At 67.4% G+C, this 82,562-nt stretch carries 51 protein-coding genes and 2 pseudogenes (1 of these 53 cut by a window edge); 22 read left to right on the top strand and 31 right to left on the bottom strand.

The genetic code is table 11. The features are described from left to right. Window positions 1-146 (top strand): annotated as a pseudogene (locus tag DFQ15_RS17775) (IS630 family transposase); the annotation flags it as partial. On the opposite strand, the gene DFQ15_RS17770 reads toward DFQ15_RS17775, so the two are convergent. Further along, window positions 137-6,637, bottom strand: a complete 6,501-nt coding sequence (locus DFQ15_RS17770; RefSeq protein WP_110465479.1) for a DUF3320 domain-containing protein — start codon at window positions 6,635-6,637, stop codon at window positions 137-139. The pseudogene DFQ15_RS17775 and the gene DFQ15_RS17770 sit on opposite strands and share 10 nt — an antisense overlap. A gap of 422 nt (window positions 6,638-7,059) precedes the next feature. Beyond that, window positions 7,060-8,502, bottom strand: coding sequence for a pyruvate kinase (gene pyk / locus DFQ15_RS08025; protein WP_110465478.1), 1,443 nt, complete (start codon window positions 8,500-8,502; stop codon window positions 7,060-7,062). Window positions 8,503-8,776: 274 nt separating this feature from the next. Here pyk and DFQ15_RS08020 point away from each other — a divergent pair, with 274 nt between their 5' ends. Beyond that, window positions 8,777-9,967 (top strand): fatty acid desaturase, encoded by a 1,191-nt coding sequence (locus tag DFQ15_RS08020; protein WP_233504346.1) that lies wholly within the window; start codon window positions 8,777-8,779, stop codon window positions 9,965-9,967. 210 nt (window positions 9,968-10,177) lie between these two features. Here DFQ15_RS08020 and xopX read toward each other — a convergent pair whose 3' ends face one another. The 4 genes from xopX to DFQ15_RS08000 form a co-directional block, all read right to left on the bottom strand. Beyond that, window positions 10,178-12,235 carry a XopX family type III secretion system effector gene (xopX, locus tag DFQ15_RS08015; protein WP_146228678.1) on the bottom strand — a complete coding sequence of 686 codons (2,058 nt, stop codon included), beginning with the start codon at window positions 12,233-12,235 and terminating at the stop codon, window positions 10,178-10,180. 233 nt (window positions 12,236-12,468) lie between these two features. Further along, on the bottom strand, window positions 12,469-13,497 hold the full coding sequence (locus DFQ15_RS08010) for an ABC transporter substrate-binding protein (protein WP_158529025.1): 1,029 nt from the start codon (window positions 13,495-13,497) through the stop codon (window positions 12,469-12,471). Window positions 13,498-13,691: 194 nt separating this feature from the next. After that, entirely contained in the window at window positions 13,692-15,323 is a 1,632-nt protein-coding gene (locus tag DFQ15_RS08005) for a sensor histidine kinase (protein WP_158529024.1), read from the bottom strand. After that, window positions 15,313-16,095: a response regulator transcription factor gene (locus DFQ15_RS08000; protein ID WP_110465473.1), complete on the bottom strand. Its 783-nt coding sequence runs from the start codon at window positions 16,093-16,095 to the stop codon at window positions 15,313-15,315. The genes DFQ15_RS08005 and DFQ15_RS08000 overlap by 11 nt, the downstream gene beginning before the upstream one ends. Window positions 16,096-16,275: 180 nt before the next feature. Here DFQ15_RS08000 and DFQ15_RS07995 point away from each other — a divergent pair, with 180 nt between their 5' ends. From DFQ15_RS07995 to DFQ15_RS07975, 5 genes are all read left to right on the top strand, one after another. After that, window positions 16,276-17,637, top strand: a complete 1,362-nt coding sequence (locus DFQ15_RS07995) for a CitMHS family transporter (protein WP_110465472.1) — start codon at window positions 16,276-16,278, stop codon at window positions 17,635-17,637. A gap of 724 nt (window positions 17,638-18,361) precedes the next feature. Further along, a complete protein-coding gene (locus tag DFQ15_RS07990) occupies window positions 18,362-20,098 on the top strand; it encodes a carbamoyltransferase family protein (protein ID WP_110465471.1) in 1,737 nt (578 codons plus the stop codon). Window positions 20,099-20,157: 59 nt separating this feature from the next. Further along, entirely contained in the window at window positions 20,158-21,333 is a 1,176-nt protein-coding gene (locus DFQ15_RS07985) for an MFS transporter (protein WP_110465470.1), read from the top strand. Window position 21,334: 1 nt separating this feature from the next. Beyond that, on the top strand, window positions 21,335-22,009 hold the full coding sequence (locus tag DFQ15_RS07980) for an HAD family hydrolase (RefSeq protein WP_199399839.1): 675 nt from the start codon (window positions 21,335-21,337) through the stop codon (window positions 22,007-22,009). Then, the gene (locus DFQ15_RS07975) at window positions 22,006-22,671 is read left to right on the top strand and encodes a YdcF family protein (RefSeq protein ID WP_110465468.1); all 666 of its coding nucleotides are present in this window, start codon (window positions 22,006-22,008) and stop codon (window positions 22,669-22,671) included. The genes DFQ15_RS07980 and DFQ15_RS07975 overlap by 4 nt, the downstream gene beginning before the upstream one ends. Before the next feature lie 48 nt (window positions 22,672-22,719). On the opposite strand, the gene DFQ15_RS07970 is transcribed toward DFQ15_RS07975, so the two are convergent. The 6 genes from DFQ15_RS07970 to def form a co-directional block, all read right to left on the bottom strand. Further along, entirely contained in the window at window positions 22,720-23,913 is a 1,194-nt protein-coding gene (locus DFQ15_RS07970; RefSeq protein WP_110465467.1) for a phosphoglycerate kinase, read from the bottom strand. 122 nt (window positions 23,914-24,035) lie between these two features. Then, on the bottom strand, window positions 24,036-24,365 hold the full coding sequence (locus DFQ15_RS07965) for an AzlD domain-containing protein (RefSeq protein WP_110465466.1): 330 nt from the start codon (window positions 24,363-24,365) through the stop codon (window positions 24,036-24,038). A gap of 130 nt (window positions 24,366-24,495) precedes the next feature. Continuing rightward, complete coding sequence (locus tag DFQ15_RS07960; RefSeq protein ID WP_110465465.1) at window positions 24,496-25,278, bottom strand: AzlC family ABC transporter permease; 783 nt, start codon at window positions 25,276-25,278, stop codon at window positions 24,496-24,498. Beyond that, the gene (gene fmt / locus DFQ15_RS07955; RefSeq protein WP_110465489.1) at window positions 25,275-26,249 is read right to left on the bottom strand and encodes a methionyl-tRNA formyltransferase; all 975 of its coding nucleotides are present in this window, start codon (window positions 26,247-26,249) and stop codon (window positions 25,275-25,277) included. The genes DFQ15_RS07960 and fmt overlap by 4 nt, the downstream gene beginning before the upstream one ends. A 13-nt stretch (window positions 26,250-26,262) precedes the next feature. Further along, the gene (locus DFQ15_RS07950; RefSeq protein WP_110465464.1) at window positions 26,263-26,772 is read right to left on the bottom strand and encodes a hypothetical protein; all 510 of its coding nucleotides are present in this window, start codon (window positions 26,770-26,772) and stop codon (window positions 26,263-26,265) included. A gap of 50 nt (window positions 26,773-26,822) precedes the next feature. After that, on the bottom strand, window positions 26,823-27,332 hold the full coding sequence (def, locus tag DFQ15_RS07945) for a peptide deformylase (RefSeq protein ID WP_110465463.1): 510 nt from the start codon (window positions 27,330-27,332) through the stop codon (window positions 26,823-26,825). Window positions 27,333-27,560: 228 nt separating this feature from the next. On the opposite strand from def, the gene DFQ15_RS07940 reads away from it, so the two are divergent. Continuing rightward, on the top strand, window positions 27,561-28,757 hold the full coding sequence (locus DFQ15_RS07940; protein WP_374941011.1) for a LysM peptidoglycan-binding domain-containing protein: 1,197 nt from the start codon (window positions 27,561-27,563) through the stop codon (window positions 28,755-28,757). A 142-nt stretch (window positions 28,758-28,899) separates the two neighbouring features. After that, window positions 28,900-30,153, top strand: a complete 1,254-nt coding sequence (gene dprA, locus DFQ15_RS07935) for a DNA-processing protein DprA (RefSeq protein WP_110465461.1) — start codon at window positions 28,900-28,902, stop codon at window positions 30,151-30,153. A gap of 147 nt (window positions 30,154-30,300) precedes the next feature. Here dprA and secF read toward each other — a convergent pair whose 3' ends face one another. The 4 genes from secF to DFQ15_RS07915 all read right to left on the bottom strand — a co-directional run bounded on the left by secF (window position 30,301) and on the right by DFQ15_RS07915 (window position 37,537). Then, window positions 30,301-31,266 carry a protein translocase subunit SecF gene (gene secF / locus DFQ15_RS07930; RefSeq protein ID WP_110465460.1) on the bottom strand — a complete coding sequence of 322 codons (966 nt, stop codon included), beginning with the start codon at window positions 31,264-31,266 and terminating at the stop codon, window positions 30,301-30,303. A 138-nt stretch (window positions 31,267-31,404) separates the two neighbouring features. Continuing rightward, window positions 31,405-33,267, bottom strand: a complete 1,863-nt coding sequence (gene secD / locus DFQ15_RS07925; protein WP_110465459.1) for a protein translocase subunit SecD — start codon at window positions 33,265-33,267, stop codon at window positions 31,405-31,407. A gap of 132 nt (window positions 33,268-33,399) precedes the next feature. Then, window positions 33,400-33,735, bottom strand: coding sequence for a preprotein translocase subunit YajC (yajC, locus tag DFQ15_RS07920; RefSeq protein ID WP_110465458.1), 336 nt, complete (start codon window positions 33,733-33,735; stop codon window positions 33,400-33,402). Window positions 33,736-33,952: 217 nt separating this feature from the next. Beyond that, entirely contained in the window at window positions 33,953-37,537 is a 3,585-nt protein-coding gene (locus DFQ15_RS07915) for an indolepyruvate ferredoxin oxidoreductase family protein (protein ID WP_110465457.1), read from the bottom strand. A gap of 130 nt (window positions 37,538-37,667) precedes the next feature. Here DFQ15_RS07915 and DFQ15_RS07910 point away from each other — a divergent pair, with 130 nt between their 5' ends. The 4 genes from DFQ15_RS07910 (at window position 37,668) to avrBs1 (ending at window position 42,468) form a co-directional block, all read left to right on the top strand. Beyond that, window positions 37,668-38,147 (top strand): Lrp/AsnC family transcriptional regulator, encoded by a 480-nt coding sequence (locus tag DFQ15_RS07910; RefSeq protein ID WP_110465456.1) that lies wholly within the window; start codon window positions 37,668-37,670, stop codon window positions 38,145-38,147. A 192-nt stretch (window positions 38,148-38,339) separates the two neighbouring features. Further along, window positions 38,340-39,677, top strand: a complete 1,338-nt coding sequence (gene xopH, locus DFQ15_RS07905; RefSeq protein WP_199399838.1) for a type III secretion system effector XopH — start codon at window positions 38,340-38,342, stop codon at window positions 39,675-39,677. Between the two features lie 211 nt (window positions 39,678-39,888). Continuing rightward, window positions 39,889-41,112, top strand: coding sequence for a secretion protein EspV (locus DFQ15_RS17040; RefSeq protein ID WP_146228677.1), 1,224 nt, complete (start codon window positions 39,889-39,891; stop codon window positions 41,110-41,112). Between the two features lie 117 nt (window positions 41,113-41,229). Continuing rightward, complete coding sequence (avrBs1, locus tag DFQ15_RS17035) at window positions 41,230-42,468, top strand: AvrBs1/Avra family type III secretion system effector (RefSeq protein ID WP_146228676.1); 1,239 nt, start codon at window positions 41,230-41,232, stop codon at window positions 42,466-42,468. A gap of 292 nt (window positions 42,469-42,760) precedes the next feature. On the opposite strand, the pseudogene DFQ15_RS17765 reads toward avrBs1, so the two are convergent. Continuing rightward, window positions 42,761-43,150 (bottom strand): annotated as a pseudogene (locus DFQ15_RS17765) (argininosuccinate lyase); the annotation flags it as partial. A gap of 343 nt (window positions 43,151-43,493) precedes the next feature. On the opposite strand from DFQ15_RS17765, the gene DFQ15_RS07890 reads away from it, so the two are divergent. Then, window positions 43,494-45,134 carry a Fic family protein gene (locus DFQ15_RS07890; RefSeq protein WP_158529023.1) on the top strand — a complete coding sequence of 547 codons (1,641 nt, stop codon included), beginning with the start codon at window positions 43,494-43,496 and terminating at the stop codon, window positions 45,132-45,134. 70 nt (window positions 45,135-45,204) lie between these two features. Here DFQ15_RS07890 and kynA read toward each other — a convergent pair whose 3' ends face one another. The 3 genes from kynA to kynB form a co-directional block, all read right to left on the bottom strand. Continuing rightward, the gene (gene kynA / locus DFQ15_RS07885; RefSeq protein ID WP_110465452.1) at window positions 45,205-46,131 is read right to left on the bottom strand and encodes a tryptophan 2,3-dioxygenase; all 927 of its coding nucleotides are present in this window, start codon (window positions 46,129-46,131) and stop codon (window positions 45,205-45,207) included. A 5-nt stretch (window positions 46,132-46,136) separates the two neighbouring features. Next, window positions 46,137-47,516 (bottom strand): kynureninase, encoded by a 1,380-nt coding sequence (gene kynU, locus DFQ15_RS07880; protein WP_110465451.1) that lies wholly within the window; start codon window positions 47,514-47,516, stop codon window positions 46,137-46,139. 89 nt (window positions 47,517-47,605) lie between these two features. Further along, window positions 47,606-48,244: an arylformamidase gene (gene kynB, locus DFQ15_RS07875; protein WP_110465450.1), complete on the bottom strand. Its 639-nt coding sequence runs from the start codon at window positions 48,242-48,244 to the stop codon at window positions 47,606-47,608. Window positions 48,245-48,396: 152 nt separating this feature from the next. Between kynB and DFQ15_RS07870 the strand changes: the two genes are divergently transcribed. Next, window positions 48,397-50,052: an MFS transporter gene (locus DFQ15_RS07870; protein WP_374941013.1), complete on the top strand. Its 1,656-nt coding sequence runs from the start codon at window positions 48,397-48,399 to the stop codon at window positions 50,050-50,052. Window positions 50,053-50,225: 173 nt separating this feature from the next. On the opposite strand, the gene DFQ15_RS07865 is transcribed toward DFQ15_RS07870, so the two are convergent. The 3 genes from DFQ15_RS07865 to mltA all read right to left on the bottom strand — a co-directional run bounded on the left by DFQ15_RS07865 (window position 50,226) and on the right by mltA (window position 54,248). Continuing rightward, a complete protein-coding gene (locus DFQ15_RS07865) occupies window positions 50,226-52,466 on the bottom strand; it encodes a PhoX family protein (RefSeq protein ID WP_233504345.1) in 2,241 nt (746 codons plus the stop codon). Between the two features lie 170 nt (window positions 52,467-52,636). Beyond that, window positions 52,637-52,972, bottom strand: coding sequence for a hypothetical protein (locus DFQ15_RS07860; RefSeq protein WP_146228675.1), 336 nt, complete (start codon window positions 52,970-52,972; stop codon window positions 52,637-52,639). Window positions 52,973-53,015: 43 nt separating this feature from the next. Continuing rightward, a complete protein-coding gene (gene mltA / locus DFQ15_RS07855) occupies window positions 53,016-54,248 on the bottom strand; it encodes a murein transglycosylase A (RefSeq protein WP_110465447.1) in 1,233 nt (410 codons plus the stop codon). Between mltA and DFQ15_RS17535 the strand changes: the two genes are divergently transcribed. Together DFQ15_RS17535 and DFQ15_RS07850 are read left to right on the top strand one after the other, a co-directional pair. Next, complete coding sequence (locus tag DFQ15_RS17535) at window positions 54,181-54,321, top strand: hypothetical protein (protein ID WP_199399837.1); 141 nt, start codon at window positions 54,181-54,183, stop codon at window positions 54,319-54,321. The genes mltA and DFQ15_RS17535 overlap by 68 nt on opposite strands. A 129-nt stretch (window positions 54,322-54,450) precedes the next feature. After that, window positions 54,451-55,101, top strand: coding sequence for an OmpA family protein (locus DFQ15_RS07850; RefSeq protein WP_110465446.1), 651 nt, complete (start codon window positions 54,451-54,453; stop codon window positions 55,099-55,101). A 91-nt stretch (window positions 55,102-55,192) separates the two neighbouring features. On the opposite strand, the gene DFQ15_RS07845 is transcribed toward DFQ15_RS07850, so the two are convergent. From DFQ15_RS07845 to DFQ15_RS07830, 4 genes are read right to left on the bottom strand one after another with little or no spacing between them, the layout of a single operon-like run. After that, a complete protein-coding gene (locus tag DFQ15_RS07845; RefSeq protein ID WP_110465445.1) occupies window positions 55,193-55,837 on the bottom strand; it encodes a response regulator transcription factor in 645 nt (214 codons plus the stop codon). A gap of 15 nt (window positions 55,838-55,852) precedes the next feature. Then, on the bottom strand, window positions 55,853-58,015 hold the full coding sequence (locus DFQ15_RS07840; protein ID WP_374941012.1) for a sensor histidine kinase: 2,163 nt from the start codon (window positions 58,013-58,015) through the stop codon (window positions 55,853-55,855). After that, window positions 58,012-58,827, bottom strand: coding sequence for a carbon-nitrogen hydrolase family protein (locus DFQ15_RS07835; RefSeq protein ID WP_110465444.1), 816 nt, complete (start codon window positions 58,825-58,827; stop codon window positions 58,012-58,014). The genes DFQ15_RS07840 and DFQ15_RS07835 overlap by 4 nt, the downstream gene beginning before the upstream one ends. Before the next feature lie 48 nt (window positions 58,828-58,875). Continuing rightward, complete coding sequence (locus tag DFQ15_RS07830; RefSeq protein WP_456156794.1) at window positions 58,876-63,189, bottom strand: YhdP family protein; 4,314 nt, start codon at window positions 63,187-63,189, stop codon at window positions 58,876-58,878. Between the two features lie 55 nt (window positions 63,190-63,244). Here DFQ15_RS07830 and glnE point away from each other — a divergent pair, with 55 nt between their 5' ends. Continuing rightward, window positions 63,245-66,142 carry a bifunctional [glutamate--ammonia ligase]-adenylyl-L-tyrosine phosphorylase/[glutamate--ammonia-ligase] adenylyltransferase gene (gene glnE, locus DFQ15_RS07825; RefSeq protein ID WP_110465442.1) on the top strand — a complete coding sequence of 966 codons (2,898 nt, stop codon included), beginning with the start codon at window positions 63,245-63,247 and terminating at the stop codon, window positions 66,140-66,142. Continuing rightward, on the top strand, window positions 66,139-67,512 hold the full coding sequence (locus DFQ15_RS18120; RefSeq protein WP_110465441.1) for a septal ring lytic transglycosylase RlpA family protein: 1,374 nt from the start codon (window positions 66,139-66,141) through the stop codon (window positions 67,510-67,512). Before glnE ends, DFQ15_RS18120 begins: the two co-directional genes overlap by 4 nt. Before the next feature lie 179 nt (window positions 67,513-67,691). On the opposite strand, the gene DFQ15_RS07815 is transcribed toward DFQ15_RS18120, so the two are convergent. The 4 genes from DFQ15_RS07815 to DFQ15_RS07800 form a co-directional block, all read right to left on the bottom strand. Beyond that, window positions 67,692-69,170, bottom strand: a complete 1,479-nt coding sequence (locus tag DFQ15_RS07815) for an efflux transporter outer membrane subunit (RefSeq protein WP_110465440.1) — start codon at window positions 69,168-69,170, stop codon at window positions 67,692-67,694. Continuing rightward, entirely contained in the window at window positions 69,167-72,283 is a 3,117-nt protein-coding gene (locus tag DFQ15_RS07810) for an efflux RND transporter permease subunit (protein WP_110465439.1), read from the bottom strand. Before DFQ15_RS07810 ends, DFQ15_RS07815 begins: the two co-directional genes overlap by 4 nt. Window positions 72,284-73,538: 1,255 nt before the next feature. Further along, entirely contained in the window at window positions 73,539-76,736 is a 3,198-nt protein-coding gene (locus DFQ15_RS07805) for an efflux RND transporter permease subunit (RefSeq protein WP_110465438.1), read from the bottom strand. A gap of 42 nt (window positions 76,737-76,778) precedes the next feature. Beyond that, complete coding sequence (locus tag DFQ15_RS07800) at window positions 76,779-78,335, bottom strand: MdtA/MuxA family multidrug efflux RND transporter periplasmic adaptor subunit (RefSeq protein WP_110465437.1); 1,557 nt, start codon at window positions 78,333-78,335, stop codon at window positions 76,779-76,781. Window positions 78,336-78,607: 272 nt separating this feature from the next. Between DFQ15_RS07800 and otsB the strand changes: the two genes are divergently transcribed. The 3 genes from otsB to otsA all read left to right on the top strand — a co-directional run. Continuing rightward, window positions 78,608-79,372 carry a trehalose-phosphatase gene (gene otsB / locus DFQ15_RS07795; RefSeq protein ID WP_110465436.1) on the top strand — a complete coding sequence of 255 codons (765 nt, stop codon included), beginning with the start codon at window positions 78,608-78,610 and terminating at the stop codon, window positions 79,370-79,372. A gap of 26 nt (window positions 79,373-79,398) precedes the next feature. Next, window positions 79,399-81,258 (top strand): glycoside hydrolase family 15 protein, encoded by a 1,860-nt coding sequence (locus DFQ15_RS07790; protein WP_110465435.1) that lies wholly within the window; start codon window positions 79,399-79,401, stop codon window positions 81,256-81,258. A gap of 112 nt (window positions 81,259-81,370) precedes the next feature. Beyond that, on the top strand, window positions 81,371-82,562 hold the 5' portion of the coding sequence (gene otsA / locus DFQ15_RS07785) for an alpha,alpha-trehalose-phosphate synthase (UDP-forming) (RefSeq protein WP_110465434.1). It continues 185 nt past the right edge of the window; only the first 1,192 of its 1,377 coding nucleotides appear in the window; the start codon lies at window positions 81,371-81,373; its stop codon lies beyond the right edge, outside the window.

Genomic DNA, 82,562 nt, shown 5'->3' with positions numbered 1-82,562 from the left:
GCGTGGCCGATCTGGAGCGCTCCATCCGGCAATACATCGACCGACATAACGCCGACCCGAAACCTTTCATCTGGCACAAGAGCGCCGATACGATCCTCGCAAAGGTCGCTCGGGCTGCCCACAAACTTAGTTCGGCTTATTTTTGAGACACCACACTAGCGAGTTGCACCAATTCAGGCATGCATATTTCGTCAATTGGCCGAACTTCGTTCCCGGGAGAGCGAAATCGGGAATGTGTTTCTGACCCAGCAGCCTCAGGCCAAAAATAAAGCACGCCTTCCTCTTCTGTTACTTCAAATGACTGCTTTGCCAGCAACATCACACGATCGTGGATCCGCGCACCAGTCCGCTGCCACCCATGAGCGCGCGCAATTCGACGTGACAAAACGGCATCCTGAACAGGTCCCTCGGTCTTCACGATGTGCTCGATCATCTTGTTCAGCGTCTCGTCATATCCATGGTCGAAAAAGTCATCGGCGTTGATCGAGGCAACGGCTTCGGATAGATCAGCAAGCGTGTACTGACTTTTCAACCTAGGCTCGTGCACCTCGCCCACCTGATTTCTTGCATACAAAGCTGCAGGTGTTGCAGGCTCAGTTGCCGACTCTTCGACCAGTTGCGCGCCTGGCTGCCGGCCAGAAGCATCATCCGCCAGAACCGGAAGTGCCTCTGAATGCGCTTTCTCAATCGCGTCCTCCGCCGCATCACGTGCTGCCTGCTGCGCCAATTCCTCCGCCCGCCGCTCTCGACTATTTGCGAGCAGTTCATTCAGTCGCCGATCGACGCGGTCAAGCGTCCCGACCTTATCGACCCACCAATCGGTTGACCATATCCGGACAATTTCCCAGCCCAATCCCCTAAGCACCTGTTCGCGCAGCATGTCTCGATCGCGGGCAGTAGCCGATCGGTGGTAGGTGGCGCCGTCGCATTCGACGCCACTCAAATAGGTGCCTCTGGCATCGGGATGAACAACGGCCAGATCGACGCGGAAAGATGACGCGCCGATCTGTGTGTGAACTTCCCAGCCTTTGCTTGCGAGCGCAGATGCCACAGCCTCTTCGAATGGACTTTCAAAGCTGCCGAGGCTTCCCTTGGTCGCCTCAGCCAATACTTCGGTGCCTCTTTCGGCGAACTCCAGGAAATGCTTCAGATCCTTCACACCGCGTGCCTGGGTGCGTGCCAGGTCCATCTTCTCGGCACGCAAGCTGGAAAACACGCGCAGTTCCTGCCGTGCACGCGTGATCGCGACGTTCAAGCGGCGTTCGCCGCCGTCTCGGTTCATCGGACCGAAATTCATCGACACGGCGCCTGTCAGGTCAGGACCATAGGTAATGGAGAAATATATGATGTCGCGCTCATCACCCTGGACACTTTCAAGGTTTTTGACGAACAGCGGTTCTATTGCCGATTCCGCGAAATGGGGCTCGATCGAAGGATCCTTTCGTCGCGCTTCGTCTAGCAGATCCTCGATCAGGGACTGCTGCTCAGAATTGAATGTCACCACTCCAATCGTCAGGCCCGAAGCCCGGAAACCTGGCTGCTTGAGCTTGCGCAAGATATCGCCCACAACGGCCATGGCCTCGGGTTTGTTGGTCCGGGCACCGCCTTTTTCATAGGTGCCATCGACGTAGTGGAAACTGACTGCCCGGTCTTCTGTCACAGGCGAGGGAAAGGTCACCAGGGACCCGCCGTAATAGCGATGGTTGGAAAATGCGATCAGGCTTTCGTGGCGACTCCGGTAATGCCAGGACAGATTCATGGTCGGCAGGTTGGCCCCCATGCACTCGTCCAGAATGCTTTCGAGATCCCCTTCGAGTTCCTCGTCCTCGTTGGCAGCCTCGGCCCGGTCGAAGAAGCTGGTCGGCGGCAATTGCTTCGGATCACCAACCATCACGACCTGCTTGCCGCGAGCGATGGCACCGATGGCGTCCCACACTGGGATCTGCGAAGCCTCGTCGAACACCACCACGTCGAACGCGTTGGCATCCGCACTCAGGTACTGCGCAATCGACAGCGGACTCATCAAAAGGCAGGGCGTGAGTTTGGTCAGCGCCGTGGGCAGGCTGGACATCAAGGTCCGCAGCGGAAGGTGCCTGGATTTCTTGGTCATCTCGCGACGGAGCAAGCCCCATTCGGAATTGCGCGTCACTTCGTCCTGCTGCGGCAGATCGGCACAGAGGGATGCCCGTATCCAGGCACGTGTCAGTTCAACATGCCGTGCATCCAGCGCCCTGAAATCGCTGATGCGTTTCTCATGTTCGGCCGCAACGAAGGTCCGGATGACGGGTTCGTTATCAACCACAAGATTCAGCCACCAACGGCTGTAGTTGGTCTCGAAGGCGTTGCGCAGTTGGCCGTGTGGTACGGCGGCGTTCTCGACACCGGCCACCACACCAGAAAGGCCCAGTTGGATAGCCTGATCCCTGACCTTGCGCCAGGCGCACCAGGCGTTGAGCCGCGCTTCCGAGCGCACGATTCCGTTGCAGTGCGCGATGAGGGCTGGTAGCGCAAGCGTGTTGAATCTGGTTTTGGACGCCTCGGAAAACGCACCGACAGAACCGAGGTGGTCCACGGCCGGCTGCAGTTCCGCTTGGGCAGCGAGGTACTGCGTGGCATCCAGCGCAAGCGCGCCAGACGGATCCAGTAATGCGACGTTGTCGCCGAGCAATTGTTCCAGGGCACGTGCCATTGGCTGCAGCTCTTCCGGCTTCTCCGACAAGCCTGCCATCGTCTTGGCGAGCGATGCTTGGAACACAACTGCCTTCTCCACCTGGTCGGTCGCCGTGTCGAGATCGCTCCAAAGACCCTGTGTCAGCGAAGTCAAATCCGCCAGTTGAGCAAGGTTCTTTTCTACCTCGCCGCGCCGTCGAATCCGTTGGACGTCTTCAGAAAATGCGGCACCGCATTCGCCTGCGGAAACCCTTGGATGATCTCCTAACAAGGGGCCCTTAGTGCGTACTTGGTCCATCGCATCCACGAAGGAAAGCGCTGCTTCGAGCCCATCCACATGGGTCGACCGACCTGCCCAAAGCTGGGCGGTAGGGCCCGCCAGGTGCTCCAGTGAGTCAAGCTCTTCCTCGAGGCCTTTCAGCGCCCGGAGCGTCTTGAGCTCTCCAGCCAGGCGGTCCCCACAGCGCCCATTCGCCACGGGCTCTAAATCACGGTCATCCCACGGTATGCTGTTCTTTCCGCAGGCCAGGGCGTGCTGTAGCCTGATCGCCGCCTCTGCGAACTCTGGCCGAGTTTTCAAGCCGGACCAAATGCCTTCGACCGACGCGCCGATCTCAACCGCCTCGACCTGTGTTCGCAACTCTCTAATTCGAGTCCACAGCAGCAGGTCGGCAGGCACATCGGGTTCGCCGACCCCGCTGACGCAGGCTTCCACAACCTGCCTGACTTTCTTTTTCCCCAGGTGCGAAAGAGGCCAGACCGCCTTCTCAGCCTTGGCATATTCGCGCTGCAAGAGTGACACGTGGAGTTGCTCTATCCCTTCGCCGTATTTCACCGAAAGTTGGGCGGTGGCAGCCGCGATTTCGGCCAGCAGCCCGAGTCCGGTCTCCAGCTCACCGATGATGTCGTCGCCCCAAGGCTTGCCCAGACCGTTCAACAGATCCCGACGCTGCTTCAGCAGCAGCAGTCCCCGCCGGCATGACGCCATGATCGAAGCGGGCCACGACGGCGACAAGGCAGCAGTCAGGCTCCGGTGTTGCTCCAGCAGGTCGACACCACGTCGCAGTCTGGCCACGATAGCCGGGGCATCAGCTCTGGAAGCGAATCTCCAGTCGTGGCCCACCGCGTCAGGCAGCAGTGCCGCAAGGGAGCGCAAGGCCTCGCGGCTGCGTTGTGCCGATGCAATGGGTGGCAAGCCACATGCCGTCGCAAATTGATTGAACGTTGCCAACACACGCTCTACAACCGGTATGGCCGCCCGAGCGGCTTCAACCAGGCTTTGCTGGAGACGGGGGGACCATTCCGTGTGACCGACATCTGCGAGTGCGCTTTTCAGCAAGTTGTCGTAGCCGAGCGCCTTGGCATTGACGTCCAGGCGCTCGACCACTTCACGCATGCGCGCCATGGTCGTCGCGTCGTGGGCATGCGCCACATCCCACGAAAGCCCCAGATGCGGAACAAGGTCACCATCGACAACACGGCCGATGGCTTCATAGATGGTCATGCCATTGCCGAAACGGAAATGAAGCCGCTCGACATAGACGTTCAGCTCGTCGCGTAGTGATTTAAGGCGCTGCGCTTCTGCCCGCCATTGATCCTGGTCAATGTGGCCCGTGCATTCCCACGAGGTCTTGAGCTGGGCCAGTACATCCAGTTTTCGGGCCTTGCTCGAGTGGAGTTCGAGGCAGAACTCACCCAGCTTCACCTCCCGCAAGCGGCGAAAAACCACATCCAGCGCTGCTATCTTTTCGGAGACGAACAGGACGCGCTTTCCCTCGGCCAAGCACTGTGCAATGAGGTTCGAAATCGTTTGGCTCTTGCCGGTGCCAGGCGGGCCGATAAGGACGAAGTCCTTGCCGCGCACAGCCGCCATGACGGCGGATAACTGGGAAGAGTCGGCGGGTAGCGGGCAGAAGGTCTGCTCCGGTCCAAACTCACGATCCAGATTCTTTGGATGTGGAAACGGAATGCCGGACGGATAGCTGTCCCTGGGCGAATCGATCAGATGCCGCACCACCGCGTTCTCGCGGAGCTGGTCCGTGCGTTCGGTCAGATCCTTCCACATCAAGTACTTGCCGAACGAGAACATCGCCAGCACGACCTCCTCGGAAACCTCCCAGCCCTTGATGTCCTTGATGGCATGCGAGACGGTCTTCCAGAGCGCCTGGATGTCGAGCCCCCGATCGTCCTTGGGCAACTCGCCTTCAGCGATTCCGAGGCTCAGGTTGAAGTCCTGCCTGAGCATCTCGATGAGCGTGGGGTTGAACCGCGGCTCATCGTCATGCAGGGACAGGGTGAAGCCAGACCTGGCGTTCTTCCTGCTCAGGGTGACAGGCACAAGAATCAGCGGCGCGCGGTGCTTCTGACCTTCGCGGTCGTCCCGGGTCCACGACAGGAAGCCGAGCGCGATATAGAGCGTGTTCGAGCCGCTCTCTTCCAAGGTCGTACGCGCCATACGGTAGAGCTCAACGAGCCGGGCCTCCAGCTCGTCCTTGGCCACGCCCACGAAGACTTCCTTGCGCTTCAAGGCATCGAGCGCATGGATCCGACGAACGTCTTCACGCTCCCGACTTTCGTAGATGGCCTGGCTGCGGGGGTCGGCGCCATCCATCAAGTCCGGTCGCGGGAGTACCTTGAGGATCTGGCCTTCCGACAGTACGTCTTCGAGCAGGCTGGGGTCTGGCGCTTCCAGCTTCAAGGCCTTCTTGCTGCCCTTGAAATTCAGCAGGTTGTTGCGCAGCGAAAGGTCCAGTAGCTTGCGCTGCCACCTGGCAAGACGGTCTTTGGGGTTGAGCGCTGCGGCATCGACTTCTGCGTCTGCATCCTCTTCAGGAAGTTCCGGAGCTTCAGCGAATACAGGCTGTGCAATCACTTGCTGCTCGACCGCTGCACTTGGCGCAATCGCCTCGGCATTGGCCAGAGGCTTGATGCGTTGCATCCGGGCGCGGCGGATATCGACCAGCAACTCGAAGGCTTCTTCCACAGGTTCGCCAATCTGCTCGACTCCCCTTTCGGTAGCATAGGTAAAGCTAGGAGCAGGACGGTGCGTGATGATGGTGGTTTCGAAGACCACCATCTCCTTCAATTTGACGCGCTTGCGGACCGCCGTCACGTCATCCACAACTACCGTGGTGAACTGCTCTGCTTTCAACCAAACACCTACGAAAGCATGGCCTTTGGTGAACACGAGCACCGGGTTGAGTCCGGCCTGCTCCAAGGCCGAGCAAAACATGAGCGCCAGATCCAGGCAGGTCGCCAGACCGGATTCCAGGATATGGCTGGTGCTACGAACCTTTTGGCCTGCGTGTTCGAAGCTTGCTGGTGGAAGGGCGTAGTCAAGACCCAGCGAAGCGACGGCACTCCAGATTGCAGATGCCAACTCCCAGGCTCGCTTGTTGCCGCCCGCGTAACCATCCAGCGCCGGATTCTTGTTGTTTTTTCTCAGGACCTCGGCGGCTTGCTTCAGCAGCCGGTCCACGGCGGGGTCGTTGGGTTGCACAAAGGCCGCGACAAGGTCGGGCAAATGGGAGAGTCCGCCCCACTGGTTGCGCGGCAACAGCTCAATCTGCTGGTCGAGCGAAGCAATGGTCTGCGTCGAATTCGCACGGGCCCGCAGCGTGAAGGTCACCGTCGCTTTTTCCGCCTCGGTCAGGCGTGTCAGCAATGGGCCATCCAGTTGGACATCCAGGTCAGAAATGCGGCAGCTCTCGCCAGCACCAATGACTTCGACCCGCCATACCTTCGGCTTCAAGAAAGCGGGCGTCGACTCGATCCAAAGGTCCAGCTCTTTCAGCGCGACCTCGGTGTCATTGGCAATATTCAGCTCTCGCAACATGGGCACTGCGTTCTGGAAGTCCGCCAGATTGAGCTTGCCAATGATCCCGGCTTCCAGCCTCACAACCCGCGGTGGATCCTCTACCGATTCAACACCATCGCTTGAAAATTCGGGCGCTTCGCGGTCTGTCATTTAACGCTTTCGTCGGTCTTGATCGATACCAAAGACACAAACATTTCGGCGTGAGTGAGCGGCCTCGGATGCCCAAGCCCAACGCTATGAAATTTGCATTCTCGATTTATTCTTTCACAAATAAGACAAGATGCTCTTTAGGGAAGGTCTGCATGAATCCAGACCCTCGGTGGTTGGCATCTGCATAAGGTACTGGATGGATGCACTCATCTAGCAGCTCTACAAACTTAAGGCAGTCATCCGAGTCAAGGTCGGCACGCCTGCGGAGTGATCAAGCGGCAGTTGTACGACGTTAAAGTCATGGCCGCCGCATGGCCCCGTCCAGCCCCCGCCAGGCCAGGGTCCCCCTGGACTCTGCGGAGCCTCCCCCTCGGGGGTGGCGAATTACACGCAGCGGCAGCGGAGTGAAAAGCCGGGGGGCCTCATCCAGCCCGGCAGACCTTCAGCATATTGGTGCCGCCGGGCGCGCCCATCGGCTCGCCGCAGGTGATCGCGTACACGTCGCCCTGCTGCACGATGCCGCGCGTCTTGAGGTGCATCTCGGCCTCGGCCAGCGCGGTGTCGCGGTCGGTGCTGCTGTCCATCAACAGCGGGCGCACGTTGCGGTAGATTGCCATCCTGCGCTGGGTGGCGACGCGGGGCGTCAGTGCGTAGATCGGCACGTGGATCCGGTGGCGGCTCATCCACAGGGCGGTCGAGCCGCTGTCGGTCAGCGCGACGATGGCCTTGGCGCCCAGGTGGTGGGCGGTGAAGAGCGCGCCCATCGCGATCGACTGGTCGATGCGGCCGAAGGTCTGGCCGGTGAAGTCGGCATCGAGTTCCACGTCTTCCGCCGCCTCGGCGGCCGAGCAGATGGCGGCCATCTCGACGATGGTCTCCAGCGGGTAGCGGCCGGCGGCCGTCTCGGCCGAGAGCATCACCGCGTCGGTGCCGTCCAGCACCGCGTTGGCCACGTCGCTCACCTCGGCGCGCGTCGGCACCGGATTGGTGATCATGCTCTCCATCATCTGGGTGGCGGTGATCACGACCTTGTCCTGCTCGCGGGCCATCTTGATCATGCGTTTCTGCAGCGCCGGCACCGCGGCGTTGCCCACCTCGACCGCCAGGTCGCCGCGCGCCACCATGATGCCGTCGCTGACCTTGAGGATCTCCTCCAGTTTGGGGATCGCCTCGGCCCGCTCGATCTTGGCGATCAGGCCCGGGCGGTGGCGGTATTCGGCACCGGCCACGTAGCAGAGCTGGCGGGCCATCTCCATGTCGGTCGCGTTCTTCGGAAAACTCACCGCCACGTAGTCGGCCTGGAAGGCCATCGCGGTACGGATGTCGTCCATGTCCTTGGCGGTGAGGGCCGGCGCGGTCAGGCCGCCACCCTGTTTATTGATGCCCTTGTTGTTGGACAGCTCACCGCCGATTCCCACGCTGGTATGCACCTGCTCGCCCAGCACCCGCTCGACCTTCAGCACGATCAGGCCGTCGTTGAGCAGCAGCACGTCGCCGGGCTTCACGTCGCGCGGCAACTCCTTGTAGTCGAGGCCCACGCCAGCGATGTCGCCCGGCGCGGTGCGGGAAGCGTCCAGCACGAAGGGCGCGCCCTGCTCCAGCAGCACCCGGCCCTCGGCGAACTTGCCGACGCGGATCTTCGGGCCCTGCAGGTCGGCCATGATCGCCACCTCGCGGCCGGCACGCTGGGCAGCCTCGCGCACCAGGCGGGCCCGGTCGATGTGGTCCTGCGCCAGGCCGTGGCTGAAGTTGAGCCGCACTACATTGACGCCGGCCCGGATCATCCGCTCCAGCATGTCGGGCGCGCTGGACGCGGGGCCGAGGGTGGCGACTATCTTGGTGGCGCGGCGCTGGCGTTCGGACATGGAGTCTCCTGGTTTTTTCGGGTGGGGGCACGGGACGTGCGGTTCGCGGAAGATTCTCACACGCCGTCCCGACCCGCCCGGTAACACGGCCGAAACTCCGGGCCGCCGCGCCTGTGGCGCGCTGTCCACGCGATTGACCTTGGTCTCGGGTCTGCCTTGGGCCGTCGGCTACCATCGTGGATGGACGGTCGCACGGCCCGTTCCCCCAGACCCACGCGGCACCCCGACGCCCGCCAGGCATTTCCCGCAACCCTGCCGCCTTGTGCTTCCCGCCATGAGTTCCACTTCCGAACGCGCCATGCCGACGCCCCTGCCTTCACCGCTGCACACCGGCTTCGTCGCCGATGCACCCGCGCCGACCGCCGCACCCGCCGCTGCCATCGTGCTGCCGCCGCCGCTGGCCGCCGATGCGCCGCTGCCACACCGCAAGACGATCCGCTCGTGGCTGATCCCGCTGTGCCAGCGCTCCACGCTGCGCGCCGTCGCGTTGCTGGTGCTGGACTACGCGCTGTTCGGCGCCGCACTGTACGGAGCCGTCACCTTCGAGCCGCTGTGGGCGATGCTGCTCTGCGGCCTGGCCGCCGGCTTCGTGATCGGCCGCCTGTTCATCATCGGTCACGACGGCTGCCACCAGAGCCTGACCTCGCACCGGGGCCTGAACCGCTGGATCGGCCGCATCGCCTTCCTGCCCTCGCTCACGCCCTACAGCCTCTGGGACATGGGCCACAACGTGGTCCACCACGGCTTCACCAACCTGAAGGGCGTCGACTTCGTCTGGGCGCCGCTGACGCAGGACGAGTACCGCAAGCTCTCGCCGGCCCGGCGCTTCATGGAGCGCCTCTACCGCAGCGGCTGGGCGCCGGGCCTCTACTACATGGTCGAGATCTGGTGGAACAAGATGTTCTTCCCCGACCGCAAGGCGACGACGCACCGCCCGATCTTCACCAAGGACTGCCTGCTGGTGTCGGGCTTCGCGCTGGCCTGGATCGGTGGCCTGGTCGCCACCGCCTTCGCGTCCGACCAGTCGGTGCTGCGCCTGCTGCTGGCCGGCTTCGTGGTGCCGGTGATGTTCTGGTTCGCGATGATCGGCTTCGTGGTCTACGTGCACCACACCCACGTCAAGGTGTCGTGGCACGACGACCGCGCCGCCTGGACCCGGGCCCAGCCCTTCGTCTCGACTACGGTGCACCTGACTTTCCCGTTGCAGGTCGGCGCGCTGATGCACCACATCATGGAGCACACCGCCCACCATGTGGACATGAGCATCCCGCTCTACAAATTGAAGGAAGCCCAGAAGCTGCTCGAGCAGCTGCTGCCCGGCCGCATCGTGATCCAGCGCTTCTCGTGGAAGTGGTACTTCCAGACCGCGCGTGCATGCAAGCTGTACGACTTCACCCGCCAGTGCTGGACCGATTTCCGCGGCCGTGCGACCAGCACTCCGCGCACCTTGCCGACCGTCGCCTGACCGGCCCGGCTACTCGCCCGAAGAGCGCATCGCGCGAGGCGCCCCGCCGAATGGCGAGATGTCACGGCCTCGCCGATACCGCGCCGCTTTGGAGCCAAGCCGGAGATCGCTCCCGAGTACAAGGCCACTGCGGACGCGATAAACGCGCAAAGGCGTCGTCGCCCTGACGTGTGCGCCTGTTGCCTGCAGCGGCGACTCGGTCGCGGCGGTCTACTCCGTGATTTCGGCGTGCTTGGCAATATCGTCTTCGTCGGGGAGTTCGGTGATCGTGACGCCGCTCGGTCGCCGGGCCTCCGCCTGCGGGTGGGCACTCTGTATCGCTTGCAGCATGCTCTCGGCAGCGATCCCGTGGTAGGCCTCCAACTCCGGTGGTGTCAGTCTCCGAAGGTACTCTGTCGTGGCTTGCAGCTGCGCCTGGGCTTGCTCGGGCGACGAAGGCATTCCGGTCGCGAGCGGGGTGCCGTCCGGTCCGTTGAACATGCGCATGATCTGGCTTCCTCCCCAGTTCATTGCCGTCTCCGAGCCACACGCTATGGGGCCTGGCATGGTCATCGACATCAGCGTCATGGCCACGCCAGCGTAATAGGGCGACGAGGGAGATGCTTCGATCAGGCTCTGGTTGGCCAACGTCACGGACAGCTTTTCGGCGCTGAGCCCCAGGGCCAGGATCATGCTGCCCGCACACATGGCTTTGAAGCGTTCCATCGAATCCTGGCGCGTCGATTGCTTGTTGAATACGGACTGCATCATCACCGTGGTCACAATCAGGGTGTCGGTCAGCAGGCCCACGGTCCCGATCCGGTCCGGCTGTATCAGGTAGACAGTGATTCCTGTCACGGCAGCGCTTAGCAGTGCCAATGCCAATTTGGACGAGAAATCGTCGTTGGCCGGTTCGCGCGGCAAAGAGATCGACAGGGTTCCGTCGGGTCGAAAGCCATCGAGTTGCAACGTACTACTCAGTCGCTTGCTGCATTTGTCCAGGCTCTCCAGCAGATGCGTGCATTGGGCATTGAGCGTTTTGGTGAGTTCGCGCCCTCCATCGGGCCCGGCGAAGTCCCGACGCGCTTGCTGGAAGACTTCGAGTCCTTCGTTCAGCCGGTTGTAGAGCGCAGTAAGCTGCGACCGCATCTCGCTGGTGACAGTCCCAGGGGTTAGACGCGCACGCAACTGTTGGGCCTGCGCCTCGAAACCGGCGCGCTGCGCGATGTCAGCGCCCAGGCGCGAAGCGCCATCCTGCAGTCGTTCGCCCAGTGCGTTAAGGCTGCTCCAGAAGAAAGGCGTGATCACCATCGCAACACAGGCTATCGATGCCGCCGCTACGTATCCCATGTTGTTCTGTATTGCATCGGCCTGATGCCGTACGGCTTCATTGCCGAATTTCTTAGGCAGAACGGTGGCGAGAAACATTCCATTGACCAGGGCATGGTAGAGGTGACTCTCGTTGGCGTCGCGTCCCAGCTGCCCGCCCATCAGCGGAAACGGAAGTCCATCGGTGGTCGGGCGCAGGGCCGACGCCGAAATACTCAGAACCCCCTTGATCACGGCGCCGAGCGTGTAGGTGAAGGTTTTGAGTTCGTCGGCCATCCAGGGGCTGGGTACCAGCAGCGGCCAGGTATTGACCAGATTGGCCAGCGACTTCAGTGCGCGTCCTGTCGCCGGCATCCCGTGCTCGAGCGGACGCAACGCGTCGAGTACCGCCTTGATGTCGCCGAGCATCTGGTCGCGAAAACGCGGGGCGAGATCAGGCGTGCGTTCGATCAGGTGCTGGAGCTTTTCCACCTGTTCCCGGCACGACGTCAGCGTATGTTCAACGCCCATTTCGGGGTCGCTGCCGCGCAAAATGCGCAGCAGCGCGGGATCGTCCGCATGAATTTGCAGCATTGTGCGCAGATCCATCATCGACCACAGCTTGGACGCTGCATTGGAGACCGCGCCGGAAAGCATTTGCGCGCCGTTGATCATGGATTGCGCCACCAAGGACGCTGGCGGGCGCGCTGCGCGGGTCTGCTGCGTCTGCGCCGCCTCGATCTCGGGCGACAACGCCTCGAAGGTGTCGCTCGCATCGTAGTAACTCTCTGTATCGGATGTACTGGCGGATGAGAAGTGCCTGCTTCCGCGAGGGCCAAGCGCACCCAGGGACGGGTTGGTCAATAGCGTTGCGGGTTGAGAAGACGTCTGCTGCGCCCTGTTTGCGTCCTCGTTGTCTCCATGGCTTTGCATCGCGTCCGGAGAAGAAGGTGTTACCGGGTTCGTGGGTCTGACGTGCATGGGAGACTCCTTCCTATAGTGGATGCAACCAACGTAATGTTCGGTTTCCATGTCATCTTCCGGACAACAAAATGGTTATTGCGGTGATTTGCGAAGTAATGCACAAAAAGCTGCAATGCCTCCGGTGCGGATATTTTTGATGTCCGAGCCCCGGCCGCCTCCAGTAAAATTCAGAGCGAAGAGGCCTGCAGGCTATACCGTACGCCGACTACTAGCTATCATTTAAATAGCAATTACCGGATCGGCGATGCAACTGCCGCAGCCGCACCTCCGCCCGCACTCCACACCTCCAGAAACCGTGCCCGCTTGCGCTGGTCCTGGTAGACCAGCAGCCCCGGGCCGAGCGGGATCGGACGCAGCGCGCCGGTGGGATGCGCCGCCCGTTCCACGTCGGCGCGGATCGGCAGGATGCGCGACTCGCGCGCCAGCACCGTCTGGCCGCGTGGCGAGAGCAGGTAGTCCAGAAAGCGCCGCGCTTCTGCCGGATGCGGCGCGTTGCGCGGGATGAGGGCAGTGTGGGCGATCACCAGGGTGTAGTCGCGCGGCAGTACCATGCCGATCGGCGCGCCGGCAGCGATCCGGCCCTGCACATAGGAGCCCGGCATGTTGTAAGCCAGGGCCAGCGTACCGGCCGCGATCCGGTCGAGCAGGGCCGACGCATGCTCGGCCCGCACCGCCCGGTTGTCGGCCAGCGCGGCCGGCAGCGCGCCGGCGTTGCCGTCGATCCGCGCGTCCTGCGTGGCGGCCAGGTAGCCGATGCCGCTGGCCTGCAGGTCGTAGGTGCCGATGCGGCCCTGCAGCGGCCGCGCCGGGTCGCGCAGCAGGTCGAGAAGTTGCCGGTGGGTGGCCGGCGCGGTGGCGGCGGTGAAGCATCGGGTGTCGTAGGCGATCACCATCGGCTCGTAGCTGAAGCCGAACACCTCGTCGCGCCAGCGGGCCCAGCCGGGCAGCGCGGCCGTCGCGTCCGACCGGTGGGGCTGCGCATGGCCGTCGTTGGCCAGTCGCGCCTGCAGGTCCATGCTGCTGCTGGCCAGCAGATCGGCCGGACCCACCGGCGACGGCGCGTGGGGCGGCTGGCCCGTGGCGGCCTCCTGGTAAAGCGCCTGGGTCGAAAACTTTTCATACCGGATCGCCACCTCGGGATGCAGCCGTTGGTAGTCGCGCAGCACCGGCTCGAAGACAGGCAGGTCGGTCGATCCCGCCACCCGGAGCGCGGGTGCGGTGGCGCCCTCTGCGGCTGGGCGCAGGGCCGGCAGCGCCACTACGCGTCCCTCCGGCGGCTCGCGGGCGGGGGTGACGGGCGATGTGGCCCAGGTGCCGGGCGCTGCACCGGCCGCCGCAAGGCCCGTGAGAAGGGCACGTCGGGTCAGCGCACGGGCCGCAGTCGATGCCGGCGCGCCCCGTCCTGCGCGATCGACCCGCCCCCCGATGTACCCGGCGGCGTGAGCTGCCTGGCTCATACGGCCTCCCCATCGGCCGCCGGCAGCTGCATCCGCACGACCAGCCCGCCGCCCGCACGCGGCGCCAGTGCCAGCCGGCCGCCGTGGCGCTCCACCACCCGGTGCACGATGGCCATGCCCAGGCCGGCGCCGCCGGGCACGGCGTCGCGGCCGCGGGCGAAGCGCTCGAACAGCGTAGGCATCTCGTCGGCGGCGATGCCCGGGCCGCGGTCGGCGACGGACAGGCTCCAGCCGCCGCCGGGTGCGGCCTCCAATGCCAAGTCGATCTCGGCTACGGGTGCCGCTGCCGCGGCGCCTTCGCCCAGCTCCACGGCTTCCGGGGGCCGCGTTACCGCCGCGGACGTCGCTTCCGCCGCCGTTTGAGCGCCTTGCCCGACGCCCTCACCAACATCGGCACGCCCCGCAGCCCCGCGCCGCACCCCATGCTTGAGCGCGTTGTCGACCAGGTTCTTGATCGCCTCGCGCAGCATCAGCGCGTCGCCCCGCGTCGGCGCGGCCTGCAGGTCGCAGTGCAGCCGTACCGCGGGCTGCGGATCGGCACGGGGCACCGCGTCGCGCAAGGCCTCGCGCACGGTGCGCAGCAGGTCGACCGGCTCGAAGCGGCCCAGCGTGTCGCGATGGGCGACGGTGGCGTCCGACAGCAGCTGGTTCAGCAGCCGGGTCAGGCGCTCGGCATTGCGCTCGATGGCGACCAGGCTGCGGCGCTGTTCGGCGGGGTCGGGCTCGTCGACCGCCATCTGGGCCTGGGCGCGCAGCGCGGCGAGCGGGGTGCGCATCTGGTGGGCGGCATCGGCGATGAAGACGCGCAGCGCGTCCAGGTTGTCGGCCAGTCGGCCCATGAAGCGGTTCAGCGCGCCCACCGCCTGCGCCATCTCGACGGGCACCGGCGTGGCGATCGGCTGCAGGTCGGAGGCGGCGCGGCCGGCGATCTCGTGCTCGAGCCGGGCGACGGGCGCCAGCGCGCGGCGCACGCCCCACCAGCACAGCAGCAGCGCCGCGCCGGTCAAAAGCGCGATCGCGGCGGTGGCGACGCGGGCGGTGTCGGTGGCCGCCGCATCGCGCGCCCGGCGGGTCTGGCCCACCTGCAGCCAGGCGCGACCCTGGTCGGCCGCCCCGGCGGCCCAGCGACCGGCCAGGGCGAACCGCACCGTCTCGCCGCGGTAGGGCGCGTCGAAGAAGACCGGCGTCGCGTCCTGCGCGGCCGGACCGTCGGCGGCGCGGCGCTCGGCCTCGCGGCGCTGGGCGGCGGGCGGCGCGGGCAGATCGTCGTAGCCGGTGACCAGGGCGCCACCGGGCGTGCGCAGGCTGTAGAAGACGCGGTCGTCCGGCGCCATCGCCAGCAAGTCGAGCGCGGCATAGGGCAGAACCAGATCCCACTGGGCGCCGTCGAAGCTCACCGCATCGCCCATCGCCAGCACCGACGCGGTCAGCAGCCGGTCGAACGACTGGTCGGCCGCACGCCGACCCCAGGCCTGGGCCGCGACCGACAGCACCACCATCGCGGCCAGGAACAGCACGGCCAGCGTGCCCAGCAACCGGCGGCGGATCGAGCCGCGGGTGACGGCGCCGGTGGCCGACAGCACGGACGCGGCGCTCGGCGGCGCGCCGGGCCGGGCCTCAGTCGCCATCGCCGCTCGAACCGCCATCGCCGCCACCCTCCGCGTCGCCGAAACCCGCATCCGTCGGAACGACCGGGCTGCCGCCACCGTTGCCGCTCCGGTCGCCATCGCCCGCCGCCGACGGCTCGGCAATGTAGCCGACGCTGCGCACCGTCGTGATGCGCAACGCGCCCTCGCCCAGCTTGCGGCGCAGGCGGCCCACATACACGTCGATCGCGTTGGGTCCGGCCTCGTCGTCGAAGCCGAAGAGCTTGGCAGCGATCTCCTCGCGAGTCACGGCCCTGCCCAGCCGGCCGACCAGGATCTCCAGCAGGCTGAACTCGCGGTTGGGCAGGTCGATGCGCTGGCCGAACATGGTGACCCGGCGCGCGGCACTGTCGATCGCCAGCGGGCCGATCTGCAGCACCGCCTCGGCCTGGCCCTGGGGTCGGCGCAGCAGGGCGCGGCAGCGGGCCTCGAACTCGCGAAAATCGAAGGGCTTGCCCAGGTAGTCGTCGGCGCCGCCGTCGAGCGCGGCCACCCGGTCCTCGATGTCGACGCGGGCGGTGAGCATCAGCACCGGCGTCTTGTCGCCGCGGCCGCGCATCCGCGCCAGGATCTCGGTGCCGTCCATTCGCGGCAGGCCGATGTCGAGCACCACCAGGTCGAAGGCGTGGTGCTCCAACAGGCCGTCGGCCGCCTGGCCGTCGGATTGCCAGTCGGCCGCATGGCCCATGCGGCGCAGGCAGCGCAGTACCGCATCGGCCAGGTCGGTCGTGTCCTCGACGAGCAGGATGCGCATCAGGTCACCGCTCCGCCCCGAGTCCCCGGCGGCACTACGCACTTCCCCTCATGGGGTTTGTCCCCATACCGCGTGACAGGGGCACGACAGGCTGTGTTCGTAACCTCGCGGCTCACCGCCAAGGCACACCTGCGCCAGGCTCGCTTTCGAGGAGACATACCCCATGCAAGGACTGACGACATGCTGACGATGCTGGGCTTCGGCATGGTGATCACATTCATGTACCTGATCATGACCAAGCGGCTCTCGCCGCTGGTCGCGTTGACGCTGGTGCCGATCGGCTTCGCGCTGATCGGAGGCTTCCACGCCGGGCTGGGGCCGATGATGCTCGACGGCATCAAGAAAATCGCGCCCACCGGCATTTTGCTGATGTTCGCGATTCTCTACTTCGGCGTGATGATCGACGCAGGCCTGTTCGACCCGATCGTCGACCGCATCCTGCGCCTGGTGAAGGGCGACCCGCTGCGGATCGTGATCGGCACCGCGGTGCTGGCCCTGGTCATCTCGCTGGATGGCGACGGCTCCACCACCTACATGATCACCGTGGCATCGATGCTGCCGCTCTACAAGCGGCTGAGGATGAATCCGCTGAACCTCACCTGCGTGGCTCTGATCGCCAGCGGCCTGATGAACCTCACGCCCTGGGGCGGCCCCACGGCCCGCGCCGCCAGCGCGCTGCACCTGGACGTGGGCGAGGTCTTCATCCCGATGGTCGGCCCGATGCTGGTCGCCATCTGCAGCCTGTTCGGCGTGGCCTTCTGGCTGGGCATGAAGGAGCGCCGCCGCCTGGGCTTCTCGCTACTGACCGGCCGCACTGTGGGCAGCCGCATGCCGGCCCAGGTGCTGCCCGCGATCGTCGAGGACGAGGACGACCGCCGCATGCCGCCCGACGAAACCGGCGAGGAAGACGTGGGCCGCCCCGAGCTGCGCTGGGTCAACGCTCTGCTCACCGCCGTGCTGATGGTATGCCTGGTGATGGGCGTGCTGCCGCTGCCGGTGCTGTTCATGATCGCCTTCGCGCTGGCCCTGGTGATCAATTACCCCGACCTGGCCGAGCAGCGCCGCCGCATGGCCAACCACGCCGGCAACGTGCTGGCCGTGGTGTCGCTCATCTTCGCGGCCGGCATCTTCACCGGCATCCTGCAAGGCACCGGCATGGTCGAGGCGATGTCGCACAGCTTGCTGGCGGTGATCCCGCCGGCGCTGGGCCCCTACTTCGCGCCGATCACCGCCCTGGTGAGCATGCCCTTCACCTTCTTCATATCGAACGACGCTTTCTACTTCGGCGTTCTGCCCATCCTGACCGAAGCCGCCGGCCAGTACGGCGTGACCCCGGTCGAGATGGCCCGCGCCGCCCTGATCGGCCAGCCGGTGCATCTGCTGAGCCCACTGGTGCCGTCCACCTACCTGCTGGTAGGCCTGGCGGGTGTCGACTTCGCCGACCACCAGCGATTCACGCTGAAGTGGGCGGCTCTGGTGTCGCTGGTGCTGATGGCCGCGTGCCTGGCGTTCGCGGTCTTTCCGGTGGCCAGTGGGCTATAAGCGTCAGGAAGGTTTGCACGGAGCCTCATGAGCCGTGCTTGCAATGCACTGCCTCAGGCAAGACGATCATGCCCCCGTGAAGCATGCCGGCCCGATGCAAATCCCTTCGAGCAAGCGCCTCGCAAGCGAGCGTTCCTTGATTCGAGGGATTGGGTGTTTCCCTGAAGCGAATGGGTGAACTGCCGGAATCCGAAGGTTCGGGCAAGTGAATGTGCGCTACTACGGATTGAAGAAGAACACCTAGCAGCTCAAGACGCCGTTTGCGCTGCGCAATCCGTGGATGGTGCGCCACCGGTCGATGACTGAGAGCACAGGCGCGTCCCGCATCCGATGGCTTCGCGAGAGGTCGATCGTCCACCTTCGGGACCCACGCGGGTACGTCGAGGTGCATGGCATGCCCTAGTCAGAAAATGATCAAAAGCCCGTATTGCGATGCGTCAACGATGCCGTACCTGAATCTAAACACAAGACCGAGAAACGGCGAGCCAGCGCAACTTCGGCTGGAATTGCACCACGCCTCGAAAGGCTTCACATAGAAATTTCACGGGTCCATGCGACGCACTATTATTTCTTTTAGCAAAAATTATACCCGGACTTTTTTGTAAAAAATAATCTTAGTTCTCACCCAAACCTTCCAATATGACGCACACCGTTACACGTCAACTGCGCAAAATTGCTAGCGAGTCACTTCGGCGACAGTTGCCATTGGGAAAAAGGAGCTTTCATGATTGTTTTGGGCGTCACCAACAACGATTTGGCAAGCGCTTGCTTGGTCAACAATGGTCAAATTCTATCGGCTGTGAGCGAAGAACGCTTCACCCGCATTAAGGATCACAAAGTTTGGCCTGCACAATCGATCGATTTTGTACTGAGACAGGCAGGCATGACATTAAAAGACATAGATTACTTAGCCTACGGCTGGAACGCGGGCTTCAATGTCGAAAAACATCTTCCGTTATATTTCGATCGTATCGCGGAAGAGGCCATCAAAAATCCGGGCGGTCTCCCGCTATTTCGCAAGCGAATCACCGACGAAATAAGCAACGACAAAGAAAAGAGAGCCGAGTTCGATTCATTTGTTTCAAACCATAATTTAACGGAAAGAGTTTTTTATATAGATCACCATGAATGCCATGCCTTGGGCGCTTATGTCTGTTCGCCTTTCGACGAAGCGTTGGCTCTGACATGTGACGGCCGCGGTGATTTCCAATCGCTGACCTTGACATATTACAGTCCGCACGAGACCAAGGTGTTGCAGCGTGAAACCAGTATAGACAGCATCGGCTATTTCTACGGTCGGATAACCCACTTATTGGGCTACAAGCCAAACCGCCATGAGGGTAAAATTACAGGCTTGGCGGCTTTCGGCGACCCCGAAAAACTTTTGTGGGCGATGCGGCAGATGATACACATCGAGGACGGGCGCATAAAAGCGACATGCGGTGATTTCTTCATGCCGTCATATAACACTTACAGCGATTCACTACGTACCCTGCTGACCGATGAGAAGCCCGAGGATATAGCAGCCGCCGCACAGCGGCACAGCGAAAATCTGCTGGTCGCCTTGATAACCCACCATCTGGAGCAATGCGGCAGCAGCGACCTCTGTTTGGCGGGTGGGGTTTTCGGCAACGTGAAACTCAACCAGCGGCTGCGCGAGATCCCGACAGTGAAGAATGTTTACATTTTGCCGTGCATGGGCGATGGGGGATTGGCCCTGGCAGCGGCCGTGGGAACGGCGTACCTGAAAAACGGAACCCGATTCAGGAATGCGGCAATGACCCTAGGCCCTGAGGCATATGGTGTTTCCGAGAACATTTCCCTTATCGATCGCGAATACCCAGATTTGGCTTATCAGACGCCGGGAAATATCATTGACATTCTGGTCGAAGCCTTGATGAAGAATCAGGTGTTGGGAATGTTCAAGGGCAAAATGGAGTTTGGTCCACGTGCGCTGTGCAATCGCAGCATCGTCTATCACGCCAAAGACGCGGACGTGAACGATTGGCTCAATAAGCGCATGCATCGCACCGAGTTCATGCCTTTCGGCCCCGTCACAGCTATCGAGCATGCGCAAAATTGCTATAGCGGATGGAATGAAGAACATGCAGCGGCCGACACCATGACCATGACCTACGACTGCCATCCGCAGTTCATCGAGGCGAGCCCAGCTGTCGTGCACATCGACGGCACCGCCAGGCCACAGGTGGTTCGGCCGGAGACGGATGGATTTATGCACCGTCTGCTCAATGCATGGCACGCCCGGACCGGACAGCGGGCGTTGATCAATACCTCATTCAATCGCCATGAAGAGCCGATTGTCTGTACTGCTCAGGACGCTTTGGCGGCACTCAGGGAAGGTATGGTCGACTTGCTCGTCATGAGCGAGTCGCTGGTTGTATGGCGCAATGGAAAAAACAGTTTTGCGCTGGAAAATTTCGACCGTCCTGTTAAATTTTAGCATTATCACAAGATTTTCTCATAATCTCCGCTCTCAATGAATAATCCTGCCGCCGTACAATGTATCTCATATTTTTCGGATTTTTCGCGGCAGAAGGTATTATTTATCCGTTCTGGTCCACCTGGCTGCATTCTTTAGGCTTCAGCAGCAGTCAAGCAGGCATTTTGATCGCGGCAGCCTATTGGCCTCAGGTCATAAGCGGGGTGCTTCTCACCTATGTTGCGGACTGGCGATTGGATCAAATTCGTCTGGCGGCCATGCTGGCGCTTTCTGCGGCATTTTTCACTCTTATGTTTTGCTTCGCGCCCGCAAAACCATATGCATTCGTCGCTTTGAGCATTCTGTTTGGCGGACTGTGGATGGTCGTTTTGCCGCTATGCGAATCGTATCTACTCCAACGCGATAAACAAGCATTGCAAAATTATGGTTGGGTCAGAGCCATAGGTTCATTGTCTTTCATTCTGATGTCGAGCATCGGCGGCATGTTATTTACTCGTTATGGTCAATCCTGGGTGCCCATCGCAATTTCGGTCAGCATGGTATCCACAGCGCTGAGTTGCCTTTGGGTAAGGCACCGAATCACCCAAGCACCTTCACCTGCCTTGCCGCGGACGGTTCATCGGCCCGATTGGAAACGTCTATTCGAGAAAAAGATTTTGTTACTGGTAATTGCTGCGGCCAGCTTCATTCAACTAAGCCACACCTTGTATTTTTCTACGGCATCCATCCGCTGGGAAGCGCAAGGCTACTCGTCTACTGCTGTAGGAATATTCTGGTCAATCGCCGCGCTGGCGGAGATTATCTATTTCGCCTTTTCCAACAAAATTCTGACCCGCTGCCCCCCCTTGCCCTTGGTGGTATTTTCCGGCGTATGCGCGACCGCACGCTGGACTTTTTTTTCCAGTAGCGAGGCGATGTCGCTCATCGTACTGGGACAGTGCATGCACGCACTGAGTTTCGCCGCGTACCACTCCGCGATCATGCGGTTTATTCGCGACCATGCACCATCGGACATCCGAGCGTTTACCCAAGGCGTTTATTACTCCATTGCAGTCGCATTGCCCATGGGTCTGGCCGCTCCATTTGCGGGGTACTTGTACGAAACGGTGCCGGCCCGGTCCTACTACGTGATGGCCCTGTTTTCATTGGTGGGGGCATTGGTGGCCCTGGTCGCTACTCAGAAGACGCAAAGCTCGAACGATGTCGAAAATAAATCTTACAGCCGTTTGCTTTGATATGGATGGCGTCCTCATCCAGTCGCGCGAAACGATCGAGGATGCATGGACACGCATTGCGTGCAGCTACGGCATCGAGGTAAGCCACGCATTCATTCGCGACCATATCCACGGTCGGTCCGGTGAATACACTCTGCTAACGCTTTTTGGCGAATTCGACCCCGTGCAGCGTCGACGCATCAAAGAACAGGTGGACGCGATCGAGGAAATCGCAGCCTGTCCGCTGGTCCCGGGTGTGGCAACGCTCATTGCCCAGTTACGCAACGGGGGAATATCATCGGCGCTGGTCACCAGCAGCTGGCCCGCTCGTATCGCCCATGTGCTCCAACAGCATGATATGGAAAATGTATTCGATTGTGTGATTTCGCGTGAGGATGTCGAACGTGGCAAGCCTGCGCCCGACTGCTACCGATTGGCGGCGCAAAGATTGAGCCGGCCTATCCACGAATGTCTGGTATTCGAAGACTCTGTCAGCGGCGTGCAGTCGGCGGTGCGCAGTGGCGCGCTGTGTATCGGTATCGGCGACGATCTCACGCTGGTGGATCATGGCGCAACAGCGGTATACGCCGACTTCGAGTCGCTGCCGATCTTGCAGACCCGGGCATCTCACCCTACGTTCGACGGCCGGATGCTGCTCGTCGGTATTAACGCTTCCCTAAAATCCATCGCGCCATGACACCCACACTGCATCACGCCACGATTCTCTGGGACTTCCTCTCCGCCGGACGCCAGCACGCCGCATGCGAATTGATAGTCGTGTGTGGGTCGTACGACCTGCGGGTCTGCGACTACGCATGCGAATTGCTAAACAAGGGAATTGCTCCGCACTTGCTATTCACCGGCAATACTGGCCGCTGGACACGCGACTTGTGGGAGGGCACTGAGGCCGACATATTCGCTCAGCGTGCCCTCGCGCGGGGTGTGAGGCCCGCGCAGTTCAGTTTGGAAACGCAAGCCACCAATTTTGCTGAGAACATTGCGTTTTCCCGGGCGATGTTTCCTGAGGTTCGACGGGTTACTTTCCTCACCAAGCCCAACTCGATCCGCCGTGTGGCGCTGACAGTACCCGTTCAATGGCCAGGGCTAGAAGCCTATGTGGATGCCCCGGATTATGGATTTCCCGATCAAATCTCCGACCAGGTGGGAGTGCTCGGAGTGATCGATGAATTGGTCGGGGATCTGCACCGCGTCAAAATTTATCCCGAGATGGGTTTCCAGGTCGAGCAAGCGGTATCGGACGATGTGGAGAGGTCTTGGAATTATCTGATCGAGCAGGGATTCGATCGGCATCTGGTACAGATCAAGCCGTGTAAAAACCAGAGATATCTCTGTAAATGACAGGGGGTGCCCCCTGATTCATCGCGGCGGCCCCACCCAGGTGCCCCGTCAGACCGCCGCCCGCCTCTGCAAAATCTCGAACGCCGGCAGCGTCTTGCCCTCCAGTATCTCCAGAAAGGCGCCGCCGCCGGTCGAGATGTAGCCCACGTCCTTCTCGATGCCGTACTGCGCGATGGCGGCCAGGGTGTCGCCGCCGCCGGCGATGCTGAAGGCGTCGCTTTCGGCGATGGCGCGGGCGATCGTCTCGGTGCCGTGGGAGAAGGCGGGGAACTCGAACACGCCGACCGGGCCGTTCCAGACGATGGTGCCGGCGGCCTTGAGTTGCGCGGCCAGCTGGGCGGCGGCGTCGGGGCCGATGTCGAGGATCAGGTCGTCCTCGGCCACGTCCCGGGCCTGCTTGACGGAGGCTTCGGCGTCGGCCTTGAAGGCCTTGGCGGTGACCACGTCGGTGGGGATCGGCACGGCGGCGCCGCGGGCGCGCATCGCCTCGATCACCGCCTTGGCTTCGTCGACCAGGTCGGGCTCGGCCAGGGATTTGCCGATCGGCAGGCCGGCGGCCAGCATGAAGGTGTTGGCGATGCCGCCGCCGACGATCAGCTGGTCGACCTTAGCCGACAGCGCCTTCAAAATGGTGAGCTTGGTCGAGACCTTGGAGCCGGCGACGATCGCGACCAGCGGCCGCTTAGGGCTGGCCAGCGCCTGGGTGATCGCGTCGATCTCGGCGGCCAGCAGCGGGCCGGCGCAGGCGACGGTGGCGTATTCGGCGATGCCGTAGGTGGTGCCTTCGGCACGGTGGGCGGTGCCGAAGGCGTCGTTGACGTAGATGTCGCAGAGCGCGGCCATCTTCTTGGCGAGTGCCGGGTCGTTCTTCTTCTCGCCCTGGTTGACGCGGCAGTTCTCCAGCAGCACCACGCTGCCCGGCGCGACCTGCACGCCGTCGACCCAGTCCTGCACCAGCGGCACTTCGCGGCCCAGCAGCTCCGACAGGCGCGCGGCGACCGGCGCCAGCGAATCTGCGGGCTGAAAGGCGCCCTCGGTCGGGCGGCCCAGGTGCGAGGTGACCATGACGGCGGCACCGGCCTTCAGCGCCAGCTCGATGCAGGGGACCGAGGCGCGGATGCGGGTGTCTTCGGTGATGCGGCCGTCGTCGTCCTGCGGTACGTTGAGGTCGGCGCGGATGAACACGCGTTGGCCGCAAGCCTTGCCCTGGGCGACGAGATCGGAGAAGCGGAGGACGTTCATGGGTGCGATCGAGGAAGAGGAAAAAAGAAGAATAAGAGGCGGAGGAAGGAAGTGAAAGGGAGGAAAAGTGCCGGCGATTGTAGAGAGGCCCCACGGTTCGCCGGCCAGCGGCCGTATCCGCGTTACCAGCCCAAGCCGACGTGCAGCGGCAGGTACGCCGCCATGCCGACCGCGATGGTGCCGAGGATGCTGCGCCGCCAGAAATAGAAAGCCACCGCGGCCAGCGTGGCCGGCAGCCGCGCGTCGGCCAGGGTGGTGAGGAAGGCACCGTCGCGCATCACCAACTCGGGCGCCAGCACCGCCGCCAGCGCGGCCAGCGGCGCGTAGCGCAGGCCGCGGCGCAGCCAGTCGGGCAGCGGCAGCTCGCGGTCGGGCAGCAGGAAGAAGCAGCGGGTCAGCACGGTGATCGCGGCCAGGCCGACGATGGCAATGCAGGTCTCCCAGGCGGTCATGGAGAAACCTCCGTGCGGCGCACTGCGGTGCGAGCTTGCTTGAAGCGGTTCGGCGCGGCGCTCATGGAGAAACCTCCATGCTGTGCACTAGCGTGCGCGTGCTTGCAACGGGCAGCGATGCGGCGGCGGCTCATGGCGCGTCCTCGGCGGGCGGCGGTGTGCGCTTGACGATGCGGCTGCGCTGCGGCAGGGCCGCCTCCAGCACCAGGCCGACCGTCACCGCGGCGGCGATGCCCGCCAGGATGTTGAGCTTCAGCGGCAGCGCGAAGGCCGCCACCGCCGCGGCCGCCGCGACGCCCGCCGACACCCAGGTGATGCGGTCGCCCAGCATCGAGCACAGCACGCCGACCAGCGCCAGCACGCCCGCGAAGCCCAGGCCCCAGTGCACCGGAATGGTCTCGGCCAGCAGCATGCCGGCGATGGAGCTGAGCTGCCAGGTCGTCCAGTTGAGGCTGGAGGCGCCCCAGAAATACGGCACCTGGCCCGGCGCCGGCGCCTGCTCGGGGAAGCGCTGCGCCATCAGCACGAAGGTCACGTCGCCGCTCACATAGCCCATCAGGCAGCGGCGGGCGCGGGGAAAGCGGCCGAAGTAGTGGCGCCACAGGGTGCTGAAGATCACGAAGCGCAGATTGACGCAGAACGCGGTGAGCCACACCACCCACATCGGCGAGCCGGATGCGATCAGCGGCACCACCACCAGTTGCGCGCTGCCGGCGTAGACGGTGAGCGACATGAAGACGGCCAGCAGCAGCGGCATGCCCGACTTGACCATCGCCACGCCGGTGACCAGACCCCAGGCGCCGATGCCGATGCTCATGCCCGACATCTCGCGCATGCCGCGCCAGAACTCGGGGTGCCGCAGCAGTTCGCGGGCGCAGGCCTCGCCGGGGTAGGAAACGCCCGAGCCGCTCATGCCGCCGATGCGGCGCCGAGCACGGCACCCGCCGGCAGCGCGAAGCCGCGCAGGAAATCGCCAGCCGGCAGCCGCTTGCCGCCGGCGCGTTGCAGCACCGTGGCCCGCAGCACGCCCTGGCCGCAGGCGACGGCGATGCCCGCCGCATCTGCAGACAGAACGGTGCCGCAGCCGGCGCCGGCCGCCGACTGCGCGCTATCGATTTCGCAGCACCAGATCTTGACCGTCTCGCCGCCCAGCGTGGTGGCGGCGCCGGGGAACGGGTCGAAGGCCCGCACCCGGCGTGCGATGGCCTCGGCGCCGTGCGACCAGTCGATCAGCGCCTCGGCCTTCTCGATCTTGTGGGCGTAGGTGACGCCCGCGTCCGGCTGCGGCACCGGCTGCAGGCCTCCCTGCTCCGCGGTGCGCAGCGCCTGCACCACCATCCGGCCGCCCAGCGGGGCCAGCCTGTCGTGCAGCGTGGCGGTGGTGTCGGCCGCGTCGATCTGCAGCGTTTCGGTCAGGAGCATGTCGCCGGTGTCCAGGCCCGCGTCCATCTGCATGATGGTGATGCCGGTGCGGGCGTCGCCCGCCTCGATCGCGCGGTGGATCGGGGCGGCGCCGCGCCAGCGCGGCAGCAGGCTCGCGTGGATATTGAAGCAGCCCAGGCGCGGCAGGTCGAGCACCCACCGCGGCAGGATCAGGCCGTAGGCGGCGACGACCATCGCGTCGGCACCGGCGGCCAGCAGCGCCTCGCGGGCGGCGGCGGCATCGTCCGGATACCTGCCGTCGAGCCGCAGGCCGCGGGGCTGCGCGACGGCGATGCCGTGCGCCACCGCGAACTGCTTGACCGGCGAGGCCTGCAGCTTCATGCCGCGTCCGGCGGGCCGGTCGGGCTGGCTCAGCACCAGCGGGATCTCCAGGCCGGCGGCGTGCAGGGCGTCGAGCGCGACGCGGGCGAATTCCGGCGTGCCGGCAAAAACGACCTTCACGACCTTCACCGGCCTACCGTGCCTGCGGCGCGCGGTACAGACTCTCGTCGGTGTACTGGATGCGCCGCACCACGCCGCCCGGGTCCAGGTGCACGTGGATGAAGCGGAAGTTGTTCATGTCGTTGAACCGGTAGGTCCAGACCGGGCCGTCGAACATCGCCACCCGCTCGACGCGGGCGGGCCGGCCCATCATCCGCAGCACGTCGTCGCCGGTCCACTGGTTCGGCACGACCTGGTCGAAGTTGGGATAGCGCAGCGCCTGGTCGGTGCGCTGCAGCCGGCCGGCGGCGTCGAAGTCGAGGTTCCACACGGCCGAGCCCGCGGGCTGCTCCGAATACTGCAGCCGCTGGCCGCCGTCGGGCAGCGGGTAGCGGCCGGTGGGCGCGCCCAGTTCGGCCTGGGTCGCGTCGACCGTCGCACCGGCGGGCACCTTGGACGGGATGGCGCAACCGGCCAGCAGCACGGCGCCGCCGGCCGCGAGGGCCCAGCGGGCCCAGTGCGAAGGTATACGGAAATCGGGCATGGGGCGGCTCCTGCGGAGGGTGAAGGCCTGCGAGGCCGGCGGCGGCGGGATCAATCCCGCGCGTCGCGCTGCAGCTTCACCATCTTGGTCTTGATGCGGTTGCGCTTGAGGGGCGAAAGGTAATCGACGAAGACCTTGCCCATCAGGTGGTCCAGCTCGTGCTGGATGCAGACGGCCAGCAGGCCGTCGGCCTGCACGGTGAACGGCTTGCCGTCGCCGTCGAGCGCCTCGACCTTCACCTCGGCGGCGCGTTCGACGCAGTCGTAGATGCCGGGGATCGAAAGACAGCCCTCCTCGCCGGTGACCTTCTCGTCGCTCTGCCAGACGATCTTGGGATTCACGAACACCTGCGGTAGGTTGCGCTCTTCGGACACGTCGATCACCACCAGCCGCTCGTGCACGTCGACCTGCGTGGCAGCCAGGCCGATGCCGTTGGCGTCGTACATGGTCTCGGTCATGTCGGCGATCAGGGATTTGATCCGGGCATCGACCGCCTCGACCGGGCGGGCCACCTTCAGCAGTTTGGGATCGGGATAGACGAGGATGGGAAGCAGGGCCATGGCGGTCGGGCGGGGGCGGTGTCGAAAAGCGTCCGGGGGAGGCGTCGCGGGCGGACGCAGTTGTCGCTATTTTCCGCCACTTTGGGGCCGCCACCACCGCGCAGTGCCAATAAAGCGTTGCCCATTCAAGGACATGAAGCGAGAATCCACCGCTGTTTGTAACGATATTTTGCTGGATGTAGCGTCCGCCCGCAGGGACGAGGCGCCATCCCGAGGGAGCCCGTCCTGATGCGAATGAAGACCCCCTGCGCCGCCGTCGCGCTGGCCGCCGCCGCACTCTGCTGCGCCACCACCTCCGCGCTCGCACAGAACTATCCCGTCACGCCGACCCAGCGTGCCACCGCGCAGCAGGTGGCCCGGACCGGCATCCCGGTGGCGGAGCTGGCGCCCAACGCGCCGGATGTCTACGTCGTCAAGCGCGGCGACACGCTCTGGGCCATCTCGGGCATGTACCTGCAGCGGCCCTGGCGCTGGCCCGAACTGTGGGGTATGAACCTGGAGCAGATCCGCAACCCGCACCTGATCTACCCCGGCCAGACCCTGTACCTGGAGAAGGTCGACGGCATGGCCCGGCTGCGCACCTCGCGCTACGGCTACGGCGGCGAAGGCGACACGGTCCGCATCTCGCCGCGCACCCGCTACGAGAGCCTGGCCGACACGGCGCTGCCCACACTGCAGCCCCAGTTCATCGAGCCGTTCCTGGCAGAGCCGCTGATCGTCGACGAATTCACCCTGAAGAACGCGCCCCGCCTCGTCGGCGCCCTGGAAGAGCGGGTGCTGCTGGCCCGCGGCGACCGCGCCTATGCGCTGGGCCCCACCGGCGCGCCGCTGATGCGCGAGCCGGGCCAGCCGCGCGACTACCGCGTGTTCCGCAACGCGGTGCCGCTCAAAGACCCGGCCACCGCCGAGATCCTGGGCTACGAGGCCCAGTACGTCGGCCGCGCCCGCCTGGTGCAGAGCGAGAGCACCCAGACCTCGTTGCGCGACGGCAAGGACCTGCAGGAGATCGTGCCCGCCTCGTTCGACATCGTCGGCTCGAAGGAAGAGATGCGCGCAGGCGACCGGCTGCTGCCCGAGCCGCCGCGCCAGCTGGTCAGCTACAACCCGCGCGCGCCGCAGTTCCCGATCGAGAACGGCCGGGTGGTGTCGATCTACGGCAGCGCCGTGGCCAACGCCGCGCAGAACCAGATCGTGGCGATCAACAAGGGCACGCTCGACGGCATGGAAAGCGGCCACGTGCTGGCGATCCTGTCGGAAGGCCCGCGCATCACCGACCGCACCGGCGACAAGCCGACACAGATCAAGCTGCCCGACGAGCGCAACGGCCTGATGATGGTGTTCCGCACCTTCGAGCGAGTGTCGTACGCGCTGATCCTGGAGATCCGGGTGCCGGTGAAGGCCGGCGACCGACTCGTGGGGCCTTAGCTTCGGCACACCGCCGGGCTTCGCACTGCGTGTCTGCGCCTACCCCCTTGCAGGGGGCGGCACCGGCGGACCGGCGGAGCCGGATCCGCGGTGCACCTGGTGAATGCGCCGTGGCGCTTTTTCGCACTCCTTCTTCCCTCACATGGAACACGCCGAACTCGCCGCCTGGTTGCGGCTGACGCTGACCCCCGGCGTGGGGGCCGACACCGGCCGGCGGCTGCTGGCCGCCTTCGGGCTGCCGACGGCGGTGTTCGATGCGCCGGCCGCCGCACTGCGACAGGTGGCGACGCTCGCGCAGACGGCCGCCCTGCAGACCCGACCCGCCGATCTGGCCGCGCTGCTGGAAACCACCTGGGCCTGGCTGAACGAACGCGACGCGACCGGGGCCGAGCGCCGCTGCCTCACCCTGGCCGACGCCGGTTATCCGGCGGGGCTGCTGGCGACGGAAGACCCGCCGCTGATGCTGTACCTGCTCGGATCGTCGACATTCGAATCAAAAGTGCCTGCAGCCCTCGAACCACGCCGACCCAATGCTATTAATTTTGCAGCAAACTCGGTGGCACCCGGCATCGCCATCGTCGGCACCCGCCACCCCACGCCGCAGGGCGCGCGGGATGCGCAGGCCTTCGCCCAGCACTTCGCTGGCGCCGGGCTGACCGTCGTCTCGGGCCTGGCGCTGGGGATCGACGCAGCCGCCCACCAGGGCGCGCTCGACGGCGCGACGGCCGGCCTCTGCCCCACCATCGCCATCGTCGGCACAGGACTCGACCGGGTCTATCCGCGGCAAAACCGGGCGCTGGCGCACCGGATCGCGCAGGAGGGTCTGCTGGTCAGCGAATATGCACTCGGCATGCCACCGCTGGCCGCCAACTTCCCCCGCCGCAACCGGCTGATCGCGGGGCTTTCGCTCGGCACGCTGGTGGTGGAGGCGGCGCAGCCTTCGGGCTCCCTGATCACCGCGCGGATAGCGGTCGAGCAGGGCAAGGAGGTGTTCGCGATTCCCGGTTCGATCCACGCGCCGCAGTCGCGCGGCTGCCATGCGCTGATCCGCCAGGGCGCCAAGCTGGTCGAATCGGCGCAGGACGTGCTGGAGGAGCTGCCGCCGTTCGCCGACCGGGCCCGGCCTGCCGCACCGGCGACGGCCCGCCGCACGCCGACGCCGCAGCCGGCCCTGTTCCCGACGGCTGCTGCCGAGCCGGCCGATTCGCAGGCCGGCGAAGAAGACGAAAGCGGCCTGCTCGGCGCCATGGGCTGGAACCCTGTGGGCCTCGACGCGCTGGTGGCCCGCACCGGCATCGACGCCGCGGCGCTGCAGGTGCAGCTGCTGGAGTTGGAACTCGACGACCGGGTCGCCCGCCTCCCCGGCGGGCTGTTCCAGCGGGTGGCAAAGGGCTGAGCCCCTGCGCGCCATCCCCGAGGGCAACGCATCTCACAGCCACCGGCCGCCGACGGGTCCCCCGGCGGCAGGCAGGGCCTCCCCCTCGGGGGGGGGTGGCGAATGACACGCTGCGGCAGCAGCGTGCAAAGCCGGGGGGCCTTATTTCTAGACCTGCGCGCCGCTGTTCGGATCGGCCGGATCGGTGGCCGCATCCTTCTTGGCGACCGGCTTGACCAGGTCTTCGCGTTTCACGCCCAGCCACATCGCGATGGCCGCGGCCACGAAGCACGACGAGTAGATGCCGAACAAAATGCCGATGGTCAGCGCCAGGGCGAAGTAGTGCAGCGTGGCGCCGCCGAAGAAGAACATCGACAGCACCATCAGCTGGGTCGAGCCGTGGGTGATGATGGTCCGGCTGATGGTGGAGGTGATCGCGTGGTTGATCGCGGCCTCGGTGTCCAGCTTGCGCTGGCGGCGGAAGGTCTCGCGCACCCGGTCGAAGATCACCACCGATTCGTTGACCGAATAGCCCAGCACCGCCAGCACCGCCGCCAGCACCGCCAGCGAGAACTCCCACTGGAAGAAGGCGAAGAAGCCCAGGATGATCACCACGTCGTGCAGGTTGGCCAGCACGGTGGAGACGGCGAACTTCCATTCGAAGCGGAAGGCCAGGTAGACCATGATGCCTATGACCACCATCGCCAGCGCCTTCAGGCCGTCGGTCGCCAGTTCCTCGCCGACCTGCGGGCCGACGAACTCGACCCGGCGCAGCGTGGCGTCGGCGGTCGCCGGATCGGCCTTGAGCGCCCCCAGGACGCGATCGCTCTGCTGGGCCGAGGACACGCCCTTCTGCGCCGGCAGCCGGATCATCACGTCGCGCGCCGTGCCGAAGTTCTGCACCTGCACGTCCTGGTAGCCCAGGCCGGTGACGGTGCTGCGCACCTTCTCCAGATCGGCCGGCTGCGAGTAGGCCACCTCCATCACCGTGCCGCCGGTGAACTCCACCGACAGGTGCAGCCCGCGGTGGAACAGGAAGAACACGGCCGCGAGGAAGGTGACGATCGAGATCGAGTTCAGGATCAGCGCATGCCGCATGAACGGGATGTCGCGGCGGATACGGAAGAATTCCATGCTATTCCTTGACGGGCAGCGCACGCCACCCTGCATTCATTTCAGCGCACACCGCGGAACCGGCTTCGCCGGGCCGCGGATGTTGCCCCCGGCGAGGGGCTTGGCGGCCACACGCAGTGGGCAAGCCTGCGGGCGTGCTCACGTTTCAGGGCGCCAGACGGTGCCGATGGCGACGGACTTGAGTTTCTTTTTACGGCCGTACCAGAGGTTGACCAGGCCGCGCGAGAAGAACACGGCCGAGAACATGCTGGTCAGGATGCCGATGCAGTGCACCACCGCGAAGCCGCGCACCGGGCCGGAGCCGAAGGCGAGCAGCGCCAGGCCGGCGATCAGCGTGGTGACGTTGGAGTCGAGGATGGTCGCCCAGGCGCGCTCGTAGCCCGCGTGGATAGCGGCCTGCGCCGAGGCACCGTTGCGCAGCTCTTCGCGGATGCGCTCGTTGATCAGCACGTTCGAGTCGATCGCCACGCCCAGCGCGAGCGCCATGGCGGCGATGCCGGGCAGCGTCAGCGTGGCCTGCAGCATCGACAGGATGGCCACCAGCAGTGCCACGTTGACCAGCAGCGCGATGCTGGAGAACACGCCGAAGAGCGCGTAGTAGGCGCACATGAACACCGCGATGGCGGCCAGGCCCCAGGCCACGCTGTGGAAGCCGCGCGAGATGTTCTCGGCACCCAGACTCGGGCCGATGGTGCGTTCCTCGATGATTTCCATAGGCGCGGCCAGGGAGCCGGCGCGCAGCAGCAGCGAAGTGTCGGCCGCCTCGACCGAGGTCATGCGGCCCGAGATCTGCACCCGGCCGCCGGAGATTTCCGAGCGGATCACCGGAGCGGTGACCACCTCGCCCTTGCCCTTCTCGAACAGGACGATGGCCATGCGCTTGCCCACGTTCTCGCGGGTGATGTCGCGGAAGATGCGCGCGCCCTTGGCGTCGAGCGTCAGGTTGACCGTGGCTTCGTGCGTCTGGTTGTCGAAGCCGGGCTGGGCGTCGGTCAGGTTCTCGCCGGTCAGGACGACCTGCTTCTTGACGACGATCGGCGTGCCGGAGCGCTCGGGGTAGCGCTCGGAGCCGAAGGGCACGTTGCCGGCGGCGCTACGCTCGGCCACCCGGGCCTCGGCGCTTTCGTCGACCATGCGCACTTCCAGCGTGGCGGTGCGGCCCAGAATGTCCTTGGCCTTGGCGGTGTCCTGCACGCCGGGCAGCTGCACCACGATCCGGTCAAGGCCCTGCTGCTGGATCACCGGCTCGGACACGCCGAGTTCGTTGATCCGGTTGTGCAGCGTGGTGATGTTCTGCTTGAGCGCCTGGTCCTGCACCTTGCGCACCGCCTCGGGCTTGATGCGGGCCAGCAGCCGGGTGTCGGCACCGTCGCCGGTCTGGGTCACGACCAGGTCGGGAAACTGGTCGGAGATCAGGTTCTTGACCGCGGTGGCGGTCTGGTCGTCGCGCACCCGGATGTCGACCGCCTGACCGTCGCGGTTGATGCCGCCGTGGCGGATGCCCTTGTCGCGCAGCGTGGTGCGCAGGTCGCCGGCATATGATTCGGCCTTCTTGTCGAGGGCGGCCTGCATGTCGACCTGCAGCATGAAGTGCACGCCGCCGCGCAGATCGAGCCCCAGGTACATCGGCACCGCGCCCAGCTTGGCCAGCCAGGCCGGCGAACGCGAGATCAGGTTCAGCGCGACGATGTAGGGCGGATCGGCGGCATCGGGCACCAGGGCGTGCTGCAGGGCGTCGCGGGCACGGAGCTGCTCGTCGGGCGTGGCGAAGCGGGCGCGCACCGAGGTGCCGTCGAGCGTCACCGCGCCGGCATCGACGTTGGCGGCCTTCAGGGCTTCTTCCACCCGGGTGCGGGTGGCGTCGTCGACCTTGACGCTCGACTTGGCGGCCGAGACCTGCACGGCCGGCGCCTCGCCGAAGAAATTGGGCAGGGTGTAGAGGGCCCCCACCAGCAGCACGACGACGAGGATCGCGTACTTCCAGACCGGATAACGATTCATAGCTTGGAGCGTGTTATGCACTGTGACGTGCCCGCAAAAGCCGGGGAGAGACCCGGCGGCAAGGCGCAGGACGTGGCCGCTTCGGCTCGACTCGGGTCCTGCGGAGGCGGCAGGGTTGCCGCGCGGGACCGTTTACTTGACGGTGCCCTTGGGCAGCACCTGCGCGACGGCGGTGCGCTGCACCTGCACTTCGACGTTGGGAGCGATCTCGAGGCCGAGGGTTCCCTCGCCCAGGCGGGTCACGCGGCCGATGATGCCGCCGGCCGTCGCCACTTCGTCGCCCTTGGCGATGGCGTCGAGCATCGCACGGTGCTCTTTCTGCTTGCGCATCTGCGGACGGATCATCACGAAATAGAGCACCATGAACATCAGCACCAGCGGCAGCATGCCGGTGAGCGAGGACATGATGCCGCCACCGCCGGCGGCGGCGGCTGGGGCGGTCTGGGCGAATGCGGAAGAGATGAACAAGGGGCGACTCCACGACGCGCACGTCGAATTGGGAAGAGAAAAACTGCCGGGCGCGGCTGGCGCCGCCACCCCGGGCAACCGGCGATTGTATGCGGCGCCCCCTCCTCCGACACGCCCCGGGGTATCCCGGCATGGCACGGGACTATCGACGCGGCGATGCTATTGAATCTATAGCTACTGGCCGGCTTGCGCCGCCGGCCGGAACCCGATTCGATGCTCAAGCCGCGGCGCGGGCCTCGGCCGGGCCGTTCCAGCGGGCCTGCAGCTCGACGCCGCGCAGCCGGGCCGCCACCAGGTTGCGGTGCTTCACATGGCCGTAGCCCTTGATCTGCTCGGGCAGCCGGGCGATCTCGATGGCCAGTGCGTGGTTGGTTTCGTCCAGCCGCGGCAGCAGCGCCTCGACGCTGGCGCGGTATTCGCCCACAAGCGCCCGCTCGGTACGGCGCTCCTCGGTGCGTCCGAACGGATCGAACGCGGTGCCGCGCAGGCCCTTCAATCGGGCCAGCACCCGGAACGCGGTCAGCATCCAGGGGCCGAAGCGCTGCTTCTGCAGCTCGCCCTTCGCATTGGTCTTGGCGATGCCGGGCGGGGCCAAGTGGTAGTGCAGCGTGAAGTCGCCTTCGAACATGCCGGCGACCCTGTCCAGGAAACCGCGGTCGGTGTGCAGCCGGGCGACCTCGTACTCGTCCTTGTACGCCATCAGCTTGAACAGGCAGCGGGCGACCGATTCCGACAACGCCGTCTTGCCGAGCGGCGCCTCGGCCGCGCGCGCCCGGTCGACGAACTGCCGGTAGACGTCGGCATAGGCCTGGTTCTGGTAGGCCGCCAAAAACTGCGCCCGGCGCGCCACCAGGCCGTCGAGCGTCTCGCGCGGCCTGAAGGCGATGACCTGGCCCGGCTCGGCCAGCTTGTGCATCGACTGCGGATCGTGCGCCGCGCGGCGGCCCCAGGCGAAGGCGGTCTTGTTCTGCTCGACCGCCACGCCGTTCAGCTCGATCGCCCGCAGCAGCGAGGCCAGCGACAGCGGCACCCAGCCGCGCTGCCAGGCGTAGCCCAGCAACATCGGGTTGACGTAGATGCTGTCGCCCATCAACCGGGTGGCGGCGGCGTCGGCGTCGAAGACGCCGAAGTGGGCCTCGCCCACGGTGCGGGCGATCTCGGCGCCGCAGGCGTCCGCCGGGTTCTGCCAGTCGGCGTTGCGCACGAAGGCGGCCGTCGGGGTGCTGTGGCCGTTGAGCACGACGTGGGTGCGGCCTTCGCGCATCCGCAGCGTCGTCTCCTCGTTGATCGCCACCAGCGGGTCGCAGGCCAGGATCAGGTCGGCCGCGGCCATGCCGACGCGGGTGGTGCGGATCGATTCCTGCGTGGCGCCCACCAGCACATGGCTCCAGGTGGCGCCGCCCTTCTGCGCCAGGCCGGCCGCATCCTGGGTGACGATGCTGCGGCCCTCCAGGTGGGCCGCCATTCCGAGCAGTTGGCCGATGGTGATCACGCCGGTGCCACCCACGCCGGCCACCACGATGCCCCACACGTCGTCGGCCCCGTCGAGCCGCGGCAGCACCGGCTCGGGCAACGCGCCCATGTCCAGCGGCGACGGCGCATTGCCCTTGCCCTTCTTCTTCAGCTGCCCGCCCTCGACGGTGACGAAGCTCGGGCAGAAGCCCTTCAGGCAGCGCATGTCCTTGTTGCAGCTGCTCTGGTTGATGGTGCGTTTGCGGCCGAACTCGGTCTCCAGCGGCTCGACCGACAGGCAGTTGCTCTGCACGCTGCAATCGCCGCAGCCTTCGCAGACCAGCTCGTTGATCACCACCCGCTGGGCCGGGTCGACCGCGGTGCCGCGCTTGCGGCGGCGGCGCTTCTCGGTGGCGCAGGTCTGGTCGTAGATGATGGCGGTGGTGCCGGGGATCGCGCGGAACTCGCGCTGCACCGCATCGAGCGTGTCGCGGTGCTTGACCTCCAGGTCGCCGGCGATCTTCACGCCGGCGTACTTCTCGGGCTCGTCGGTGACGACGATCACCTTCGCCAGGCCCTCGGCCTGCAGGCTCTGCGCGATCTGCAGCACGCTGTGGCCCTCGGGCCGCTCGCCGATCTGCTGGCCGCCGGTCATCGCCACCGCGTCGTTGTAGAGGATCTTGTAGGTGATGTTGACGCCCGCGGCCACCGCCTGCCGAATCGCCATCAGCCCGCTGTGGAAGTAGGTGCCGTCGCCCAGGTTGGCGAAGATATGCCGGTCGGTGGTGAAGGGCTGCTGGCCGACCCAGGGCACCCCCTCGCCGCCCATCTGGGTGAAGCCGATGGTGCTGCGGTCCATCCAGGTGGCCATGTAGTGGCAGCCGATGCCGCCCACCGCGCGGGAGCCCTCGGGCACCATGGTGCTGGTGTTGTGCGGGCAGCCCGAGCAGAACCACGGCACCCGGTCGGCGCCCTGCACGCCGGCCGCTTCCAGCACCTGCATCGCACGCTCTTTCGCCTCCAGGACCGCCAGTTGCGCATCGACCCGGGCGCGAATGTCGGCGCCGGCCGCCTCCAGCAGGCCCAGCTTCTCGAGCCGCTGCGCGATGGCCCGCGCGATGATCGCGGGCGACAGGTCGGCATTGGCGCGCAGCAGGGTGTTGGCGGTGGGATTGGGCATGCCCCATTCGCCGCCGCCTCCGGATTCGCCGAATTTGCCGAGCACGTTGGGCCGCACGTCGGGGCGCCAGTTGTAGAGCGCTTCCTTGAGCTGGTATTCGATGACCTGGCGCTTTTCCTCGACCACCAGGATCTCCTGCAAACCGGTCGCGAACTCGCGGGTCAGCTGCGCTTCCAGCGGCCACACCACGCCCACCTTGTGCAGGCGGATGCCGATGCGGCGGCAGGCGGCGTCGTCCAGGCCCAGATCGAGCAGCGCCTGGCGGGTGTCGTTCCAGGGCTTGCCGCTGGCCATGATGCCGAAGCGGTCGTGCGACGTCTGGATAGCGCTGTAGTTGAGCCGGTTGGCGCGGATGTAGGCCAGCGCGGCGTACCACTTGTAGTGCATCAACCGCGCCTCCTGCTCCAGCGGCGCATCGGGCCAGCGGATGTGCAGGCCGCCGGGCGGCATCTCGAAATCGGTGGGGATCACGATGTCGACCCGCTGCGCATCGATCGTCACCGTGGCACTGGATTCGACGATCTCCTGGATCGTCTTCATGCCCGCCCACACGCCCGAGAAGCGGCTCATGGCGAAAGCGTGCAGCCCCAGGTCCAGTATCTCCTGCACGTTGGCCGGGAAGAACACCGGCAGGCCGCAGGCCTTGAAGATGTGGTCGCTCTGGTGGGCGGCGGTGCTGCTCTTGCTGATGTGGTCGTCGCCCGCGATGGCGATCACGCCGCCGAACTCGGTGGTGCCGGCCATGTTGGCGTGCTTGAACACGTCGGAGCAGCGGTCGACCCCGGGGCCCTTGCCGTACCAGATGCCGAAGACACCGTCGAACCTGTTGGTGCCCGGCGGCGAGAAACCCAGCTGCTGCGTGCCCCACAGCGCGGTGGCCGCCAGCTCCTCGTTGACGCCCGGCTGGAAAACGATGTTCTGCGCCTTCAGGAACTTGGACGCCTTCCACAACGCCTGGTCGTAGCCGCCCAGCGGCGAGCCCCGGTAGCCGCTGACGAAGCCCGCCGTGTTCTTGCCTGCCGCACGGTCGCGCAGCCGCTGCAGCATCGGCAGCTTGACCAGGGCCTGCACGCCGCTCATGAAGGCACGGCCGTGGTCGAGGGCGTATTTGTCCTCCAAGGTCACCGTTTCTAGGGCCTTGCGGACGTGCTCGGGCAGTGGGGCATTCATCGTTCTTGTTTCCTTGGGCGTCGGAGTGCGTAGCTGGAACCAGTGTAGGTTTGCACCCGGGATAAGTGTTTGCGTTCGTTGCCCTGCTAACGCTATGCTGCGCAAGAATATTTCCCGGAATTATCCGAAAGTGGAAACACTCGACAAATTCGACCTGGCGATCCTACGCGAGCTGCAGGTCGATGCGCGGCTGACCAATGCCGAACTGGCCGAGCGGGTGGGCCTGTCGGCCGCTTCGTGCTGGCGCCGGGTGCGGACGCTGGAGGCGGCGGGCTTCATCCTGGGGTACCACGCCGCGGTCAACCGCCAGAAGATCGGCCTGGGGGTGCTGGCATTCGTGCGGATCGACGCCGAGCGCGCGTCGGGCGACGCGATGCGCCAGCTGGAAGAAGCGGTGCGCCAGTTGCCCGAGGTGACCGGCTGCCACTACGTCAGCGGCACCGGCACCTTCGAGCTGCAGGTGGTGGCGCCCGACCTGGACAGCTTCTCGCGCTTCGCGCTGCAGCGGCTGGCCAACCTGCCGCATGTGAAGGACATGCACACCAGCTTCTCGCTGGGCGAGGTGAAAGCCGGCGGCGCGCTGCCGCTGGGGCATCTGGAGAAGCGATAACGGCGCACGCTGCCTCCGAAAAGTTCGTATTCGTACTTCAAGATACTTGTCATCGACAGGCAAATTCGGCGTGTAACCATTTTCAAATGGCATAGATCGGCCAAGTGAGGTACCAGCAACTTACCGCATGCGAATACAGGGGCGCCTCGCCCGCTCAAAATCCTCGATTTCCGATCCGCGCCGCAATACCCAATGCAAACTTTATTACCGGAGTTGCATCCGCAGCCGGAAATGGCCGTATCTCGTACCACATGCTACGCGATAAGATATTTGAAAGCGAACCCGCTGCGTGCGGACGGTAGCCTGCAAGCATCGCTTCCATGGCTTCCAAAAATAACGAGCGAACAGTTCTTGCAATGCGATATTAATCATCTGCCAGTTTCATTAGGAGAAAATATGCTTGATCCGGCCTTTAGTTCTATCACGCCCTTCATGGCCAGCGATGAGAGCACGAGTGCAAACTCAGCCGTGGATGCTCAAGCTGACATTGAGTCCAACCATGCAAAACACTCGGTCCCGGCGGACATCGACGGCTTGCCGGAGCGACGCAAGCACGCTTCGTCCCCGTCCGCAGATTCACAAAGCGTTTTGGCATACCGCCAGGACACTGCCGAACGTCATTCGCAACTGATTCGGAAATTCAGAACCCTTATGCCTCTGCCGGCAAGCCCGACATCACTTCCTGTTCTGGCTTACGACAGAAGTCCAAGATCAACTGATAACTTTCGTTCATCGAATGATTTTGATCTGCCCGAGGATTGCAATCCGACTGGCTGGAACGATCTATATGTTTCCGGCAGCGGCAGTATCGCATCCCTTGACCAACTTACCAGGTTGAACCCGTGCAGGGAGCACCCAGTGACCGTACTGGACGCTCGCGAAGAGTCTCATGCCATTGTTGGGGGTTATCCATGTACTTGGCGGACGCCCAACAACTGGAGCAATGTCGGAAGATCGCGTGAAGAGGTACTGGCGGACGAGCATGACAGGATCCGTCTACTAAAAGCGCAAGAAAAAGTGCAGATTATTCACCGCAAAGATCTCAAGGATGAGGCCCCGAACCCGCGTATGGTGACTTTGAACAAGCCGCAAATTTTTAGCGAGGAAGAGCTCGTAAGGGCTGCAAATGCCAAATATGTGCGTCTGACGGTTACGGATCATCTCGCCCCACGCGCAGAGGACGTTGATGCATTTATTGCAACGGAACGGGGCATGGAGCGTCACGAGAGGCTGCATGTGCATTGCGAGGCAGGTCTGGGTCGTACGAGTATCTTCATTGTCATGCACGACATGCTTAATAATGCGGCAACGGCATCGTTCGAAGATATCATTCGGCGGCAACGTGCGTTCAATCCAGGGCGTAGCTTGGATTCTCACAAAGACGTATCTCACAAAGGGCGTTCAGACTTCCGTAATGACCGGTCGGAATTCCTCTCTTTATTCTACGAGTATGCCAAGTCAAATCCCAAGGGGCAGCCCTCGTCATGGTCCAAGTGGCTGGACCACCAACACCGGGAGCACTCACCGTGACGGGGCAGGCTCACCACCATCGCCACCTCCCCAGTAGCCCGCAGCGCTTATCCTGAATCGCAACACGGGGTTGGCCACCGCCTTTGCGCAACGCAGACAACCCTACTGGACCGCAGGAGTCTTCGATTCCGGCTACCGAACTGCTTTCCTTCGTTGTTGCAAAGCCGTTGCGAAAGCAACCTTACCGAAAATTTAATACGATATTCGAATCATGCTAAACCCAAAATCCGATTCCATTGGCTTTTCCAATCAAGCAGAAGCATCGGCCGCAGAGCCAGGCGATGTGCACCCAACGCATAAGGCCGAAGTTGGCGGCCCCCACCATAAAAGAGAAGCATCTTCCTCTATCAATCAAGCATTATCCCTGGCCACAGCATCTTCAAACAGACCCGGAAAGTCTTACAGTGCAGCGACTGTTGCTGGGAAAATCTACCGCCCCGACAATAAAACAGACGCAAGCATAATCGAATTTCTTTCCCAATCTTTGTCGAACAACGAATATTACTCCGAGCGCCATCTTCACAGTCGGGCCGATGCGTATTTAAATAGCATAGATGCCGAAAAGACGCTGATTTCGAATGCAAGCCATGCGATAAATAATGTAGAGTCACTTACCCATAAACAATCGGAATGGCTTTGCCATCTGGAGAGGGGCCTATGGAGCCGCGAGCCCGCCCTGCAGTGCCGCGACCGTGAAAAATTAGGCGACGAGGTTCTTGGCCTCCGGGAGCCTGATGAGCATTCCCCTTATGCCAAGAAGCGTCCTTGGAAGATTTCAACCCAAGCGGCTTCCGCTTTTGCCATGATGTTGAAAGGTGCGTCAGGTCCATTCACTGAAGACCAGGTAAAAACAGGTTTTGAATTAGCTCAAGAAGGACAGTTGGTGGCCGGCCGCCTAAAAATACAGTTGCGAAAATCATATCGAGAAAAAAATCGCCACGATGCGGATCGTTCAGGAACGCATTCGACCAAGACGATGTCGGGAATGGATCTGTCCAACGATGTCGGCACCCGCATTCGGGATTCTTTGCAGGTTCCGGTCATGTCGGGAACGTCAGGCTCCTCTTCGGATGTGGTCATAGCGGCCCATTATGCAGCTAAGCAACTAGGTGTTCCATGGACGGCACCCGGACTGACGGCGGACCAAGCCAAGGACGCTTTAATCAATTTGTCATTGGATTTTTTCAGGGAAAAGGGCCCATCTACGTCGATGGCAAAGCACATGAATGCAATACGAGAAAAACAAGAGCTTCCCCACAAAAAAGTCGAAAGAAGTCAAGTTTTTACACATAGCTACGCGGAAATATCCAGCGCCATTTCGCTCACCCTCGACGAGGTGGATCCCACCGACCTGGATAAGGTGCAAAACGCTTTATCCAACTACACCATCGAGGCAAAAAATCTTTTATTGAAAATCAACGATGCCCGGAAATAACAATTCAAACATGTCGAGCAAGTTAGTATATTGAAATTCCGCGGAAACTCCGATTCCATCGGTGCCATAGGCCGGAAGGCCCATACCTCACTCTTCCAAATCTAATTGAGGAAAATCATGGATATAAACCATATCGAATTTGCCGGCATGAATTTCTATCGCCACGACCAAGAACAAAAAACACAGCAAAATCGGGAGGCTGTCATTAGCCCGTCAATGTCGACAATCGACCGACTTCCACCAAAAAATACTGTCAGACCAATTGAACGTGGCGAAAATAATATAAAGTCTTTGCAGACCTCGGCGCTTCAGCGAATCCAAGAGAAAAAAATAATCGTACAAAATTTGGCGAAACTGCAAAGCAATATTACCAAATTCAGCGACAGTCTCGAATTAGAAAACTTCATCAACAATTCCTTCGCCAAAGAAGTTCTACCGAAGGAAAACTCAGCAATATGCGAAGACTACAACCACGGAAAACCGATGATGATTCGAAGCTTGCGATTTTCAGATCCTGAAGAGGCTGCCGGGGGACTCGGGATGAAAGGAAAAACTCCAGCCAAAAGGGAGGTCGATACAGCCTGCAACAAATCTACAGCTCACGACATCGTCATGATACCCGCCTCTGTTATAAGCACACAAGTGAAGCTGAATTTGATATCTGAAATCCCTAGAAAGGGCGATAAGGAAAAATACAAGGATCTTCCTTCAGTCATCTACCGAGCGAATGGCAGCGGCAAGAGACCTTCCTCTTTACAGGCGCGGAACGGATTTGGCGACCTACACTCCTTCAAATCGAACAATGGATTTAATTCCGATTATGAGAAAAATTGCCGCATGCTTAGCCATGCCGAGAAAATGAAACTTATCGAGAGTAATCTTGTGCCTTTTATCAGGCCTGATCCCGACAGGAGTTCATTAGACTTTATTCACTCCGTTGACGAACTGGTCGAAGCTCAGTCGCTGCTGCAGGCAAAAAGGCCGGGGAGTTCTCTACGGCACAACGAATACTGCACCAAACTTGAGTTGTGGGACGCAAAAGCCATAGCGATTGGCAAGTCTCGTCCCTTGGCGGTCGCCACGTTGATCGAATTCAATTTGGAGATGCTATCGATAGCAGAAGAAATTGATCATGAGGGGCACGAGAACAAAATGGTCTCGGATTTCATCGAGCGCCAGCTATCCTGGCTCAGCCCTACCGCCGCACTCGACAAAAAATCGACGCTCGAAAAGCTTTCCAAGCTGACTGCGCAGGAAAAAAGTCCATCGCAGATGAAATTTGCCAGTCACTTCGACAGGGCGTTTCGCTCTGCACTTATGAAAGAGGTGAAACAGGAAGTCATATTCGAGAAATGAGATTTCGGGATTTCACTACCGAAGATATTATTGGCGGTCTAGAGCTTTTTCTTTCCTCGAAGCTTTTATATTCCGAGCATGCCGCATAGTCGCAAGCTCGCGATGTTCCTAACCAACAACCCAATACGCCGGCATAGCAGAGTTGACGCACACCCTGGGGTTGGCGGCGAGGTAAAAGCTTGCGGCGCGCTGCCGCTGGGGCATCTGGAAAAGCGCTAGCCCGCCGGGCCGGCGTGCCTTGCGGAGGGCGCGGCCGGCCTGCCCCGTCGGCGCGCAACGCAGGCCCTCGGCGCGCCGCCGCACCCAGCTTCTGGAAATCGCCGTCGAGCCGCGCCAGCGACGACGCGATCCTCGCCCGGTCGCCCTGGATCCACGCTTCCTGCTGCGCGATGCGCTGCCGGGCCTCCTTGACCATCCGCTGCATCTCGGCCGGCTGCGGACCGCCGGCGGTCTGGCGGTTCTTGACGATCGCGACCGGGTCGAGGGCGGCGCGGAACTCGGCCTCCGACACCGGCAGCACCTGGGCGAAATCGGATCCCCGGGCCGTCTCGGCGTAGATGCGCTGCGCCTCGGCATACGGGAAGTCCAGCGGCCTGATGTTCTCGGCCTCGGCGTACTCCACCACTTCGGAGGCGAGGTGATGCCCGGCGCGCAACGGCAGCTTGTACTGGCGCGTCAGCACACGTGTTCGCAGCAGCTTCGAGTCAGGAAAAGTCTGCGCGCATCGCCAAACGGCTCGATGCTTCGCTTTGCAGGCATTGCATTCGCAGGATTCCAGCAGCCCAAAGACATGCGCTCATGCTAGCGCAACCCCCGTCTGGTCTCAGGTCATCCCGTATGAAATCGTCTTCTACCGATCACGCGCCCCGTCTTCCGCCCGAGCAGTGTCCTGACAGCCAGACGGGCACTCGCACGTCCGGTTGTGCGTCCGGTTCACGGCCCGGCCCGGCCGGAGGATGGGCCGGGCCGTCTGGGCTACGGCACACGAGAACGTTGCACGGCACGACCGTGCCGCCCCCCGAAACATGGTCTGGGACCCGCACGCGCCCGCACTGGACCGTGGGCGGGTCGCGGAGGTGGCCGCGCGCGTGATCGAGGAAGCTGAACCGAACGGCCTGATGTCTCCCTTCATCCGGGAAGGCGCGTTGGATGCCGCGTGTGTCACAGGTCCCTACATCCCTCCCGCTAAGACCGAACGGCTCCAACTGCTGACACAGGCCCTGCAGGCTTGGGATGGACCGGACTCCGCAAAATCCACGATTCTCAAAGCCTTTGTCGATGACGACTTCCTGCTGTACCTGGACCGATGCAATCTGACGAGCCTGCCTCGGGGCCTGCACCTCTTGACCCATATGGGCAACCTGAGTGTTGAAAACAACCCGTTGCTGCAGCGCCTGCCGGACCAGTTGGCCTTCGCGCCGAAGCTGACTCGGCTGGATGTCGCCGGCTGCGATTTGCATGCCTTGCCCGCCAACTTGTCGCAAGCGCGAGGCCTCGTAGTGCTGGACGTTGCGGGTAATAAAAATCTCAGATCGCTACCCGATTCCATGGATCGGTTGGAGAAACTGCAAACAGTGAATCTCAAGAACTGCGACCTGTCCCGGCTCCCGGAAGGCGGCTTTGGTCCGAGCTTGAGAGAACTGGATCTGTGCGACAACAAACGTCTTGGCCAATTGCCTTCGGAAATAGGTAAGAGCCAGAATCTGGAGCTCATACTTCTCAGGAATTGCGCCCTTCGTCAAATTCCGTCGGCCATCGGAAACCTGCCGAAGCTCAGAGCCCTCGATATGGCCGGCAATACGCAGATCGTGGAGCTGCCACCAGGGATCGACTTCAAAAAGGTGTATGTCGGCACGCGCGAGACCCAGGTTAGGCTGATGGAGCTGATCCTGAGTCTGCCTATCGCTTCTGACATTCGAACAAGGAATGAAAAGGAACTGAAGGCGTTGCAGAAGAAGTGGCAAGGTCTGCAGAAGAAGATGGCCAAGGGCGGAGCCGAAACCGCGCAACGTGCGCAAGCGGCCCGCGAGGAGGTGGACGGCCTGCGGGCCGGCCTGTCCAACACCGTGCAATCCACGTCCAGGGCCGGCATGAACTGGAACGCTGCGGCAAACCAGGTCCAGCGGTGGGCGAGCGAGGGCGACCCGCTCGATACGGAACATCTCAAGAAGCTCAACGCGATGCTGGGAAGGGATCTGCAGCCATTCAATGACCCCCAAGCCGTCGAAAACTTTGGCGCGCGCTTTGGGGAGTTCCGCAGGCAGCTCACTGGATTTGTCCAGGACCATGCCTGGTGCGGGGTGGTGGACGAGCGTGAGATCGGTGTCGAAATGGCGCATTTCGACGAGTGGTTCGAGTCGAAAGCCGATCAGGTCGCACAGGGCACGGTGACACCTGTCGAACTGGCCGCCGCGACGGCACAGCGTCTTATCAGCATCCACCCCTTTCCCGACGCCAACGGACGCACTGCGCGCCTGGCGGCCGATTGGGTACTGGCGTCTTATGGTCTCCCGCCGTCCGCTTGCGACGATAGGCAGACAACCGTCTATTCCAGCGGCAACAATCGCAAGGGGCCGGAGGACGCACTGAACTGGATGACCCGGGGACTGGCCAAGACCATCGACATCTACGAGCAGCATCTCAAGGGATCGTCTTCCTGGTGGTGAGCGGATAGCACTGCGGAAGCCGGGCCTGCCAGGCGCCCACCGCCGCCCTCCGCAGCCGCCGACAGCTTCCTCACAGCTCCGTCCGCAAGCGCCAGATCTCCGGAAACAGCACCACGTCCAGCATCTTGCGCAGATACGACACACCCCCCGTCCCGCCGGTCCCGCGCTTGAAGCCGATCACCCGCTCCACCGTCGTCACATGCCGAAAACGCCAGAGCCGGAAGGCGTCTTCCAGGTCGGTCAGCTCTTCGCCCAGCTGGTACAGGTCCCACCAGGCTTTGGGGTCGCGATACACGGTCAGCCAGGCCTGCTCCACGCCTTCGCTGGGAGCGTAGGGCTGGGTCCAGTCCCGCTCCAGCGCCTCGGCCGGCACTTCGATCCCGCGGCGGGCCAGCAGGCGCAGGGACTCGTCGTAGAGGGAGGGCATGGCGTAGGCGGCCTGCACCTCGGCCAGCAGGTCGGGGCGGTGTTCGTAGGGCTTCAACATCAGGCCGTTCTTGTTGCCCAGGGCGAACTCGATGCTGCGGTACTGCCAGCTCTGGAAGCCGCTGGACTGCGCCAGGTAGGGGCGCATGGCGCTGTACTCGGGCGGGGTCATGGTGGCCAGCACGTCCCAGGCGTGGACCAGCTGCTCCATGATCTTGCTGACGCGGGCCAGCATCTTGAAGGCGCGCTGCAGGTCGTCCTCGGCCACGCAGCGGATGGCGGCGCGCAGCTCGTGCAGCATCAGCTTCATCCACAGCTCGCTGGTCTGGTGCTGGACGATGAAGAGCAGCTCGTCGTGCGCGGGCGAGAGCGGCTTCTGTGCGCCCAGCACCGCGTCCAGCTGCAAATAGTCGCCGTAGCTCATCGCACGGCTGAAGTCGAGCTGGGCGCCCTCCTCCCGCACGATGGTGGCGCCGGGGCCGTCGGCAGCGGAGGCAACAGCGGCGGCAGCGGCGACAGGAGCCTGTACCGCGTCGGGCGCGGCCGGGGTGGAAGCGTGGTGGGGGCACATGGTGGTCAGGTAACCGCGTTGGTTTGGTTGAACTCGGGGCGGCGCCACTCGCCGCTTTCCAGCACCTGGCGCAGGTGCTCGACCGCGTTCCATACGTCCTCGAAGCCGATGTAGAGCGGCGTGAAGCCGAATCGCAGGATGTCCAGGTGCGGCCCGGTGCCGCCGTCGCCCTGGCGGAAGTCGCCGATCACCTTGCGGGCGATCAGGGCCTGGACGATGGCGTAGGCGACCGAGCCGCCGCCGCCGGGCCGCCCCAAGGCGGCAGCGGCCCCCTCGGGGGGCAGCGACCCGCGCAGCGGCGGAGCGTGGGGGCTGGAATCGAGGGTCAGGCAGACCTGCGATCCGCGCTGTTCATGTGCCCGCGGGGTGGCCAGGCCCAGACCGTGCCCGTCGCAGCGCTCCTCCACCAGGCGGATGAACAGGTCGGTCAGCGCCAGCGACTTGGCGCGCAGCGCGGGCATGCCGCCCAGGGGCACGGCGGCGTCGAACACGTCCAGGCCGCACTGCAGGGCCGACAGGCTGATGATGGGCTGGGTGCCGCACAGGTACCGGCCGATGCCGGCGGCGGGTTGGTAGTCGGGCGTGAAGCGGAACGGCGCGGCGTGGCCCCACCAGCCAGAGAGCGGCTGCCAGAAGCGGTCGGCATGGCGGGGGTTGACCCAGACGAAGGCCGGCGCGCCGGGGCCGCCGTTGAGGTACTTGTAGCCGCAGCCGATCGCGAAATCGGCGCCTGCGCCCCGCAAGTCCACCGGCACCGCGCCGGCGCTGTGGGCCAGGTCCCAGACGGTGAGGATGCCGGCGGCGTGGGCAGCGGCGGTGATGGCCGCCATGTCGTGCATCGCGCCGGTGCGGTAGTTGACGTGGGTGAGCATCAGCACCGCCACGTCGGCGGTCAGCGCGGCGGCGATGTCTTCGGGCTCGACCAGCACCAGCTCCAGCCCGCGCTCCCTGCAAAGGCCTTCGGCGATGTAGAGGTCGGTGGGGAAGTTGCTGCGCTCGCTGACGATGCGCAGTCGGGCGGGCGATGCCTCGCGGGCGATGTTCAGGGCTGCGCTCAGCACTTTGTAGAGGTTGACCGAGGTGCTGTCGGTGCAGACCACCTCCCCTTTGCCCGCGCCGATCCACGGCGCCAGCTGGTCGCCCAGGCGCTGCGGCAGGTCGACCCAGCGCGCGGTGTTCCACGAGCGGATCAGGTCCTGGCCCCATTCGCGGGCGACCACGTCGGCCACCCGGGCCGCCGCCGCGGCGGGCAGCACGCCGAGCGAGTTGCCGTCGAGGTATACGGTATCGGCCGGCAGGGTGAAATGGCCGCGCAGACTGCGCAGCGGGTCGTGCGCATCCAGGGCGCGGCAGTCCTGCAGCGTGGGGGTGCTGGTCGCTGTCATCGTGTCTTATTTGCTATGTTTTCGATAGCCAGTAGCCGGCGCCATTCGCCGGCTACAGGCCTTTTTCTTCTCAATATGGGCGGTGGGGCTCACACCAGCGACCGCAGCACCGCCCGCACCGGCGAGGCATCGGCCGCCACCAGCCGCAGGGGCAGCGCGATCAGCTCGTAGTCGCCCTCGGGCACGTCGTCGAGCACCAGGTTCTCCAGCACCCGCAGGCCGCGGCGGCGGATCGCCTGGTGGCTGTCGAGAGTCTTGCTCGTGGCCGGGTCGATGCTGGCGGTGTCGATGCCGACCAGCAGCACGCCCCGGTCGGCCAGCCGCTCGATCGTCTCGGGGGCGTAGCCGGTCAGGGCGTCGTCCCAGGCGGTGGGGGCGCGGGCATAGGTGCGCACCAGCAGCCGAGGCGGCAGGTCTGGCAGGGCGTGGGCGATGTGCGCCGGCCGCACCAGCGGGCCGCAGCCGATGGCATGGACGACGCGGCAGGTGCCCAGGAAGGGCGCCAGGTCCAGCGCGCCGACGGCGGCGCCCTGCGGGTCGTAGTGCAGCGGCGCGTCGGCATGGGCGCCGGTATGCGGCGACAGGGTGAGCGCCGCCACGTTGACCGGGCAGCCCGGCCCGTAGGTGGCCGACCAGGTCTGCGCATAGGGCGTGTCGCCCGGAAACACCGGGCTGTCGGGGCCCAACGGAGGGGAAATATCCCAGAGGCGGCGGGTGGGGCTGTGCATGGAAATCGACGCTATCACCGGCTTTAGGGTCGTGGTGTCGGTTAATTCCAACGAGGGCCACCGCGTCGCCAGGTTTTGCCGGGGGCGCGGCGGATGCGCCTCGCAACCATCCGCCCGCGGCCACGGCGCAGAATTGGCCGCCTATGTCCGCGATGCCGCCCCCTCCCTCTTCGTCCGCCCCGCACAACAACCTCCTCACCGACGACCCCGCCAATCCCGACACCGCCCGGGCCGCGCCGCCGCGCTCCTGGGCGGCGCTGGAGCCGCTGACGGCACCCACCTTCCGCCTGCTGTGGATCACCTGGGTGGCGGCCAACACCTGCATGTGGATGAACGACGTGGCGGCGGCGTGGATGATGACCTCTCTGACCACCTCGCCGGTGATGGTGGCGCTGGTGCAGTCGGCCTCGACCCTGCCGGTGTTCCTGCTGGGCCTGCCCAGCGGCGCGCTGGCCGACATCCTGGACCGGCGGCGGTATTTCATCTTCACCCAGCTCTGGGTGGCGGTGGTGGCGATGCTGCTGTGCGTGGCGATCCTGTCGGACTGGATCGACGCGCCGATGCTGCTGGCCCTCACCTTCCTGAACGGCATCGGCCTGGCGATGCGCTGGCCGGTGTTCTCGGCCATCGTGCCCGAGCTGGTCACCCGCAGCCAGTTGCCGGCGGCGATGGGGCTCAACGGCATCGCGATGAACGCCTCGCGGATCATCGGCCCGCTGGTGGCCGGCGCGGTGATCGCCAGCGCGGGCAGCCACTGGGTCTTCGTACTGAACGCGATCCTGTCGGTGGCGTCGGCCATCGTCATCACCCGCTGGAAGCGCACCGTGGCGCCCAACCCGCTGGGCCGTGAGCGGCTCGCCAGCGCGATGCGGGTCGGCATGCAGTTCGTGCGGCAGTCGCCCCGGATGCGGGCGGTGCTGGTGCGGGTGGCGGTGTTCTTTCTGCACTCGACCGCGCTGCTGGCGCTGCTGCCGCTGATCGCCCGGGCGCTGCCCGGCGGCGACGCCGGCACCTTCACCCTCCTGCTGGCCTCTATGGGCGCGGGCGCCATCGTCGGCGCGCTGCTGCTGCCGCAGTTGCGGCACCGGCTGCGGCGCGACATGCTGGTGCGGCTGGGCACCTGCGTCACCTCGGCCGCCACGATCGCGGTGGCCTTCGCGCCCACCATCTGGATCGCGACGCCGGCGATGGCGCTGGCAGGCCTGGCCTGGCTCTGCACCGCCAACTCGCTCGCCACCTCGGCCCAGCTGGCGCTGCCCGACTGGGTCCGCGCCCGCGGCATGTCGATGTACCAGATGTCGATCATGGGCGCGACGGCGCTGGGCGCCGCCTTCTGGGGCCAGACGGCCAGCCTGGTCGGTCTGCACGCCGGCCTCACGGCGGCCGGCATCTCGGGCGTGGTGGTCATGCTGGCGGTGCAGTACTTCCTGGCCGACCACAGCCGCGAGGAAGACCTGACCCCGTCGCAGGCCTTCACCGCGCCGGTGGCCGCCACCCCGCCCGAACACGGTCGGGTGCAGGTGAGCATCGAGTTCCGGATCGACCCGGCCCGCGCCGCCGACTTCCGCCTGCTGATGCAGGAAAGCCGCCGCAGCCGGCTGCGCCAGGGCGCGCTGGAGTGGCACCTGCTGCACGACGTGCACGACCCGGCCTGCTACGTTGAGCAGATCACCGACGAATCCTGGACCGAGCACCTGCGCCGCTTCACCCGCGTCACCGCCTGGGACGTCGCCCTGCGCGACCGCAAACTCGCCTTCCACCTGGGCGACGGGCCGCCGGTGGTGCATCGGCGGATCATCGACCGGTGACGGGGCTTCGCGGGGTGCGGGCGGCGGCACCGCGCGAAAAATTTCAGGTGTTTTAGGGCTGCAGCCGTTTTTCCGCGACGACCTATAGCTATAGAAAAAGTAGCAAGAGAGACCGCGAGAGGCCCTTTCCTTTTTGGGGTGGCGCCCCGCGCACGGGGCGGCTCCTCCGACCGTCAGACGCCGATGCGGCCGCCGTCGTTCCTGGTGATCACCACCGTGGCCGAGCGGGGACGGCTGGCGCCGCCGTCGGGCCAATGGCTGCCGAACGAGGCGGGGTCGGTGTAGCCCGGCCGGGTCTCTTCGCCCGGGTGCTGGATGTTGATGAAGAGCGCGCGTCCGTCGCCCGATTCGGCGATGCCGGTGATCTCGCACTCCTTCGGGCCGACCAGGAAGCGGCGCAGCGTGGTGCCGGGGGCGGCGCCGACGAGGGTCTGCTGCTCGCGGGTCGTGGTGCCGCTGGTGTTGACCACGGTGCGGGCACCGCCGTCGCCCACCTGGCCGGGCACCGCCGCCAGCAGCATGCAGTTGGTGACGTCGGTGTAGGCACCGTCGTCGGTCTCGAGCCACAGCAGGCCGGGGACCGCCTGGCTGAACCACATGCCGTCGGGGCTGGAGAAGTCGTTGTCGGCGGTGAGGTTCGACAGGTTGACGTTGCTGCTGGCGGTGGAGCGGGCACCGAAGAGGTACACGTCCCAGCGGAAGCTGGTGGCGGCCGGGTTGCGGGCGGTGTCGGCCAGGCGGATCACGTGGCCGTTGGGGTTGCCGGTCTGCGCGGTGGCGGCCGGGCCCTTCGGGTCGTTGTAGAAGCGCGGGTTGGCCGCGTCGGTGGCGGTGATCGGGCGGGATGCGGCGTTGGTGTTGGTCAATGTCAGGTACATGTCGCCGTTGCGCGGGTTGACGGCCGTCCACTCGGGGCGGTCCATCTTCGTTGCGCCGGCCACGTCGGCGGCCAGGCGTGCGTTGATCAGCACGTCGGCGGCGTCGGCGAAGGCGTAGGTGCCGTTGGCGCCGGTGATGCCGTTGGCGCCCAGCTTCAGCTCCAGCCAGGTGCCGCTGCCGTCGGCGTTGAAGCGCGCCACGTAGAGGCGGCCGTCGTCCATGTACTTGTCGCCGGCGGCCAGGCCGCCGTTGGTGTCGGCCGCGTCCCAGTTGCGGGTCGAGACGAACTTGTAGAGGTACTCGTTGCGCGAGTCGTCGCCCATGTACCAGACCAGCGGCTGGCCGACGACGACCGGGCCCAGGCAGGCGCCTTCGTGGCCCAGGCGGCCGAGGGCGGTGCGCTTGCGCGGGATGGAATCGGGGGTGAACGGGTCGATCTCGACCACCCAGCCGTAGGTGTTGGCGACGTTGCGGAAGTCGGCCGCGGCGCTGGCGCCGGAGACTTCTGCGACCCAGCGGCCGTAGAGGCGGTCGGTGGTGTCGGGCGTGACGGTGGCCCACAGTTCGCGGCCGGTGCCGGCGACGCCGTAGCGGGCGAAGGCGGTGCGTTCCTTGGCGGTGCGCTTCGGATCGTCGGTGGCGGCGATGCGGCGGAAGTAGCCGGCCCAGTTCTCTTCGCAGGTCAGGTAGGTGCCCCACGGCGTGGTGCCGTTGGCGCAATTGTTGACCGTGCCGCGGGTGCGGCGGCCGTCGGTCGCGTACTGGGTCATCAGCGCGGCGTTGCCGGCGGCCGGCCCCGACAGGACCATCGGCGTGAGGGTGTGGACCCGGCGGTTGAAGCGTGAGCTGCGGTCGTACGCCCAGGCGCCGGTGGCGGCCTGCGCCACCTCGACGACGCTCACGCCGTGCAGATAGAACTCGCGCAGCACTTCCTCGGCGACCGTGCGGGCCTGCGCGTTGCCGGTGCCGACGCTGGTCGGGCCGCGCGGATGCAGGTAGGTCGGCGTGATCGCCTCGTGGTTCATCACCAGCAAGCCGCGGTGGGCGCCCTTGCCGTCGCGCGTGCCGGCGGCGTTCATACCGAAGAAGGTCATGCCGTCGTGATGGTCGCCGGCGCGGCGGTCGTAGGTGGCGGCGGCGTCGGTGCCGTCGTTGCGGAAGGCGGGCACGTCGGTGGTCAGCGGATCGCCCAGGCGGTACAGCACGCCGGCGGTGTAGCCGGCGGGCACCACCACCACGTCGGCCAGGCTCTTGGCGACGGCGTTGAAGCCGAGCGTGGGCAGCGGCGAGCCGATGGTGTCGGCACCGCCGGCGGTGCCGACGCTGCCGCCATCGCCGTCTCCGCTGCCACCACCGCAGCCGGCCAGCGCCACGCTGCCGAGCAGGGCCGAGCCCGCGGTGCCCACGCCGATGCGCAGCAAACAGCGGCGCGAGAGCCGCGCCGGGATCATGCTGTCCAGCGCAGGGTTGGTCGTGTTGTTGTAGCCGATGTCATCCGGGTCGATGGCGGGCGCGGACATGTGCTTCGCGTGCATGGGCAGGAACCTTTTCGTGGGGTCGTGGGAAGCAGCGGCCGTGCCGCTGCGCAGACCCTGTGACCCTAGGCTACCCCGATGAAACCTTCATGGCATTGCGACGAAAGAGCCGTGACACAAGCCGACCGGCCCCGGGGCGCGCATCCGGCCCCGGCCTTGGTGGCAAATGGCTAGAAGAGGCCGCCTTCGCGCACGCAGCGCGCCCGGCCGCCGGGTATCTGGCCTTCGATCTGCGCCTCGCGCCCGTCGGTGCCGAAGCCGGTCTGCACCCGCACCTGCGGGTTGCTGAACACCGCCTGCTCGGGCCCGATGCCGCCCGCGTCGCGCAGCAGCAGTTCGGCGCCCCGGTAGCCCTGCAGCGTGGCGCTTTGGGCGGCATGCACGCTCAGACGCATGCCGTTGTCGCAGCGGTAGCGCGCGTCGCGCGCCAGCGGGCCGGTGGTGCAGCCCGCCAGCAGCGCGGCCATGCCCAGCGTGGGCCACAGGATCGTCGGTCGTGCAAGCATGTTCTTCTCCGTGTCGTCGTCGTGTCGGTTCGTCCCCGGGCGCTCAGCGAGGCCAGAGCACCCAGAGCCGCAGGCCCTGCTTCAGCCGGCCGGCCACCTCGCCGGCATCGGCGCCCCAGCCCGCGAAATAGTCGGCCCGCACCGCGCCGACGATCGCGCTGCCGGTGTCCTGCGCCATCACCAGCTTCTGCAGCGCCGCCGACGGGCCGTACGACGCCAGCCAGACCGGCGTGCCGTACGGGATGCTGGTGCGGTCCACCGCGATCGAGCGGCCGGGCGTCAGCTCCACACCCTGCGCGCCGCGCGGGCCGAAGCTGGCATCCAGCCCTTCGAGCGGCTCCTCGCGGAAGAACACGTAGCGCGGATTGGTCCACATCAGCTCGCCGGTTCGCTGCGGGTTCTGGGCGATCCAGGCGCGGATGCCGGGCCAGGTGGCGTCGCGCGTCTGGCCCTGCTGCAGCAGCCAGGCGCCGATGCTGCGGTAGGGCTGGTCGTTGGTGCCGGCGTAGGCCAGGCGCACGGTGCGCACGCTGCCGTCGGGCTCCGACACCCGCAGCCGGCCCGACCCCTGGATGTGCAACACCATCGCCTCGACCGGGTCGGCGATCCAGGCGATCTCGCGGCCGGCCAGCGCGGCGCGGGCCTCGGGCAGGGTATCGATCTGCTGGCGGGTGTACCACGGCTTGCGCATCGCGGCCGGCATCTTGTAGAGCGGTACCGTGTACTGCGCGGTGGGCAGCCGGCTCGCGGGGATCACCGGCTCGTAGTAGGAGGTGAGCAGGCCCTCGGGATTGCCGTCGGCCGATTCCACCCGGTAGGGCTGCAGGTTCTGCACCATCCAGGCCCGCTGCTCCTCGGGCGACGCGATCGAGAGGCGCCGGATGTCGCCGCAGAGCGATGCGAATACCGGGCCGGGCCGCTCGCAGCTCTTGATCCAGGCGTTCCAGGCCTCGAACAGGTTGTCCTGCCGGAAGCCCGGCAGTTCGTCCCACGGCGCGGGCACCCAGCGGCTGCGCTGGGCGGGCAAGGTGCCGGACGGCCCGGGAACGGGCGGCGCGGCGGCGACCGGCGGGCGCGACGGCACCGAGGGCGTGGGCGCCGGCGGCGGCGGCGTGGGGGCGGAAGGCTCCGGCGGTGGGCGGGTGGCGCACGCGGCGAGCATTCCTACAATCGCCAGCGTCGTCGCAACCCGCAGGAGTCTTTTGGTCATGGGCCTGATTTTGCTCGAAGCCTTGCTCGCGCTGGTAGTGCTGGTGGCGATCGTCTGGTGGACGATGTTCTCGGGCCGCGAGGGCGGCGAGCCGCCCGCACCGCGGGAGCCGCGTGGGCCGAAGGAGCCGCCGGCCTGAACCGGCCGCGGGCCCGATTACATGGCGATACTCGCCTGGTCGACCGCGATCGAAAATGAGCACCCTCAAAAATGGCACGCGCCCCGGTGCGGCCGCCCATCCCGTTCCGTCCATCCCCAGGAGTACTCCATGAAGAAAATCATCCTCGGCGCCACCGCCGCCGTCATGCTGGTCGCCGGCTGTGCAGACATGAACATGAGCGACACCCAGCGCCGCACCGCCATCGGCGCGGGTGCCGGCGCATTGGGCGGTGCCGCCATCGGCGCGGTCGCCGGCGGCCGTGCCGGCACCGGTGCGGTGATCGGCGCGGGCGTGGGCGCCCTCGGCACCTACATCTGGTCGCAGCGCATGGAGCGCCAGAAGCAGGAAATGGAAGCCGCCACCCGCGGCACCGGCATCGGCGTGACGCAGACGGCCGACAACCAGTTGAAGCTCGACATCCCGAGCGACATCTCCTTCGACACCGGCCGCGCCAACGTGAAGTCCAACTTCGCGCCGATCCTCGACCAGTTCGCCTCCGGCCTGCAGAACAACCCGGGCGCCACGGTGCGCATCGTCGGCCACACCGACAGCACCGGCAGCGACGCGATCAACAACCCGCTGTCGGTCGACCGTGCCGCCAGCACCCGCGACTACCTGGTGATGCGCGGTGTCGATAGCCGCCGCTTCACGATCGAAGGCATGGGCTCGCGCCAGCCGATCGCCTCCAACGACAGCGGCGACGGGCGCGCCCGCAACCGCCGCGTCGAGATCTACGTGGGCGAGGCACCGCGGGGCTGATCCGGACCCTTGCGGCGCCGGGCTTCGTCGCCCGGCGCCCCATGAAGAAAGCCCCGCGCGGGTGGCTTTCTTCTTGGGCGGCAAGATCCGGTCAGGCCGTAGTGCGCAGCAGGTTCGCCAGTTCCACCGCCGACTTCACGTCCATCTTGTCGAACACCCGCGCCCGGTGCACCTCCACCGTGCGGACGCTGATGTCGAGCTGGTCGGCGATCAGCTTGTTGGGCAGGCCCTCGACCACCAGGCGCATCACGTCGCGCTCGCGCTCGGTCAGGTCGGTCATGCGGGCCTTGACGCCGCGGGCCGACCGGCGCCGGGCCAGCACCTCGGCCGAGCGGCGCAGCGCCTGCTCCACCCGGTCGACCAGGGCGTTGTCGGAGAACGGCTTCTCGCAGAAATCGAAGGCGCCGCGCTTGACCGCATCGACCGCGGTGGGCACGTCGCCGTGGCCGGTCAGGAACAGCACCGGCATCGCCAGGTGCAGGCCGCGCTCGACCAGGCTGTCGAACAGCGCCAGGCCGCTCATGCCGGGCATGCGCACGTCGAGCAGCATGCAGCAGGGCTGGTCGAACATGCGGCCGGCCGTCTCGCCGCCGCCGCGCAGCATCTGGTCGAAGGCCAGCGCGCCGTCGTAGGTCTCGCTGAGCAGCCGGCGCGAGCGCAGCAGCCAGGCCAGGCCGTCTCGCACGCCGGCATCGTCGTCCACGACGAAGACGAGAGCATCCATTCCGGGTTCCATCGCAGTGCGTGCCTGTCATTGCGGCCCGACGGCCGGCAAGGTGAAAGAAAAGATCGTACCGCCCGCGGGGTTCGGCGCGTAGTCGAGCACGCCGCCGTGCTGCTCCACCACCGTGCGGCACAGGCTCAGGCCCAGGCCCATGCCTTCTCGCTTGGTGGTGAAGAAGGGGGTGAAGAGCTGCGCCGCCACCTCGGGCGCGATGCCGGGGCCGCGGTCGGCCACGGTGAACAGCACCCAGCCGCCGCGCTGCCCGGCACCGGCACCGGCACCGGCACCGCCCGCGACGCGCCGGATCCCGAAATCGACCCGCAGCACGACGGCCCCGGCCGCGGCCCCGTCCATCGACTGCATCGCGTTGCGGGCGAGGTTGAGCAGCACCTGCTCGACCATCGTGCGGTCGCACAGCACCAGCGGCAGCCCAGGCTCCAGCACGGTGTGCATCTCCAGGTCCAGCTTGCGCGCCTGCAGGCTCGCCAGCGGCATGATCGATTCGAGCAAATCGCGCGGGTCGGTCGCCTCCCTGGCCTGGTCGCGTCGGCGCACGAAGTCGTGCACGCTGCGGATCACCCGGCCGGCGCGGTCGGCCTGCTCGGAGATGCGCCGCATCGCGACCGCGATGTCGGCGTCGTGCGGGCCGGTGGCGCCGGCGCTGCCCGGGTCCTGCTGCAGCAGGTTGAGCGAGCCGGTGGCATAGCTGGCGATGGCGGCCAGCGGCTGGTTCAGCTCGTGGCTCAGGAGCGAGGCCATCTCGCCGACGGTGGCGAGCCGCGCCGTCGCCTGCAGCCGCTCGTGGCTGGCGCGGGAAAGCTCCTCGATCCGGCGCTGCTCGCTCAGGTCCAGGAACGCGCCCATCCAGCCGGTGTGCAGCCCCTGCACATTGATCAGCGGCGCTTCGATGATCAGCACCGGAAACCGGGTGCCGTCCTGCCGCATGAAGACCGATTCGAAGCCGTGGCGCGGCGGCAGCTCGCCGGCGAAGCGGGTCGCCTGGCGGCGCAGATAGTGGTCGGCATGCTCGGGCGGCCAGTAGGGCGGCGCACCGGAGCGGCCCAGCAGCGCCTCGGGCGCGAAGCCGACCATCTTGCAGAAGGCCGGGTTGACGTAGGTGATGCGCCCCTCCAGGTCGCGGGCGCGCAGGCCGGTGACCAGCGAATCCTCCATCGCCTTGCGGAAGGCCAGCGCATCGGCCAGGTCGTGCTCGGCGCGCAGCCGCAGCCGGTTGTCCTTCGCCAGCATGACCAGCACCGTGACCAGCGCGATCGACATGAAGGTGACCAGCGCGGTGAGCACGTTGGGGAACACGCTCGGCGCGCCGGGCCAGTTGTCGATGCGCAGCACCAGCGCGCTGCCGGGCAGGTCCAGCAGCTGCTGGCCGCTGAACACCCGCGTGCCGCGCCGCAGCGCGCCGTGCATGGAGGCCAGGCGGGTGCCGTCGGGCTCGGTGAACGAGATGTCCTGGTGGCGGCTGATCTGGGTGCCGATCAGGTCGGACAAGATCTCCGGCAGGCCGTAGGTGACGACCAGGTAGCCCGTGGGCTGCATGCCTTCGGTGAGCGGCAGGCACAGGTGCACCACCTCCAGGCCCAGGCCCAGGCCCAGGCCGTCGATATGCGGCACGAAGTAGCTCGGCGAGTAGGCCGGGGCGCCCAGGCGCCGGGCCGAGGCGCAGGTCAGCTGCATGTCGGCCGGCATCTCGGTGGCGGGCGTGTCCAGCGCCAGGCCGCGGTAGGGCGTGTCGGAATGCACCCGCAGACGCATGGCGGTGCCGCGCCACTCGATCCGCACGAACTCGCGCTGGCGCAGCATCAGCTCGCCGGCCGCGGCGATCCAGGCGTCGTGCGTCGGGTTGGCCGACTGCAGCGCCTGCAGGCTCTGCAGGTTGCGGGCCAGCGCGGTGCGCACGTCGGCCACCGCGTCGCTCACGTCGCGCTCCACCCGGCTCTGCACCTGGCTCGCCTCGTAGCGGCCGGCCAGCCAGACCAGGATGCCGAGCATCACGACCACCAGCACCGCCAGCAGCAGCCACAGCGACCAGCGCCGCCAGGAGCCGGGCAGCCGCAGCAGCCACCGCGCCGCGGCGGGCAGCGCCTGCGCGCCGGCATCCGCCGGGGCCGGCGGCGGCACGCGCAGCGTGTCGGGGTCGGTGCCGACGGCGGCGGGTTGCGCCGTGCCGCTCACAGCCGGCGGTGGCCCAGGGCCGGCAACCGGGTGCGCGACTGGCGCAGCCGCGTGGCATCGAGTTGTGCCGGCACCACGCCGGCACCGGTGGCCTGCTGCGCGAGCACGCCGCCCCAGGCATCGACCAGCATGCTGTGCCCCCAGGTGCGGCGGCCGTTGGCATGCAGGCCGCCCTGCGCCGCGGCGCAGACGTACGCCAGATTCTCGACCGCGCGGGCGCGCAGCAGCAGTTCCCAGTGCGCCTCGCCGGTCACATGGGTGAAGGCGCTGGGCACCAGCAGCAGGTCGCAGCCCTCGGCCGCGTAGTGGCGGTACAGCTCGGGAAAGCGCAGGTCGTAGCAGACCGACAGGCCGATCCGCCAGCGGTGCCCGTCGCGCGACGGCAGCTCGAACGTCACCGGCGCGCCGCCGGGCACCAGGGTGCGCGCCTCGTCGAAGGCGGTCTGGCCGTCGTCGAAGCGAAAGAGATGCATCTTGTCGTAGCGGGCCGCGCAGTGGCCGTCGGGGCCGAACACCAGCAGCGTGTTGTGGGCATGCGCCGGATCGTCGGTGGCGATCGGCAGGGTACCGCCGGCGATCCACAGGTCCAGCTCGCGCGCGGCGGTCGCCAGGAAGTCCTGGATCGGGCCGCGGCCGAACGGCTCCTGCAGCGCGAGCTTGTCGGTGTCGCGCTGGCCCAGCAAGCAGAAATACTCGGGCAGCACCGCCAGCTCGGCGCCGATGCCGGCGGCCTCTTCGAGCAAAGTGCGCGCGGCGCGCAGGTTGGCGGCGAGATCGGTTCCCGACACCATCTGGAGGGCGGCGATGTGCATGGACTTCTCCTTCGGTACAGCGGACGGCTCAGAAGCTGTGAATGCTTCTCAGGGCATCTGCGGCTCGGCCGACGGCGCGCCGCGACCCAGGCGCTCGCGGCCGCTCAGCTTGGCGATCTTCGGGTCGGTCCAGCCGCCGGTGATGTGGAACTCCTGGGTGGCCGCCTCGATCAGCGGGCCGCGCAGGAAGACCTGCGCCAGGAAGGTGCCCAGGCCCACCGCCGGGTTGATCACCGCCGCCACCAGCGACGCGGTGCCGGCGTTGATCTCCGGCACCACCACCACCCGCAGGTTCTGGGTCTCGTGCGCCAGGTCGGCCTGGCCGTCCATCAGCACCGCGGCGTTGACGCCCTTCATCTGCAGGTTGTTGGTGCGGGCGATGCCGCTGGCGATCTTCACGTCGCCGCGCACGAAGTCGAAGGCGAAGCCCTCGCTGAACACGTCGCGGAAATCGAGCGCCAGCCGACGCGGTAAGGATTGCAGCGACAGCACGCTCAGCAGCTTGGCCAGCCCCGGATCGGCCTTCAGGAACTGGCCCGATTCCACCGCCAGGTTGAGCTGCCCCGCCATCGAGGGATAGTCGGGGCCGAAGGGCGAGCCGTCCCAGCCGACCGAACCCTGCAGCCGGCCCGCGCCGCGCCGAACCACGCCGGGCATGCCGAAGCGGCCGAGCAGCTGGCCGGCGTCGCGGATGTCGAGCCGGAACTGCATCGCGGTGCGACGCGCGCGGGCCGCGCCCTCGCCGGTGCGCCGCCAGTTGCCGGTGGCGGCGAAGGTGGCCTCGGGCAGGCTCAGGTTGAGCTTGTTGAGGTGCCAATCGTTGGCGCCGTCGTCGGCCGCGGCGCGGTGCAGCGCATCGACCTCCAGCCGGCCGAGCGCACGGCCCTTGAGTTCGAAATCGTCCACCACGATGTCGAGCGCCGGCAGCGCGGACGGGTCGGCGCCGGGCGTACCGTCCTCGAGCAACGATTCGACCTCGCTGGCCGAGCTCTGCGGCACCCGCAGCCGCGCCAGCCGCGCGAAGACGCGCGAGGGCACCGCATCGGCCGCCTGGCGGTACTCGACATAGCCGTTCAACTCGTCGGTCTCCACGTTGGCCCGCCAGACCGGGCCGCTGCGCGATCCGCCGGCCACCACGTTGTGCAGGGTGCGGCCCTGGAAGGTGATCGATTCGGCGCGCACCGCCAGCGTGTCGGGCAGGTAGCCTTCCGCGCCGGCCTGCGGCGTGTCGCCGGCCCGGTGGGGCGCGGCCATCCTGTCGTGGCGACTGGAGCCGGTGGCGCCGGACACGACCCGGTCCCAGGCATCGATGTCGAGCGCGCCCAGCCGCACGCTGGCGGCCACGCCCTGGTCGGCCACCGGCGCGTGGTCGCCCTCGTCCAGGCCGATGCCGATGCCGCCGCGCAGCACCACCGGCGTGGCGCCGGAGATGTCGCGCTCGTACTCCACCGCCGCGACGCGGCCCAGCTCCAGCAGCACCCGGTCGCGCGTCGCGGAGCCGCCGGCCGCGGCGCCCGCACCGGCGGCGGCCAGCACGGTGTTCTCGAAGCGCAGCGGCAGGCTGGCCGACGCGGCCTTGCCCACCGGTGCCGGCAGGTCCAGCGCAAGGCCCTGCAGGCTGCTGGCCACCGTCACCTCGGGCCGACCCTGGCGCAGGCCGATGCTGGCGCTGTAGTCGGTGGCGCCGTCGGCATGCTCGGCCAGGCGCGCGACCAGGCCCAGCTCCTTCGCGGCGCGCAGGCCCTCGGCGCTCACCGTGCCCTGGGCGCGCACCGCCAGCACCGCATCGGCCGGCAGCGCGGGGCCGGCGGTCCGTACCGCCGGGCGGGCGGCCGGGCCGATCGCCGGCAGCACCGCATGGGCCGCGGCGGCACCGGCGGTGCGCATGCTGCCGTCGATGCGGCTCTCGCCGCCCAGCATCCGCGCTTGGGCGTTGCTGATGGTGAAGCCGGTCTCGGTGAAGGCCACGGTGCCTTGGGCGCGGGTCATCGGCGGGGCCGCCGCGGCCAGCCGCAGGTCGTTGCCGTCCAGCACCAACCGGCCCTGGATGCGGGAATGCCGCAGATCGGCCAGCGGGAGTTGCAGGCCGAGCGCGAGCTGCGCCGGGCCGGTGGCGGTCGCCTCCTGCAGCGCACCGGCAGTGAGCGTGGCGACCGGCGAGCCGTTGACCGCCGCCAGCATCTCGGCCAGCGGGCCCTGCGCCTCGGCCTTCACCTCGACCACCGCGCGCGACAGGTCGGGAATGCGCGCCTCGGCCCGCGTCACCCGCAGCTCCGAGGTGCGGCCCGGCAGGCCGATGCGGCCGGTGCCGTTGCGGATCTCCATGCCGTTGCGCTCGAAGACCAGCTCGGCCGACAGCGGCGACAGCACCTGCCACGGGGTCTCGCCCGCCGGCTGGATCGCGGTGGGCACATAGGCGAAGCGCGCATCGTGGATCCTGGCAGCGATCCGGAAATCGCCCTGCTTCGGATCGGCGAACGGCATGTGGCGCAGGTCGCCCCGCACCTTGAACTGTACGCCGCTGGCGGAGCCGGCCTGCACAGCGTCGCGCACGTAGTGGCGCACCTCCTGCGGGATCACCTGCGGCAGGTAGCGGTGGACCCGGGTGCCGTCGGCGCGCTGCAGGCTGCCGGTGAGGTCGAGCACGCCGGGGAAGCGCGGATCGTGCGGCACGCCCGTGGTGCCGGCGGGTGCCGGCGTCGCGTCGGCGGTGTGCCAGCGGGCCTGCGCCTCGCCGGCCGCGTCGGCGTTGGAGAAGCGCAGCCGGGGCACCTCGACCGCGATGGCGCGGCCGTCGATCTTCCAGCGGGCCTCGGCGCGCAGCATCGCGATCGGCACGCGGGGCTCCTCGAAGACGCCGGGGAATTCGAGCACGCCGTCGTCGATAGCGAGCTGCACCGTGCCGCCGGTGTGGCTCAGGTCGAAATCCACCGCCGCGTTGCGCACGCCCGGCGTGCCGACCGGCGGAAGCGCATGGACAGGGGTGGGCGGCGTGCCGGCGGGCCGCACCGCATCGACCCGCGCCGCGACGGCCACCGCCTCGGCCACGGCCACGGCGGCCGCCTGGGCCGAGGCGGGCGCGGCCAGCGCCTCGACGCCCAGGCGGCTGGCGCGGCCGGTGGCCTGGTAGCTGCGCAGCGCGGCGCCTTCGCCTTCCCAGCGCGCCTGCAGCGTCTCGAGCAGGCCGGTGGGTGCATGGTCGGCCAGCAGGCGGTGCGTGTCGTCGCCCAGCGGAAGTCGGGCGGCCAGGGTGGCCAGCGCGCCCAGATCGATGCCGTCGGCCCGCAGCTCGCCGCGGGCGGGCTGGCTGTCGTGGGCGGCGGTGTAGCGCAGGTCGGCGCTGCCGCCCTTCCAGTGCAGCGTGTCACCCGCATCGAACTGCAGGCCCTGCACCGCGAGGTCGAAGTCCTGCGTACCGGCCATCCGGCGGTGGCCGGTGAAGCGGCCCTGCACCCGGGTCAGGGCCAGCGGCTGCAGGGGGGCCGCGGCCTGCAGGTCCAGCGTGGGCAGCGCCACGTCCACCATGCCGCCGGTGACGCGGGCGTGGTCCACGTCGGCCCAGACGCGCACCGCGCCACGGGCCTCCTGCAGCGCGATGCCGCCCACCGCGGCGGTGTCCACGTACTGTCCCAGGCGCGACAGGTCGATCCGGCCGAAGTCGCCGTAGAGCTGGCCCATCCAGTCCTGCCAGCGGCCGTTGCGGCCGGCCAGCAGCGGCTGGCGGAAGCGGCCCGCCACCTGGAAGCGCTCGCCCCACTCGGCAGGCGGCGTGGCGTCGATCCGCAGCGCATGGCGCCAGGGGCGGTTGCGCAGCAACAGGTCCACGTTCGACAGCGCGAGCGGCGGTGCGGCACGCTGCTCGTCGGTCCAGCGCAGCGTGCCGTTGCGCACGACCACCTCGGTCTGGGTGAAGAGCCAGTCGGCCGCGCTGCCGCCACCGTGCGGATGGATCCGCTCGACATCGAGACCGGCGACGAGGATCCGGCCGTCGGCGGTGCGCCGCACGTCGAGCTCGGGCGCATCGAGGTAGAGCTGCTCGAAGCCGCGGTTCCAGAGCGAGCGCGGCGAGAGTGCGGCCACCACCAGCGGCAGCCGCAGGGCGGTGCGGCCCTCTGCGTCGAGCAGCTGCACATCGCCCAGCGAGAAGGAGGGCACCAGCCCGCCCGAGCGGGCGGTGATGCTGCCGATGCGCACCGGCATCCCTACCGCCTTGCCAAGCTCTGCCTCGATGCGGGGACGGTAATCCGCGATTCGCGGCACAATCCAGCCGTGCAACGCCCCCCAGGCGACAAAGAAGCAAAGCCACGCGGCCCACAACGACCACAAGAGTCCACGCGTCCCGGCAGCCAGTGTTTTCAGCATGCGAGAGGGGGTCTCTTTCGGTTCGTTCATGTTGGGCTTGTATGGGGCAGGAATTATGACCCGCGGTATCGGCGAGGGTTCGCCGCAGGAACACGCTGTTGCAGGAGCGACGGACGTGCCGGCGGTACCCGCCACCACCGGCTGCGGCCGCACGGAAACCTTCGTCTTCACGCCCGGCGATCGGGCGTCGCACGCCCGCTTCGTGCAGCGGCTGCGGCGCCGTTATGCGGGCCAGCTGCATCTGCTGCCCGCGGGCGAGCCGACGCGGGCCCGCATGGCCGACGCGCTGGCCGCGATCCGCGCCGAAGGCCATGCCACCAACGCGGCCTTGCGCATCCTGCGGCAGCTGGTGATGGAGCGGCTGGCGCGGCTCGACTGCGACGAGAACGCGGCGCTCTGCGTCGTCACCCGCGCGGTGACCGAGCTGGCCGAGCTGGCGCTCGACGCCGCCTGCGCCGAGGCCTTCGCCGAACTCGATGCCCGCCACGGCGCGCCGCTGTGCGCCGACGGCAGCCGCTCGCAGCTGTGGGTGGTCGGCATGGGCAAGCTGGGCGGGCGCGAACTCAACGTCTCGAGCGACATCGACCTGGTCTACGTCTACGACGAGGACGGCGAGACCGCCGGCATCGCCGGCGCCGATGCGGGCGGCCGCATCACCAACCACGACTACTTCGCCCGCGCGGTCAAGGCGGTCTACGGCCTGATCGGCGACACCACCGAGCACGGCTTCGTGTTCCGGGTCGACCTGATGCTGCGGCCCAACGGCAACTCGGGCCCGGCGGCGGTGTCGCTGTCGGCGCTGGAGGAATACTTCCAGGCGCAGGGCCGCGAGTGGGAGCGCTTCGCCTGGCTCAAGAGCCGCGTGGTGGCGCCGCGCGGCTGCCTGGGCCCGTCGGTCGAGACCCTGCCGGTGCACGGCCTGCGCCAGGTGGTGCTGCCCTTCGTCTTTCGCCGCTATCTCGACTACAGCGTCTTCGACGCGCTGCGCAACCTGCACCGCCAGATCCGCGAGCAGGCCACCCGCCGCTGCGCCGGCAAGCCCGAGCGGGCCAACGATGTGAAGCTCTCGCGCGGCGGCATCCGCGAGATCGAGTTCACCGTGCAGCTGCTGCAGGTGGTGCGCGGCGGCCAGTTTCCCGAGCTGCGCAGCCGCGCCACCCTGGATGCGCTGCAGCGCCTGGCCCAGGCCGACCTGATGCCGGTGGAGACGGCCGACGCGATGGCCCGCGCCTACACCTTCCTGCGCCGGGTCGAACACCGCATCCAGTACCTGGACGACCAGCAGACCCATGTGCTGCCGACGCAGGACGCCGACCTGGAATGGATCGCCCGCAGCATGGGCTACCCGCATGCCTGCCCGTTCCTGCACGACCTGGACGCGCACCGCGAGTTCGTGGCCGAGGAGTTCGACACGCTGCTGGGCGGCGAGGCCGGCACGTGCGCCAAGGGCCATTGCAACCGCGGCAAGGCCGAGGCGCTGCCCGACATCGAGACGCTGGTCGCGAGCCTGCCGGAGCGGCTGCGCGAGCGGGTCGGCCAGTGGCGCAGCCACCCCCGGGTGCAGGCCCTGCGCGACGAGGACCGGGCCCGCCTGGTGCGGCTGCTGCAGCGCACCGCGCAGTGGGTGGCCGACGGCAGCGTGACCGAAGAGGCCGCGGTGCAGATGGCCGGCTGGATCGAGCCGCTGCTGCGCCGCCAGAGCTACCTGGCGCTGCTGCTGGAGCGGCCCGCGATCCACCTGCGGCTGCTGCAGCTGCTGGGCGCGGCCAGGTGGCCCGCCCGCTACCTGCTGCAGCACCCCGGCGTGATCGACGAGCTGGCGAGCGAGGCGCTGTTCTACGAGCGCTTCCAGCCCGCCGAATTCGAGCGCGAACTGGCGCAGCGGCTGGCCTCGGTCCGCACCACCGCCGAGGACGACGACGAGACATTGCTCAACCTGCTGCGCCGCGCCCACCATGCCGAGGTGTTCCGCACCCTGGCCCGCGACGTGGAGGGCCGCCTGACCGTCGAGCAGGTGGCCGACGACCTGAGCGCGCTGGCCGACACCGTGCTGCGCGTCACCGCCCGCTGGTGCTGGGAGCGACTGCGCAACCGCCACCGCGAGGCCGACGACGCGCTGGGCCGCTTCGCCGTCATCGGCTACGGCAAGCTGGGCGGCAAGGAGCTGGGCTACGGCAGCGACCTGGACATCGTGTTCGTCTTCGACGACGAGGACGAGCGCGCGCCCGAGGTGTACGCCAACTTCGTGCGCAAGCTGATCCACTGGCTGACCGTCAAGACCGGCGAGGGCGACCTCTACGAGATCGACACGGCCCTGCGGCCCAACGGCAGCTCGGGCCTGCTGGTGACCAGCTTCTCGGCCTTCGCCAAGTACCAGCAAAAGCGCGGCAGCAACACCGCCTGGACCTGGGAACACCAGGCGATGACGCGGGCGCGCTGTCTGCGCTTCGCACCGGTGGCGGGCGCCACCGGCCGGGTATCGGCATCCGACACCGATCCGCCGCCGGCCGACCTGCAGGCCCGCTTCGAAGAGGTGCGCGAGGCGGTCATCACCGCGCCGCGCGACGCCGCGGCGCTGCGCCAGGAGATCCACGCGATGCGCGACAAGGTGCGCGCCGCGCATCCGGTGAAGGCCGGCCGCTTCGACGTGAAGCACAGCGCCGGCGGCATGGTCGACGTGGAATTCGCGATGCAGTACCTGGTGCTGGCCGAATCGGCCGCACACCCCATCCTGCGCGAGAACCGCGGCAACATCACCCTGCTGCGCCGCGCGGAAGAAGCGGGCCTGCTGCCGCCGGACGTGGGCGAGCGTGCCGCCGATGCCTACCGCGCGCTGCGCCGGGTGCAGCACCAGGCACGGCTCGACGAGGCACCGACCCAGGTCGCCGCCGACGCGCTGGCCGAATCGCGCGACGCGGTGCTGCGGCTCTGGAAGACCGTCTTCTGCGCATGAGCCGTGCGGCCGTCCTTGCCCACCTGCGGCCGTGGCGCACGGCGCAACGCCCTGCCCCTTGGCCGGCCCTGCCCACCTGGGCAGTGGCCGGCGTGCTCGCCCTGCTGGCCGGCTGCGCCAGCAGCCCGCGCGGCGGCGGCGACGGCCCGCCGGCCCACCCGCCCGCCGGCCTGGAGCGGCTGCCCGACGCCGAGCCGCGCATCGAGCCGGTCCGCAGCGGCGGCCCCAACAAGCCCTACACCGTGGCGGGCCGCGCCTATGTGCCGCTGCAGGGCGACGAGCCGTTCAGCGAGAGCGGCCTGGCCTCCTGGTACGGCCGCCAGTTCCACGGCAAGCTCACCGCCAGCGGCGAGCGCTACGACATGTACGCGATGACCGCCGCGCACCCCACCCTGCCGGTGCCCAGCTATGTGCGGGTGCGCAACCCGGCCAACGGCCGCGAGGCCATCCTGCGGGTCAACGACCGCGGCCCCTTCCACCCGGGCCGGGTGATCGACCTGAGCTATACCGCCGCCCTGCACCTGGACCTGCTGCGTGGCGTGGCGCCGGTGGAGGTGACGCGGATCACCCAGACCGACATCCGCACCGGCGCCTGGCGGCGGAACGACACCGGCACCGCTTTCGCGGCGGCGCGGCCGGTGCCCGCGGGCAGCGGCGAAGGCGCGGGCGCGGCGCCGTCGGCAGTCGCGGCCGCAGTGGGGGTACCGCAGGCCCTGGTACAGCCGGTGGCGACGACCCGTGCCGACGCAGGACGCCCGGCGGCCGTGGCGCGAAGCGGACCGTCCATGCAGCCGGCAGCGACGGCCCCGTCGCTTGCGGGAGCGTCGCAACCGCCCGCGTCGATGTCCTCGGCGCAGGCCGATGCGTACGCCGGGACAGCACCGCCGCCCCCTTCGACGCCGCCCATCCCACCGCTGCCGCAAACGGCCACCGCGCCCCGCATCGACGTCGCCGACCTCCGCCCGCTCACCGCACTGCCGGTGACGAGCCTGCCAGGCGACGATCCGGCGACCGAGCCGCCGCGCACCGAGCCGGTCGCCCCGTCCACGCCGCCGCCGGTGCGCCCGCTCTCGCCCGATCCGACACCCGAGCCCGGCGGGACGGGGCCGAGGTCGGCAGACACGGCGGCTGCCGAAGCAGGCTTCTGGGTACAGCTGGGCGCCTTCGGCCGAAGGGACGGAGCCGTTGCGCTGCAGCGGCAGACTGCACCGCAGTTGCAGGCACTCGCGCCGTCGTTCGCCGTGGTCGTCGAGCGTGGGTTGCACCGGTTGCAGGCAGGGCCCTATGGATCGCGCAGCGCCGCGCAGACGGCTGCGCAGCGCATGGGCGCGGTACTGCGGTTGCGGCCGGTGGTCGTCGAGCGGCGCTGATCGCGGCCGGCCTTGTCGGCCGGAACGGCAAATGCCGCAAGTCCGGCCGTGGCTCGATCGGAAAGCGCGCCATGGGCAGACGTACCCGTGCTCGCTGCCGGAAGGCGTAGCGGGAAGGCCTAGCGGGAAGGCGAGCTGGTGGACGACATCGCACGACAACGGGCCGTTCGAAGGCGCCGCTACACCGGCTCCCACCGCCCCGCGATGTTCTTGAGCAGTTGCCCGACCGCAGCCAGCCGGCGGTCGCGCACATCCAGCAGCGTGCGCTCGGCCGCAAGCGCGGCGGCCTGGGCGGTGACCACGTTGAGGTAGCTGACGGTGCCGGCGCGGTACTGGTTGTCGGTGACGTCGCGGGCGCGGCGCGCGGCGGCCAGGGCGTCGGCCTGCACCGCCTCCTCGCGCTCCAGGTTCGTGGCGACGACCAGGTTGTCCTCGACCTCCTGCAGCGCGGTCAGCACCGTCTGGCGGTAGGTGGCCGCGGCCAGGTCGCTGCTGGCGCGGGCCGATTCCACCGCGGCGCGGCGGGCGCCGCCGTCGAAGAGCGACACCGCCAGCGCCGGCCCCAGCGACCAGAACAGGTTGGGCGCGTCGACCAGGTCGCGCAGGGTGCCGCTGCGGTAGCCGGCGCTGGCCGAGAGCGTCAGCGCCGGGAAGAACGCGGCGCGGGCCACGCCGATCTGCGCGTTGGCCGCCGCCACCCGCCGCTCGGCCGCGGCGATGTCGGGCCGGCGCTGCAGCAGCTGCGAGGGGAGTTGCAGCGGTGCCGCGGGCGCCAGGGGCAGCACCGCCGTGCGCGGCAGGTCGAACGCCGCCGGCGCCTGGCCGACCAGCGCGGCCAGCGCATGCTCCAGTTGGGCGCGGGTGGTGTCCGCCTCGATCTGCTGCGCCCGGGCGGACTGGAGCTGCGACTCGGCCTGCGCCACGTCGACCGACGCCGCCACGCCCGCCGCGTAGCGGTTGCGGGTGAGCTGCAGCGACCGGCGGTAGGCGGCCTGGGTGTCGGCCAGCAGTTGCGATTGCACCTCGGCCGCGCGCAGGGAGAAGTAGGTCTGCGCCAGCGTCGCCTGGGTGGAGAGGCGCAGCGCGGCGACGTCGTCGGCGCTGGCCTGCAGGCCGGCCCGGGCGGCATCGACCGCGCCCGAGACGCGGCCCCACAGGTCCAGCTCCCAGCTGGCGCTGGCGCCCAGGGTGTAGAGGGTGCGCGGCCGGCCGCCGGTGCTGCCGACCGGGTTGCCCGCCGAATCGACCGTGCCGGCGCTGCTGCTGCTGCTCACGCTGCGGGTGCCGCCGAAGTTGCCGTTGACCGTGGGCAGCAGTGCGGCGCGGCTGCTGCCGAGCGCCGCCTGCGCCGCGCGCAGCCGGGCCACGCTGGCCGCGACGTTCTGGTTGCCGGCCGCGGCCTGCTGCTGCAGCCGGTCGAGCACCGGGTCCTGGAACAGCGTCCACCAGGCATCGGGCACGGCGGCCGCCGCCTGCGGATCGGCGGGCTGCCACAGGCCCGCCTCCTTGTAGGCGGCCGGCACGTCCATCGGCGGGGGCGCGGTGGGCAGCGGCGTGCTGCTGCAGGCGGCCAGGGCGGCCGCTGCCACCACCGAGGCGATGCTATGAAATCTATAGCTGGAGGCCGGCGCTGTTCGCCGGCGAGAGGCATTTTTCATGCGGAATCCGGAACGGGCAGGGGTATGGCGGCGGCCCGGCGCTGCCTACAGCGCTGCGCCCGCAGGCGCAACCGGTCGAGCGCCACGTAGACGACCGGCGTGGTGTAGAGGGTGAGCAGCTGGCTGCCGAGCAGGCCGCCGACCACCGAGATGCCCAGCGGCTGGCGCAGCTCGGCCCCGTCGCCGGTGCCGAAGGCCAGCGGCAGCGCGCCGCAGATCGCGGCCACGGTGGTCATCAGGATCGGCCGCAGCCGCAGCTGGCAGGCCCGGTAGATCGCCTGGGCCGGGGTGGCGTGGCCGCCGCGCTGCCGCACGATGGCGAAATCGATCATCATGATCGCGTTCTTTTTGACGATGCCCACCAGCAGGATCACCCCGATCAGCGCGATCAGCGAGAACTCGGTCTTGAACAGCATCAGCGCCAGCAACGCGCCGACGCCGGCCGAGGGCAGCGTGGAGAGGATGGTGATCGGGTGCACCAGGCTCTCGTACAGGATGCCCAGCACCAGGTAGATGGTGACCAGCGCCGCCAGCACCAGCACCGGCTGGCTGGAGAGCGAATCCTTGAACGCGCCCGCGGTGCCGCCAAAGCTGCCGCGCAGCGACACCGGCACGCCCAGCCCGGCGACGGCCGCATTCACCGCGGCGGTCGCCTGCGACAGCGACACGTCGGGCGGCAGGTTGAAGCTGATGGTGGTGGCCGGCGTGCCGCGCTCGTGGTCGACCCGCAGCGGCGTGTTGGTCAGCTCCATCCGGGCGAAGGCGGCCAGCGGGATCGGCTGGCCCGCGTTGTTGACGAAGAAGAAACCGCGCAGCGCCTCGGGGCTCTGCAGCCAGGCGGGTGCGGCCTCCATCACCACCCGGTACTGGTTGAGCGGGTTGTAGATCACGCCCACCTGGCGCTGGCCGAAGGCGTTGTCGAGCGCGGTGTCGATCGCGGCCATCGTCAGGCCGAGCCGGGTGGCGGCGTCGCGGTCGACCACCAGCGAGGTCTGCAGGCCCGCGTCCTGCTGGTCGCTGCTGACGTCCTCCAGCTCCGGCAGGCCCTGCAGCACCTGGCGGATGCGCGGCTCCCACAGGCGCAGCTCGGCGTTGTCGTCGGCCTGCAGGGTGTAGTCGTAGGAGGCGTTGGACTGCCGCCCGCCGATGCGGATGTCGCGCTGCAGGCTCATGAAGAGCCGCGCGCCGGGCTCGTTCTGCAGCTTCTGGCGCAGCCGCTCGATCACCTCCTCGGAGCTGGCCTTGCGCTCGGCCAGCGGCTTCAGGGTCATGAACATCTGCGCCGCGTTGCGCTGGCCGCCGCCGGTGAAGCCGGTCACGTTTTCGACCGCCGGATCGGCCTCGACGATGGCCAGGAAGCGCTTCAGGCGCTGCTCCATCGCCTGGAACGAGGTGGCCTGGTCGGCGCGGATGAAGCCCTGGATGCGACCGGTGTCCTGGTCGGGCAGGAAGCCCTTGGCGATGGCACCGTACAGGAACACGTTGAGCCCGATCACCGCCGCCAGCGCCAGCAGCGCCACCGGCTGGTGCCGCAGCGTCCACGCCAGCGAGCGCCGGTAGCCCTGGCGGGTGGCGCGCAGCAGCGCCGCGGCCCGGCGGCCGGCGCGAGACGGGGGCCGCGCCGGGCGCGGCGCGTGGGGCTTGAGCAGGGCCGCGCACATCATCGGCGTGGTGGTGAGCGAGACCACCATCGACACCAGGATGGCCGCCGACATCACGACCGCGAACTCGCGGAAGAAGCGGCCCACGATGCCGCCCATCAGCAGGATGGGGATGAACACCGCGATCAGCGACAGGCTCATCGAAACGACGGTGAAGCCGATCTCCCTGGCGCCCGCGAGCGACGCGGCCAGCGCGCTCTTGCCGCGCTCCATGTGGCGGGTGATGTTCTCCAGCACCACGATCGCGTCGTCGACCACGAAGCCGGTCGCCACGGTGAGCGCCATCAGCGAGAGGTTGTCGAGCGTGTAGCCGCACAGGAGCATCACCCCGAAGGTGCCGGCCAGCGACACCGGCACCGCCACGCTGGGGATCAGCGCGGCGCGGGCGTTGCGCAGGAAAAGGAACACCACCAGGATCACCAGCCCCACCGCGATCGCCAAGGCCCGCTCCATCTCGCGCAGCGAGGCCCGCAGCGTGGGCGTGCGGTCGGACACCACGTCGAGGTCGATGGCCGCGGGGATCGAGGCCTTGAGCCGCGGCAGCAGCGCCCGCACCCGCTCGGTCGCCTCCAGGATGTTGGCGCCCGGCTGCTTGAAGATCTGCAGCAGGATCGCCGGCTTGCCGTTGGCCACGCCGTAGGTGCGGACGTCCTGGACGCCATCGGTGACCTCGGCCACGTCCTGCAGCCGCACCGCGTTGCCGTTCTGGTAGCGGATCACCAGCGGCCCGTACTCGGCCGCGGTGCGCGCCTGGTCGTTGGTGGCGATCTGCCAGTAGCGCCCGCCCTGCTCCACCGCGCCGAGCGGCCGGTTGGCGTTGGCACTGGTGACCACGCCGCGCACCGTGTCGAGCGAGATGCCGCTGGCCGCGAGCCGCGCCGGATCGAGCTGGATGCGCACCGCCGGCAGCGCCCCCCCGCCGATCGAGACCTGGCCCACGCCCTCGACCTGCGCCAGGGATTGCGACAGCACGGTCGAGGCCGCGTCGTACATCTGCCCGCGGGTGAGGGTGGACGAGGTGAGCGCGATGATCAGGATCGGCGAATCCGACGGGTTGACCTTGCGGTAGCTCGGGTTGCCGGGCATGCCGGTGGGCAGCAGCGTGCGTGCCGCGTTGATCGCGGCCTGCACGTCGCGGGCGGCGCCGTCGATGTCGCGGTCGAGGTCGAACTGCAGGGTGATGCGGGTGTTGGCGAGGGTCGAGGTGGAGGTGATCTCGTTGACACCGGCGATGGCGCCCAGCGCGCGCTCCAGCGGCGTGGCGACGGTGGCGGCCATCGTGTCGGGGCTGGCGCCCGGCAGGCCGGCGGTCACGCTGATGGTGGGGTAGTCGACCTGGGGGAGCGGGGCCACCGGCAGGAGGAAAAAGGCGAGCGTGCCGGCGATCGCCAGGCCGAGGGTGAGGAGGCTGGTGGCGATGGGGCGGTGGATGAAGGGGGTGGAGAGGCTCATGGGGTGGGGGCCTCTGCGCCCCGGCTTCGCGGTCCTGCTCCCTCTCCCGCTAGGAGAAGGCGGGGGTGAGGGCCGCGCCCGGCCGGCAGATTTCTCCTCGGACTTGCTCCCTCTCCCCCTGGGAGAGGGCGGGGGTGAGGGCCGCGACCGGCTCTTCTGTGCGGCTGCTGCTTTTCGCTGTGCTGCCCGTGTCGGGTCCGGAGGCGGGGATTTCGCCCCCGCGGGCGAGTCGCTTCTTTTGCTTCGCCAAAAGAAGTAACCAAGAAAAGGCGACCCCGCGTGCTGCGTCCCTCCGCTGCGCTACGGGCAACCTGCGGTGCTCGCGGCAGGCGGGGTCCGCGCAAACTCGCTGCGCTCAGACATGCGCGGCCCTTTTTCCGCCTGCCGCTGCGCTCCTCGGCGCATCCCGAGGGGCGGGGAAGCAGGGTCCGTCGGCTGCTGCCGGCTTCGCGGCAGTGACGCTTGGGGGCGGAAGCTGCAAAGGCAAAGGCAAAGGCAAACGCACCTGCACAGGCACCCCCTCCCCCAACCGCACCGTCATAGGTATCGGTATCGGCACCGGCACCGGCACCGGCACCGGGGCAGATATTTGAACGAAAAGTGGCTGTAGCCGGCGTACGGAAACGACTTTCAGCTATGGATTTAATAGCGTCCGTGCAAGAGGATGCTGCGACGATGACCCGGGCCACCCATACCCCCGCTCTCTCCCCACACGCGAAAGCCAGTAAGACCGAAGCGTCAGAAAGTCGAGCGAAACCACAACCCACCCCCCGTGCCGAGCGAAGCAAGGGCACCCCCAGGCCGAGCGCAGCGATGGCCCGCGTGGAGCCCGCTCCCGCACCCCCGCCCCTCTGCGGCGTCGAGGAGCGCAGCGGGCGGCGGATCAGGGCCCGCGACTGTTTGAGCGGAGCGCAGCGCAGCGAGTTTGAGCGGGACCCCGCCGACCGCGAGCACCGCAGAGCAGTCCGGCGCAGCCGGACCGCCGCAGCGGGGTCGCCTTTCTTTGGTTCCTTTCTTTGGCGAAGCAAAGAAAGGGACTCGCCCGCGGGGGCGAAATCCCCGCCTCCGGACCCGAAAGCCGCAATGCAACGACAAGCAGCAGCGGCACAGAAAAGCCGGGCGCGGCCCTCACCCCAACCCTCTCCCAGAGGGAGAGGGGGCAAGACCGGGATGCAGCCTTCCAACTGGCTGCGCGCCCTCATCCAAGCATTCTCTCCAAAGCAGAAGGCCGCAAGACAAGCGGCGCAAAAAGAACTCACCGCGCCACCCCCCGCCGCGCCCGCCACCGCGCCGCCACCCCCGCGAACCCCAGATAGATCACCGGCGTCGTGAACAGCGTCAACAGCTGCGACACCACCAGCCCTCCCACCATCGTCACCCCCAGCGGATGCCGCAACTCGCTCCCCACCCCCGAGCCCAGCATCAGCGGCAACGCCCCCAGCAACGCGGCCAGCGTCGTCATCAGGATCGGCCGAAACCGCAGCAGACACGCCTGGTGGATCGCCTCCCGCGGCGCCAGCCCCTGCGTGCGCTCGGCGTCCAGCGCGAAGTCGATCATCATGATCGCGTTCTTCTTCACGATGCCGATCAGCAGCACGATGCCGATGATCGCGATGATGTCGATGTCGAGCCGCGCCGCCCACAGCGCCAGCAGCGCGCCCAGCGCGGCCGACGGCAGGGTCGAGAGGATCGTCACCGGGTGGATCGTGCTCTCGTACAGCACGCCGAGCACGATGTACATCGTCGCCACCGCGGCCAGCACCAGCAGCAGCGTGTTCGACAGCGACGCCTGAAAAGCCAGCGCCGCGCCCTGAAAGCGGGTCTCGACGCTCCGCGGCAGCTCCATCGCCGCCTCTTCCCGCTGGATCGCCTCGACCGCCTGGCCGAGCGAGACGCCGGGCGCGGTGTTGAACGAAAGGGTCGCGGCGGGCAGCTGGCCGACGTGGTTGACGGCCAGCGCGGTGGGCCGCTCGGTCACCCGGGCCACCGACGACAGCGGCACCGGCGCGCCCAGGCTGCTCGGCACATAGATCGCGCCCAGCGCGTCGGGGCCCAGCTTGTACCGCGGCGCCACCTCCAGCACCACGCGGTACTGGTTGGACTGGGTGAAGATGGTCGAGATCAGCCGCTGGCCGAAGGCGTCGTAGAGCGCGGTGTCGATGCCGGCCACCGTCACGCCCAGCCGGCCGGCCTGGGCGCGGTCGATCTCCACATACGCCTGAAGGCCGTCGTTCTGCAGGTCGCTGGCCACGTCCGCCAGCTGCGGCAGGCCGCGCAGGCGCTCCAGCAACTGCGCGGTGGTGGTCTGCAGCTGCGCCATATCGGGCGAGGACAGCAAGAACTGGTACTGGGTGCGGGCGACGCGGTCCTCGATGGTCAGGTCCTGCACCGGCTGGGCATAGAGGGCGATGCCGGGCACGTCGCGCGCGGCATCGGACAGCCGCCGCAGCACCTCGGCCACCGGGCCGCGCCGGGCCTTGGGCTGCAGGTCGATCAGCAGGCGGCCAGTATTGAGCGTGGTGTTGGCGCCGTCCACCCCGATGAAGGACGAGACGCTTTTCACTGCCGGGTCCTGCAGCAGCCGCTCCACCAGCGCCTGCTGCCGCTGGCTCATCGCCGCGAAGGAGATCGACTGCGCGGCCTCGGTCGTCGCCTGCAGCGTGCCGGTGTCCTGCTCGGGGAAGAAACCCTTGGGCACGACGACATACAGCAGCGCGGTCAGCACCAGGGTGGCGGCGAAGACCAGCAGCGTGAGCCCGCTGCGGTCCAGCACCCAGTCGAGCATGCGGCCGTAGCGTGCGATGGTGCGGTCGAAGAAACGGCCGGTGGCCTGGTAGAGCCGGCCGTGGTTCTCCTCGGGCGTGTGCCTGAGCAGCCGCGCACAGAGCATCGGCGTCAAGGTGAGCGACACCACCATCGACACCAGGATCGCCACCGCCATCGTGATCGCGAATTCGTGGAACAGCCGGCCCACCACGTCGCCCATGAAGAGCAGCGGGATCAGGACCGCGATCAGCGAGATGGTGAGCGAGACGATGGTGAAGCCGATCTGCTGCGCGCCCTTGAGCGCCGCGGCCATCGGCGTCTCGCCGGCCTCCACGTAGCGGGCGATGTTCTCGATCATCACGATCGCGTCGTCGACCACGAAGCCGGTGGAGATGGTGAGCGCCATCAGCGTCAGGTTGTTGATCGAGAAGCCGCACAGGTACATCACGCCGAAAGTGCCCATCAGCGAAAGCGGCACGGCCACGCTCGGGATAAGCGTGGCCGACACGCTGCGCAGGAACACGAAGATCACCATCACCACCAGCGCGATCGCCAGCAGCAGCTCGAACTGGATGTCGCGCACCGAGGCGCGGATGGTGGTGGTGCGGTCGGTCAGCACCTGCACGTCGAGCGAGGCGGGCAGCGTCGCCTGCAATTGCGGCAGCAGCGCCTTGATGCGGTCGACGGTGTCGATCACGTTGGCGCCGGGCTGGCGGCGGATGTTGAGGATGACCCCCGGAGTCAGCGATCCCCCCCGAAGCGGCTGCGCCGCCTCCCCCCCGGGGGGGCGACCGCCTCGGGGCGGCCCGGCGGCGGTCTGCTCTCCGGCCCTCGGCACCCCTGCAGGTACGTCCGCCACGCCGGCCCAGGCGGCCAGGCGGGTGTTCTCGGCGTCGTCCACCGTCTCGGCGATGTCCTGCAGCCGGATCGGGTTGCCGTTCTTGTAGGCGACGATCAGGTCGCGGTACTCGGCGGCGGACTGCAGCTGGTCGTTGGCGTCGATGGTGGAGGCGCGGGCCGGGCCGTCGAAGCTGCCCTTGGCCTGCTTGACATTGGCGGCGGCGATCGCGGTGCGCACGTCGTCGAGCGTCATGCCGGCCGAGGCCAATGCCACCGGGTTGGCCTGGATGCGCACCGCCGGCCGGCGGCCACCCGCGATGGCGACCAGCCCCACGCCCGGCACCTGCGAGAGCTTGGGCGCCAGCCGGTTCTCGACCAGGTCGTGCACCCGGATCACCGGCAGCGAGGGCGAGGTGATCGCGAGCGTGAGCACCGGCGCATCGGCCGGGTTGACCTTGCTGTAGACCGGCGGCATCGGCAGGTCGGCGGGCAGCAGGTTGCTGCCGGCGTTGATCGCCGCCTGCACCTCCTGCTCGGCCACGTCCAGGCCCACGTCGAGCGCGAAGCGCAGGGTGATCACCGAGGCGCCGCCCGAGCTGGTCGACGACATCTGCGACAGCCCCGGCATCTGGCCGAACTGCCGCTCCAGGGGCGCGGTGACGGCCGAGGTCGTCACGTCGGGGCTGGCGCCGGGATACAGCGTGACGATCTGGATCGTGGGGTAGTCCACCTCGGGCAGGGCCGACAGCGGCAGCAGCCGGTAGGCCAGGATGCCCGCGATCAGCACCGCCACCATCAGCAGCGCGGTGGCGACCGGGCGCAGGATGAAGATGCGCGACAGGTTCATGGGCGGCAGGCCGGTGCGGGTGCGGAAGCAGGCGCGCGGCGCCTAGCGCGCGGCGGGGGCGGCCGGTGCGGCGGCGGGCGAACCGGCCGGGGCGGTGGCCGGAGCCGCTGCCGGTGCCGCGGTGCCGCCCGGCGCGGGCGCCGCGGCCGGCGTGCCCGGCGCACCGGGGCCGCCGGGCGCGGCGCCCTGCTGCTGGCGCTCGCGCATCTGGCGGAAGAAGGCGCGGCGCTCCTCGGGCGACATCGCCTGCACCTTGGCGGCCAGCTCGGGCGGCAGGTTGCGCCGGCCGCCGCGCGGGCCCTGGGCCGACGCCTGCACCGCCTGGTCGGCGCGGGCGGCCGCGTCGGGCGCGATCACCGCCACCTGCGCGCCTTCGCGCAGCCGGTCGGCGCCGTCGGTGACGACGCGCTCGCCCTCCTGCAGCGCGCCCTGCACGCTGATCCGGTCGCCGTCGGTGGTGCCGAGCAGCACCTTGCGCAAGGACACGGTGCCGTCGTCCTTCACCGCATACACGTAGGTGCCCTGGGTGCCGCGCTGCACCGCGGTGGTGGGCACGGTCAGCACGCCCGGCAGCGTGTCGACCTGCAGCCGCACGTTGGCGAACTGGTTGGGGAACAGGCTGCCGTCGGTGTTGGCGAAGGTGGCCTTGGCCTTGATCGTGCCGGTGGCGGTGTCGATCGCGTTGTCGACCGTCTCCAGCCGGCCGGTGGCCAACAGCGTTTTCTGGTCGCGGTCCCACAGCTCCACCGGCATCGCGGCGCCGGCGCGCAGCCGGGCCACCACCCGCGGCAGGCTGGCCTCGGGGATCGAGAACAGCGCGTGGATCGGCCGCACCTGGGTGATGGTGACGATGCCGGTGGTGTCGGCCGCCCGCACCACGTTGCCCAGGTCGGCCTGGCGCAGGCCCAGGCGCCCCGAGATGGGCGCGGTGACGCGGGTGTAGGAAAGCTGCAGCCTGGCGGCATCGACCTGGGCCTGGTCGGTCTGCACCGTGCCCTGGGTCTGGCGCACCAGCGCGGCCTGGGTGTCGACCTGCTGCCGGGCGATCGAGTCCTGCGCCAGCAGGTCCTGGTAGCGCTGCAGGTCGAGCTGGGCGTTGCGCAGCAGCGCCCGGTCGCGGGCCAGCGCACCCTGCGCCTGGGCCAGGGCCGCCTGGTAGTTGCGCGGGTCGATCTCGGCCAGCAACTGGCCGGCCCGCACCATGTCGCCCTCCTTGAAACGGATCGCCTTCAGCTCGCCGTCGGCCTTGGCGCGCACCACCGCCGTGTTGCGCGCGGCCACGGTGCCGATCGCATGGACCAGCACCCGCACGTCCTGCCGCCGCACCGGGTCGGCCGAGATCGGCTGCACCTGGGCGCCCGGGGCGCGGCGGGCGCCCGGCCCCCCGGCACCGGCCCCCGTACCGGCCGCGACAGGCGCCGCCGCCTGTCGCGCCGCCTGGCCGCGCCACCACCAGACGGCCGCCGCCACCGCGCAGAGCAGCACCACCGCCACCACCAGCCCGAGCGGCCGTACACGCCCCCGCAGGGCGTGCCGTGCAGGCAGGGTGCCGTGGCGGCGCGGGCGGCACCGGAACCAGGGGAGGCGGGGGCAGGACATGGGCATGGTGCGGGCGGGCGGGCGGGCCGCAGGCCGAGACAGTGCGGTGACGGGGCGGCGACAACGCCGATGGGGCAGGATGTTACGCGGCGCATCGGCGACGGCGCACGGCGGCGCGGCCCCATTTACCGTTGATTTACCCACGCATCGCACGGCACCCGGGCAGACCCCGCGCGGAGCGCCGTCCCGCCCGCCCGCCCGCCCGCCCGCCCGCCGTAACAGAATATTTCCCCAATACGACCCCTACAAGCCCTCTGGTAAGGTCTTACGCGATGCAATTGCTCCCTACGGTCACCGCCGGGACCGCCCTCTTTCTCGACTTCGACGGCACCCTGGCAGACCTCGCCCCCACCCCGGATTCCGTCCATGTGCCCTCGGGCCTGGTGACCACCATCGCCGCGCTGCGCCAGCAGCTGGGCGGTGCGCTGGCCATCGTCACCGGCCGCAGGGTCGAGGATGTCGACCGGTTCCTCAGCCCGCTGCTGCTGCCGGTGGCCGGCGAGCACGGTGCCGAGTTCCGCCTGCCCGACGGCACCGCCCCCGACATCGCGCCGCCGGCGCTCGGCCCGGCGCTCGACGTGATGGAGCGGCTCGCTGCCACCCACCATGGCCTGCTGGTCGAGCGCAAGCCCCATTCGGTTGCGCTGCACTACCGCCACGCCCCCGACCTGGAGGCGCTGTGCCTGGCCGCGGTGCAGGCCGCCGTGGCCCGGCTGCAGGATGTGGAGCTGCTGCGCGGCAAGTGCGTGTTCGAGGTCAAGTCGGCCCACGTCGACAAGGGCCGCGCCATCGCCATCTTCATGCAGGCCCTGCCCTTCGCAGGCCGTGCGCCGATCTTCGTCGGCGACGACGTGACCGACGAGGCCGGCTTCGCCGCGGTGCAGAGCCTGGGTGGCGTCGGCATCAAGGTGGGCGAGGGGCCGACCCGGGCCCGCCACCGCTGCCTCAATCCCGCCGCGCTGCGTGGCTGGCTGGCGAGCGCGCGCACCGGCCTCGCCGCAGCCGGCGGCGCATTGCCGCCGCACGCCGAATCCTGAACCCCGCCGAGAACACGAGCCCCGCCATGCACGACGCGACCCCCACGCCCGCCGCCCACGCCTGCGCACCGCTGGCAAACCCTGCCGCCGGCTTCGCCGCTCCGGAGCCCGCGTCGCTGCAGCTGGGCCTGATCGGCAACTGCGGCTTCGGCGCCCTGGTCGACAAGCGCGGCCGCATCGTCTGGTGCTGCATGCCGCGCTTCGACGGCGACCCGGTCTTCAACGCCCTGCTGCAGCCGGGCGACCAGGCCAGCGCCTTCGGCATCGATATCCAGGATTTCGCGCGCAGCGAGCAGTGGTACGAGCCCAATACCGCGGTGCTGCGCACCCGGCTGTGGGATACCGCGGGCAACGGCCTGGAGATCACCGACCTGGCGCCGCGCTTCTTCGCGCGTTCGCGCTTCTTCAGGCCGCTGACGCTGGTGCGCCGGGTGCGGGTGCTGCACGGCGCGCCGCGGGTGCGGGTGGCGATGGACCTGCGCTACGACTGGGGCCGCGAGACGCCCGCCATCACCCGCGGCAGCAACCATGTGCGCTACGTCGGCGGCGACATGACGCTGCGGCTCAACACCGACGCGCCGATCGCCTACGTGCTGGCCAAGACGCCCTTCCTGCTGACCCGCGACCTGCACTTCATGCTGGGCGCCGACGAGACGCTGCACGACGGCATCGCCGACACGGTACGCCACTTCGAGCGCGAGACCATCGCCTACTGGCGCAAGTGGAGCCAGCGGCTGGCGGTACCGCTGGAGTGGCAGGACGCGGTGATCCGCGCGGCGATCACCCTCAAGCTCTCGCTGTACGAGGAGACCGGCGCCATCGTCGCCGCGATGACCACCAGCATCCCCGAGGCGCCGGGCAGCCAGCGCAACTGGGACTACCGCTACTGCTGGCTGCGCGATGCGTTCTTCGTGGTGCGGGCGCTCAACAGCCTCTCCGAGGTCGGCACGATGGAGGACTACCTGCGCTACCTGGGCAACGTGGTGATCGCCGCCGGCGGCGAGCATGTGCAGCCGCTCTACGGCATCGGCATGGAGCAGCAGCTGCCCGAATCCTTCGTCGAGCACCTGGGCGGCTACCGCGGTATGGGCCCGGTGCGGGTCGGCAACCAGGCGCAGGAGCATTTCCAGCACGACGTCTACGGCAACATCGTCCTCGGCGCGGCGCAGGCCTTCCACGACCACCGGCTGCTGCACCGCGCCGGCGAGGCCGAGTTCGCCCAGCTGGAGAAGATCGGCGAGCAGGCGATCCGCGTCTACGGCACGCCCGACGCCGGCATGTGGGAGCTGCGCACCCGTGCCCGGGTGCACACCTCGTCGGCCCTGATGAGCTGGGCCGCCTGCGACCGGCTGGCCAAGATCGCCACCGCGCTCTCGCTGCCCGCGCGCGCCGACTACTGGCACGGCCACGCCCGCCGGATGCAGGCCGAGATCATCGAAAAATCCTGGAACGAGGAGCGCCAGGCCTTCGCCGAGAGCTTCGGCGGCGCCGACCTCGACGCCAGCGTGCTGCTGATGGCCGAAGTGGGCATCATCGACCCGAAGGACCCGCGTTTCGTCTCCACCGTCGAGGCGATGCAGGCCTCGCTCTGCGACGGCCCCTACATGCGCCGCTACGAGGCGCCCGACGACTTCGGCAAGCCCGAGACGGCTTTCAACATCTGCACCTTCTGGCTGATCGACGCGCTGGCCCGCATCGGCCGCAAGGACGAGGCCCGCAGCATCTTCGAGACCATGCTCGCCGCCCGCAACCATCTGGGCATGATGAGCGAGGACACGCATCCCGACACGCAGGAGATGTGGGGCAACTTCCCGCAGACCTACTCGATGGTCGGCATCATCAACGCCGCGGTGCGCCTCTCGGCCCCCTGGGACAGCGCCATATGAACGGCGGCAAGCTTCACCTGTCGCTTCCGGGATGCGTGGAACCGGCTTTGCCGGGCCGCTGCATCGCCCCCCAGTGGGGGCAGGCGCCGCAGGCGCACCGGGGAGCGTTCCAATGAGTCGGCTGGTCGTCGTCTCGAACCGGCTGGCCGATCCGCGCAAGGCCGCGGCCGGCGGGCTGGCGGTGGCGCTGGGCGAGGCCCTCAACCGCACCGGCGGCATGTGGCTCGGCTGGAGCGGCAACATCGTCGAAGGCGGCACGCCGGGCGAGGGCGAGCTGCACCGCCAGCAGGCCGGCGCGGTGACGCTGGCCACGGTCGACCTGTGCCGCGAAGACCACGACAACTACTACCTGGGCTACAGCAACGGCGTGCTCTGGCCGGTTTTCCATTACCGGCTCGATCTGGCGCATTTCGATGCGAACCACATCGCCGGCTACCGCCGGGTCAACCAGCTCTTCGCCCGCAAGCTGATGTCGCTCCTGAAGGAAGACGACACCATCTGGGTGCACGACTACCACCTGATCCCCTTGGCCGCCGAACTGCGTGCCATGGGCTGCAGGCAGAAGATAGGTTTTTTCCTGCATATCCCGCTGCCGCCGCAGCTGATCCTGGCCGCGATCCCGCAGCACGAGTGGCTGATGCGCTCGCTGTTCTCCTACGACGTGGTCGGCCTGCAGAGCGAGGCCGACGCGACCCACTTCTCGCGCTATGTCGAGAGCGAGCTGGGCGCCGAGGTGCTGGGCGACCACATGTTCCGCGCCTTCGGCAGCACGATCCGGGCGCAGGCCTTCCCGATCGGCATCGACGTGGACGAGTTCGCCGCCCTCACCCATGCCAAGGAAGCCCGGGACACCTACGACCGGATGCGCGAGGAATACGCCCGCCGACGCCTCTTGATCGGCGTCGACCGGCTCGACTATTCCAAGGGCATACCGCACCGGGTGCGGGCCTTCCGCGAGCTGCTGGCCCACTACCCGGAGAACCGCGACAGCGCGGTGCTGATCCAGATCGCCTCGCCCACCCGCGAGAGCGTCGATGCGTACAACGACATCCGCGTCGAGCTGGAGGGCCTCTGCGGCGCGATCAACGGCGACTACGGCGAACTCGACTGGATGCCGATCCGCTACATCCACCGCACCGTCGCCCGCAAGCGCATCCCCGGCATCTGCCGCGCGGCCGCGGTCGGCTTGGTGACGCCGCTGCGCGACGGCATGAACCTGGTCGCCAAGGAATACGTCGCCGCCCAGGATCCGGCCGATCCGGGCGTGCTGGTGCTGTCGCGCTTCGCCGGCGCCGCCGAGCAGA

It is taken from the genome of Xylophilus ampelinus, assembly GCF_003217575.1.
Taxonomy (GTDB): Bacteria; Pseudomonadota; Gammaproteobacteria; order Burkholderiales; family Burkholderiaceae_C; genus Xylophilus; species Xylophilus ampelinus.
The sequence above is the reverse complement of the archived record's forward strand: the minus strand, read 5'-3'. Positions and strand labels throughout refer to the sequence as shown.

Excerpts from the sequence above, each read along its gene's own strand:
- DFQ15_RS07870 (WP_374941013.1), top strand. The coding sequence starts at position 48,397 with ATGCCGCCCCCTCCCTCTTCGTCCGCCCCGCACAACAACCTCCTCACC.
- DFQ15_RS08020 (WP_233504346.1), top strand. The coding sequence starts at position 8,777 with ATGAGTTCCACTTCCGAACGCGCCATGCCGACGCCCCTGCCTTCACCG.
- DFQ15_RS07850 (WP_110465446.1), top strand. The coding sequence starts at position 54,451 with ATGAAGAAAATCATCCTCGGCGCCACCGCCGCCGTCATGCTGGTCGCC.
- pyk (WP_110465478.1), bottom strand. The coding sequence starts at position 8,502 with ATGTCCGAACGCCAGCGCCGCGCCACCAAGATAGTCGCCACCCTCGGC.
- otsB (WP_110465436.1), top strand. The coding sequence starts at position 78,608 with ATGCAATTGCTCCCTACGGTCACCGCCGGGACCGCCCTCTTTCTCGAC.
- DFQ15_RS07810 (WP_110465439.1), bottom strand. The coding sequence starts at position 72,283 with ATGAGCCTCTCCACCCCCTTCATCCACCGCCCCATCGCCACCAGCCTC.
- DFQ15_RS07990 (WP_110465471.1), top strand. The coding sequence starts at position 18,362 with ATGATTGTTTTGGGCGTCACCAACAACGATTTGGCAAGCGCTTGCTTG.
- DFQ15_RS07860 (WP_146228675.1), bottom strand. The coding sequence starts at position 52,972 with ATGCTTGCACGACCGACGATCCTGTGGCCCACGCTGGGCATGGCCGCG.
- DFQ15_RS07865 (WP_233504345.1), bottom strand. The coding sequence starts at position 52,466 with ATGCACGCGAAGCACATGTCCGCGCCCGCCATCGACCCGGATGACATC.
- DFQ15_RS07890 (WP_158529023.1), top strand. The coding sequence starts at position 43,494 with ATGGTCTGGGACCCGCACGCGCCCGCACTGGACCGTGGGCGGGTCGCG.
- DFQ15_RS07960 (WP_110465465.1), bottom strand. The coding sequence starts at position 25,278 with ATGAGCGGCTCGGGCGTTTCCTACCCCGGCGAGGCCTGCGCCCGCGAA.
- xopX (WP_146228678.1), bottom strand. The coding sequence starts at position 12,235 with ATGCACGTCAGACCCACGAACCCGGTAACACCTTCTTCTCCGGACGCG.
- DFQ15_RS18120 (WP_110465441.1), top strand. The coding sequence starts at position 66,139 with ATGAGCCGTGCGGCCGTCCTTGCCCACCTGCGGCCGTGGCGCACGGCG.
- DFQ15_RS08005 (WP_158529024.1), bottom strand. The coding sequence starts at position 15,323 with ATGGCGACTGAGGCCCGGCCCGGCGCGCCGCCGAGCGCCGCGTCCGTG.
- DFQ15_RS07790 (WP_110465435.1), top strand. The coding sequence starts at position 79,399 with ATGCACGACGCGACCCCCACGCCCGCCGCCCACGCCTGCGCACCGCTG.
- DFQ15_RS07980 (WP_199399839.1), top strand. The coding sequence starts at position 21,335 with ATGGATGGCGTCCTCATCCAGTCGCGCGAAACGATCGAGGATGCATGG.
- avrBs1 (WP_146228676.1), top strand. The coding sequence starts at position 41,230 with ATGGATATAAACCATATCGAATTTGCCGGCATGAATTTCTATCGCCAC.
- DFQ15_RS07950 (WP_110465464.1), bottom strand. The coding sequence starts at position 26,772 with ATGCCCGATTTCCGTATACCTTCGCACTGGGCCCGCTGGGCCCTCGCG.
- DFQ15_RS17535 (WP_199399837.1), top strand. The coding sequence starts at position 54,181 with ATGGGCCTGATTTTGCTCGAAGCCTTGCTCGCGCTGGTAGTGCTGGTG.
- DFQ15_RS07915 (WP_110465457.1), bottom strand. The coding sequence starts at position 37,537 with ATGAATGCCCCACTGCCCGAGCACGTCCGCAAGGCCCTAGAAACGGTG.
- kynU (WP_110465451.1), bottom strand. The coding sequence starts at position 47,516 with ATGACAGCGACCAGCACCCCCACGCTGCAGGACTGCCGCGCCCTGGAT.
- dprA (WP_110465461.1), top strand. The coding sequence starts at position 28,900 with ATGGAACACGCCGAACTCGCCGCCTGGTTGCGGCTGACGCTGACCCCC.
- secF (WP_110465460.1), bottom strand. The coding sequence starts at position 31,266 with ATGGAATTCTTCCGTATCCGCCGCGACATCCCGTTCATGCGGCATGCG.
- DFQ15_RS07835 (WP_110465444.1), bottom strand. The coding sequence starts at position 58,827 with ATGCACATCGCCGCCCTCCAGATGGTGTCGGGAACCGATCTCGCCGCC.
- DFQ15_RS07805 (WP_110465438.1), bottom strand. The coding sequence starts at position 76,736 with ATGAACCTGTCGCGCATCTTCATCCTGCGCCCGGTCGCCACCGCGCTG.
- DFQ15_RS07800 (WP_110465437.1), bottom strand. The coding sequence starts at position 78,335 with ATGTCCTGCCCCCGCCTCCCCTGGTTCCGGTGCCGCCCGCGCCGCCAC.
- DFQ15_RS07830 (WP_456156794.1), bottom strand. The coding sequence starts at position 63,189 with ATGCTGAAAACACTGGCTGCCGGGACGCGTGGACTCTTGTGGTCGTTG.
- def (WP_110465463.1), bottom strand. The coding sequence starts at position 27,332 with ATGGCCCTGCTTCCCATCCTCGTCTATCCCGATCCCAAACTGCTGAAG.
- DFQ15_RS07815 (WP_110465440.1), bottom strand. The coding sequence starts at position 69,170 with ATGAAAAATGCCTCTCGCCGGCGAACAGCGCCGGCCTCCAGCTATAGA.
- DFQ15_RS07965 (WP_110465466.1), bottom strand. The coding sequence starts at position 24,365 with ATGACCGCCTGGGAGACCTGCATTGCCATCGTCGGCCTGGCCGCGATC.
- DFQ15_RS17040 (WP_146228677.1), top strand. The coding sequence starts at position 39,889 with ATGCTAAACCCAAAATCCGATTCCATTGGCTTTTCCAATCAAGCAGAA.
- DFQ15_RS07975 (WP_110465468.1), top strand. The coding sequence starts at position 22,006 with ATGACACCCACACTGCATCACGCCACGATTCTCTGGGACTTCCTCTCC.
- DFQ15_RS07970 (WP_110465467.1), bottom strand. The coding sequence starts at position 23,913 with ATGAACGTCCTCCGCTTCTCCGATCTCGTCGCCCAGGGCAAGGCTTGC.
- kynA (WP_110465452.1), bottom strand. The coding sequence starts at position 46,131 with ATGTGCCCCCACCACGCTTCCACCCCGGCCGCGCCCGACGCGGTACAG.
- DFQ15_RS07985 (WP_110465470.1), top strand. The coding sequence starts at position 20,158 with ATGTATCTCATATTTTTCGGATTTTTCGCGGCAGAAGGTATTATTTAT.
- DFQ15_RS07845 (WP_110465445.1), bottom strand. The coding sequence starts at position 55,837 with ATGGAACCCGGAATGGATGCTCTCGTCTTCGTCGTGGACGACGATGCC.
- DFQ15_RS17770 (WP_110465479.1), bottom strand. The coding sequence starts at position 6,637 with ATGACAGACCGCGAAGCGCCCGAATTTTCAAGCGATGGTGTTGAATCG.
- glnE (WP_110465442.1), top strand. The coding sequence starts at position 63,245 with ATGACCCGCGGTATCGGCGAGGGTTCGCCGCAGGAACACGCTGTTGCA.
- DFQ15_RS07940 (WP_374941011.1), top strand. The coding sequence starts at position 27,561 with ATGCGAATGAAGACCCCCTGCGCCGCCGTCGCGCTGGCCGCCGCCGCA.
- DFQ15_RS07995 (WP_110465472.1), top strand. The coding sequence starts at position 16,276 with ATGCTGACGATGCTGGGCTTCGGCATGGTGATCACATTCATGTACCTG.
- kynB (WP_110465450.1), bottom strand. The coding sequence starts at position 48,244 with ATGCACAGCCCCACCCGCCGCCTCTGGGATATTTCCCCTCCGTTGGGC.
- xopH (WP_199399838.1), top strand. The coding sequence starts at position 38,340 with ATGCAAACTTTATTACCGGAGTTGCATCCGCAGCCGGAAATGGCCGTA.
- secD (WP_110465459.1), bottom strand. The coding sequence starts at position 33,267 with ATGAATCGTTATCCGGTCTGGAAGTACGCGATCCTCGTCGTCGTGCTG.
- DFQ15_RS08000 (WP_110465473.1), bottom strand. The coding sequence starts at position 16,095 with ATGCGCATCCTGCTCGTCGAGGACACGACCGACCTGGCCGATGCGGTA.